Origin of the sequence: Saccharothrix luteola (assembly GCF_020859565.1) — a bacterium.
In the GTDB taxonomy this organism is placed as follows: Bacteria; Actinomycetota; Actinomycetes; order Mycobacteriales; family Pseudonocardiaceae; genus Actinosynnema; species Actinosynnema luteola.
Genome location: NZ_JAJHUO010000026.1, coordinates 28,079 through 139,395, shown reverse-complemented (window position 1 = coordinate 139,395; position 111,317 = coordinate 28,079). Strand labels below are relative to the sequence as shown.

Genomic DNA, 111,317 nt, shown 5'->3' with positions numbered 1-111,317 from the left:
GAGCAAGGTGCTGCAGCTGGGCATGCCGATCGGCGTGGCGTACGCGATCTGGTGCGCCTTCGGGATCGCCGCGGTCGCGAGCATCGGCGTGCTGGTGTTCAAGGAGCCGCTGAACCCCACGATGGTGGTCGGGCTGCTGCTCGTGATCGCGGGCGTGGTGGCCATCGAGGTGGGCAGCGGTGCCGCCGCCTGACGGCCGGCGGGTGCGGGGCGACCGGCGTCGGCGGGAGATCCTGGCGGCCACGCTGCGGGTCGTGGCACGGGACGGCGTGGCCGGGGTGAGCCACCGGTCCGTGGCGCGTGAGGCGGGCGTGCCGACGACGTCGACGACCTACTACTACGCGACGTTGGACGACCTGCTGATCGCCACGCTCACGTGGTCGGCCGACGAGATGGCCGCGAGCTTCCGCGAGGTGGCCCTGACGCCCGCGGCGGTGGCGCGGTTCATCGCCGACGCCGCCGGCCCGCACCGGGGCCGCACGCTCGCCGAGTACGAGCTGTACCTGCTGGCGGCGCGCCGGCCGGAGCTGCGCGCGGCGGCCCGTCGGTGGATCTCGCTCATGGCCGAGGTGGCCGGCCCGCGCGACCCCGTGGCGCTGCGGGCGGTCCTCGCGGGCCTCGACGGGCTCCTGATCCAGGCGTTGATCGCGGATTTCCCCCCAATGGCGGAGGATTTGGAGCCCGTCGTGTCCCTTCTGATGCTCGGCGGATGACCTTCACGCGGGACACTGGTGGCATGAGGTTCGCAGGTCGTGAGTCGTGGCAGGTGTCGCACGGGACGAGTCACACGGTCAACACCGCGCTGTTCGTCCGGGACACGCTCGCGCTCTCGGTCGAGACCGTGCCCGAGCTGCCCGGCCTGGACCCGTCGGTGCCCGTGGTGGTGCCGGCGGGGGTCGACCGCGCGGCCGCGGCGGAGGAGTGGCTCGGCTGGTGGGCCGACGTGCTCGACCACGCCCGCGCCGAGCTGGCCGGCGGCTCGCCCGCCGACCCGGCCGGCGCGTCGTTGCAGATCAGGCCCGCGCTGAGGGCGGCGGTGCTGGCGCTGGCCGCGGCCGCGGCCGAGTACGACCAGCGGTACGTGACGTCGCGGGGCGCGTTGCCGATCGGCGAGGTGGTGCGCGGGGTGGAGGGCAGGCTCGGGCGGTACGTGAAGCCGTTCCGGCTGGTCATCACCGAGGTGCCGGTGCAGGGCATGGTGTGGGAGCGGATGACGGAGACGCACGTCATCGCCTCGCAGCGCTTCCTGGTCGACCCGGCCCGCTCCGCCCCGGCCCTGCGCGCCGTCGTCGAATCCCTGGCCTGACCCCGAGTTCACCGTTCGGAACACGCCGGGCCGCTGACGGTCCGCTGACCGGAGGGGTAGGGACAGCCCCCGTATCGGTCGGGGGCCTCCCTGGTGGGCGCGCCGGTCGGGTGCCCCTAGCTTGGACCTCGACATCTTGACGCCTGACGAGGGGGCAGCGGTGGTTAAGCGGATCGCGTTGACGGTCGGAGTGGCGGTGACCGCGGCGCTGGCGCTCACGTCGTGCGTGCGACTCGTCCACAACACGTTCGACGACACGCACGCGGTGTCCGACCAGGTGACCGAGGTGCGGTTGCAGAACGGCTCGGGCGACGTGACGGTCCGCGGCCAGGAGGGCGTCACCGAGACCCAGGTCCGCCGGCGCGTCGAGTACCCGAAGGGCTCGGACAAGCCCGGCGGCGTCTCCCACCGCATGGAGGGCTCCACCCTCGTCCTCGACGGCTGCGGCAACCAGTGCTCGGTGGACTACGAGGTGACCGTCCCGTCCAAGGACGTCAAGGTCACCGGCCGGAACAGCTCCGGTGACGTCCACCTCGAAGGCGTGGCGAGCGTCGACGTCGAAGTCGGCTCCGGCAGCACGACGGTCCGCGAGGTGGCGGGCCCGGTGCGCGTCGACAACGACTCGGGCGACCTGGACGCGACCGCCGTCGGCGGCGACTTCACCGGCCGGGTCGGCTCCGGCAGCACCAGGCTGGTCGACATGAGCGGCTCGGTGACCATCGACTCCGACTCCGGCGACGTGGACGTGGCCATCGTCGCCGTCAACTCCGTGCGCGCCGACATGGGCAGCGGCAGCCTGAACGTCACCGTCCCCCAGGGCGCGTACAAGATCGACGTGGACGCCGGCAGCGGTGAGCAGAAGGTCGACGTGAAGAACGACCCGAACGGCTCCGCCGAGCTGCACCTGCGCACCGACAGCGGCGACGTGACGGTGCGGCCCGCCGCCTAGGCGTTCTGCTCGTACGCCGCCACCAGCAGCGCCTCCACCTCGCCGTCCAGCTCGTCGGCCCCCGTCAGCGACACCTTGTGCGTCGCCTGGCCGGGGCCGCCGGGCGTCAACCGGTCGCTCTCGGGCGCGGTGGTGAACCGCAGGCCGAGGTCCACCCGCGACGCCAACGCCTGCACGGCCGCGAACTGCCGCCCCCGCACGAACGGCACGTAGGTCGCCCGACCCTCGGCCCGCACATCCTCGCCCAGCCCGAGCGCCAGCGTCGCGATCCGGTCGAACAGCGGTCGCAGCGCCGCCTTGCGCCCCGAGTACTGCGACTCGACGTACTCGGTGAACGTGGGCTCGGTCCACCCCGCCCGCCGCGCCGCCGCGTCCGCGATCGTCCACTGCGAGTTCTGTTTCACCCCGTGCACGTCGCGCAGCCACGCCCGGACGGCCTTCCGGTCCACCGGGTCGAGTGAGCTCGCCTCGACCAGCTCGACCCATTCGTCCAGCGTGCGGCCGGTGCGCGCGAGCATCGACGCGGTGATGGCGGCCATCATGTCGGCGGGTGACTCCATGCGGACGAGTGTCCCGGATCACCTCGCGCCGGGAACACCGCGACACCGCCGTCCGTTGGACAGGCAGAAAGATTGAGCCGGGTGGACTCAAGTCCGCCGGCGCCGGCTAAACTTGAGCCGGTACCGCTCAACGCGGGGCTCTCATACACGCACTACCAGGAGGAATCCAATGGCGCGAGCGGTCGGCATCGACCTTGGGACGACCAACTCCGTCGTCGCCGTTCTCGAAGGTGGCGAGCCGACGGTGATCGCCAACTCCGAGGGGTCGCGCACCACACCGTCCATCGTGGCCTTCGCCAAGAACGGCGAGGTGCTCACCGGTCAGCCCGCCAAGAACCAGGCGGTGACCAACGTCGACCGGACGATCCGGTCCGTGAAGCGCCACATCGGCACGGACTGGCGCACCGACGACGTCGACGGCAAGAAGTACACGCCGCAGGAGATCAGCGCGCGCGTGCTGATGAAGCTCAAGCGCGACGCCGAGGCGTACCTGGGCGAGGAGATCACCGACGCGGTGATCACCGTCCCCGCCTACTTCGAGGACGCGCAGCGCCAGGCCACCAAGGAGGCCGGCCAGATCGCGGGCCTCAACGTGCTGCGCATCGTCAACGAGCCCACCTCCGCCGCCCTGGCCTACGGCCTCGACAAGGGCGACAAGGAGCAGACCATCCTGGTCTTCGACCTCGGTGGCGGCACGTTCGACGTCTCGCTGCTCGAGCTCGCCGAGGGCGTGGTCGAGGTCAAGGCGACCTCCGGTGACAACCACCTCGGTGGTGACGACTGGGACCAGCGCATCGTGGACTGGCTGGTCGAGCGGTTCAAGCAGAGCAACGGCATCGACCTGACCAAGGACAAGATGGCGCTGCAGCGGATCCGCGAGGCCGCCGAGAAGGCGAAGATCGAGCTGTCCAGCTCGAACAACGCCTCCATCAACCTGCCTTACATCACCGTGGACGCGGACAAGAACCCGCTGTTCATGGACGAGACGCTGTCGCGCGCCGAGTTCCAGCGCATCACCAACGACCTGCTGGAGCGCACCCGCGCGCCGTTCAACAACGTGATCAAGGACGCCGGCATCAGCGTCGGCGACATCGACCACGTGGTGCTGGTCGGCGGTTCCACCCGCATGCCCGCCGTGGCCGAGCTGGTCAAGGAGCTGACCGGCGGCCGTGAGCCGAACAAGGGCGTCAACCCGGACGAGGTCGTCGCGGTCGGCGCGGCCCTGCAGGCCGGTGTGCTGAAGGGCGAGGTCAAGGACGTCCTGCTGCTCGACGTCACCCCGCTGTCCCTGGGCATCGAGACCAAGGGCGGCGTGATGACCAAGCTCATCGAGCGCAACACGACCATCCCGACCAAGCGCTCGGAGATCTTCACCACGGCCGACGACAACCAGCCGTCCGTGCAGATCCAGGTGTTCCAGGGTGAGCGCGAGTTCGCCCGGGACAACAAGAAGCTCGGCATGTTCGAGCTGACCGGCCTGCCGCCCGCGCCCCGCGGCGTCCCGCAGATCGAGGTCACCTTCGACATCGACGCGAACGGCATCGTGCACGTGTCCGCGAAGGACATGGGCACGGGCAAGGAGCAGCGGATGACGATCACCGGCGGCTCCGCGCTGCCGAAGGACGACATCGAGCAGATGATCAAGGACGCTGAGGCGCACGCGGAGGAGGACAAGCGCCGCCGCGACGAGGCCGAGGTCCGCAACCAGGCCGAGACGCTCGTCTACCAGACGGAGAAGGTCCTCAAGGAGAACGAGGACAAGCTCCCGGCCGACGTCAAGGAGAAGGTCACCGCGGCCCTCGCCGAGACCACCGAGGCGCTCAAGGGCGAGGACATCGCCAAGGTCCGCGCCGCGGTGGAGAAGCTCGCCACGGAGTCCCAGGCCATCGGCCAGTCCCTGTACGCCAACGCCGCACCCACGGCCGACGCCGCGGGCGCCACCGGTGGCACCACCGCCGGTGACGCGCCGAAGGCCGACGACGTGGTGGACGCGGAGATCGTCGACGAGGACGAGAAGAAGTGACCCAGCCCGAGGAACAGCCCCACGTGGTGGTGCGCGACCGCAGGCGCATCGACCCGGAGACGGGTCAGGTGCGGGAGAGCCCGGCGGACGAGAACGCGCAGGCCGGGACGTCGCGGACCGAGGCGTCGCAGGCCGACGCCCCGGTCGAGCCGGAGGCCGGTTCGACCGGTTCGCCCGAGGTCGGTTCGGAGGGCGGCGGCAAGCACGCCGCGCCCGAGCCGCCGGCCGAAGCGGCCCTGGCCGACGACCCGTCCGTCGAGCTGAAGGCCCAGCTCGACGAGCGGACCGCCGACCTGCAGCGGTTGACCGCGGAGTACGCCAACTACCGCAAGCGCGTCGAGCGCGACCGGGAACTGGTGGTCGCCACGGCCAAGGCGCAGGTGGCGGGCGAGCTGCTCGGCGTGCTCGACGACATCGAGCGGGCCGGCACGCACGGCGACCTCACCGGCGCGTTCAAGGCGGTGGCCGACAAGCTCGTCAGCGCGCTGCACGGCACCGGCCTGGAGCCGTTCGGGCACGAGGGCGAGGAGTTCGACCCGTCCGTCCACGAGGCCGTGCAGCACGGCACCTCGCCGGACGTCAGCGGGCCGACCGTCACCGCCGTGCTGCGTCGCGGCTACCGGTTCGGCGAGCGCGTGCTGCGGCCCGCGCTGGTCGCCGTGACCGACCACGAACCGGCCGCCGCCGAGCAGCCGGTCGTCGAAGAGGCCGTCGAGAAGCCGGTCGAAGAGCAGCAGGACTGAGAAGGGGGGCGGCGTCCGTTGAGCGCTCGCGACTGGATCGAGAAGGACTTCTACCGCGAGCTGGGCGTCACCTCCGACGCCTCGGCCGACGAGATCAAGAAGGCGTACCGGAAGTTGGCGCGGGAGTTGCACCCCGACGCCAACCCCGGTGACGCCAAGGCCGAGGCGCGGTTCAAGGCGGTGTCCGAGGCGTACGGCGTGCTGTCGGACACCGCGAAGCGCAAGCAGTACGACGAGGCCCGCCGCCTCTTCTCCGGGGGCGGCGGGTTCCCCGGCGGGTTCGGCACCGGCGGCGGGTTCGACGTCGGCGACCTGTTCGGCCGCCAGGGCGCGCAGCAGGCCGGTGGCATGGGCGGGCTCGGCGACCTGCTCGGCGGCCTGTTCAACCGCCGGGGCGGCACGTCCACGTCGGCGACCAGGCCGCGGCGCGGCGAGGACGTCGAGACCGACGTCCGGATCGACTTCACCGAGGCCGTCAAGGGCGCGACCGTGCCCATGCGGCTGTCCAGCCCGGCGACCTGCGGCACGTGCGCGGGTTCCGGCGCGCGTCCCGGCACGTCGCCGCGGACGTGCACGAACTGCGGCGGCGCCGGGTTGGTCACCCGCAGCCAGGGCGCGTTCGCGTTCTCCGAGCCGTGCGCCGACTGCCGGGGCACCGGGCGGATCGTGGACGACCCGTGCCCGGAGTGCGCGGGCGACGGCGTGAGCACGAAGACCCGGACGTTGACCATCCGGATCCCGGCCGGCGTCGACGACGGCCAGCGGATCAGGCTGGCCGGGCAGGGCGAGCCGGGGCGCAACAACGGGCCCGCGGGCGACCTGTTCGTGCTCGTGCACGTCAACCCGCACCCGATCTTCGGCCGGTCGGGCAACGACCTGACCGTGACCGTGCCGGTGACCTTCCCCGAGCTGGCGCTCGGCGCCACGTTGACCGTGCCGACGCTCGAGGGCAAGGTGACGTTGAAGGTGCCCGCGGGCACGGCCAGCGGTCGGGTGCTGCGGGCCAAGGGCAAGGGCATCGCCAAGCGCGACGGCCAGGTCGGCGACCTGCTCATCACGTTGAACGTCGCGGTGCCGAACAACATGGACGCCGCGGCCCGGGAGGCGTTGGAGAACTACGCGTCGGCGACGGCGATGCACGACCCGCGCGCCGAGCTCAACGCCCTGTTGGAGAAGAGGTCGGTGTGAGCTTCCCGTTCCCGCCCGGCACCGACGAGGACACCCCGTTCTTCGTCATCTCCGTGGCGGCCCAGCTGTCGGGTCTGCACGCGCAGACCCTGCGTGCCTACGACCGGCTCGGCCTGGTGTCGCCGGGCCGCACGTCCGGTGGCGGGCGCCGGTACTCGATGCGCGACATCGTGCTGCTGCGCGAGGTGCAACGGCTCTCGCAGGAGGAGGGCGTGAACCTCGCGGGCGTCAAGCGGATCATCGAGCTGGAGAACGAGGTCGGCGCGCTGCGCGCGAGGGTGCAGGAGCTGACCGAACAACTGGCCTCCGCCATGGCCGCGGCCGAGCACGCCGCCGCGTCGGTGCACGCGTCGTACCGCCGTGACCTGGTGCCGGTGCGGCACGAGACGGCACTGGTCGTCTGGAAGCCGAACTCGAAGCGCTGAGCTCCCACCGGGTCGCCCAATAGGGTGATCATCGCGGAAAAGTGTACGGAAACACCGTTCCCGTACCTCGGTTAAGCATGAGGAACCCCGCGACGCCGACCCCCACCGCCCGACCCGCGCCAGACTGGACCCCGTGGACTACGTCTTCGTGCACGGCACCACCCAGTCGCCCACGGCGTGGCGCCCGGTGGAGGACCTGCTCCGCCGACGCGGCCACCGCACCGTGGCCGTGGACCTGCCGACCGACCAGCCGCACCTGCGCGCCGCCGACTACGCCGCGATCGCCCGCGCCCAAGCGGGCGACGCGCTGGCCCCGGTCCTGGTGGGCCACTCCGGCGCCGGCCTGCTGATGCCCGCCATCGCCCGGGCCCTCGGCGCGTCCCACCTGGCCTGGATCGCCGCGATGATCCCCGGCCCCGTGTCGCTGGCGGACGAGCTGGCCGTCGACACGGGCGAGATGTTCAACCCGGAGTGGCGCTCCCTGACCGAACCGCCCACCGCGGACCCCGTGGTGGCCTCGTACTTCCTGTTCCACGACTGCGACCTGGCCGGTGTGCGCGCCGGGCTGCGCACCCTGCGCCTGTTCTACCCCGCCGCGACGTACCGCGAGGTGCACGAGGTGCCCGACCTGCCGTCGACCTACGTCCTGCCGCGCGACGACCGCACGCTGCGACCGTCGTGGATGCGCCGCGCGGCGCGCGAGCGGCTCGGGGTCGAGGCGATCGAGGTCGACGGCGGCCACTGCCCGCAGACCAGCCGGCCGGAGACGCTGGCGGCCGTGCTGGGCGCGGCGTGGCCGGCACGGTCGGGACGGGCGCGGTCGTGACGAGCCGGCTCGCGGTGTGTCGCCGAAGGTCCCGCACGGCCCCGGCGGCGAACGTGAAAAAGTTTCGCGAAGGTGCTCAGTCCAGCGTGAACGGGTCGTACTTGATCCGGTCGAGTGGGGTGCCGGCGACCAGCATCCGCGACACGGTCGCCCGGATCATGGACGGCGAGCCGCACACCAGCACGTCCCGCTCCTCCCACGCCCCGTAACGCGTGACCACGTCGGCGAGCGTGCCCTGCTCGACGCCGCGCGCGCCCGGGTCGGACTCCAGCACCGGCACCACGGTCAGCCACGGGTTGGTCATGGCGAACCGCTGGAGGTTGTCCAGGTCGTACAGGTCCTCGCGGGTCCGCCCGCCCATGAACAGGTGCACGCGCGGGTTCTCGCCCCACTGCGCCATCTCGTCGATGATCGCGTGCATCGGCGCGACCCCGGTCCCGCCGGCGACCATCAGCACGTCCCGCCCGGACTTCCGGTCGACGCTGAGCCGGCCCATCGGCGGCCCGAGGCGCCAAACGTCACCCGGTTGGGTGTGCCCGACGATCGACCGGCTGACCCACCCGCCCTCGACCGAACGGATGTGGAACTCGATGATGCCGTCGTCACGCGGCGCGTTCGCGGGCGAGTAGTACCGCCACAACCGCGCGCGCTGCGGCGTCTCGACGCTCACGTACTGCCCGGCGCGGTACCCGACCGGGTGATCCGGCTGCAACCGCACGACCGCCAAGTCCCAGCTCACCCGCTGGTGGTCGAGCACGGTCGCGTGCCAGTACGCCGGGCCGTCGTCGGCCGCCGCCGCCTCCTGCATCGCCCGGGCCATGATCGTGTACGCCTCGGCCCAGGCCATCTCGACCTGCGGCGTCCACGCGGGACCGGCGAACTTCTTCACCGCCGCCAGCAGCGCCGTGCCGACGGACTCGTAGTGCACGTTGACCACGCCGAACTTGCGGTGGTCGCGCCCGAGCTGCCGCAGGAACGGGATCAGGTCGTCCGGTCTGTCCACCATCTGCACGACGTGGACGAGGGCGCGCAGCAGGCGGCTGCGCTGGACCTCCATGTTCGCGGGGAACATCTCACGGGTCGCCGGCGCGAGGCTGAAGAGCATGCCGTAGAAGAACTTGGCTACCTCTTCGGCGCGCGGCTCCACCACCGCGAAGCTCTCCCGGATCATCCGCACCATAGCGGTGACACCAGGAGGAGGTTCGCGGTGTGGCGGGCTCGGGATGGGGCTCAACACGGCGTTCGCAGTCATGGTCCGGGCGCAGTCTCCACGTTTCTGGCGGCGCCAGCAAGGGCGCTACGTCCTCGTCAAGCTTCCATCCCGACGAGGGGACACTAACCCGCCAACTGGCCGGTCGACTCCTTGATGCCACCTTCGAGTGCAGTGCGATTACGGACGGTCGCACAACGTTCCGGCGAACGGGTGGGCGTTCCCTTCCACGTATACCGAATCCGGCGCTTGCGGCCCACCGCCAGACGCACGACTCCTCACGGGACGTGGGCCGGGCAACACCCCGGCCACGTCAGCGGGACGTCCGATCGGGGTTTACCGGCGGATATTCACCCTGGTGGCGGCCGGCAGGTCGGCCACGTGTGGTGGGCCGCAGTCGCCTGTGGATTCCCACCTGCGGATTGTGGACAACTCACGGGCCGGTGTGGACAACCGGCTGCGACATGTGGGTGACAGGCCTCAGGGCTGCTCGGACCGCTCGGCTGCGCTGCGTTCAACGCAGAACTCGTTGCCCTCCGGATCTGCCAGCACGACCCACCCCTTGCCGTCCGGCCGGCGCATGTCGGACACCAGCGTCGCGCCGATCCCGAGCAGCCGCTCCACCTCGGCGTCACGGGTGGTGTCGGGCTGGAGGTCGAGGTGGACCCGGTTCTTCACGGACTTGGGCTCGGGCACCTGGATGAACAGCAGTCCCGGCCCCTCCGGCAGCGCGACCAGGGCTTCGGGGTCACCCGGGAGGTCGTCGTCGGAGACCGGCATGCCGGTCACCTTGCTCCAGAAGCCGGCCAGCTCGTACGCGTTCGCGCAGTCGATGGTGATGTGGTGCACCAGTGAGGTCATGCGCTGATCGTGGCCGCGGGGTCGGTCGGGCGCACTCGAGTTTCGGTCCGGCACGACCACCGTGGCCCACACCACACGATTCCACTAGGTTGAGCGGAACTGGCTCAACTTTTCTGACGTTGACCGGAGTGACGGCCGGCCCCGCACGCCGGCCCCTGCGCACGACACCGACCGAGGTGAGGAATGGACGCTTTCAACCCGACCACGAAGACGCAACAGGCCGTGTCCGCCGCCGTGCAGGCGGCGACCATCGCGGGCAACCCCGACGTCGGCCCGGTCCACCTCCTCGGCGCCCTCCTGGCCCAGGGCGACGGCCTGACCGCGCCCCTGCTCTCCGCCGTCGGCGCGGACCCGAAGCAGGTGCACAAGGAGCTGGAACAGCTGACCAGGGCGCTGCCCGCGGCCAGCGGGTCGTCCGTGTCGGCGCCCCAGTTCTCCCGCGACTCGGTCCGCGTGCTGGGCAAGGCCCAGGAACTCGCCACCGAGATGGGTGACGAGTACGTGTCGACCGAGCACCTGCTGGTCGGCCTCGCCCACCACGGCGGCCAGGTCGCCGACCTGCTGCGCCGCCACGGCGCGCACCCCGAGGCGCTCAAGGAGGCGTTCGGCAAGGTCCGCGGTTCGGCGCGGGTCACCAGCCCGGACCCGGAGGGCACCTACAAGGCGTTGGAGAAGTACGGCGTCGACCTGACCGAACGCGCGCGCAAGGGCGAGCTGGACCCGGTCATCGGCCGCAACACCGAGATCCGCCGCGTGGTGCAGGTGCTCTCGCGCCGCACGAAGAACAACCCGGTGCTGATCGGCGAGCCGGGTGTCGGCAAGACCGCCATCGTCGAGGGCCTGGCCCAGCGGATCATCGCCGGCGACGTGCCCGAGAGCCTGCGCGGGAAGAAGGTCGTCGCGCTCGACCTCGGCTCGATGGTGGCCGGCGCGAAGTACCGGGGCGAGTTCGAGGAGCGGCTGAAGGCCGTGCTCAAGGAGATCACCGACTCCGCGGGCCAGGTCGTCACGTTCATCGACGAGCTTCACACGATCGTGGGCGCGGGTGCGACCGGCGAGTCCGCCATGGACGCGGGCAACATGATCAAGCCCATGCTGGCCCGCGGCGAGCTGCGGATGGTCGGCGCGACCACGTTGGACGAGTACCGCGAGCACATCGAGAAGGACGCCGCCCTGGAGCGCCGCTTCCAGCAGGTCCTGGTCGGCGAGCCGTCGGTCGAGGACACGATCGGCATCCTGCGCGGCCTCAAGGACCGCTACGAGGTGCACCACGGCGTGCGCATCACCGACGCCGCCCTGGTCGCCGCCGCCACCCTGTCCGACCGGTACATCACCGCCCGCTTCCTTCCGGACAAGGCCATCGACCTGGTGGACGAGTCCGCGTCCCGGCTGCGCATGGAGATCGACTCCCGCCCGGTCGAGATCGACGAGGTCGAACGCGCGGTGCGCCGGTTGGAGATCGAGGAGATGGCGCTGGCCAAGGAGTCGGACGCGGCCTCGGTGGAACGCCTGGCCGCGCTGCGCGCCGAGCTGGCCGAGCAGCGCGAGGACCTGTCCGGGCTGACCGCGCGGTGGCAGAACGAGAAGGGCTCGATCGAGAAGGTCCGCGACCTCAAGGAGCAGCTGGAGCAGCTGCGCGGCGAGTCGGAGCGGGCCGAGCGCGACGGTGACCTCGGTCGGGCCGCCGAGCTGCGGTACGGGCGCATCCCGGCGTTGGAGAAGGAGCTGGAGGCGGCCACCCGCACCACCCAGGACGCCGCCGTGATGCTGAAGGAGGAGGTCGGGCCGGACGACGTGGCCGACGTGGTCTCCGCCTGGACGGGCATCCCGGCGGGCCGGCTGCTCGAAGGCGAGACGGCGAAGCTGCTGCGCATGGAGGAGGAGCTGGCCAAGCGTGTGGTCGGCCAGGCCGAGGCGGTGCGGGTCGTGTCGGACGCGGTGCGGCGCACCCGTGCCGGCGTGGCGGACCCGGACCGGCCGACCGGCTCGTTCCTGTTCCTCGGCCCGACCGGCGTCGGCAAGACGGAGCTGGCCAAGGCGTTGGCGGAGTTCCTGTTCGACGACGAGCGCGCGATGATCCGGATCGACATGAGCGAGTACTCCGAGAAGCACTCGGTGGCCCGCCTGGTCGGCGCGCCCCCCGGCTACGTCGGCTACGACCAGGGTGGCCAGCTGACCGAGTCGGTCCGCCGCCGCCCGTACTCGGTCGTGCTGCTGGACGAGGTCGAGAAGGCCCACCCGGACGTGTTCGACGTGCTGCTGCAGGTGCTCGACGACGGCAGGCTCACCGACGGCCAGGGCCGCACGGTCGACTTCCGCAACACCATCCTGGTGCTGACGTCGAACCTGGGCTCGCACGTCATCGCGGACGCCGCCCTGGACGAGCGGCAGCGCAACGACGCCGTGATGTCGGTCGTGCGGACGCACTTCAAGCCGGAGTTCCTCAACCGGCTGGACGACGTCGTGGTGTTCCACTCGCTGGCGACCGAGGAGCTGACGTCCATCGTGGACATCCAGGTGGACCGGCTCGGGCAGCGGCTGGCGCAGCGGCGGCTGACCTTGGACGTCACCCCCGCCGCGCGCGAGTGGCTGGCGTTGAACGGCTTCGACCCGGTGTACGGGGCCCGTCCTTTGCGGCGGCTGGTGCAGTCGTCCATCGGTGACCAGTTGGCGAAGGAGCTGCTGGCGGGCGAGGTGCGTGACGGTGACACGGTGAAGGTCGAGGTGCTGGAGGACCACTCGGGCCTGATCGTCGGCAAGGCCTGACCTCGGCACGTTCGACGTTCGTCCGAGGTCCGGCGGGACGCGCTCGGTGCAGCCGGGATCACCGGCTCCCGAGCGCGCCCGCCACCTCACGGCCTTGACCGCGCACGCCGCCTATTGCCTCGTAGCGCTCCGTCCGACCTCGTAGCGTTCCGTCCGGGAGTCCGGGAGTCCGGGGTTCTGCCGTTCTGCATTCCGCCGCGTTCTGCGGTCCCGCATTCCGCCGTGTTCTGCGGTCCGCGTTCACCGCGTCTTCCGGGCCCCGCGCGTTCCGGGCTCGCTCCGCAGGGGTCCCCGACCGGGGGATCCCCGATTTTTACTCTGCCGGCCCAGACCGACGCCGGACGAGTGGCCGGGGCGTGCCTGTGGACAACGCTGTGGCCTGTGGATAAGTCGTGGCCGGCGGTCGTCGGACGTGCCTGAGCCATCACCGCGGCAGACCCGCGAGCCGGGTAACAGCTTGATCCGTTTGCGCGACCCACGCCCCAAGTGATCTTCGTTTGTTCATCGCCGCCCGCTACTCTCGCACCGTGGGCATACCGGCGTGGGTCTGGTTCACCGTCGCCGCGGTAGCGGGCGTCGCGGGGTTCGCCCTGCTCGCGACCGACCGGGCACAGCGAACCGCGCGAAACCGCGAACGCCGCCGCTGGGCGGCGCTGCGCGGCTGGCAGTTCGAGGAGACCGACCACGTGCTGCCCACCCGCTGGGAGAGCGGCGCCATCGCCTACTACGGCGTGGGCGTGGCCAAGGACGTCGTCGCCGGCTCCACCTTCACCGCCGACGGCCGCCGCCAGGTCTACGTGCTCGACCACGAGACCGGCGGCAAGGTCAACTCCGTGCTGGTCGGCGTGCGCTGCCGCCGGGCGTTGCCCGTGGTCATCGAGCTGTGGCTGCCGAGCGTGCCGTTCCAACGCGACCAGATGCCCGACCTGCTCGGACCGGTCGGCTCGCGGTACGCGTTCGTCAGCGAGCTGCCCGCCGCGCGCAAGCTCATAACCCCCGACCTGGTCGACGCCGCGGAGGAGATCGGCGGTGACGTCACCGTCGTCTGGCTGGAGGACGACTGGGTGCTCGCCGCCGCACCGCCCAACTCGACCCCCGCCCGCCTGGAACGGCTCCTGCGCGACCTCGGCGAACTGGCCGACGTGATCGACCCGTTCGAGGCCGACCCCGAGTCCGACACCGGTGGCGAGGTCCACCGCCCGCAGTTCGGGCGCAAGCCGTGACGCCGCCGACCGCCCTGGTGACGGGCGCGTCGTCGGGCATCGGCGCCGCGTTCGCCCGCAGGCTCGCCGCCGAGGGGCACGACCTGGTGCTCGTCGCCCGCGACGAACGGCGGCTGGAGGAGACGGCGGCCAAGCTGCGCGCCGCGCACGGCATCGCCGCCGACGTGCTGCCCGCCGACCTGGCCACCGACGCCGGCCGCACGAAGGTCGCCGACTTCCTCGCCGAACGCGAGGTCGACCTCCTGGTCAACAACGCGGGCTTCGCGATCTCGTCGGAGTTCTCCACCGCCGACCCGCTGGAGCTGCAGTCCCAGCTGGACGTGAACGTGACGAGCGTGCTGAGGCTGACCCGCGCGGCGCTGCCGGGGATGGTGGCACGCGGGCGCGGCGCGGTGGTCAACGTGTCCAGCGTGGCGGGCTTCCTGCCCGGCCGCGGCACGACCTACAGCGCGGACAAGGCGTGGGTGACCGCGTTCTCCGAGGGCATGTCGATGGCCACGGCGGGCACTGGTGTGCGCGTGATGGCGTTGTGCCCGGGTTTCGTGCGCACCGAGTTCCACCAACGGGCGAAGATCGACATGTCCTCGACCCCCGACCTGTTCTACCTCGACGCCGACCGGGTGGTGCACGACTGCCTCGCCGACCTGCGCGCGGGCCGGACGCTGTCCGTGCCGGGCGCCCAGTACAAAGCCATCACGGTGTTGGCCCGGCTGGTTCCGCGCGCGCTGCTCAGGCGGATAGCCTCCCGCGCGGCGGGCGGACGAGGACGCACATAAAGAGCCGGGAACCCGAACCCGGTCCGGTCCGTCCCACTCCACTAGTTGGAACAGGGAGGAACCGTCCATGGGCGAACAGTTCAGCGTGGAGCCGCCTGAGCTCCGCGGCTACGGCGAGTTGCTGACGCGCAACGCGCAGCACTTCATGACGATCAAGGACCACGCGATCTCCAAGGGTGGCGACACCTCGGGGTTCACCGGTCTGCTCTCGCTGCTGCAGCCCATCGTGACGGGCGTGGCGTCCCTCTACGGGGAGACCCTCGACTTCGCGAACCAGATGATGGTCAAGGAGGCGGAGAGCCTCAACAAGGCCGCCGACATGTACGAGAAGAACGAGGAGATGGTGATGAGCGTCCTCGACCGGGTGCTCTCCCAGCTCCACAGCGTGTCCGAGGCCCCGTCGCTCGGAGGTGGCGGCCGATGACCGCGTACGCGGACGTCGAAGACCCGTCGGTCGCGCTCAGCGCCGCCGCGGAGGACCGGCCCGGCCGGCAGTCGACCAAGGAGCTCATCGAGAAGGCCGGCTGGAAGATCCAGGGCGTCAACTGGATCTACGAGAAGGTCACCGGCGAGAACCTGCTCGACGCGCTGATCAAGCCGCTGCTCGGCGACTTCGAGAAGATCGACGAGAACGCCAACGCGTGGGACCGGGTCGCCAAGGCGCTCGACTCCGTGCGGCACAACGTGGACGCGGGCGCCGAGCAGCTATCGTCGCACTGGGACGGTGACGCGGCCAAGGCGTTCGAGACGCGCATGGGCACCATGTGGGTGATCGCCATCGAGGCGGACTCGCAGATCGCGCGGATCATCGGCAACCAGTTCCGCTCGACGGCGAGTACCTGCCGCACCGCGTGCGGCCTGGCGTTGACGCTGCTGGACATGCTGGTCGGCAAGCTGATGGAAGCCGCGATGACGGCGTGGATCCCGGTCGTCGGCTGGGGCCGCGCGGTGTGGATGGTCTACGACGCGATCCAGATCGTGGACGCCATCCGCAAGATCATCATTTCGATCCAGACGCTGATCGAGGGCGTCCAGGGCATGATTGACGGCATCGTGGCCATGGGCACCGCGCTGTCCAAGCTGAAGGACGTGCGCGACGTCAGCGACCTGCTCGACGTGGTCGACGGGTACCAGGACGGCAAGGAGAAGTACGACAACGGCGTGGCCGCGGCGAAGTCCGGGGCGATCGGTGTCGGGCTGGGCGCCTACGGCCTGGGCAAAGCCGGCAACGCGGCGAACGGCCGCTACAGCCAGCCGCCGCCCACATCACCGGCGCCCGCTCCGGCCGGCGCGAGTTCGGGCTCCGGGTCCGGTGGGGGTGATGGGCAGTGACGTTCCCGTATGACAAGGCGAAGCTGGACGCGCTGGTCGCCGACGTCGAGAAGCGGATGGCGAACGTCGAGGAGACCGCGCGGGCGGCGAGCCAGGTGCAGCTGCGGTCGCGGGGGCTGACGCAGGCGGACTTCGCCGAGATCTCGCGGTTCGCCCACAGCCCCGGCGCGCCCCGTGAGCTGAAGGAGCTGGCACGGCGGGTCGACGCGGGCGAGATGTCCTGGGAGGACATCGCGTCCGGGCGGGCCGTGGACGATGAGGGTGTGCAGCGCGCTCTGCAGACCGGTGTGCCGGACCTGCAGCGCGCGTACACGGCGATCCAGGAGGGCAACGACCCGGAGGACGTCGTCTCGGCGGGCTCGTCCCGGCCGGGTGGGCGCGGCGACGATGACGACGACGAGCCGAACAAGTTCACCGAGGACGCCTGGTAGACGAGGGGAGGTCAGGCCTGGCGCCGAGGGCTCCGCGGAGTTGTCCACAGGTGCCGGCCTGACCACCCCGAACTGTCGGACCGCTGGGCAGGATAAAAGCAGGGGTCCCCTTGGCGGGGACGCCTGCGCAGCTTCGGACGGGCGACGAATCCGGGTGCGTGCGAAGGGCGGCACATCGACGGCAAGTCCGTGGCCGGCTCGTTCGGCCGAATCGGCGGGCCCTGGGTGCACCTGATGGCCGTGTCGTGCCACGATGGCGGGATCGTCGCGGGTCGGCGACAGGTCCCCGCCGGCGAAGGGCCGGCCGGATTCACGCCGTTGCGGACACGACCAACCCGGCCGGGGTGGTGAGCAGCGCCGACGCGCCGCACACCCAACGCGACCACGCCCGCCACCCGCACGCACGCGGCGCGCACCACGTGTTCGTCGTCAAGACCGGCGGGCCGAGCGTCTGTACCCGGCTCGATTCGCCGCCCTGGGACGACACGCCCGCCGTCCACCGAGCATGGTCACCTCCCGCATCCGCACCGGCGACGCAACCCGCCCGCGACCTTGCGCGAAGGTCCGCACCGAGGCTGGACGCGCGGGGTCGATCAGCGCTGAGGCGCGGCGCGTGCCGGTCGGTCCGGGCTCAGGTCAACGTGGGGAAGTCGAACCCGCCCGCGCTGGTGTGGTTCGTCCCCACCCCGCGCACCACGTCGTACGCCACGGCCGCCGCGATCGCCAGCGAGCGGACCGGGTCCGGCGTGCCCGGCCGCAGGGTCAGCACGTCCCGCCGCACGCGCCGCCCGTCCCGCTTCACGATCGCGCCCGGGCTGAACGACGCCACCTCGTGCAGCAGGCACAGCCGCTGCCCGCCCGCGTCGAGCAGGCCGTAGGCGCCGTGCCCCTCGTGCCGCACCGAGCCGACCACCGAGCCGTTCGGCCACGTCACGCGCGTCGGCGGCTTGCCGGACCCCTTGCGGATCAGCAGCAGCTGCCGCCCGCGGTCGGCCAGGGCGAGGTCGAACGTCGTCCGGCCGGAGAACGCGGTGGCGCGCAACAACTTCCGCAGCGGCCCGAGGAACCGGCGCTCGGAGACCGACGCGATCAACGCGCCACCGCCGTCGTAGACGTCGTTCCGGTACCTGGTGCCCAGCAGGTGGCGCAGCACGCCCCAGGGCTGCTCGATGATCAAGGTGTCGGTGCCGGGAAGGGTCACGGTGTGCCAGCGTACGGCGCGGTATGACACTCTTGGCAGCCGTGCGAACTGAAGTGGTCCTGGATGCCGCGGCCAAGGCCGAGCTGGCGCGGTTGGTGAGCGAGTTGGCCGTGGTGCACGGCAAGGTGACGCTGTCCTCGGGCGCCGAGGCCGACTACTACATCGACCTGCGCCGGGCGACGCTGCACCACGCCGCGTCGCCCCTGATCGGCAAGCTGCTCCGGCAGCTCACCGCCGACTGGGACTACGTGGCCGCGGGCGGGTTGACGTTGGGCGCCGACCCGGTGGCGTGCGCGATGATGCACGCCGCCGCGAACGCGGGCGAGGTGCTGGACGCGTTCGTCGTGCGCAAGGCGGCCAAGCAGCACGGCATGCAGCGCCGGATCGAGGGCATCGAGGTCGCCGGGCAGCGGGTGCTGGCGGTCGAGGACACGTCCACCACCGGTGGCAGCGTGCTGACCGCCGTCGAGGCGCTGCGCGAGCAGGGTGCCACGGTGATCGGCGTCGCGACGGTCGTCGACCGCGGCACGGGCGCGCGCGAGGTGATCGAGGAGGCGGGGCTGCCGTACCGGTACCTGCTGGACCTGGCCGACCTGGGCCTGGCCTGACATGGCGGGCGCCCTGGTCCTGCTGCTGGTGATCGTGGCGATCCTGGGCGTCGGGGTCGCGGTGGGGTTGGCGCGTCGGAAGCGGAACCCGTTCACGAACCAGCAGTTCGTGAACCAGTGGGAGCAGCAGATGCGGGCGCTGGAGGCGTCCCTGGGGTGGCGGTTCGTCGCCGAGGACCAGGGCTTCCAGGAACGGGTGCCGCAGATCGGGCGGATGCTGGAGGCCGACCGGAGCCGGGTGAAGTTCCAGCTCGTCGGCCACTGGCGCGGTGTGCCCGTGCTGGCCGTGGAGGTGGTGTTCCGGGCGGACAACGTGGTCACGTCGGAGTACCGCACCTACGCGGTGGTGGTCGTGCCCCGCCCGATGCCGGGCCCGTGGGTGCTGATCAGCCCGCGCGAGGACAGCGTGTGGGGGTTGTTCGAGCAGTTCGTCGAGTCCGGCGACCCGGTGTTCGACGCGCGCTACGAGGTGCGCCGCCGCAACCCCGCGTTCGCCTCCGCGCTGCTCGCCTCCGGCCTCACGCAGGGCTTGGTGCAGGACCCGCGGGCGAACGGGGTGGCGATCGCGTTCGACGAGCACAACCTCGCCGCCGCCGTGCCGGGCCCGCTGCTGCAGGCCCCGCTCGCCCACCTGACCGACCTGCTGCTGGACGTGGCGGGCCGGGTGCCGTGGCAGGCGCTGCCGCGGGGCTGAACGCGGGCGTGCCGCGTAATTGAGGCGGCACGTGATCGCTTGGCGGCCTACTGTGGGAAGCAGGGAGGTCGCTATGGTCGCGCACGCTTTAGCCGAGCTGGTCATGGTGGTGCACTTCGCCGTGCTGGTCTTCCTCGTGGTCGGGGGGTTCCTGGCCTGGCGGTGGCCGAGGGTGCTGTACTTCCACCTGGCGATGGCGGCCTGGGGCCTGCTGATCGTCCTGTTCCCGCTCGCCTGCCCCCTCACGTGGCTGGAGAACGAACTCCGCGCCGCCGCCGGCCGACCGCAACTCCCCAACGGCTTCATCGACACCTACATCGACGGCGTCCTCTACCCGGACTCCGCCGCACGCCTGGTGCAGGTGCTCGTGGCGGTCGTCGTGCTGGTCTCGTGGACCGGCTACTACCTCAAACGACGCGATGAACAGGCCTCGCCGACGCACACCGAAGCTTGTCACTGAATCGGTCTAACATCACGCGCGGCTGTTCGAGCTACATCGCCGTAAAGCATCATGTCCAAGTCCTACCCTGCTGGCGAGGGGGTGGACGCGAGTGGACTGGTTTCGTCGTCGGAAGAAGGCGTGGACCGCCGACCTTCACTCGAGTCTTCTGGCTTACTACTGCGCGTTGATCGAGAAGGAACGCGGGCGGTGCTGGCGCGTTCAAGCATGGTTGCAGGAAGTCCGGGTCAGCGAGAACGGCGACGTGGACCAGCGGGTGTGCTTCACCGTCGTGGCGGAATGCGACCGGCTGGACTTCGTCAGCTTCCACGACCGGGTCAACTGGGACTGGCCGGAGAAACACCAGGGCAGGGTGAAGGTCGAAGTCCGCACTCCCGCACGGCACGGTCTCGGCGGCACGCGCTTGGACAGCACTCACCGCTGGATCCGCAAAGGTCAGGTCAAAGCGTTCGTCCACCTCGACCGACCGATCTTCCGGGGTGAAGAATTCACCTTCGTCGCGGATGTGTTCTGGCCGAAGAAGTGCCTGCCCTTCGTGTCCGGCGATGGACCGGACAGCTTTCTCGTGTCGTTCAGCGAGATCACGAAAGTGGTCGAGTACCGGATCGTTCTCCCGAAGCGATGGGCGGTGAACTTCGAGCACCTCGGACTCACGCCCGGTGACGACTACGTCTTGACCGCGTCCCTGGATCGGGAGGGCCGCATGGTCGCGTCGCTCACCGTGCGCGACCTGCCCGGCTACCGGAAGGTCGGCTTGAAGCTCGACACGCCGTCCGCACTGCCGTGACTACGATCGCCACGGTCGTACCGACGCCGGGGGTGACGTGGTCCAGCGAGTGGTCCTCGAAGGGTTTCACGCGGTCAAGCACGCGGTTCGGTTCGGGGGATCGGTGGGGACCGTGGTGGTGCTCGACCGGGACAAAGCGGTGGGGCTCGCGCGATCCCACGCGCCCGACCTCGTGGAGGTCTTCGAGCAGGCGCGGGTGGTCGGGGCGGCCGAGTTCGAGCGCGTCATCGGGCGGTCGCACCCGACCGGGGTCGGTGGGCTCGCCGAACGGCCCGTGGTCGAGTGGGGGCGCGAGGGGCGCAGCGCGCCGCTGGTGCTGCTGGACAACCCGCGCAACCTGGGCAACTTCGGCGCGGTGATCCGGGTGGCGGCCGGGCTCGGGGCCGGTGGGGTGGTGTCGCTCGGCGACGTCGACCCGTGGCACCCGAACGTCCTGCGCGGCAGCGCCGGGTTGCACTTCGCGCTGCCCGTCGGCCGGCTGGACGGGATCGACGACGTCCGCGGCACGGTGATCGCGTTCGACGCCGACGGCCGGGAGCTGCGCGACGTGCGGATCCCCGACGACGCGGTGCTGGCCTTCGGCTCGGAGCGGCACGGGCTGTCGCCCGAGGTGCGGGCGCGGGCGGACCTGGTGGTCTCGCTGCCCATGCGGCCGAAGGTGTCGAGCTACAACCTGACCACGAGCGTCGCGATGGGGCTCTACCACTGGGAACTGTTCCGGCGAGCTTCTTGAACGGTTCAGTCGGCACGCTGGTGAGGTGACGTCACCACCGAAGCTCCTCGCCGCGCGCGCCGGTGTCGCCGAACGCGCCGTCGAGTCCCGGCACCTGCGTCGGGTCTGGGGGGTTCCGGGCACGGCCCTCGGCGCGGTCGCCTGGCCGCCCGGCTGGCCCGCCCGGCTGCACGTCCGGTTCGGCTATTGGTGGCAGGCGCACCTGCTGGACTGCGTCCTGGACGCCCAGCTCCGCTCGCCGAAGGACGCGCGGGTGGCGTTGGTGCAGCGGCTCGTGCGCGGCATCCGCGTGCGCAACCTGGTCGGCTGGACCAACGACTACTACGACGACGTGGCGTGGCTCGGCCTCGCGCTGTTGCGCGCCGAGCGGGAAGTCGGGATCGCCAAGCCGAACGCCATCGCCACGATCGCCGATCGCCTCCGCGCGGGCTGGACCGACCACGGCGGCGGCGGCATCTGGTGGCGGCGCGACGACGACTTCAAGAACGTGCCCGCCAACGGTCCGGCGGCGATCCTGTTCGCCCGGCTCGGCGCGCGGGCTGACCTCGCCCGCGCCCGTTCCATCGTGGACTGGGTCGAGGACAACCTGGCGGACCCGGAGACCGGGCTGGTGTGGGACGGGCTGCACGTCCACCCCGACGGCACGATCCGCGAGGTCGAGAAGAACTTCTACACCTACTGCCAGGGCGTGGTGCTCGGCGCGTGCGTCGAACTGGGGGGCCGCTACCAGGACAAGGCGGCGCGGATCATCGACGCCGTCGACAAGCACCTGGCCACCGACGGCGTCCTGCGCGGGCACGGCGGCGGCGACGGCGGCCTGTTCAGCGGCATCCTCGCCCGCTACCTGGCGCAGGCCGCGCTGCGGCTCGACCGGCCCCAGGCGGCACGCGCGGCGGACCTCGTGTTCGGCTCGGCGAACGCGGTGTGGGCGAACCGGACCGCGGTGGTGAGCGGACCGCTGTTCGGCCCGGAGTGGTCCGAACCCGCGGTGAAGGGCAACGGTCCGGAGCGCGACCTGTCCGTCCAGCTCGGCGGCTGGATGGCGCTGGAGGCCGCCGCCCTGCTGGAGCGCGACGGGATCCCGCCGTCGCGGAGCTGAGCCGTCAGTGGCAGCCGCACGACTGCCGGTGCCGCAGCACGGGCGGCAGCCGGATCGTCTCCGGTGCCCGGTCCGGGTCCTCGATGCGGGCCAGCAGCAGCCGCACCGCCGTGCGCCCGATCTCCTCCACGGGCTGCGCCATCGAGGTCAGCGGCGGGTCGACCAGCTCGGCCCACTCCACCTCGTCGTAGGTCACCAGCGCCAGCTCCGACCCGATCCGGACACCGCGCGCCCGCGCCGTGCGCACCACGTCCACCAGCACCTGGTGGTCGTTCACCACCACGCCCGAGACCTGCCCGAGCAGCGGTTCCAACGACGGCCGCACGAGGTCCTCGTCCCACGCCAGCCCCGCCCGGCCGAGCCCGAGCCGGTAGCCGAGCACCCGCTCGTCCGTGGTCGCGAGCCCCGGCTGGCCGGACACCAGCCCGATCCGCCGGTGGCCCAGCTCGGCCAGGTGCCGGACCAGCGTCGACGTGGCCTGCACGTTCTCCGGGCCGACCTGGTCGACGTCCTTGGCCACGGTGAGCCGGTCCACCAGCACCGTCGGCACGCCCAACCGGCGCAGCTCGGGCAACGCGGCCGAGCCGGACGTCGGCGTGAGCAGCACCCCGTCCACCCGCCGTGAGCGGAGCATCCGCACCGCGGCCTGCTCGGACTCGGCGGTGTCGCGGGTGTCGATGAGCACGAGCGTGTAGCCCGACCTGGTGGCCTCGCCCTCGATCGCCGCGATCAGCTCGGCGAAGTACGGGTGCGAGACCAGCGACACCGCGAGGCCGAGCGACTTCGTGCCGCCGGTGACGAGCGAGCGCGCGATGGCGTCGCCGGTGTAGCCGGTCTCCTCGATCGCCTTGAGCACCCGTTCCCTGGTCGCCGAGGCGACCGACCTGGTCTCGTTGATCACGTGTGAGACCGTGGTGATGGAGACGCCGGCGAGACTGGCGACCTCCCGCATGGTGACCATGGACTCGTCCCCGTTCGGGCTGGCGCAAGCGATTGCGTGGGGACTTTACCTGGTAGGAGGGAGGCGCCGTGGCTTCTGTGCTGTGTGTCGGGCTGACGACCGTCGACGTGAGCCAGCGGGTGGCCGAGTTCCCCGTCCCCGGGCAGAAGGTGCAGTCCCTCGGCGTGCACCTGTCGCCCGGCGGTCCGGCGGCGAACGCGGCGCGCGCGGTGGCCGCGCTGGGGCACCGGGCCGTGCTGCTGACCGCGCTGGGCGGCGAGCTCGGCGACTTCGCGCTGGCGCGGCTGCACCCGGTTGAGGTGCGCTCGGTCGGCGCCGGCGGTCCGGCGCTGAGCATGGTCGCGGTGCGCGAGCGCGACGGCGAGCGGACCGTGATCTCGCGCAACGCCGCCGGGTTCGACGCGGACGTCGCCGTGGACCCGGCGCTGGTGGAGGCGTCCGACGTGGTGCTGGTGGACGGCCACCTCGGGCCGCTCGCCCTCCAGGCCGCACGTCACGCGAGACGCTTGGGCGTGCCCGTGGTGCTGGACGCGGGCAGCTGGAAACCCGTGCTGGACGACCTGCTGCCGCTGGTGGACGTGGCCGCGTGCTCGGCCGCGTTCGAGCTGTCGGAGGCCGAGCTGCACGCCAGGGGCGTGCCGCTGGTGATCCGCACGCACGGCCCGCGTCCCGTCACCTGGTCGCGTGGTGGTGTCACCGGTTCGCAACCGGTAGGAGTTGTCGAGGCGCGCGACACCAACGGCGCGGGCGACGTGTGGCACGGTGCCCTGGCGGTCGCGGTCGCCGAGGGCCTGGCGGTGGAGGACGCCGTCCGGTCCGCGAACGAGGTCGCCGCGGTGCGGGTGCGCCACACCGCGTGGGACTGGGTGGAGGAGCTGGGACGGTGGCGGGACAGCGGGTGAAGTTCGACGAGCTGGTCGACCGGGCGCGGCTGCTGGTGGACACCGGTGAGCGCAGGCTCCTCGGCATCGGCGGCGCGCCGGGCTCGGGCAAGTCGACGTTGGCGCGCCGGCTGGTCGACGCGCTGGGCGAGGACGCCGCCCTGGTCGGCATGGACGGCTTCCACCTGGCCCAGCGCGAGCTGGACCGGCTGGGCATCGCCGACCGCAAGGGCGCGCCGGACACGTTCGACGTCCCCGGCTACGTCGACCTGCTCGGCCGGCTGAAGGCGTGCGGGCCCGACGTGGTGTACGCGCCGGAGTTCCGCCGCGAGATCGAGGAGCCGATCGCGTGCGCGGTGCCGGTCGACCCGGCCGTGCCGCTGGTCGTCACCGAGGGCAACTACCTGCTGATGCAGTACGACAAGTGGAAGCGCGTGCGGGTCGTGCTGGACGAGGCGTGGTTCCTGATGATCGACGAAGGCCTGCGGGTGGCGCGCCTGATCGACCGGCACGTCCGGTACGGGCGGTCGGTGGAGGACGCGAGCGAACGCGTGCTGCACGGCACCGACCACGTGAACGCGCTCATGGTGAACGCGTCCAAGTCCGCCGCCGACCTCGTGATCACCGAGGTGCTGTGAGCGTCACGACGCCGCGGTGACCTCTTCGTCCACCGGCTTCTTCATCTCCTGCCGGTACCGGAACAGGCCGTAGGCGGTGCCGAAGACGAAGAACGCGATGCTCACGACGACCGCCACCGTCTCCAGCCACGGCACGGAGGTCAGCAGGCCCGCGCCGTAGTAGCCGGCCAGCACCAGCGTCGGCACCCACGCGATCGCGCCGATGGTCGTGGCCAGCATGAACCGCTTCGGGTCCATCCGCGCCGCGCCGGCGATCATCGGCGCCAGCGTGCGGACCCAGGGGATCCACCGGGCCAGCACGATCGCCCAGAAGCCTCGTCGGTCGAGGAAGTCGCGGGCCTTGGCGAGGTTCTCCTTGTTGAGGACCTTGCCGCCGCGGCGGGCCAGCAGGCGGGTGCCGGTGTGCCGGCCGATGTAGTAGCCGATCTGGTTGCCGACGACGGCCACGGCGAGCGCGACCCCCGACAGCAGCCAGGCGGACAGCTCGGCCTCGTGGGACGCGAGCACCACACCGGCGGCGAACAGCAGCGAATCGCCGGGCAGGAACAGGCCGAAGATGAAGGCGCACTCGAAGAAGATGAAGCTCAGCGTGATCAGCCACACGGCCATCGGGCCTGCGGAATCGAGCTGAACGAATGCGACAGTCTCGGACGTTGCGGACAACACCACGCCATGCAGCCTACGTGGGACCTCGGCGTCGACTGGGCGACATGGGGATAACGCGTTGCCGAAGCCTCGGGGACGTGGCGGTCCGCACCGGCGTGAACACGGACTGGAGTGATCACCGTCACGCGGGTTAGCGTGGACGGATGGAGGCCTTGCTCGCCGAACTCCGCTCCGCCGTCGGCGCCGACGCGGTGCTGACCGACGTCGACGTGACCGCGAGCTACCAGCGCGACATGATGCCGTTGGCTCCCTACGGGCAGCCGCTGGCGGTGGTGCTGCCGACGTCCGCGGCACAGGTGCAGGCGGTCGTGCGGGCCTGCGCGGCGGCTCGGACGCCGATCGTGCCGCGCGGGGCGGGCAGCGGGCTGTCCGGCGCGGCGAACGCCGTCGAGGGCTGCGTGGTGCTCGTGACCACGAAGATGAACGCGATCGTAGAGGTCGACCCGGACAACCGGCTGGCCGTGGTCGAGCCGGGCGTGGTGAACCTCGACCTGCGCGGCGCGGTGGAGAAGCACGGGCTGTTCTACCCGCCCGACCCGTCCAGCTACGACTGGTGCACCATCGGCGGGAACCTGTCCACCAACGCGGGCGGGCTGTGCTGCGTGAAGTACGGCGTGACCACGGACTCCGTGCTGGGGCTCGACGTGGTGCTGGCCGACGGCGAGCTGCTGCGGACCGGTCGGCGCACCGTCAAGGGCGTCGCCGGGTACGACCTGACCAAGCTGTTCATCGGCAGCGAGGGCACGCTCGGCGTGATCACCCGGGCGACCCTGGCGCTGCGGCCGTTGCCGCAGGCGCCCGCCACGCTGGTGGCCACGTTCGGCAGCACGGCGGACGCGGGCGCCGCGGTGAGCCGCGTGGTGACCGAGGGCATCGTGCCGTCGTTGATGGAGATCATGGACCGCACGTCCATCCGGGCCGTCGAGCAGTACCTGAAGACCGACCTGAACGCCGGCGCGGCGCTGCTGATGTGCCAGTCCGACGCGGGCGGCGAGGCGGGGCGGCACGAGCTGGCGGCGATCGAGCAGGCGTGCGTCGCGGCGGGCGCCGAGCTCGTCTACGCCACCGACGACCTCGGCGAGGGGCGCGACCTGCTGACCGCGCGGCGCGCCGTGCTGCCCGCGCTGGAGATCTACGGGGCGTGGCTGACCGACGACGTGTGCGTGCCGCGGACGAGGATCGCCGACCTGATCGCCGGGTGCGAGCGGATCAGCGAGTCGGTGGCGCTGCGGATCGCCGTGGTCGGGCACGCCGGCGACGGCAACATGCACCCCACGATCGTCTACGACGCGGCGTCGGCGGACGAGTTCGCGCGGGCGCGGCGGGCGTTCGACGAGATCCTGGCCCTGGGGCTGGCGCTCGGCGGCACGATCACCGGCGAGCACGGCGTCGGCAAGATCAAGCGCGAGTGGCTGGCGCGCGAGATCGGCCCGGTCGGCCTGCGGGTCCACCGCGAGATCAAGCGCGCGCTGGACCCGGAGAACCTCTTCAACCCGGGCTCGATGTTCAGTGTTTGATGGCCGCTGCTCCGCAGACGGCGGCGCGATCGCCTGGAAGTCGGTCGTCCGCCGCCGATCCCGCGACGATCGAAAAGCGTGATCGCCGCAGGATGGGCACCGGACGACCGACGCGGCGGCCCCCCCCCCCCCCCCCCCCGCCCCCCCCCCCGCGCCCCCCCCGGGGGGGGGCCCCCCCCCCCCCCCCGCGACCGCACGGGATGGCGCGAACGACCGACGCGACCCCGCAGGGGTTCTAGTCGAGGGGCTTGATGCGCTGGGTCTCGTCCACCCGGTCGATGACCTGGGTGATGTCGGCGGCTTCCTGCGCGAGCAGGCTCTTCTTCTCGCGGCGCGCCTTGACGATCTCGATGATGATCGGGACGACCGAGATCAGCACGATCAGGATCAGGATCATCTCGAGGTTGTCGCGCACGAACTGGATCTGGCCGAGGAAGTAGCCGAGCACCGTGAGGCCCGCGGCCCAGGCGACGCCGCCGATCAGCGAGTACGTGAAGTACTTGCGCGCGTCCATCCGGCCGACGCCCGCCATGGCGGTGATGAACGTCCGCACGATCGGCACGAACCGGGCCATCACGATCGCGCGCGCGCCGTACTTGTCGAAGAACTCGTGCGTCTTGTCGACGTACTCCTTCTTGAAGATCTTCGACTCGGGCTTGTTGAACAACGCCGGTCCGGCGCGGTACCCGATCCAGTAGCCGACCACGTTGCCCGCGAGCGCGCACGCCGTGAGCAGCAGGCACACCAGCCACAGCGGGTAGTCCAGCAGCCCCGAGGCCACGAACAGGCCCGCGGTGAACAGCAGCGAGTCGCCGGGCAGGAAGAACCCCACCAGCAGGCCGCACTCCGCGAAGACGATGAAGCACAGCCCGACCAGCATGTACGGCCCGAGTCCTTGGAGCAGGATTTGCGGGTCGAGCCAATCGGGACCAAGGGCAACCGTGGAAGAGGTGAGCGCGACCGTCACGGCGACCACGGTACAGGCACTACCTGAGCGTCATGACCGCCACGACCGTGCCCGCGGCCAGCCCGAGCAGCACCGCCAGCAGCAGCACCCACCCCGCGCCCAACGCCGGGCGGGCCCGCCGCACGGGCACGTGGGGATGCGCGCCGGAGCTGGTGGCCTGGGCGCGCAACGCGTCGGCCACCAGCTTCTCGTGGTCTTCGGGCACCGGCTCAGTCTTTCACCCACGCGCCCCGGCTCATCACCTCGCGCGGCTTCAGCTCCGCGTCCAGCACCACGACGTCGGCCGCGAGACCGGCGCGCAGCTCACCCGTGCGGCCCTGCAACCCGAGCAGCCGGGCCGGCCGGGTCGAGGTGGCGTGCACGGCCTCCTCGATGGTCAGGCCGCACGACTGCACCGCGTTGCGGAACGCCGCGTCCATGGTCAGCGTGCTGCCCGCGAGGGACGCGCCACCGGCCAGCGTCGGCACGCCGTCCACCACCCGCACCTCCAGGCCGCCCACGTCGTAGACGCCGTCGCCGACACCCGCCGCCGCGATCGCGTCGGTCACCAGGACGGTCCGGTGCACGCCCGCGTGCCGTGCGGCGAGGCGGACGGCGGTCGGGTGCAGGTGCACCAGGTCGCAGATCAGCTCGACGGTGACGCGCTCGTCGTCCAGCAGCGCGCCGATCGGGCCGGGCTCGCGGTGGTGCAGCGGGCGCATCCCGTTGAACAGGTGGGTGGCCACCGTCGCGCCCGCCTCGACGGCCGGCCGGATCTGCGCCTCGGTGGCGTCGGTGTGGCCGATCGCGGCCAGGACGTCGTTGGCGACGAGGTGGCGCACCGCGTCCACGCCGTGCTCCAGCTCGGGCGCGACGGTGATCATGCGGACCGCGCCGCCGCCCGCGTCGAGCAGCCTGTCGATCGAGGCGCGGTCCGGCGGGCGGAGGATCGCCGGGTCGTGCGCGCCGCACCGTGCGGCGGACAGGAACGGGCCCTCCAGGTGGATGCCCGCGACCACGTTGTCCCGCACCAGCTCGGTCAGCGCCTCGACCTGGTGGGCCAGCTCCGGGATCGGCCTGGACACCAGGCTCGCCAGCAGCGTGGTGGTGCCGTGCCTGCGGTGCGCGTTCGCCGCCTTGATCACCCGGGCCGGGTCGGCGCTGGTGAACGCCTCACCGCCGCCGCCGTGGCAGTGGATGTCGACGAAGCCCGGCACGAGCCAGCCGCCGTCCACGTCCGTCGTCGGGCCCTCCGGTGGCGCCCCCTCGCCGACGGCCGCGATCAGGCCGTCCCGCACCGCCACCCACCCCTGTTCGAGCACCCCGTCGGGCGTGACGACCCGACCACCGGTCAGGGTCACGTCCACGGGTCCACCCCACGTGCTCATCTCTCCTCCAGCATGTCGATGGCCAGCAGCGCGGCCCCGAGGCACCCGGCCTCGTCGCCCAACGCGGCCAGCCGCAGTTCCGGGCGTCGCTGGAACGTGATCAGCTCGTCCAGTCGTCCGCCCAGCGGATCCGTCAACTTCGGACCCGCCAGCGCCAGTCCGCCGCCGAGCACCACGGCTCGCGGCCCCAGCAGCGCGGCTACCAGCAGGATGCCCTTCGCGAGCGCGTCGACGGCCTCGCGCCACACCGCCGCCGCGTCGTCGTCACCCTCCGTGAGCAGCCTGGCTACGTCCGCCGCGCCGTTGACCTGGCGGTTCGTGCGTTCGGTGTAGCGGCGGGCGATCGCGGCGCTGCTCGCCCGTGCCTCGACACAACCCGTCTGGCCGCAACCGCACGGGTCGCCGTGGCCGACGTCCACGTGCCCGACCTCGCCCGGCGCGGAGGAGACCCGGCCGTCCAGGACGAGGGCGGCGGCGATGCCGGTGCCGATCGGCATGATCACCGCGTCGGTCAGGTCGCGGGCGTTGCCCTGGCGCAGTTCGGCCAGGCCACCGGCCCGCACGTCGTGGCCGAACGCGGTGGGCAGGCCGGTCGCCGCCGCGATCCGGTCGCGGAACGGGTAGTCGGCCCAGCCGAGGTTGGCCGAGTAGACGCCGGTGCCGGTCACCTCGTCCACGATGCCGGGCACGACCAGGCCGACCGCCTCGACCGGGTGTTCGGAGGCGGCGCGCAGCCCGGCGACCAGGGCGGCCACGTCCTCGACCACGGCGTCACCGCCGGGCCGGGTCCCGCGCCGCTGCTGCCTCACCGCCACCACCCCGCCGGGCTCGCCGGCGACCAGGGCCGCTTTCGTCCCGGTACCGCCGACGTCGACGGCTATCACGTGCCTTGTGCGCGCCACGAGGACCGATACTGCGGCATCGGACCACCATTGGTCTATACCAAGTGTCCGATTGGGCGAGTCCGGTGTGGCCGCGCACGTGCCTCGGGTGCCGCTCGCGTGCCTATCGCGAGTTATCCACAGGCGGCGGTCTGCGGGGTGGTTCTGTCGGTTCGTAGTGGCAGGATCAAGAACAGGGATCCCCTGGGCGGGGACCCCTGCGAAGCGAGGTCACGGCGGGTCGGGCGGGCGGCAGTGTTCTGCAAGCCGGTGCTCAGGGGCGGAAGCGCTGCTTCGAACTGGCTCGAACGGATCCGCGGCCCGGCCACCTGCCACGTCAAACGCGCCGCCCTGCTACCAGGTCGAACTCGCCATCGAGCGCCGGCTCCGACGACGAACTGCAGGACATCGGCTAGTTGCCGGCCATGATCTTCTGCAGGGCGTCGAGCGCGCGGCTGGCGGTGCTCTTCACCGTGCCCTTGCTGATGCCGGTGGCCTCGGCGATCTCGGCCTCCGAGAGGTCGCCGTAGTAGCGCAGCACGAGCACCTCGCGCTGCCTCGGCGGCAGCTGGGACAGCGCCCGCACGACCGCCTGGTGCTCGGCCGTGAGCATGGCGAGGCTCTCCGCCGAACGCGCGTTCGCCACGTGCGGCGGGGTGTAGTCGCGGGCCGTCTTCCGCCGTCGGAGCACGCTGCGCGAGCCGTTGACGACCGCGGTCCGCAGGTAGCCGACAGCCGCCTGCGCGTCACGCAGGTTCTTCCAGTTCCGGTACAGGCCGGTGAACGCCTCCTGGACGACGTCCTCCGCCGTGGCGGGCTCGTCGACCAGCAGCAGCGCCAGCCGGACCAGCCGCATCCGGTGCTGGCGGTACAAGTCCTCCAGCGTCAGCGGGCCGGTCGGGGCCGGTGCCGCGCCGTCCTGGATCCGCAGGTTCGTCAGCGTGTCCTGCACACGCGCGATGCCGCCGCTGTTCCGATCGGGACCGACCACGGAAAAGACGTTACCTCCTCAGGGGGTAGCTTCGGTGCGGCGCTGCACAACGGAGGTGGGCATTCGATGGCACGGTTCGCGGTCGAGTTGGTGTTCGGCGACAACCAGGACGAGCGGCTGGCGGTCCGGCCCGCGCACCGCGAGTACTTGGGGACGCTGGTCGAACGGGGTGTGCTGCTCGTCTCCGGCCCCTACGCCGACCAGTCCGGCGCCCTGCTGGTCTACGACGTCGCCGACGAGGCCGAGCTGCGCGAGGTCCTCGCCGCCGACCCGTACACGCCCGCCGGCGTCGTCAAGGAGACGCGCGTGCACGAGTGGCAGGCGTTGACCGGCGTCTGGCTCTAGCCCTTCTTGGACGCGGCGGCGGCCGTGCCGCCCGGCCCGACCAGGCCGGACAGGTCGTTCGCCGCCATCTCGCGGTCGGCGGCGGGCACCGACTTCGACGCCTGCCGGTCGACCACCTTCGGGGTGAACGCGCGGAAGAGCTTCAGGCCGCCGACCCAACCCGGCACGTGGACGGCCTTCGACCGGCGGGTGATCGCCCGGACCACCGCCCTGCCGACGTCGGACACCGGGTACTTCTTGCCCGCGAGCCCCGGCATCCCGCTGCGCAGCGGGCCGAAGACGGGGTGCTCGTCGGCGCTGTCGACCATGTCCGTGGAGATCCACGAGAAGTACGCCACGCCGACGTCCACGCCGAGGTGCCGCACCTCCGCGCGCAGGCTGTCCGCGAACGCCTCGCAGCCCGCCTTCGCGGCGGAGTAGGCCCCGTTGCCCGGGATGTGCACGATCGCCGCCAACGACGACACGACGAGGCAGTAGCCGCGGCTCGCGATGAGGTGCGGCAGGCAGGTCCGGACCGTGCGCCACACCCCGAGCAGGTTGACCTCGATGACCCGTTCGAACGCCGCGGGGTCCATCGATCGGATGAAACCGGTGGCGGCGATGCCCGCGTTGGCGACGACCACGTCGATGCCGCCGTAGTGGTCGACCACGCCGTTCACCGCGGTCTCGAGCGCCTCCCAGTCGGTGACGTCGGCCTCCCACGCCTTGCCGCCGCACTGCTCGGCCACCTGCCGCAGCCGGTCGCCCTCCAGCCCGACCAGGGCGAGCTTCGCGCCCTTCGCGGCCAACCGCCGCGCCACCTCCGCGCCGATGCCCCTCGCCGCGCCAGTGATCAGGACAACCTTGCCCGCAACGTCCACGGTGACCTCCTCAGCCCGCTCCAGCCAGGGAGGTCACCGTAACGCAACTTACCGCCAGTAAGCTACTGGAGAGTTAAACGGCGCTGGCCGTGGTCAGGGCCGCCACCTCGTCCGCCTTCAGCCGCAGATCCAGGGCCGGGAGCAGGGCGGCGAGCTGGTCGGTGGTGCGCGCCGACGCGATGGGCGCGGCGACCGTCGGCTGCTCCGCCAGCCACGCCAGGGCGACCGCCGCCTGGGTGGTGCCGTGACCGGCCGCCACCTCGTCCAGCGTCGCGAGGATGCGCAGGCCGCGGTCGTCCAGGTACTTCGACGCGGCGGCGGCCCGCGCGCTCTCCACCGTGACGCCCGGCCGGTACTTGCCGGTCAGGAAGCCCTTCGCGAGGCCCCAGTACGGCGCGGACGCGAGCCCGTGGTCGGCCACCGCGCGGGACAGCTCGCCCTCGTAGGAGCGGTCCACGAGGTTGTAGGGCTGCTGGAGCGCGACGAACCTGGCGAAGCCCTCGCGCTCGGACACGGCCAGCGCCGACGTGAGCCGCTCGGCGCTGTAGTTGGACGCGGCGACGTGCCGGACCTTGCCGGCGCGGACCAGCCGGTCGAACGCCGCCAGCGTCTCCTCCTGCGGCGTGTCGAGGTCGTCCTTGTGCGCGTAGTACAGGTCGATGTGCTCCACGCCGAGGCGGCGCAGCGAGTCCTCCGCCGCACGCTCGATCGTGGCGGCCTTGAGGTCGTCCAGGCCCCGGAGCATGCCGACCTTGGTCGCGACCACGATCGAGTCCCGGTTGCCCCGGTCGCGCAGCCACCGGCCGATGATCCTCTCCGACTCGCCGCCGACGTGGCCCTCGGCCCACGCCGAGTACGAGTCGGCGGTGTCCACGAAGGTGCCGCCGGCGTGCGCGAAGGCGTCCAGGACGGCGAACGAGGCGTCCTCGTCGGCGGTCCAGCCGAACACGTTGCCACCCAGGCACAGGCGCGACACGTCGAGGTCGCTGGTTCCGAGTTTCGTCATGTCGCGAAGCTAGGCGGGCTGGTCCATTCGCGCCGAATGGAGAAGTCAGGACTAAATGGTGCCGCGGCGCGGTTGGCAGTCGTCAGCACCTAGTTCGCGGGGAGACGAAATGACGGTCGAGTTGGGCAGGTACGGCGTGTGGGACCGGGCCGCGCGGTGGGTGGGCCGCGGCGAGGACGCCGCCGAGCTGGAAGAGCTCGGTTTCGGCGCCCTGTGGCTGGGCGGGTCGCCGGACGGCAGCGTCATGACCACGGTCTCCGAGCTCCTGGACGCCACGGAGAAGATCACCGTGGCGACCGCCGTGATGAACGTCTGGACCACACCGGCCGGCGAGGTCAACGACGGCTACCGGGCGCTGGCGTGGACCGACCGGTTCCTGGTCGGCATCGGCACCGGGAACGGTGAACTCGTGGGTGAGGTGCATCACAGCCCCTACCAGAAGCTGATCCACTACCTGGACGAGCTGGACGTGCCGCGCGACCGCCTGGCGCTGGCCGCGCTCAGCCCGCGGCTGCTCCGGCTCGCCGCCGCCCGGACGAGCGTCGCCCACCCCTACCTGGTGACGCCCGACTACACGGCGAGAGCGCGCGAGACCGTCGGCGCGGGCGTGCTGCTCGCCCCCGAGCAGCACGTGGTGCTGGAGGAGGACCCGGCACGGGCCCGTGACCTGGGCCGGGAGGCGTTGGCCGGGTACCTGGGCAGACCGCACCACACCCGCAACTGGCTGCGGAACGGCTTCACCGAGGACGACCTGGCCGGCGGTGGCAGCGACCGGCTGGTCGACGCCCTGGTCGCGTGGGGCCCGGTCGAACGGGTCGCGCGACGCCTGCGCGAGCACCACGGCGCGGGAGCCGACCACGTGGCCGTCCAGGTGGTCGGCTCCCCCGACGCCCAGCAGGCGTTGCGCGACCTCGGGGACGCGTTGCGGGACTAGTTCTCGGTGATCTCCACGCCGTTCCAGAACGCGACGTGGTCCTTGATGTTCGCCGCGGCCCCGCTCGGTTCCGGGTAGTACCACGCGGCGTCGGTGTTGTCCTGACCCTTGACGTGCAGGGTGTAGTAGCTCGCCTTGCCCTTCCAGTGGCAGACCGACGTGGTGTCCGACGGCCTGAGGTACTGGGTGTGCACGGACTCCAGGGGGAAGTAGTGGTTCCCCTCCACCATCTCGGTCTTGTCGCTCTCGGCGATGATCTCGCCGTTCCACCGTGCGATCGCCATGACACCACTATGCCGTTGATCATCTTCGCTCGCCGGCCCGTGCCCGTAGGATGCTGCCGACACCGCGTTCCGGGCACCCGAGGAGGACCCACCGATGCCCATCGCAACCCCCGAGGTCTACGCCGAGATGCTCGACCGCGCGAAGGCGAACGAGTTCGCCTACCCCGCGATCAACGTCACCTCGTCCGAGACCCTCAACGCGGCCCTGCGTGGTTTCGCAGAAGCCGAGAGCGACGGGATCATCCAGGTCTCGACCGGTGGTGCCGAGTTCGCCTCGGGCACCAAGGTCAAGGACATGGTGACCGGCGCGGTTGCGCTGGCGGAGTTCGCGCACGTGGTCGCCGAGAAGTACCCGGTGAACATCGCGCTGCACACCGACCACTGCCCGAAGGACAAGCTCGACGGCTACGTCCGGCCGCTCGTCGCGATCAGCCAGGAGCGGGTGGACCGCGGGCTCAACCCGCTGTTCCAGTCGCACATGTGGGACGGCTCGGCCGTGCCGCTGGACGAGAACCTGAAGATCGCCTCGGAGCTGCTCGACCTCACCGCCAAGGCCAGGATCATCCTCGAGATCGAGGTCGGCGTGGTCGGCGGCGAGGAGGACGGCGTCGCGCACGAGATCAACGAGAAGCTCTACACCTCGCCCGAGGACTACCTGAAGACGGTGGACGCCCTCGGCGCCGGTGAGAAGGGCCGCTACCTGGTCGCGGCGACGTTCGGCAACGTGCACGGCGTGTACAAGCCGGGCAACGTGAAGCTGCGCCCGGAGATCCTCAAGCAGGGTCAGGACGTGGTGGCCGAGAAGCTGGGCCTGCCGGCCGGCTCCAAGCCGTTCGACCTGGTCTTCCACGGCGGCTCCGGCTCGCTGCTGGAGGAGATCCACGAGGCGGTGACGTACGGCGTGATCAAGATGAACATCGACACGGACACGCAGTACGCGTTCACCCGGCCGATCGTGGGTCACATGTTCGCCAACTACGACGGCGTGCTCAAGGTGGACGGGGAGGTCGGCAACAAGAAGGCCTACGACCCGCGGTCCTACCTCAAGGCCGCCGAGCAGGGCATGGCCGCCCGCATCGCCCAGGCGTGCGAGCACCTGAAGTCGTCCGGCCGCATGATCGCCGGCTGAGACGCCCCCGGCACGGCGAACGGCCCCCTCCCACTCCGGGAGGGGGCCGTTTCGCGTGCGCTACTTGCCGTACATGCGGCAGACGGCCGCGGTGAACAGCTCCAGCTCGATCTCGTTGTTCTCCGGGGCGAAGCGCTGGACCCGGGTGGTGAGGACGGTGACGTTCCGGGTGCCCGTGCGGTCGCTGAAGCTGTAGGTGGAGTAGCCCGGCAGGCCACCGGTGTGACCCCAGACCGTGCCGCACCGGGTGGCGGCCTCCATCACGCCGAGGCCGTAGCGGACGGGGCCCGAGCCCTGCGGGACGGTGTCGAGCATGGCCCTGAGCTGGTCGCGCGGCAGCAGCCGGCCGGAGAGCAGGGCGGACTGGAAGCGCTGCCAGTCGCGGCTCGTGGAGGTCATGCCCGCCGCCGCCCACATCGAGCTGAGGTCGATGCCGGTGACGTCCACGTGGTCGTGGTGCTCCGGACCGGCGAAACCGAGGCCGGGCGGGGCGCCGGGCGGCAGGTGCGGCGCCAGGTGCTCGGCGTCCGGCTCGTACCCGTGGGCGTGGCGGCCGGGGAACGTCGCGTCGGTGGACAGGCGGGTGTCGGTGAGCCGCAGCGGCCCGGTGACGCGCCGTCGCACCAACTCGCCGTAGGTCTGGCCGGTCGCGCGCTCCAGGACCATGCCGACGAGCGTGTAGTTGGTGTTGCTGTAGTCCGACCGCTCGCCCGGCGCGAACAGCGGCGGGTGCCCCGTGGCGACGGCGACCAGCTCCGCGGGCGGCCAGTGGCGCGGCTGCTGCCCGGTGACCAGGCCGAACAGGCGCGGGTCGTCGAGGAAGTCGAACAGGCCGCTGGTGTGCTTGAGCAGCATCTCCAGCGTGATGGCCCGACCGTTCGGGACGACGCCCGGCAGCCACTTCTCCACGGGGTCCTCCAGCGCCAGGACGCCCTCGGTGACGAGCTGGAGGGCGATCGTGGCGGTCACCGTCTTGGTGTTCGAGGCGACCCGGAACTGGTCGGTGGGCCGCAGGCGGTGGTCACGGACCGTCCAGCGCGCTTGGCGGACCAGTTCGGTGACCCGGCGGCCGTCGTCGACCCGCACGACGACGCCCGGCGCGCCCGCCGCGACGAGCTCCTCGGCCAGGCCGGTGAGCTCGTCGGTGGCGGACGCGGTGACGGCTCCGGCGCTCGCCAGCGCGACGGAAGCGACGGCCGCCGTCGCCGTGCGTAAGAGTGTCCGCATGGATTCCCCCTCGGGATCAGGACTGGCCCGATCGATCCTCGGAGAAGCGCGCGTGCGGCGGAATCGGTCCGTCACTAGTGTTTCGCGGGGGGTTGACCCCACCTTGGACTGGTCAACGGCCGGCCCGGATGCGTCCCCTCGGGTGCTACTTGCCGTTCATGCGGCAGACGGCGGCGTCCACCAGCTCCGCCTGCGCGACGGCCGCGTCCGGTGCGGCGAGGGCGAAGCTCGTCGTCATCAGCACGGTGACGGTGCGGGCGCCGGTGACGTCGGCGTAGTTGTGGCTGCGGTAGCCGGGGAAGCCGCCGGAGTGGCCCCAGACCGTCCCGCAGGACGTCTTGACCTCCATGACGCCGAGGCCGTAGCCGTTGGCGCTCGTGCCGCCCTGGGGCACCGCGTCGCGCATCTCCGCGAGCAGGTGCCGGGGGATGAGCCGGCCGGACATGAGGGCCGTGAGGAACCGCTGCCAGTCCTCGGCGGTGGAGATCAGGCCGCCCGCGGCCCACGCGGGGCTCAGGTCGATCCCGGTCACGTCGACGTGCTCGTGGCGCTGCGGACCGGCGAAGCCGTCGCCCACGGGTTGGCCGGGCGGGAGCAGCGGGCCGAGGTGCTCGGCGTCGGGCTCGTACCCGCGGGCGTGCCTGCCGCGGAACCCGGTCCCGTCGGCGAAGTAGGTGTCCCGCAGGCCGAGGGGTCGCAGGATCCGCCGCTCGGCCAAGTCGGTGTAGGACCGGCCGGTGACGGCCTCCAGCACCGCGCCGATCAGCGTGTAGTTGGTGTTGCTGTAGTCCCACCGCTCACCGGGCGCGAAGAGCGGCGGGTGCGACAAGGCCACGGCGAGCAGTTCGCCAGGCGTCCAGGCGTGCGGCTGCTGCCCGGTGAGCAGGCCGTGCAGGCGCGGGTCGTCGAGGTAGTCGAACAGGCCGCTGGTCTGGCCGAGCAGCATCCTCAGCGTGATCGCCGAGCCGTTCGGCACCACGCCCGGCAGCCACCGCTCGACCGGGTCGTCCAGGCCGACCCGCCGTTCGGCGACGAGTTGCAGGACCAGGGTCGCGGACACCGTCTTGGTGTTGGACGCCATCTTGAACTCGTCGCCGGCCCGGAGCCGGTGGTCCGACAGCGTCCAGCGGGCCTGCCGGACGACCTCCACCGGCCGGCCGCGCCCGTCGTCCACCCGGACGACGACGCCGGGGACGCCCGCCGCCAGGGCCTGGTCGACCGCGCTCGTCAGCCGGTCGGGGCCGGCGGCGGTCGCGAGGCCCGCGGTGGTCGCGGTCAGGGACAGGGCCAGCGCCCCGGCCACCGTCGCGCGGAAGAGTCGGTGCATAGGAGTTCCCCCCAAGGGTTCGGGTGTTGCCCGATCGATCCTCGGGGGGGAACGGGGTTGACCGGAATCAGGCGGCCACCAGTGGTCGGCCGGGGGTCTGCCCCACCCCGACCCGGTCGGCGACCAGCCAGAGCGCGGCCAGCACGACGAACGTCACCGCCGCGGACGGGTAGAGGATCGGCGGCGCGGCGTCCAGCGCCTGCAGCACCCAGATCCCGCCGTAGCCCAGGCCCGTGACGGCCGCCGCGCCGAGCACCGCCGCCAGTGGCGCGGGCAGCCTGCCCAGGTGCGCCGCGTCCACGGCCAGGCCGATGAGCAGCAGGAACACCGGCACGGTCGACAGCGGGAAGTCGGCGACGCCGAGCAGCGGCCAGATCAGCAGGCGGTAGGCGACGTAGCCGCCCGCCACCGCGGTCGCGGCCCACGGCACGCCGATCGTGCGCCGGGCGACGACCAGCACGAGCGCCGCCGCGACCAGGCCCCACACCGGGTAGACCCAGTCGGGGATGGGCAGCGAGAACTGGACGATCGACTCGCGGTCGACGGGCCGGCCGATCTGGTCGGCGGCGAACTGGAGCAGGCTCGGCTCGGCGTACGGGTCGCCGCGGTCCCACGAGGCGATCTCCAGCACGCCGTACTCCTGGTGCTGGTTCGGGAACCACATGTTCTCCAGGAACAGCAACCACAGCCCGGTCAGGCCGAGCACCCGCCACCGGCCGCCCTCCGGATAGAGCTTGATCCACCCGCGGATCGCGCCCGCCATCATGATCGCGGTGCCCAGGTACAGCAGGGCGTGCGAGCCGCTCCACGACGTGATGTCGAGGCCGTTGATCCGGTGGTTGATCAGGTCGATGGGCAGCGCGACCAGGAAGACGCCGGTGCCCCACTGCATCAGCCGCAGCGCGGTCTTGTCCGCGCCGTAGCCGGTGTAGGTGTGGAACAGCGTCAACCCGACCACGATCACCGTGCCCAGGGTGTTGATCAGGTGCGGTGGCGCCAGTTCGTCGCGCAGCCACTTGAAGTGCCAGGCCACGTCCCACGAGGAGCCGATCAGCTTGAGCAGCAGACCGACGAGCCAGAGCTTGTAGAGCGAGGCGACGAGCGCCGGTGGCGTCTCGCGCCCCGACTCGCCGCGCTCCCAGTACTGGTCGCGGAAGCGCGCGACGCGATTGGTTACCCCCATGTTCACCCGCCCATGATGCGTCCCGGCCGGGGAGGCTGGAAGGGTGCCCCGCCCTGGAATTTCCCGGAACATCCCCTAGGGGACGTCGATGACCAGCGCATTCCGGGCACGTCTCATGCTAACAGGTGACCTTCGTTGCTCCGAATGGCCTCAACGGGGAAAGGTGCCGCCCTGAGAGTTCACTGAGAACCGAGGAGGGCGTTCATGGGCAAGAAGGTCGTCGCCGGCCTCATCGTCACCGCGTTGGTGCTGGCACTGGTCGCTGCGGCGGCCCGGGTATTCCTAAGCTGACGGCATGGAGAACCTGCTCGGTCCCGAACCCACGTTGCTGCCGGACCGCCCGGAGGCGCAGGCCGCCGCCGAGGCGGGCACCGACCCGGCCAAGATCGTCCGCGCCTACCCCGACTTCAGCGAGGCGTGGGCGCTGCTCGCCGAGCGGGCGTTGCAGACCGGCGACCCGGTCGCCGGCTACGCGTTCGCGCGCACCGGCTACCACCGCGGCCTGGACCAGCTGCGCCGTTCGGGCTGGAAGGGCCACGGCCCGGTGCCGTGGTCGCACCGCGGCAACCAGGGCTTCCTGCGCGCGCTGGCGGCGCTGGCGCGGGCCGCCGACGAGATCGGGGAGACCGAGGAGTACGAGCGCTGCCGGAAGTTCCTCGGCGACAGCGACCCGGCGGCGCCCGCCGCGCTCGGCCTGAGCTGAGCACGTGGGGGCCGTGCGCGACGAGGTGGCGCGCAGGCTGAAGCGGTGGCAGAGCACGGCCTTGCCGATCGGCCAGGCCGCGCTCGCCGCCGGACTGTCCTGGCTGGTCGCCACCGAGGTGGTCGGCCACGCGCACCCGTTCTTCGCGCCGATCGCCGCTGTCGTCTGCCTCGGCGTGTCGCTGGGGCAGCGGCTGCGGCGCGTCGTGGAGCTGGTCGTCGGCGTGTCCGTCGGCGTCGGGGTCGGTGACGTGCTGATCTCGTTGATCGGCTCCGGGCCGTGGCAGATCGCGCTGGTCGTGGCGCTGGCGATGTCCACGGCGGTGCTGCTGGACGGTGGCGCGGTGATCGCGCTGCAGTCCGGCTCGTCGGCGGTGCTGGTCGCGACCCTGCTGCCGCCGAGCGCCGGTGGCGGTCTGGACCGGATGGTGGACGCGCTGGTCGGCGGCCTGGTGGGGCTGGCCGTGACGGCGCTGCTGCCGGCGAACCCGCTGACCGTGGCGCACCGGCAGGCGAAGGTGGTGTTCGGCGAGCTGACCGAGGCGTTGCGCGGCGTGGCGACGGCGGTGTCGGAGGCCGACGCCGTGCAGGCCGCCGGGGTGCTGGCGCGGCTGCGCGACAGCCAGGAGGCGGTGGACGAGTTCGCGTCGGCGTTGAAGACCGGCGGCGAGATCGCCACCATCGCGCCGATCCGCTGGCGGCGGCGGCACGAGCTCGGCCGGTACGAGACAGCCGCCGCGCCGGTGGACTACGCGCTGCGCAACACCAGGGTGCTGGCCCGGCGGGCGTTGGCCGCGCTGCGGGACGGCGAGCGGATGCCGGACGTGCTGCCGGACGTGCTGCGGCGGTACGCGGACGCGGTGGACGTGCTGCGGGCCGAGCTGGGGCGCGGTGACGAGCCGAAGAAGGCGCGTGCGGCGATCTGCGAGGCGGCGGCGTGCGCCACGGCGCAGCACCTGGGCGGCGAGGGGTTCTCGACGAAGGTGGTGCTGGCCCAGGTCCGCTCGGTGGCCGTGGACCTCTTGCAGGCCACCGGTCTGTCGAGGGCGGACGCCGCCGGTTCGCTGCCGCCGCTGACCCGGAGGTGAACCGCCGCGGCCGCCCGGGCGCGGCGGCGGCGACGGTCTACCCCTCGGGTCGGTTCAGCACGCCGAGCAGGACGGCGTGCACCGCCTCGTGGTCCTTCTCGTCGGCCAAGCGGCACGACGCGCCGGTGACGGCGTACCACTCCTCCGCGCCCTCGTAGCGCACGAGCGCGCGCAACTCGCCGTTGTCCAGCGTGGTGCGCAGCTCCAGCTCACCGGTCACCACGCCGACTTCGTCGGTCATGACGCCGCCCGGTCCGGCCACGAACGCGGAAGAAAGGTCAGCCATCGGTTGTCAGCACCTCCCGAGCATGCTTTGCAGAGCAGACTTCTCCGCCGAGTTCACGCTCAAACCCCACTTGTACTTCGAGCGCGTCCACATCTTCGCGTAGGTGCAGTGGTACGAGGTCAGCGGCGGCTTCCAGAGCGCCGGGTCCTGGTCGCCCTTGGCCTGGTTGACGTTGTCGGTGACGGCGATGAGCTGCGGGTTGGTCAGGTCGTTGGCGAACGACTGCCGCCGCGACGTGGTCCAGGACGACGCGCCGGAGCGCCACGCCTCGGCCAGCGGCACGACGTGGTCGATGTCGACGTCGGACGCCGCCGTCCACGTCGCGCCGTCGTACGGGCTGTACCAGCGGCCGGACGTGGCCGCGCAGCTCGAATCGGTGACCACGTTCGTGCCGTCGCGCTTGAGCACGGTCTCGCGGGTGTTGCAGGCGCCGGACACGGTGCTCCAGTGCGGGAACAGGTCCCGCGAGTAGCCGCTGGTCGAACCTTCGGTGGCCACCCTCAGCGCGGCCAGCTCCGACAGGGCGGTGCTGGTGCTCGGGATGTTCGGCGGCGTCGCCTGGGCGGGGGTGACCAGGCCGACTGCCAGCACACCAGCCAGGAGCAGGGAAAAAGCCGGAAGTCGCAGGGATGCGGTGAACCGCGCGGCTTTGTTGACCGTTGACATAATTCCGACCTTCCTAGTTGGAAGCTGTCGGAATTACCTTGGGTCAATTCTCCTTCCGTTACAACGCTTTCGAGTGACGCCTGAATGGCGGGCGAGAAAATTCCTCCGTCACTACAACCCGCGGACCAGTCGTAGTTCTTCCGTGTGGCGGTACCAGGTCCACTTGCCCATCGGCCGCGGGTGCGCGACGCCGTCCGAGTTCACCTGCACCGGCAGGCAGCCGAGCTGGAACGCGCGCGCCGACGTGCTGGTCACCTTCCGCCCGAGCAGCCGCTTGTGGATGACGCGCACGACCAGCCCGAGGCCGCCCTCGGGGTCCGGGGTCACCTCCAGCCGGGACGCCTGACCCCGGAGCACCACGGTGTCGTCGCCGTAGCCGACGCCGCGCACCGGGCCGAGCGAGCCGAGGCCGACGAGCACGCCGCCGACGTCGTCGCGGACCAGCGGCACCCGGTCGGGGTCACCGGACAGCGCGAGGTCGAGCGCGCGGCCCGGGTCCGTCGGCAGGCCCCACAACTTGGCCACCTCGGACCGCGGGTCGGCGGGCACGTACCCGATCGGCACGTCGGCGAGCCGTTCGGCGCGCAGCAGCCGCAGCACGACGGCGTTGAGGTCGCCGTCCGTGCCGTGCACGACGAGACGTTTGTCACCCGAATCGGCGAGAACCGCGTCCACCTCGGCCTTTCCGGGCCGTTCCGCCACGTGGCGGACCTCGAAACGGTCACCGTCCGTGATCATTGGCAACTGCGAGTTTCCGCAGGCCAGCACGATTCCGCGCACCTTCATCTCCTGGTCTACCCTCAACAGCCGTCCACTGACGGCTCGGCCGTCGCAGGCATTCGGCTCTTACCCGTCCAACCGCTTGGAGTTTCACATGCCGGCCGTCGTGCTGATCGGTGCCCAGTGGGGCGATGAGGGCAAGGGCAAGGCAACGGACCTGCTCGGTGACCGGGTGCAGTGGGTCGTCCGGTACCAGGGCGGCAACAACGCCGGGCACACCGTGGTGCTGCCCGACGGCCAGAAGTTCGCCCTGCACCTGATCCCCTCCGGCATCCTCACCCCCGGCGTGACCAGCGTCATCGGCAACGGTGTCGTGGTCGACCCCGGCGTGCTGCTCGAGGAGCTGGCCGGTCTCGACGAGCAGGGCGTCGACACCAGCAAGCTGCTCATCTCCGCGGACGCGCACTTGATCATGCCCTACCACGTGGCGATCGATAAGGTCACCGAGCGGTACCTGGGCAAGGCCAAGATCGGCACCACCGGGCGCGGCATCGGCCCGTGCTACCAGGACAAGATCGCCCGCGTCGGCGTGCGCGCGCAGGACCTGCTGGACGAGAAGATCCTCCGGCAGAAGGTCGAGGCCGCGCTGGACTTCAAGAACCAGGTGCTGGTCAAGGTCTACAACCGCAAGGCGCTCGACCCCGAGCAGGTGGTGGACAGCGTGCTGGAGCACGGCACCAAGTTCACCTCCCGGATCGCCGACACCCGCCTGCTGCTCAACCAGGCGCTGGAGCGCGGCGAGACGGTGCTGCTGGAGGGCTCGCAGGGCACCCTGCTCGACGTCGACCACGGCACCTACCCGTTCGTGACGTCGTCGAACCCGACCTCGGGCGGCGCGAGCGCCGGGTCGGGCATCGGGCCGACGCGGATCACCACGGTGATCGGCATCCTGAAGGCGTACACGACGCGGGTGGGCTCGGGGCCGTTCCCGACCGAGCTGAACGACGAGATGGGCGAGCACCTGCGCAAGACCGGCGGCGAGTTCGGCGTGACGACCGGTCGGTCGCGGCGCACGGGCTGGTTCGACGCGGTGATCGCCCGGTACGCGGCGCGGGTCAACGGCATCACCGACTACTTCCTGACCAAGCTGGACGTGCTGTCCGGCCTGGAGAAGGTGCCGGTCTGCGTCGGCTACACGATCGACGGCGAGCGGGTCGACGAGATGCCGATGACGCAGACCGACGTGCACCACGCCGTGCCGGTGTACGAGGAGCTGCCGGGCTGGTTCGAGGACATCAGCCACTGCCGCACGTACGAGGAGCTGCCCGCGAACGCCCGGGCGTACGTCGAGCACCTGGAGCAGATCTCCGGCGCCCGGATGTCCGCGATCGGCGTCGGCCCCGGCCGCGACCAGACCATCGTGCGGCACGAGATCATCTGAGCCGACCGCGCTTCACATGCCTCCGGAGCCGACGCAATCGGTCCCGGAGGCATTTTCACAATTCGGGAGCCGTTGACTTGTCCCGGCCGGATATCAAAACTCTGACTCGCTGATCAGCGCGTCCGCGTTTCCGTTGTCCGCTGGGAGAAATCCGTGTCGATTTCCACCGCGGGTGTCGTCGTGCGTCCGGAATCGGCCGCACCGGCGCGCGCACCCGCCGCGAAGCAGCGCAAGTGGCCCGATCTGAGCCGGTGGCTCAGCCCCGTCGGGCTGGTCCTGCTGTGGCAGGCCGCGAGCGGCACGGGCGTGTTGCCGCCGGACAAGCTGGCGTCGCCGGTGACGGTGTTCCGGTCCGCCTACGAGCTCATCGTGGACGGGCAGCTGGTGGACGCGTTCCTGGTGTCGTCGAGCCGGGTCGCGGTGGGGTTCGCCCTGGGCGCGGCCGTCGGCGGCGCCCTCGGCCTCGCCTCCGGCCTGTCCCGCTGGGGTGAACGGCTGCTCGACCCCCCGGTGCAGATGCTGCGCACGTTGCCGCACCTCGGCCTGATCCCGCTGTTCATCCTGTGGTTCGGCATCGGCGAGGAGCCGAAGCTGGCGCTGGTCGCGGCCGGTGTGGCGTTCCCGCTGTACCTGAACCTGCACGCGGGCATCCGGCAGACCGACCCGGCGCTGCTGGAAGCCGCGCGCGTGCTCGGCTACACGCGGTTCGAACGGGTCGCGCACGTCGTGCTGCCGTCGGCGGTGCCGCAGACGTTGGTGGGCCTGCGGATCGCGCTCGGCACGGCGTGGTTGTCGCTGATCGTCGGCGAGCAGGTCAACGCGGACGCGGGCATCGGCTACCTGATCAACAACGCGCGCGAGTTCCTGCGCACCGACGTCGTCGTGGTGGGCCTGCTGGTCTACGCGCTGCTCGGGCTGACCACGGACGCCCTGGTGCGCGCGTTGGAGCGGAGGGTGCTGCGGTGGCGGGCGCGGTGAAGGTCCGGGGGCTGGTCAAGGACTTCGGCCCGCGCCGGGTGCTCGCCGGGCTCGACCTGGACGTCGCGGACGGCGAGTTCGTGGCGCTGCTGGGGCGCAGCGGGTGCGGCAAGTCGACGTTGCTGCGGGTCCTGGCCGGGCTGGACCCCGACGTCGGGGGGACGTTCTCCGTGCCCGGACGGGTGTCGGTCGCCTTCCAGCAACCTCGGCTGCTGCCGTGGCGGCGGGTGTGGCGCAACGTCTCGCTGGGGCTGCGCGGTGAGGGCCGCCGGAAGGACTGGCACCGTGCCGTGGCGGAGCGGGCGCTGGCCGAGGTCCGGTTGGCCGGTCACGCCGACGCGTGGCCGCTGACGTTGTCCGGCGGCGAGGCGCAGCGGGTGTCGTTGGCACGGGCGCTGGTGCGCGAGCCGGAGTTGCTGCTGCTGGACGAGCCGTTCGGCGCGCTGGACGCGCTGACCCGGCTCGCCATGCACCACCTGGTGGAGCAGCTGTGGCGGGAGCACCGGCCCGCCGTGCTGTTCGTGACCCACGACGTGGACGAGGCCCTGCTGCTGGCCGACCGCGTCGTGGTGCTCGACGAGGGCCGGATCGTGGCCGAGCACCACGTCGACCTGCCGCGACCGCGGCGCCGCGCGTCCTTCGTCGACCTGCGGTCGGAAGTGCTGTCGAACCTGGGAGTGGACGATGTCGAAGCTGCTTAGTGCGCTGGTGGTCGCGGTGTTGGCGCTGTCGGGCTGCGGCACGGCGTCGTCGTCGGACGGGCCGGTGGTGCTCAAGGTCGGCGACCAGAAGGGCGGGTCGAAGGCGCTGCTGACGGCGGCCGGGCTGCTGGACGACTTCCCTTACCCGATCGAGTGGTCCACGTTCACGTCCGGTCCGCCGTTGCTGGAGGCGGCGTCGGCGGGCGCGATCGACGTCGGCGGTGTCGGGAACACGCCGCCGATCTTCGCGGCGGCGGCGAACGCGAAGATCGCCGCGGTGTACTCGGCGAAGGGCAGCGTGGAGGGCGACGCGCTCCTGGTGCCGTCCGACTCGCCTCTGAAGACCGTGCAGGACCTCAAGGGGCGCGGCATCGCGGTGGCCAAGGGCAGTTCGGCGCACGGGCAGGTGCTGCTGACGCTCGCCGCGGCCGGGCTGACGACCAAGGACGTCACGCTCAACTTCCTGCAGCCGTCGGACGCGTACTCGGCGTTCACGCAGAAGCGGGTGGACGCGTGGGCGGTGTGGGACCCCTACACGGCGCAGGCGCAGCAGGAGGCGGGCGCGCGGGTGCTGACCGACGGGCGCGGCAAGTCGAACGGCTACACGTTCCAGGTGGCCGGGCGGGCGGCGTTGGCGTCGCCGGGCAAGAGCGAGGCGATCAAGGAGTTCGTGAAGCGGATCAGCCGGGCGCAGCGGTGGGCCGACGGGCACCGCGAGGAGTGGGCGCGGGCGTGGGCCGCGGAGACCGGGCTGAAGCCCGAGGTGGCGCGGGCGGCCGTGGAGCGCGGCGGCGACCTGCCCGTGCCGCTGGACGACGCGGTGATCGCGTCCGAGCAGGAGTTGGCCGACGCGTTCACGGCGGACGGCGCGTTGCCGGGCGCGGTGGAGTTCCGGAAGTTCGTGGACACCCGTTTCCAGGAGGAGTTGTCGTGAGCGTCGTGCTGCACTGGTTCCTGCCCACCTCCGGTGACGGCCGGACCGTCGTCGAGCGCTTCCACGCCAACCGGTCCTTGGGCGCGGCGGCGTTGCGCGAGCCGGATGTCGACTACCTGGCGCAGATCGCGCAGGCGGCCGAGCACAACGGGTTCACCGGCGTGCTGACGCCGACCGGCACGTGGTGCGAGGACGCGTGGCTGACCACGGCGGCGTTGCTCGCGCGGACGTCGACGCTGAAGTTCCTGGTCGCGTTCCGGCCCGGGGTGATCTCGCCGACGCTGGCCGCGCAGATGGCGGCGACGTACCAGCGGATCTCGCGGGGGCGGCTGCTGCTGAACGTGGTGACCGGTGGGGACGAGGTGGAGCAGCGCCGGTTCGGCGACTGGCTCGACCACGACCAGCGGTACGCGCGGACCGACGAGTTCCTGCACGTGGTGCGGGCGGTGTGGTCGGGGCGGCCGGTCGACTTCGAGGGTTCGCACTACCGGGTGTCGGGCGCGACCGTGATGGCCGCGCCGGACCCCGTGCCCCCGATCTACTTCGGCGGGTCGTCGGACGCGGCGCTGCCGGTCGCGGCGCGGCGGGCCGACGTGTACCTGACGTGGGGCGAGCCGCCGGCGCAGGTGGCGGAGAAGATCGACCGGGTGCGCGCGCTGGCGGGTGACCGGCCGATCCGGTTCGGCGTGCGGCTGCACACGATCAGCCGCGACACGTCCGCCGAGGCGTGGCGCGAGGCGGAGAAGCTGCTGGAGGCGCTGGACCCGGAGCAGGTGGCCAGGGCGCAGGAGCAGTTGCGGGCGTCGCAGTCGGTGGGGCAGCAGCGGATGGTGGCGCTGCACGGTGGCGACCTGGGTCGGGGCGTGCGCGGCCTGGAGATCCACCCCGGGCTGTGGGCGGGCATCGGGCTGGTGCGCGGCGGTGCCGGCACGGCGCTCGTCGGCAGCCACTCGGAGGTGGCCGACCTGATCGAGGAGTACCACGGCCTCGGCGTGGAGGAGTTCGTGCTCTCCGGCTACCCGCACCTGGAGGAGGCTTACTGGTTCGGCGAGGGCGTCCGCCCGATCCTGGCCCGGCGCGGCCTGCTGGCCGGGTCGCCGGCCCACGACGGCCCGGAATTGTCGGACCCCGTCGGTAGAATCGCAGCAAGGGTTCCCCTTGGCGGGGACCCTCGCGAAGCTGTTGACAGCAGTCCGTCCTGATCACCGGGGACGCCCGCACTCGCGCGGGCGTCCCCCGATCTGGAGTCGGTGCGGTTCTGGATCAGGCCCAACCGTGCGGCAGTTGCCGTGCCGACCCGCTCGGAGGCGTCGTTCGGGCCGGCCGCACGGCGGACACTCGTTCGGTGCTCAGAGCGTTCACCAACGTCCCCGAGGGCCGCGTAGAGCTCGGTGCCGGCGTGCAGCTTTCCCCTCGCCGGTGATCAGCAGTACGTCGAGTTCACGTCGTTTCGCCTAGCGGAGGATCTGCGCCCACGTCAGGTAGTCGTCGTGCGCTTGTGCACGTCCACGCAGCCCGGCGGGATCTCCGCCGCGACCCTGCGGGGATGCCTCCAGATCGAATTGAGCGCTTCCGCCACCGGATCGTGTGACTGGTCCGCGGTCAGGTCGGGTTCCGACTCGTCGCGAACTGCTTCGGTTCGCCGGCGCGGACGCCGAGGTCCGGTCGGGTGGTGACCCGGCCGGACCTCGGAGCGCGGACGTGCGTCAGCCCTTGCGGGCTTCCACGGCGGTGTCGGGGTTGTCGGCGAACACGCCGTCCAGGCCCGTCGCGTAGAACTTCGCGTACTCGCCGAACGCGTCGCCGTACGCGGCCGGGTCGGTGGACCTGCGGAAGTCCGCGGGCAGGAACGTGTTCTCGTTGCGGAACGTCCAGGCGTGCACGATCAGGCCACGCGTGTGCGCGTCACGCACCAGGGTGGTCGGCTCGCGCAGGAAACCCGCCGCGTCCCGCGGGATGATCCGGTCCTTCGCCGCGCCGATGCCGTGGGCGTAGGTGCGGATCTCGCGCAGCCCCTCCGGCGTCACGAGGTCGCTGTAGGTGCGCTTGTCACCGGCCTTGACGAAGTCGTACGGCGCACCGGAGGAGTTGATCAGCTGCACCAGCGGCACGCGCAGCTTCCCCTTGAGCTGCTTGAGGTTGGCCACCTCGAACGACTGCACGTACACCTTCGCGCCGTGCCGGTTCAGGCCCGCCTTCGTCAGCACGTCGACCAGGCGCGGCTCCAGCGGCAGGCCGATGTCCTGGAAGTACGTCGGGTGCTTGGTCTCGGGGTAGATGCCGATGTCGCGGCCGAGCTCGCGGGTCAACCGGCGGGACAGGTCGATGACCTCCTCCAGCGTCGGCACCTCGAACCGGCCGTCGTAGAGGGTGTTGCGCGGCCGGACCTCCGGGATGCGCTCCTTGGCCCGCAACGTCTTCAGCTCGGCGAGCGTGAAGTCCTCGGTGAACCAGCCGGTGATCGACGTGCCGTCGATGACCTTGGTGGCCTTGCGCCCGGCGAACTCCGGGCGCGCCGAGACGTCCGTGGTGCCGCCGATCTCGTTCTCGTGCCGGGCGACCAGCTTGCCGTCCTTGGTCACCACCAGGTCGGGCTCGATGTAATCCGCGCCCATCCGCGCGGCCAGCTCGTACGCGGCCAGCGTGTGCTCGGGCCGGTAGCCCGACGCGCCGCGGTGGCCGATCACCAGCGGGCCCTTGCGGGACGACGCCACCTCCGCGTCACCGCTCGCCGACGCCGAGGGCAGCACCACCGCCCCCGCCACCGCGAGCGCCGCGAGCGCCGCCCCGACGATCCTCGTCCGCACCATCGCCGACCTCCTCGACTCCACTCCTGACGCGCGGCAGCCTCGTCGCGCACCGCGACGTCCCGGACACGCTAAGGCGAAGCACAGGCCACGTCACGGTGAACGCGTGGGGGGAGGTTCGGTGTTCGTCACTCCCTGGATATGGCCGCTTCCTCCAGGTCGAGTTCGCGGAGCACCCGGAACAGCACCTCGTCGTCGATCCGGCCGTCGTCGCGCGCCTGGATGAACACCTGCCGCTCGGCCTCCAGCATCGTGCGCCGCAGCCGCCGGTACGACGCGGCCGGGCTCTCGTCCTCCTGCCTGCCCAGCCGCTCCCACGCCGCGTTGCCCCGGTGCTCGGCCATGATCCGCAGCCGGTCGACGACCTCCTCCGACGTGCCGTCGTCGGCGCCGAGCACCTCGTCCAGCTTGCGCACGGCGGCCTGCGCGGCGGCGTGCTGCACCTGCGCCTCGGCCAGCGCGTCGGTCCGCTCCTCGTCACCGCGGAACCCGAGCCTGCGGATCACGAACGGCAGCGTCAGGCCCTGGAGGAGCAGCGTGCCCACGGTGACCACGAACGCGCAGAACACGATCACCTCGCGTCCGGGCAGGTCGAGCGGCAACGCGCTGGCCGCGGCCAGCGACACCACGCCGCGCATCCCCGCCCACGACAGCACCGTCACGCCACGCCACCCCGGCGCGCGCTCGCGCTCCCGGACCCGCTTCGACAGCAGCTGCGGCAGGTACGCGGCCGGGTACATCCACACGAACCGCACCAGGATCGTGGCCGCCAGCACGGCCGCCGCCGCCCACACCAGGCCCGCGGTGATGTCCACGTCCCGCACCACGCTGTTGAGCTGCAAGCCGATCAACGCGAACACGAACGACTCCAGCAGCACGTCCACCGACCGCCACACCGCCGTGTCCTGCAGGCGCGTGTAGTACGAGCTGCGCGGCGCGTTGTGCCCGATGTAGAGCCCGGCGATCACGACCGCGAGCACACCGGAGGCGTGCAACTCCTCGGCGAAGATGTACGCGCCGAACGGCACCAGCATGCCGACCGCGCTCTCCAGCACGCCGTCGTCGAGGCGGTCGCGGACCCACCGCACGCCCCAGCCGATCGCCAACCCGACGAGCACGCCGCCACCCGCGCTGATCACGAACGTGCGGGTGCCGTCCACCCAGGTCGCGGCGGCGCCGGCGGCCACCGCCACGGCCACCTTGTAGGCCGTCAGCGCGGTCGCGTCGTTGATCAGGCTCTCGCCGGTGAGCAGCGTCATCGTCCGGCGCGGCAGGTTGAGCCGCCGGCCGACCGCGACCGCGGCGACCGCGTCCGGCGGCGCCACCACGGCGCCCAGCACCAGCGCCGCGGGCAGCGACAGCTCGGGCAGGACCAGGTGCGCGACCCAGCCGACGGCCATCGTGGTGGCCAGCACCAGCCCCACCGCGAGCAGGCCGATCGGCCTCAGGTTCGCCCGGATGTTGTGGTAGGAGCTGTCCAGGGCGGCCGAGTACAGGAGCGGCGGCAGCACCAGGACCAGGATCAGCTCCGGCTCCAGCGCGAACTCCGGCAGGCCGGGGATGAACGACACCGCCAGCCCGACACCCACCAGCACCAGTGGGGCCGACCAGTTGAGGCGTTTCGCCGCCGCCGTGACGAGCAGCGCGCCGACGAGCAACAGGAGCAGTTCCGGACCGTGCATGGCGCAATCTTGCGTGATGATGACGCGTATGACCTGTCCTCATGTCCCAGATCTCCCGGACTCCGTCACCCCGGACAACCCCGAGGGCTGCGCCGACTGCCTCGCCGCCGGTGAGCACAACTGGGCCCACCTGCGGATCTGCCTGTCCTGCGGGCACGTCGGGTGCTGCGACTCCAGCCCGCGCCGGCACGCGACCGCGCACTTCCACGCCTCGGAGCACCCCGTGATGCGGTCGTTCGAGCCGGAGGAGGACTGGCGGTGGTGCTACGTCGACGCCCGGATCGTGTGATCGGGCCGCCCTCGGCGCAGCGGTCTTTACAGTCCCTTTAGACGGTCGATCTATGGCTGTGACCGGCGACACAAGTAGCTTCGTGAGCGCTACATCCAGCGCGACACGAAGGGGTGCGCGTGCCGACCAAGCCGCAGGTCGAAGTGGACGAACTGCTCGCCGAGTACGACGAGGAGCGCCCGTCGCGCGCCTTGTCCCGCAGGTGGGAGCTGGGCGTGTGGGTGGCGGGTCTCGCCATCGCGCTGCTCGTGCTCAAGCAGGTGTTCTGGCCGTTCAGCAAGGGCGGCCAGTACTACCTGGTGATCTTCCTGGCGGTCACGCTGCCGCTGGTCTTCCTCTGCTACCGGCCGCGCGGCAGGCGCGGTGAGGCCGACGACCCCGGTGTCGTGGACTGGGTGGCGGCGCTGTGCGCGTTCGTGGTGGGCGCCTACCCCCTGTTCGGCGGGTTCGACGCGTTCCTCGACCGCCAGGGGCAGCTGACCGCGCTCGACGTCATCGCCGGGTCGCTGCTGCTGGTGCTGATCCTGGAGGCGTGCCGGCGGACCACCGGCTGGGTGTTGCCGGTCGTCTGCGTCGGGTTCATCGCGTTCGCCTACTACGGCGGGTTCCTGCCACCGTCCTGGGCGATCTCGCACGCCGGCGTGGACTTCTCGCAGATCATCAACGGCTTCTACAACGACGCGACCGGGTTCTACGGGACGCCGCTGGACGTCGCCGCCACGTACATCGTGCTGTTCACGATCTACGGGTCGGTGCTGAACGCGTCCGGCGCGGGCACGTTCTTCGTGGACATCAGCTTCTCGGCGTTCCGCAAGTCGCGCACCGCGCCGGGCCGCACCGCCGCCACCGCCGGGTTCCTGCTCGGCACGGTGTCCGGGTCGGGCACGGCGACCACCGTGTCGTTGGGCGCGGTGACGTGGCCGATGCTGAAGAAGGCGGGCTACCCGAAGGAGAACGCGGGCGGGCTGCTCGCCGCGTCCGGCATCGGGGCGATCCTGTCGCCGCCGACGCTCGGCGCGGCGGCGTTCATCATCGCCGAGTACCTGGAGACGTCCTACCTGCAGGTGTTGATCTGGGCGATCCTGCCGACCCTGCTGTACTACCTGGGCATCGCGCTGGCCGTGGAGATCGACGCGCGCAAGTTCGGCGCGAAGCCGGTGGAGATCGACTCGCCGAGCCCGTGGGCGCTGCTCAAGCAGGGCGGGTACCACTTCCTGTCGCTCGCGGTGATCGTGGTGTTCCTCGCCCTGGACATCCCGGTGTTCTCCGCCGTCGTCTACGCGACCGGGGTCGCGGCGCTGTTCGCGCTGGTGGCCAAGCGCGGCGACGTGCGGGCGTGGCTGAAGGCGATGGCGGACTCGCTGTCGCTCGGCGTGCGGTCGGCGTTGCCGGTGATCGCGGTGTGCGCGGCGGCGGGCGTGATCACGTCGACGATCACCAAGACCGGGCTCGGCCAGGAGCTGGCGTCGGCGCTGGTCGACCTGGCGGGCGCGATCTCGTCCAACCCGACGGTGGTGCTGTTCGTCACCGTGGTGCTGGCGGCGTTCGCGGTGAGCCTGCTCGGCCTGGCCGTGCCGGTGACGGCGTCGTTCATCATCTCGTGGGTCGTCATCGGGCCCGCGCTGATCGAGCTGGGCGTGGCGCGCGAGGAAGCGGCCATGTTCATCTTCTACTACGCGGTGCTGTCCGAGGTGACGCCGCCGACGGCGCTCGCCGCGGTGGCCGCCGCCGCGATCACCGGCGGCGACGTGATGAAGACGATGTGGCGGACGTGGAAGTACACGCTGCCCGCGTTCCTCGTGCCGCTGGCGTTCGTGCTGACGGACAACGGCGCCGGGCTGCTGCTGCGCACGTCGTTCCTCGACGGCGTGTGGGTGTTCGCCGTCTCCGCGCTGGGCGTGGCGGCGCTGGCCGTGCTCACCGGCGGCTGGATGTTCGGTCGCGCGCGGTGGCCCGAACGCGTGCTGTGCGCGCCCGCCGCCGTCGCCCTGCTCTACCTGCAACCCGTCACCATCGCCGTCGGCCTGGGATTCCTGCTGGTCGCGGTCGCGGTGCACGTCGTCCTACGCCGGAAGATCCACTCGGGAAAGGAACAGCATGCGCAGCTGGACGCTTAGGGTCGCCGTCGGCGTGCTCTCGGTCGGCTTGGTCGCGGCCGGGTGCGGCGGGAAGCAGACCCCCGCCGCATCGAACGGCGACCAGGGCACCGCCGCCTGCGAGGCGGCGGACGGGCGGATCACCATCGCGACCGGCAACTCCGGCGGCGTGTACTACGTCGTCGGCGGCGGGCTGGCGAAGCTGATCAGCGACAACACCAAGCTCAAGGCCACCGCCGCCGAGACCGGCGCGTCGGTGCAGAACATCCAGCAGCTCGTCGCGGGCGACTACGACATGGCGTTCTCGCTGGCCGACACGGCGGCGGACGCGGTCGCGGGCAAGGGTGCGTTCGAGGGCAAGCCGCAGCAGGTGCAGGCACTGACCAGGCTGTACCCGAACTACACGCAGGTGCTGGTCAGGGCCGATTCCGGGATCAACTCCGTGGCCGACATGCGCGGCAAGCGGATCTCGACCGGATCGCCCAAGTCGGGCACCGAGGTGATCGCGCAGAGGCTGCTGACGGCGGCCGGGCTGAACCCGGAGACCGACGTGCAGGCGCAGCGGCTCGACCTGGCCAAGACCGCGGACGGGATGAAGGACGGCAGCATCGACGGCCTCGTCTGGTCCGGCGGCCTGCCCACCGCGCAGATCACCGACATCACCACGTCGCTGAAGGACAAGGTCAAGTTCATCGACATCACGCCGCAGCTCGACGCGTTGAAGAAGATCAACGAGGTGTACGACCGGGGCGTCATCCCGGCCGCGACCTACGGGCAGCCCGCGGACGTGCCGACGGTGGCCGTGCCGAACGTGCTGCTCGTGCGCACGGACTTCCCCGAGGGCGACGCGTGCGCCGTGACCAAGCTCATCTACGAGAAGAAGTCGGACCTGGAGGCCGTGCACCCGGCGGCCAAGGACATCGCGCGGGACAAGGCCGGGATGACCGATCCGGTGCCGCTGCACCCCGGCTCGCTGGACGCACTGGGCGAATGACCGGGTGGGTCATCTAGGCTTCCGCACCGTGCGTGTCCTGGTCATCGGGTCTGGCGCCCGTGAACATGCCCTTGTCCTCGCTTTGTCGCGGGATCCTTCGGTGATCGCGTTGGCCTGTGCGCCCGGCAACGCCGGCATCGCCGGTGTCGCCGAGACCTACGGGGTCGACGTCACCGACGGCGGCGCGGTCGCGGCCCTGGCCAAGGAGTGGAACGCCGACCTGGTCGTGGTCGGGCCGGAGCAGCCCCTGGTGGCGGGTGCGGCGGACGCCGTGCGCGCCATCGGGATCCCCTGCTTCGGCCCGTCGGCCGCGGCGGCGCGGATCGAGGGCTCCAAGGCGTTCGCGAAGGACGTCATGGCCGCCGCGGGCGTGCCGACCGCCGTGTCGGAGATCGTCGACAACCCGGCCCGGCTCGACTCGGCGCTGACCCGGTTCGGCCCGACGTGGGTCGTGAAGGACGACGGCCTGGCCGCGGGCAAGGGCGTGGTCGTCACCGCGGACCGCGCCGTGGCCCGTGCGCACGCCATGACGTTGCTCGACCACGGCCACCCGGTGCTGCTGGAGTCGTTCCTCGACGGTCCGGAGGTGTCGCTGTTCTGCCTGGTGGACGGCGCCACCGTGGTGCCGCTGCTGCCCGCGCAGGACTTCAAGCGCGTCGGCGACGGCGACTCGGGCCCCAACACCGGCGGCATGGGCGCGTACTCGCCCCTGCCCTGGGCCGCGCCCGACCTCGTTGACACGATCGTGTCAACGTGCGTCCAGCCGGTCGTGGACGAGCTGGCGCGCCGCGACACCCCGTTCGCCGGCCTGCTGTACGCCGGTCTGGCCCTGACCTCCACCGGCCCACAGGTGATCGAGTTCAACTGCCGGTTCGGCGACCCGGAGACCCAGGCCGTCCTGGCGCTGCTCCGCACCCCGCCGGCGGCCCTGTTCCACGCCGCCGCCACGGGCGCCCTCGCGTCCGCGCCGCCGCTGGAGTGGGCCGAGGGCCACGCCGTGACCGTCGTGATCGCCGCCGAGGGCTACCCCGGCCGGCCGCGCACGGGTGACGTGATCAGCGGGTCCGAGGCGGAGGGCGTCCTGCACGCGGGCACCCGACGTCGCGAGGACGGCGCCGTCGTCTCGATCGGCGGCCGGGTCCTGTCGGTCGTCGGCACGGGCAAGACCCTGGCCGACGCCCGTGCCGAGGCCTACCGCCGGGTGGAGGGCGTCCACCTGACCGGCTCCCACCACCGCACGGACATCGCGCTGCGTGCGGCGAACGGCGAGATCACCGTCCCCTAGCACCGCTCTCGCCCCACGGTTGACCCACCGCGGAACCGGCGCGGGGGTTTCTTCGTCCAACCTCAGACCTGGCTCACGTGGTCGTTGGTAGCCTCGAACCGGGTTCAATCCGTTACCGACCGTACGGGGGTAGGACGTCGTGGAACAGGAGACCGGCCTACTAGGAGCCGTCGCCGCCGCGGGGGGAGCCGTCGGCAAGGCGGTCGGCGACATGTTCATGGCGGAGAAGCGGCTGAACGACACGATGGCCGCCAGCCCCGGCTCGGGGCAGAAGTTCGAGGTCAGCCGGGACACCGTGCTGCAGGCCGGCAAGATCATCGACGACCAGGCGGACCGGTTGAACAAGGCCTTGGAAAGGGCCGGCAAGGACCTCAGAGTCGAACTCGGGGATGGCACCGACCCGGTGAACGCCGGTGTGGCCGCGGCGTGGAACAGCAGGCTGGTCGAAGCCGAGGATTCCTACGGCGAGCGCATTCGGCAGTACATCGACAGTCTCGACAGCCTGGTCAAGCAGCTGCGCTCGGTGGCCGAGCAGTACGGGTTCACCGAGGAAGAAGTCACCACGGCGTTCGGGGCGAAGAGTGTCCACTAGCTTTCTTCGCGTTGTGGTCGTGGCTGCGACCCTGGGACTGGTGGCCGTGGGCTGCACGGATCGCGAGCCCGGTGATGCCACCCCCGTCGGTGCAACGACGACCACGTCCACCGCGACGTCGGCGGCCCCCGAGAAGGTGCGACCGCGCGAGGTGAAGCTCGACGGGATCGATCCCTGCAAGGTTCTCACCACGGCGCAGATGGAAGAGCTCGCCGTGGTCGAAGCCGAGCGGAACGACGGTGACATCGTGAAGGCCGGCGACGAGCCGGTCTGCGCGTACGGCAACAACGACTCGCCTCGCGTCACCTATGAGGTCGGCTTGGTGACGACCAAGGGCATCGAGTACTGGCGCGGCAGCGGCAACGTCGCGGTGGAGCAGGTGGAGGTGAGCGGTTACTCCGCTGTGCAACTCACCTTCAAGGGCACGTCGACCGTGGACTGCGCCGTCTCCGTCGATGTCGCCGACGGTCAGCAGTTGTACGTGGACTTCTCGTCCATCGGGCAGACGCCTTCCCAGGAGCAGATGTGCGACAACGCGAAGAAGGCGGCCGAGCTGGCGCTCGTCACCTTGCCGACATTGGCGTGAGGGGAGAGTCATGAGCGGGCATCGAGACATTCCGGATTTCCGGTTCCAGGGTTACGACAACCAGGCGCTGGCCACCCTCGTCCAGCAGTTCCAGTCGGGTGACGCCGCGCAGAAGTTCAGCGACGCCTCGCACGCGCTCCGCGAGCTGTCCGCGAGCCTCATCGAGGTGGACGAGACCCTGCGCACGGAGCTGAAGAAGCTGGGCATCGACTGGCAGGGAGCCGCCGGCGAGCAGGCGAACCAGAAGACGACCGTCATGGCCGACTACGCGGCCGAGGCGGACGAGGCGGCGCAGCAGAACTCGCAGGCCACCGCGGTGCAGGGCGCCACGTACAGCCAGACCCGCAACGGGATGCCCGAGCCGCAGAAGTTGCGCGGTGACACGGAGACCCACATCGGTGACGACTTCCTCGGGTTCTTCGGGCACGAGACCGATCACGCCAAAGAGGTCAAGGAGACCCAGGCGGCGCGGGAGCAGGCGATCCGAGGGCTCGACCAGTACACCGAGGCCAGTCGGGACGCGCTGAACCAGTACCAGGGCATGAACAAGCCGCCGCAGTTCGACGTGACGGCGGCGTCCAGCGTCAGCACGCCGGTCGCGGCGGTGGGGCAGCTCGGTGGGACCGCGCCCCAGATCCCCGGTGGCGTGCCCGGCGGTGTCCCCGGTGGTGTGCCGGGCGGCCTGCCCGGTGGCTCGGTCGGTGTGCCGCCGCAGGTGCCCGGGGTGCCCGGTGGCTCGACGGGGTTGTTGCCGAACCCGCCGGGTGGCCAGACGGTGCTGCCGCCGGCCGCGTTCGGTGGCAAGCCGGGCGGTGGGTCCAACTTCGGGTTGGGGCTCGGGCTCGGGTTGGCCGGTGGGATCGGCCTCGGGCTCGCGGCGACGCAGGCGCGCGGTGCGCGGCTCGTGCGCAACACCGCGCCGGCGATGCCCGGTGGCGCCAAGGCGCCTGAAGGCCCCGCCGGCGGCAAGGGCACCGGTGGTGGCCCCGCCGGCAAGGGCGGTGTGCCCGGGATGCCCGGTGTGCCCAGCACGTTGAGCGGGAAGTCCGGCATCTCCGCGACGATCGGCGCCATCGACCCCGACGAGCGCGCGCCCGGTCGTGGCGCGGCCGGTGGTGTCGCGGGCAAGGCCGGTGCGGGTTCGTCGATGTTGCAGCCGGCGGCCACCGCCAAGGGCGGGCCGGGCGAGGACGACGGCGAGCACGTCCGCAAGTACGGCGTCGACTCCGACGACGTGTTCGGTGACGAGCGGATGGTCGTGCAGTCGGTCATCGGCGACGAGACCGAGAAGAAGTGAAGTGAGCGGCACGGTTGTCCTGTCCACGTTGGAGTTCGACGTCGCGTGGGAGGGTGAGCGACTTGCCCGGCGCAACGTCGCGCTGGACGTGCCGAGCCCGGGCATCACGCACACCGAGCGCGCCGTGTTCGTCGAGCAGGCCTGGAGCTCGCTCGCCGGGCGCGGGCTGGCGGCCAACCGGCGGTTGACGCCCGAGTTGGCCGACGCGTTCGCGCTGCTGGCCAACCCGCAGGTGTCGATCGACCTGTGGATCTGGGTCGACCGCCGCAAGATCAAAGGTCTTGCGGCGGCGGCCGGTGACGAGGGCATCCTCGCCGTGGTCGACGGCGACGAGGTGTGGTTGATCGAGTCACGGGCCAGTGCGCTGGCCGAGGCGGCGGTGTCGGTCGCCGGTGACATGCCCGCCGGGTACGGGCGGTCGATCAGCCTGCCGAACGACGTGCTGCGCGCGGCGTCCGACGAGGCCGGGCGGGACGCGGAGAAACTGGTGCTGGCGCTGGAGCGGCACGGGTTGCCGCTGCACGAGGCGCAGGAGCTGGCCGGCATGTGCGACGGAATGAGCACCCGCGGCCAGTTCGGCGTCGAACGCGCCCAGCACGGCGGCCCGCCCGTGCGCGCGGGTCGCGTGGTCGCCTGGCACGACACGCCGTCAGGCCGCTACCTGCACCAGGTCCGGCCCAGTTCGGACGGTCGCAACTGGAGCACGATCACCCCGATCGACAACGCCCGGCTCGCCGGCTGCGTGTGGGAGCTGGTCCAGGAGGTCTGAGTTCCCGGCGCCAAACGGAACCCGCGCGTCCTCCAGGACGTCAGTTCCGGAGCGGGCCGGGGGGCCGGAGCAACGCCCGCCGTCATTCGGGAGTGACGTCTGGTGACCAATGCGACCCTCAGCGCCACCGCGTTCCGCACCGCCTGGGAACACCTCGACCTCGGCGCCATGCCGATCGTGCTGCACGTGCAGGACGACCCGGCGCCGTGGAGCCACCTCACCGCCCAAGGACTGGCACGAGGCGGCGAGCTCGACCCGTGGCTCGGTGCGGCGTTCAAGCTCATCGCCAACCCGCCGCGGTCGGCGGACCTGCGGCTGGGCATGGGCAGAGCCGCGGTGCGCGCGCTGGCCGCGTCCACCGGCTCGGGTTCGGGTTCCGTGCTGGCCGTGCTGACGCGGGACCTGCTCACCGTGCGGGAGGTCGATGCCGACTTGGCGACCGCGCTGGTCGGGCTGCTGCCCGAACTCGCCGACGGCCTGGTCGGCGGACCGGACCTGCGCGGCCAGTTCGGCGCCGCGGCGATCGACCGGAGCGGGCGGCGCAGGCGTGCGGCGGACGTGGTCGACTTCCACGGACCGGTCGAGCCCGACGTGCTGCGGAAGAGGATCACCGGCCTGGTGGAGGAATTCCTCTGATCGCCGGGGTGGGGCGTGCGGTCGCGGTAGAAGGGCTGCCGGGTCAGCCGGGACCCCGCGTTCGTGCAGGAACCGGTCCAGTTCGCGGGAGACGTGGCCCTTGTCGGCGATGATCACCCGTCGGTCGTCCGCCCTCGGACGCACCTTCGCGTCCGAGGCGGGCAGCAGCGGCTCGACGGCCTGCCACGGCTTCTCGGTCGACTCATGCCTGCGTGCCACGACCCAAGGTCGAGCCAGATCAGCTGCAGCTGCTTGAGGACAGGCGCTAGGGCCAGGTGTTGGACTGCGAATCGAACAGGTCGGTCGGGCTGTGGACGGGGAGGACGCACAGCAGGTGGCCGCCGGGGGCGCGCAGGATCCGGCACTCCAGCCAGCGGGACACCTCGGTCGCGCCGAGGGCCAGCAGCCTTGCCGTCTCGGCCTCGACGTCGTCGGTCTCGATGTCGAGGTGGAAGCGGGGCTCGTCGTCCACCGCCTGCACGGCGGCGACGAGGTGCGGCAGGGCGTTGTGCAGTGAGGTGAACTGCTCCTCGCCCGGCACCGGGTGGGCGGTGGCGCCGAGGGCTGCCGACCAGAAGGCGGCGGACCGGTCGGCCTCGGCACGGGGTGTGTCGATCAGCAGGGCGTAGACGCGGCTGCGGTGCATGGTGACGACAGTAGTGGTGAGCTGCGGATCCTCCCGGGCCGTCGATTAGCCTGGCCGGCATGGTTGGTGTTGCCGGGCGTGCCGATGTGCCTCCCTTCCACGTCATGGAGGTGCTGTCCGCCGCGGCGCGGCGGCAGCGGGTCGTAGGGGACGTCGTGTCGTTGGCGGCGGGGCAGCCGTCCAGCCCGGCCCCGACGCCGGTGTTGGAGGCCGCTCACCGGGCGCTGCGCGAGCAGACGTTGGGCTACACCGAGCAGTTGGGGATCGTGGAGCTGCGGGAAGCCCTGGCCGGTCACTACTCCCGGCAGTACGGGCTGGAGATCTCGGCGGACGACGTCGTGGTGACCACCGGCTCCTCCGGCGGGTTCCTGCTGGCGTTCCTCGCCGCCTTCGAGGCGGGCGACCGGGTCGCGCTGGCCCGCCCCGGCTACCCCGCCTACCGCAACATCCTCACGGCGCTCGGGTGCGAGGTGGTCGAACTGCCCTGCGGCCCGCAGACGCGGTTCCAGCCGACGGTGGCGATGCTGGACGACGCCGGGCCGCTCGACGGGCTCGTGGTGGCCAGCCCGGCGAACCCCACCGGCACCGTGCTGTCCCCGGACGAGCTGGCCGGCCTGTCGGCCTGGTGCGCCGAGCACGACGTGCGGCTCGTCAGCGACGAGATCTACCACGGCATCAGCTACGGCACGCCCCTCGCCTGCGCGTGGCAGACCTCCCGTGACTCCATCGTGGTCAACTCCTTCTCCAAGGCCTTCGCCATGACCGGCTGGCGGTTGGGGTGGATGCTGCTGCCGCCCGACCTGCGCCGGGCGGTGGACCGGCTGACGGGCAACTTCACGCTCTGCCCGCCGGCACTGGCCCAGCACGCGGCCGTCGCCGCGTTCGAGCCCGAGTCGTACGCGCAGACCGAGCGCCTGGTCGAGGGGTACCGCCTCAACCGCGACGTGCTGCTCAAGGGCCTGGCCGACCTCGGCATCGACAAGGTGGCCCCGGCCGACGGCGCGTTCTACGCCTACGCCGACGTCTCGCACCTCACCGACGACTCGATGGACTTCTGCCGCCGCCTGCTGGACGACACGGGGGTCGCGATCGTGCCGGGCGTCGACTTCGACCCCGTGCGCGGGCACGAGTTCATCCGGATGTCCTTCGCCGGGGCCGCCCCCGACATCGAGGAGGCGTTGCGGCGGCTGGGCGCCTGGTTGTCGTCATCATGATGACAGTTGTACTCCGGATCAGGGCCGAGGTGGGGAACTGATCCGGTGGTTCAGTCGTTCGGATGACATGGTCCGGATAATCCTGTGGCTGCTGGCGGCCTGGCTCGTGATCACCGTGCTCGGCGCCGTGATCGAGGGCGTCTTCTGGCTCGCGGTGATCGGTGGCGTGCTCTTCCTGGGTACCGCCGCGTACGGCGCCATCAAGAGCAACAAGCGCCCGAAGGGCATCAAGGGGCCCTGACCCTGCCCGATCGACCCACGAGCTGGTAAAACGCCGAGCCGACCCGCACCATGGGTCGGTGTTCGAGACCGATGAACGACGCCTCGCCCGGTGGGAGCGCCGCGCCGAGTGGCCGCTGACGGGCCTCGCGGTCCTCTTCGTGGTGGTCTACGCCTGGCAGGTCCTCGACGGCCGCTCGACCCCAGGCGTGCACGCCGGGCTCGAGGTCGTCCTCTGGCTGATCTGGCTGGTCTTCGCGGTGGACTACGCCGTGCGCCTCACGCTGGCCGTCGACAAGCGCAGGTTCTTCGTCACCCACCTGTTCGACCTGCTCGCGGTCCTGCTGCCGATGGTCCGCCAGCTGCGCGTGCTGCGGCTGATCAGCGTCCTCAAGGTGCTCAACAAGCGGTTCGCGGGCAAGTTCCGGCAACGCGTCGGCGTCTACGCCGCGGGCGTCACCTTCCTGGTCGGCCTGTGCGCCTCACTCGCCGTGCTGGACGCGGAACGCCACCACCCGGACGCCTCGATCACCACGTTCGGCGACGCCGCGTGGTGGACGCTCACCACGATCTCCACCGTCGGTTACGGCGACCGCTACCCCGTCACCTGGGAGGGTCGCCTGGTCGCGGCACTGCTGATGATCGGCGGCATCGCCCTGCTGGGTGTCATCACCGGCACGATCGCGTCCTGGCTCGTCGAACGGCTCAGCGGGGTCGAGGAGTCGGTGACCGAGGCCGAGCAGGCGACGGCGGCCGAACTCCGCCTGGTCCGGGCGGAGCTGGCCGAACTGCGCGAGGAGCTGCGCGCGGCGAGGGCCGACAGCGGCCGGTGACCCCTCGGCGGCACCGGCTAAGCCCCGAGCACCTGCCGCGCGTGCACGGGTCCCTGCCACAGCACGCCCTGGAGCCCCGCCGCGACCGCGCCCTCCACGTTCACCTGCCGGTCGTCGAAGAACACGCAGTCCGCCGGCCGCGCACCGACCCGCTCCGCCAACGCGGCGAAGATCCGCGGGTCCGGCTTGGCCACGCCGAGGTCGCCGGAGAACACCAGGTGCCGGAAGTGCCTGGTCCACGGCTCGCGCTCGGCGGTCCGCGCGAACGACACGGGCGCGTTCGACAGCAGCGCCAGCGGCACGCCCGCCGACGCCAGCTCGGCCACCAGCTCCACCGCGCCGGGAGCAGGCCGCAACCACCCGCGCACGTCCACCTCGGTCAGCCGCCCGGCCAGCGCCTCGTCGACGGCCACGTCCACGGAGGCTCCGACCGCGCGCCAGTACTCCAGGTCGGACTGACCTTCGTCGTAGGCGTCCCGCGCGGTCCAGTACCCGCGGGAGAAGTCCTCGACCGACACCCCGAGCAGCGCGGCCAGCGCGGGCAGCTCCCGGGTCGGCTCGCTGATCACCTCGCCGTAGTCGAACACCACCCAGCGCACGTCAGCTCGCCGACCCGATCCGGCGCAACGCCTCGGCCACGTCGTCCGCGTTCACGTCGCGGTGCAGCACGAACCGCACCTTGCCCGCCATCGGCCCGGCGAACACGCCCAGGTGCCGCAACCCGGTCAACGTCACCTCCAGGTCCGGCACGCCCGCCAGGACGATGTTGGTCTCCGGCTCGTCCACCTGCCAGCCGAGCTCGGTCAGTCCGCGGGCCAACGTGCGGGCGTTCGCGTGGTCGTGCGCGAGGTCGTCGATGCGACCCAACCCCACCAGCCCCGCGGCGGCCAGCACGCCACCCTGCCGCACGCCGCCGCCGAGCATCTTGCGCACCCGCCGCGCCTCCGTGACGAAGGACGACGACCCGGCGACCACCGACCCGACCGGCGCGCCGAGCCCCTTCGACAGGCACACCTGCACCGTGTCCACCCCGACCGCCAACGCCGCGGGCGGCAGCCCGAGCGCCACGGCCGCGTTCCACAACCGCGCGCCGTCGAGGTGCACGCGCAGGCCGGTCTCCCGTGCCGCGGACACCAGCAACGCGTGCTCGTCGGGCTGCGTCACGGCCCCGCCGGCCGCGTTGTGCGTGTTCTCCAGGCACAGGAGCGTCGTGCGCAGCGTGTAGTACGGCCCGGACGTCCCCGCCGCCGCACGCACGGCGTCGGGTGACGCCCGACCGGGTCCCGCGTCGCACTCCAACGGGTGCGGCATCCCGCCCGCGATCCACGCCGCCGTGCCGAGCTCGTTGTCGAGCACGTGCGCGCCGCGCGGCGCGAGGAACCGGTCGCCGGGCCGCAGGTGCACGGTCAGCGCGATCAGGTTGCCCATCGACCCCGACGGCACCCACAGCGCCGCCTCGACGCCCAACAGCTCCGCGACGCGTTCTTCGAGTCGGCGCATGGTCGGGTCGTGGTCGAGCACGTCGTCGCCGACCTCGGCGCCGGACATCGCCAGTCTCATGGCCTCATCCGGCTGGGTGACGGTGTCGGAGCGGAAGTCGAGTGGCGAGAGCTGGGTCACGAATGGATCACATCACACCGCGCAAGCCCTGACCCGGTCGTGTCGGCCGTACCACGATGGGGGTGACGCAAGTCTCGGTGAACCGGCGTGCAACCGTGGGCGCCGTCGGTTCCGTCCGGTAAGTGCAAGCACGACGAGCGGAGAGAGTCCGCGTGGATCAGCGCGACGAGCAGGAGTTCGCGGAGTACTTCGTGGCTCGCCGGGAGGCCGTGCGCCGAACGGCGTTCCTGCTCTGTGGTGACTGGCACCGGGCGGACGACTTCGCGCAGACCGCGTTCGTCGCGTTGCACCGCAGGTGGCGCAAGGTCCGGGACAAGCAGGCCCTGGACGCCTACGTCCGCCGGACCCTGGTGCGCGCGGTGATCGACGAGTCGCGCCGGCCGTGGCGGCGGGAGCGCTTCGTGGACGAGGTCCCGGAGCAGCCCTCGGGCGACGGCGAGGTGGCCGACTCGGTGGCGACGCGCGAGGCGCTGGTCGCGGGCTTGCGGCGGGTGCCGCCGAGGCAGCGGGCGGTGCTCGTGCTGAGGTTCCTGGAGGGCCTGGACGTCGCGGCGGCGGCCGAGGCGCTCGGGTGTTCCGAAGGCACGGTGAAGAGCCAGACCTCGAGGGGACTGGCAGCCCTCCGCGACGCGTTGGGCGACACGATCGACGACTTGCGGCCGGCGTCGTGAGCGGGAGGAGGAGGTAGGTGGACGAGCAGAAGCTCGGCGAGCTGTTCCGCGACGCGGCCCGGGACGCGCCGCCCCCGTCCTTCGACGTGGACGCCGTCCGGTCCGCCTCGGCGCGCGCGACCGCCCGGCGCAGGTCGGGCATCGCGGTCGGGTCCGCCATCGCGCTCGTGCTCGTGTTCGGCGGCCTGGCCGTCACCGCGAACCTCTGGGGGACCACGAGCGGCGACTCGACCGCCGCGGGTTCCGCTGAGCGGGCTTCGTCCCCTAACGTCACTCCTTTCAGCGCCGGCGAGCCGGAGGTGCGGTCGAAGGACGCGCCGTCGGACCGCAGCGGTGGAAATCCGCCCGAGAGCATCCCCGATGACCCGTCTACGCAGGGGGACGAGCCATGGGGGAGCGCCGGTCGCACCGCGACCGGCAGCGCCCAACGCGGGTGCGTTGAGGTGGACCGGGAGCTCGCCGTCGCCCTCGCCGACGAGCTCTCGGTCGCCAACGCCGACCAGGCCGCGCCCGCCGTGGCCGACTGCCCGACCGACGCGCGGGGCGCGAGCTTCCTGGTGCGCGACGGCAGCGTCTACGGCACGGTGTCCGCGGTGCTCGCACCGGCGGGCACGGCCGAGCTGGTGACGGCCGACTCGCGGGCGTACGCGAGCGCCGAGACGTCCGACGGCCGGGAGCTGTACGTGCTCAGCCGGCCGGAGCAGGGCTCGTCGGAGGGTCCGCTGACGGACGACCTGGCGAAGCTCGCGGAACGGCTCGCCGCCCGGTTCTAGCAGTCGCGGAGAGCGGGATCACCGGCCATTCCGGTACCGGCGTACCACAAATCTGGTACGTTTGTGCCAGATTGGGAGGTGGTCGTCATGGCGTGGGCCGTGCTCATCGTGTCCGGCTTCTTCGAGGCGGGCTGGGCGGTCGCGCTGAAGCTGTCCGACGGCTTCAGCAGGCTGTGGTGGACGGTGGCGTTCGCGGTGTTCGCGCTGATCAGCTTCGCCGGGCTGGCGTGGGCCATGAAGCAGCTGCCCGCCGGACCGGCGTACGCGGTGTGGACCGGGATCGGTGCGGCGCTCACCGCCGTGATCGGCATGATCTGGCTCGGCGACGGCGTCAGCACGATCAAGCTGGTCTCCCTCGGCCTCATCGTCAGCGGTGTCATCGGCCTCAACCTGGCCGGCGGCGGGCACTAGTACCTTTCCTGCAATGACAGCCGCAACGCCGAAGGGCGAACGCCGGCGCCAGGCGCTGGTCGAAGCCGCCGCCGGCCTCCTGGTCGACGGCGGCTTCGACGCGATCCGGCACCGCGCCGTCGCCGAGCGCGCGGGCCTGCCGCTGGCCTCCACCACGTACTACTTCGACTCGCTCGACGACCTGGTGACCGCGGCCCTGGAGTTCCAGGGCAACGCCGAGCTGGCCTACGGCAAGGCCAGGCTGGACGAGCTGGACCCGCGCGAGTGCGGCGGCGACGCGTTCGTCGAGCTCGTGCTCGACCTGCTGCTCGGACCGCCCGGCGACCGCGACGCCGAAGCCGTCCTGCTGCGCTACGAACGCCTCGTCGCCACGGGCAGGCGGCCCTACCTGCGGCCGTTGATGCGCCGGATGTCCGGCGAACTGCACTCCCTGCTGTTCGACATCTTCGCCCGGGCCGGTCAGCCGGTCAGCCGCGAACGCGTCGAAGAGCTGATCGCGCTGGTCGACGGCGCCGTGGTGAACGCGCTCATCGAGATCAGCCCGGACCCCAGGGCCGCCGCGCGGCGGATGCTCGGCAAGTCGATGCAACCCCGCTGACACCCCGCCGCGTGGAAGGGGGTGGGGCGCGGAAGGGGACCGGATCGCATGCGCAAGGCCGAGGAGCAGGGCTTCCGTGAGTTCGCGGTGGGCCACGCCGCGTCGTTGCGGCGCACGGCGTACCTGTTCTGCGGCGACTGGCACACGGCCGAGGACCTGATGCAGGCCAGCCTGCTCAAGCTGTACCAGGCGTGGCACCGGATCGAGTGGCGGGACAACGCGTCGGGGTACGCGCGCAAGGTGCTGCTGCGCACGTGGCTGGACGAGAAGCGCAGACCGTGGCGGCGGGCCGAGCAGCGGGACGGCGAGCTGCCCGACGTCGCCGACGCGGCGGCGGACCCGGACCGGGCGGGCGAGCGGCTGTGGGCGCGCGACCTGGTGCACGCGGCGCTGCTGCGGGTGCCGCCGCGCCAGCGGGCCGTGCTGGTCCTGCGGTACTTCGAGGACCTGCCGGTGAGCGAGGTCGCGGTGGCGATGGGCTGCACCGAGGGCACGGTCAAGAGCCAGACGGCACGCGGGCTGGTGGCGCTGCGCGTGGCGGTCGAGGAACTCCAGCGAGGGGCGGTGGTGGCGTCATGAGCGAGGCAGACCTGCGGGAGGGGTTGCGGGCCGCGGTCGGTGACGAGCCGCCGCTGGACTTCGACGCGGACGAGCTGATCCAGCGCGGCAGGCACGAGCGCAGGCGGCGGCGCGCGCTCGTGGCCGTGGCGCTGGTGACGCTCGCGCTCACCGGCACGGTGCTGACCCTGCCCGGCGTGCTGGAGCAGCGGACGGTGGTCGACGCGGCGAGCGGGCCGGTGCTGACGACCGCGGTGTCCCCGGCACCGTCCCCCGGTGCCGAACCGCCGCCCACGACCGCACCGCTGCCCACGACCGCGTCGCCGTCCACCACCGCGTCGGTGTCCGCGCCCGGCGTCAAGTCGTTCCTCTCCGGCTACCTGACCGGGCGGTTCGTCGAGGTCGTGCCGGAGGCGAAGGTGACGGCCGTGCAGGTCAACGAGGTGCTGGACGCGGATCCGGTGCACTTCAGCGCGATCGTGCAGTTCATCGACCGGGTCGGTCCGAGCGGGGTGGTGGTGCGGTTGACCGCGCCTTCGGGGCGGGACCCCTTCGACCGGTTCTGCGACGAGGTCGAGTGCGACGAACCGCAGTGGCGCGAGGACGGCACCCGGTTCGCGGCCGGCGTGACCGGGGACCCGGCCACCAAGGTGGTGCTGTCCCGCGCGGTGGTGCACCAGCGCGCGGACGGTTCGGTCGTGCAGGTCACCGCCTACCGGTACGACCCGGGTGCGGGCTCGGAGCTGCCGAGGGTCGCGCTGACGGTCGACCAGCTGGTGCGGCTGGCCACCGACCCGAACCTGGCCCTGCCCTGACGCTCCCCGGCGTCGGGTCGCCCGTCCGGGCGAAATAAGCTGGTCACGTGACGGTCAAGCCCCGCATCGCCAATGTCCTCGCCGGTCGCTACGCCTCCACCGGGCTGGCCACGCTGTGGTCCGCCGAGCACAAGGTCGTGCTGGAGCGGCGGCTGTGGCTCGCCGTGCTCAAGGCGCAGGCCGAGCTCGGCATCGACGTGCCCGCCGAGGCCGTCGCGGACTACGAGCGGGTGGTCGAGCAGGTCGACCTGGCCTCCATCGCCGAGCGCGAGCGCGTCACCCGGCACGACGTGAAGGCGCGCATCGAGGAGTTCAACGCGCTGGCCGGGCACGAGCACGTGCACAAGGGCATGACCTCGCGCGACCTCACCGAGAACGTCGAGCAGCTGCAGGTGCTGCGGTCGCTGGAGCACGTGCGCGGCAAGACGGCGGCCGTCCTGGCGCGCCTGGCCCGCCGTGCCGCCGAGCACACCGACCTGGTGATGGCGGGCCGCTCGCACAACGTCGCCGCGCAGGCCACCACGCTCGGCAAGCGCTTCGCCACCGCGGCGGACGAGCTGCTGGCCGCGTTCCGCCGGCTGGACGAGCTGATCGCCCGCTACCCGCTACGCGGCGTCAAGGGCCCCGTCGGCACCGCCCAGGACATGCTCGACCTGCTCGACGGCGACCGCGACAAGCTGGTCGAGCTGGAGCGGAGCGTCGCGGGCCACCTCGGCTTCACCACCGTGCTGACCAGCGTCGGCCAGGTCTACCCCCGGTCGCTCGACTTCGACGTCGTCTCGACCCTCGTGCAGCTGGCCGCGGGACCGTCGTCGCTGGCCAAGACGATCCGGCTGATGGCGGGCCACGAGCTGGTCACCGAGGGCTTCAAGCCGGGCCAGGTCGGCTCCAGCGCGATGCCGCACAAGATGAACACCCGGTCGTGCGAGCGGGTCAACGGCTTCGCGGTCATCCTGCGCGGTCACCTGTCGATGGTCGGCGAGCTGTCGGGCGACCAGTGGAACGAGGGCGACGTGTCGTGCTCGGTGGTGCGCCGGGTCGCGCTGCCGGACGCGTTCTTCGCCTTCGACGGGCTGCTGGAGACGTTCATCACGGTGCTGGACGAGTTCGGCGCCTACCCGGCCGTCGTCGCCCGCGAGCTGGACCGCTACCTGCCGTTCCTGGCGACCACGAAGGTGCTGATGGCGGCGGTGCGGGCGGGCGTGGGCCGGGAGACGGCGCACGAGGCCATCAAGGAGCACGCCGTCGCGGTGGCGCTGGCCATGCGCGAGCAGGGCCTGGCCGAGAACGACCTGCTGGACCGGCTCGCCGCCGACGAGCGCCTGCCGCTGGACCGCGCCGCCCTGGACGGCCTGCTGGCCGACCGCCTGTCGTTCACCGGCGTGGCCGAGCACCAGGTCGCGGACGTGGTGCGGCAGGTCGAGGACGTGCTGGCGGAGTACCCGGCCGCCGCCGGCTACGTGCCGGAGCCCATCCTCTAGACCCGCCGAACCTGTCTAGACCCGCTCGCGCGACCTCGCCGCCGTCTGCGGAGCAGCGGCAATCAAACTCTGTCCCAGGTGAGGCGCCCCCGGCGGTTCGGTTCGCAGACCAGCTCACGGCCCGCCGGGTCGACCGCCGTCGCGCCCTTCTCGTCGCACGGGAAGCCCTCCAGGGCCACCTGGTCGAACCGGGGCGGGGTCGTCGTAGGCTCGGCCGTCGGCCTGGCCGTCGGCTGGACCTGCACCGGGGGCGGCGGCGGTTCGGTCGTGGCGGCGACCGTCGGAGGTGGCGGTGGCGGCGGCGTCGTGGTGGTGACCGCCGGGCGCACCGAGATGTTCGCCACCGCCGGGATCGAGGTCACCGGAGCCGAGCTGGAGGCGGTCGGGAGCACCACCGGCTCCGGGCTCGCCGACGGCTTGGCGCAGGCGCCCGTGAGCAGCAGCAGGAGCAGCCCGCCGCTCGCCGCGACGGGGGCCACGAATGCCTTCGGATGGACCACGCCAAGCAGAGTAGGGGTCACTCGTCCGATACCCCAAGCGGAGTCCGCCGAGCGGCCTAGAGACGGCCGGCCTCGATGATCCGCCGGAGGAACTGCCGGGTGCGCGGGTGCACGGGCTCGCCGAGCACCTGCTCGGGCGGTCCGGACTCGACCAGCCTGCCGCCGTCGAGGAACACCACCCGGTCGGCGACCTGCCGGGCGAAACCCATCTCGTGGGTGGCCATCAGGATCGTCCGGCCGCCCACCGCCAGCTCTCTGACCAGCGACAACACCTCGCCGACGAGTTCCGGGTCCAACGCGCTGGTGATCTCGTCCAGCAGCAGCAACCGCGGCGAGTAGGCCAACGACCGCGCGATCGCCACCCGCTGCTGCTGCCCGCCGGACAGCCGCTCCGGGTAGCTGCGCGCGCGGTCCGCGAGGCCGACCCGGTCGAGCAGGTCGAGGGCGTTGCGCTCCGCCTCCTCGCGAGGCACGCCGTGCACCACGCGCGGCGCGAGGGTGACGTTGTCCAGCACGCTCATGTGCGGGAACAGGTTGAACGCCTGGAACACGATGCCCATGCCGCGCCGTGCCACGTCGGCGTCCACCCGGGGGTCGGACACGTCCAGGCCGTCGAGCAGCACCTGGCCGTCGTCCAGCTCCTCCAGCAGGTTCACGCACCGCAGCAGGGTCGACTTGCCCGACCCCGACGACCCGATCACGGTCACGACCTCGTGCTCGCGCACGTCGAGGTTGATCCCGTCCAGCACGGTGCGGTCGCCGTAGCGCTTGACGACACCGCGCACGCTGAGCACCGGTTCGGTCATCGTCCCCCCTGACGGCGTTCCAGCCGGCGGCCCATGGCGTCGGCGAACCGGGCCGTGGGCGCCGCGAGCAGCACGAACAGCAACCCCGCCACCACGTACGGGGTGAAGTTGAACGCCCGGGCGTGCTCGATCTGCGCCGCGCGCACCGCGTCCACCGCGCCGAGCACGGAGATCAGCCCGCAGTCCTTCTGCAGCGCCACGAAGTCGTTGAGCAGCGCGGGCATGACCCGCCGCACCGCCTGCGGCAGCACGACCAGCCGCAACGTCTTGCGCGGACCGAGCCCGAGCGACCGGGCCGCCGCGACCTGCGACGGGTGGACCGACTCGATGCCGGCGCGGAACACCTCGGCCACGTACGCGGTGTACGCGAGCACGAGCGCCGCGCCGCCGAGCACGACGAAGTCGTTCGGCACGCCGGTCAGCCGCAACGCGGGCAGGCCGAACCCGACCAGGTACAGCAGGATGATCAGCGGCAGGCCGCGGAACAGGTCCACGTACACCGTGGCCAGCGCGCGCAGCGGGAACCACACCGGGCCGGGCAGCGTGCGCAACGTCGCCACGACCAGCGCCAGCACCAGGATCAGCACGCCGCACACCGCCAGCACGCGCAGGTTCAGCCAGAGCCCTTCGAGGATCGAGGGCAGCGAGCGCCACGCGATCTCGACGTCGAAGAACGACTGCCGCACGCGCGGCCACCCCGGCGCGCCGGCGACGGTGACCCCGACCGCGACGGCGAACACGGTGGTCGACAGCAGGGCGACCAGGGTGGACCGCCGCGCACGGGAGCGCTTGTAGGCCAAGCGCTCCCGTTGCAGCTCGCTCGTCACTTCAGCTCGGGTGCCGTGCCCGCGGACGACAGCCAGTCCTGCTCGATCTTGGTCAGCGTGCCGTCGGCGCGCAGGTTCTGCACGGCCGTCGAGACGCACGCGGTGAGCGGGCTGCCCTTGTCCAGCACGATGCCGAACTGCTCGGGCTTGCCGTCGCCCGCCGGGATCTGGCCGACGATCACGCCGTCGTCCAGCTCGGCCGACGTGATGTAGAACGCGGTCGGCAGGTCCACCACCAGCGCGTCGATCTGCCCGGCCCGCAGCGCGGCTTTCGCGTCGTCGTTGGTGTTGTAGACCGCGACGTCCTCCTCGGGCTGCAACCGCTGGGCGGCGTCGAAGCTGGTCGTGCCGACCTGCGCGCCGATCTTGACCCGCTTGAGCTCCGCCAGCGTCTTCACCGACGCGGCCTTGGAGCTGCTCAGCGTGATCACGGCCTGGTCCACGTCGTAGTACGGCGCGGAGAAGTCGACGGCCTGCTTGCGCTCCTCGGTGATGGAGAACTCGTTCAGGTCCATGTCGTAGGTCTTGCGGCCCGGCTGGATGGCCGCGTTGAACGGGACCCGCGTCCACACCACGTCGGTCTTCGCGTACCCCAGCTCCTCGGCCAGCGCGTAGGCGATCGCGGACTCGAAGCCCTTGCCGTTGGTCGGGTCGTCGTCCACGAACCACGGCTCGTACGCGGGCTGGTCCGTGCCGAAGGTGATCTTGCCCGGGGTGAGGGTCGGCAGCTTGTCCTTCGTGCAGGCCACGCCGTCCACCTGGTTGGTGGGCTTCGTGGTCTCGTCCGCTGGAGCGCAGGCGACCGCGAGGACGGCGGTCACGGCGAGTATCAGTCCGGGTGCACGCATGGGCTGAATCTTGCCGCAGGTGGGAAGGGCGTCCCAGGAGCCGGCACAAGTACGCTTCGGCGGTGCCCAAGCTCGCTGACTACCGGCAGGTCGCCGCAGGCAAGGTCCGCCAGATCCACGAGGTGGACCACGACCTGCTGCTGTTCGTGGCGTCCGACCGGATCTCCGCCTTCGACCACGTGCTGACCACCCCGATCCCGGACAAGGGACGGGTGCTCACCGCGATGAGCGTGTTCTGGTTCGAGCGGTTCGCGGACCTGGCGCCCAACCACCTGGTGTCGTGGGACGACCCGCGCATCCCCGCCGAGGTGCGCGGCCGGGCGCTGCTGGTGCGGCGGCTGGAGATGGTCCAGGTGGAGTGCGTGGCGCGCGGTTACCTGACCGGGTCGGGCATGGCCGAGTACCGGCAGAACGGGTCGGTGTGCGGCGTCGAGCTGCCGTCCGGGCTGGTGGAGGCGTCGGAGCTGACGCCGCCGATCTTCACGCCGGCCACCAAGGCCGAGCTCGGCGCGCACGACGAGAACGTGTCGTTCGCGCACGTCGAGGCGCAGGTGGGCGCCTCGTTGGCGGCCCGGCTGCGTGACGTCACGCTGGAGGTCTACGGCGCGGCGCGCGAGTACGCGCGGTCGCGCGGCGTGATCCTGGCGGACACGAAGTTCGAGTTCGGGCTGGACCGGTCCGGCGCGCTCGTGCTCGGCGACGAGGTGCTGACGCCGGACTCGTCGCGGTACTGGCCGCTGGACGGGTACGAGCCGGGGCGCGTGCAGCCGTCGTTCGACAAGCAGTACGTGCGCGACTGGCTGACCTCGCCCGCCTCCGGCTGGGACCGGGCGTCCGACACCCCGCCGCCGGCGCTGCCCGAGGACGTCGTGGCCGCCACCCGCTCGCGCTACGTGGAGGCGTACGAGCGGATCACCGGTCGTTCGTTCGCGGACTGGCCCGGTCCCGAATAGTTCGCCGGCTCCGCACCCGGTCGTCACCTCGTCTTGGAGCGGGCGACACACCGGTGCGGCGCACTGGGTGGCATGGTCGCCGAACTCGTGGTCTCGCTGTCCGGCATCGGGCCGAGCACGCTCGCCCGGTGCGCCGGCCTCGCCGCCGAGCTCGACCGGCGGCGGGTGCCGTTGTCGCTGCTCTTCGCGCCGCGCAAGGCCGTGCCCGGCGCGGCGTTGGACTGGGTGCTGAGCCGGGTCGCGGCCGGCGACGCGCTGGTGCTGCACGGTTTCGACCACCAGCCGGACCCGACGCACCGGGCCGTGTCGCTGCGCCGCCGCGCCGAGTTCTCCGCGCTGCCCGCGCACGAAGCCGGCCTCCGGCTGGTCGCCGCGCGTGCCGCGGTGGCCCGGCTGGGGCTGGCCACGGACCTGTTCGCGCCGCCGGGCTGGCTGGCGTCACCGGGCACCGTGGTCGCGCTGCGGCGGCACCGGTTCGCGGTGTGCGCCGACATGGCGGGCGTGCGCGACCTGCGCACCGGCGACGTGCGGCCGGGCCGGGTGCGGATGGTCGGCGAGCACTGGAGCTACCTGCTCGGCGTCGGCCGGGCGGCTCGGCGCGGCGGGCTCGTGCGGATCGGCGTCGACGCGGCGGACCTGGACCGGCTCGGGCCGCGCGAGGTGCTGCTGGAGGCCGTCGACCTGGCTCTGCACCACGGCGCGTCGCCGACGACCTACAGCTCGACCGCCTCGCCCCGGGGCAGCACGACGACGTCGACGCCCTCGGGCGCGGTGCCGACCAGGACGCGGTAGAAGATCTCGGTCTGCGCCAGGATCGCCTCGTGGATCGGCACCGCCTTGCGCGGGCGGACCTCGGCCAGGAAGTGCGCCGCGTCGGAGACCTTCATCCAGGGGGCGGCGGTGGGCAGGCCGAGGACGTCGACGCGCTGCCCGGGCACGGTCAGCGAGTCGCCGGGGTGGTAGAAGGCGCCGTGGTCGACCAGGTAGCCGACGTTGACCGGCAGTTCGATCTGGTCGTGGATGACCTCGTGCGGCGCGTCGAGGACGTCGACGACCGTGCCGTTGAACTCCGGCGCGTCACCGGGCTTGACGATCTCGGCGCCGTCGAGGTCGAACGGGGCGATCAGGCGCGCGCCGGGGTTGGCCGCGCGGACGGCGGCCAGCTTGGCGGGGTCGACGTGGTCGCGGTGCTCGTGCGTGATCAGGATCGCGTCGAGGCCGTCGACCACTTCGAAGCCCGACGAGAACGCGCCCGGGTCGAACAGCAGCCGGGCGGCGCCGGTGTCGACCAGCAGGCACGAGTGCCCGAAGTGGGCGATCAGCATGAGCGCTCCTTGTCGTCTTCCGCTCCCCGAGGGGAGTTCTACGCCGGTTCGGGGCCGGTCGCTCAGCCCACGTCGTGCAGCAGCGCGTCCTCCACGTCCGGCGGCAGGCCCGCGCGTCGGGCGCGGTCCAGGCCCAGGGCCCGTTCGTACGCCAACGCGTCCACCGCCGTCTCGGCCGTGGGTCGGACCCGCAGCCCGGCGGCCAGCGCGGGGCCCGCGTCGCGGAACATCATCGCCCGGTGCGTCGGCGGCAACCACAGCGGCAGGGACCGCGGCCCCACCCACGGTTCGACCTCGTGCCGCTGGAGGACGGGCTGGGGTATGCGCACCAGCACGGTGCCCGGCGGCGCCACGGCTCCCGCGATCTCGCCCAGGACCAGCGACAACGGGTTGGCCGGCCCGATCGCGTCGTAGGTGCCGGTGGTGCGCTGCTCGGCGGCGTCCACGACCCAGGCGGCGAGGTCGCGCACGTCGACGTGCTGCGCCGGCTGGTCGGGCACGTCGGGAACGGCGACCCGGCCGCCCCGGGACAGCCGGCCCGGCCAGTACCCGAACCGGTCGCTCGGGTCGCCGGGGCCGGTGATGAGGCCGGCGCGGACGATGAAGGCGCGGTCGCCGACGGCGTCGAGCACGGCGTGCTCACTGGCCACCTTGATCGCGCCGTAGCGGTCGGACGACATCGGGGCGTCGGCGTCGTCTTCGAGCGGGTCCAGGGTGGCCGTGGCGCCGGGGACGGAGTGGTCGGCGTAGACCGAGCAGCTGGAGACGAACGTCCAGTGGTCGGCGGTCACGGCTCCCAGCGCCCGGCGGACCCAGGTGACCGACATCTTGGCCACGTCCACCACGGCGTCGAAGTGGGAGCCCTCCAGCGGCCCGAGGTCGACGTCCCGGTCCACCGGCACGAGCACCGCGCCGTCGGGCACCCGGCCGGACTCCCCGCGTGCCGCGCAGACCACCTCGTGCCCCCGCCGCACCGCTTCGGCGGCCGTCGCCTTGCTGAGGAACACCGTTCCGCCGAGCACCAGGATGCGCATGGTCCCCACCCTGCGGTGCCGGCCCGTCCCCCGCCACCACGTCCGCCCATAGCGAACGCCCGACTTGGCCGGAAAATGGCGCGAGCACGGCCGCCCACCGTCCGGAGGGGGACCGTGCTCACTTCCTCGGCTCAACAGCCTCGGCTGCCTTGACCTTAGCGAAGCAATGCGCCACGAATCAAATTCCTGACGAGTGAATCCCGCTCGTTATTTGGACCACTGGGGCGAGCGAACACACGTTCGGGCGGAACGGTTTGAGTAACGGCGGAGCAGCGCCGATGAACCACCGTGAGTGTGCACGCATTCGTGGACGAGTCCCGACGAAACGACACGTACTACCTGGCCGCCGCCATAGTCCGGCCCCGGAGATCTCAGGCGCTTGAGGTCAGGGCTTCGCGGCCTGCTGTTCCCGGGCCAGCGGGAACTGCACTTCTACAATGAGAAGCAGTCACGCCGCAAGCTGCTGCTGTCGCGATTGGTCGAGTCCGGGGCTCGGGTCGACATCTACCGGACGAGTTGCCGTCAAGGGGAAGAACGCGCTCGCCAGGAGGGCCTGTCGCGACTGACGGAAGACCTGCTCGACCTGGACGGGCACCGGTTGGTCTTCGATAGTCGCCAGAACCGGGATCAATTCGACGCGCAGACCATTCGCCGCGTGTTGAACAAGCGTCCTGGTGAGAGCCTGCTTGTCTACGAGCATGTCGACAGCGTGGACGAACCGCTTCTGTGGCTGGCGGACATGGCCGCGTGGTGCCATGGCGCAGGTGGGGACTGGGCTCGGCGTGTGGCACCCATGATCGGTTCCGTGATCAGGCTCGATTGGCCGTAGACAGCGCGAAGCGCGGCCGCCCAACCGTCCGGGAGGGGGACCGCGCTCACTTCCTTGGCTCAACAGCCTCGGCTGCGATCAGGTTAGCAGGAACCGGGCCTGAAACGCCGCATCACGATCGGGTGATTCGAGGTGAACGTGTGCTGCCCACCACGTGCGAAGTTGATGAACACACAGGTCAGGTAGGCTCCGCGAGTACCGCCAGCCCTCCTAGCTTGGAGCAGCCTGTCGTGGCCCGAGTCGTCGTCGACGTCATGCCGAAGCCCGAAATCCTCGACCCGCAAGGACAGGCGGTGGCCAACGCGCTGCCCCGTCTCGGGTTCGACGGAATCACCTCTGTCCGCCAGGGCAAGCACTTCGAGCTGGAGGTCGCCGACGACGTCGACGACGCCACGCTCGCCAAGATCGCCGAGACCTTCCTCGCCAACCCCGTGATCGAGGACTGGGTCGTGAGGCGGGTCGAGGCATGAGGGTCGGGGTCATCACGTTCCCCGGCACGCTGGACGACGTCGACGCCGAGCGCGCGGTCCGGTATGCGGGCGGGGAGGCGGTCAAGCTCTGGCACGCCGACCACGACCTGAAGGGCGTGGACGCGGTCATCGTGCCCGGTGGGTTCTCCTACGGCGACTACCTGCGCTGCGGCGCGATCGCCCGGTTCGCCCCGGTCATGCAGGAAGTCGTGGACGCGGCGAAGAAGGGCATGCCGGTCCTGGGCATCTGCAACGGCTTCCAGATCCTCTGCGAGGCGCACCTGCTGCCCGGCGCGCTCATCCGCAACCACAAGCTGCACTTCGTGTGCCGCGACCAGTGGTTGAAGGTGGAGAACAACTCCACCGCCTGGACGGGCCGGTACGACCAGGGCGCGGAGATCCTCGTCCCGCTCAAGTCCGGCGAGGGCGGCTACCAGGCCGACCGGTCCACCCTGGACGAGCTGGAGGGCGAGGGCCGCGTGGTGTTCCGCTACGTCGGCGAGAACCCGAACGGCTCGCGCAACGACATCGCGGGCATCACCAGCGCCAACGGCCGGGTCGTCGGCCTGATGCCGCACCCGGAGCACGCGATCGACGCGCTCACCGGGCCGACCGACGACGGCCTCGGCATGTTCCTGTCCCTCGTCGATTCGGTGGTGAAGGCCTGATGACCGTCGACACCGTCAAGCACGCCGAGAGCACGCCCGACCAGGAGCAGCCCTACAAGGAGCTGGGCCTGAAGGACGACGAGTACGCCCGCATCAAGGACATCCTGGGCCGCCGCCCCACGGACGCCGAGCTGGCCATGTACTCGGTGATGTGGAGCGAGCACTGCTCCTACAAGTCGTCCAAGGTGCACCTGAAGTACTTCTCCGACACGACCACCGACGAGATGCGCTCGAAGATGCTCGCGGGCATCGGCGAGAACGCGGGCGTGGTCGACATCGGCGACGGCTGGGCGATCACGTTCAAGGCCGAGAGCCACAACCACCCGTCCTACGTCGAGCCGTACCAGGGCGCGGCGACGGGCGTGGGCGGCATCGTGCGCGACATCCTCGCGATGGGCGCGCGTCCGCTGGCCGTGATGGACCCGCTGCGGTTCGGGCCGGCCGACGCGCCCGACACCCGGCGCGTGCTGCCGGGCATCGTGGCGGGCGTCGGCGGCTACGGCAACTGCCTGGGCCTGCCCAACATCGGCGGCGAGGTCGTGTTCGACGCGACCTACGCGGGCAACCCGCTGGTCAACGCCCTTTGCGTGGGCGCGATGCGGGTCGAGGACCTGCACCTGGCGCACGCCTCGGGCACCGGCAACAAGGTGATCCTGTTCGGCGCCCGCACGGGCCTGGACGGCATCGGCGGCGTGTCCGTGCTGGCGAGCGAGACGTTCGACGACACGGCGGGCAAGCGCAAGAAGCTGCCCAGCGTGCAGGTCGGCGACCCGTTCACCGAGAAGGTGCTGATCGAGTGCTGCCTGGAGCTGTTCGCCGAGCGCATCGTCGTCGGCATCCAGGACCTCGGCGGCGCGGGCCTGGCCTGCGCCACGTCGGAGCTGGCCAGCGCCGGTGACGGCGGCATGCACGTCTACCTGGACCGGGTGCCCCTGCGCGCGTCGGGCATGACGCCGGCGGAGATCCTCTCCAGCGAGTCGCAGGAGCGCATGTGCGCGGTCGTGCGGCCCGAGGACCTGGACGCGTTCATGGCGGTCTGCGCGAAGTGGGACGTCATCGCGACCGAGATCGGCGAGGTCACCGAGGGCGACCGGCTGGTCATCACCTGGCACGACGAGGTCGTGCTGGACGTGCCGCCGCGCACGGTGGCGCACGAGGGCCCGGTGTACCACCGGCCGATCGAGCGCCCGGCCGACCAGGACGCGGTGCAGGCCGACGTGCCGGACCGGCTGGCCCGTCCCGCCGAGGACGAGCTGCTGCCGCTGGTCAAGTCCATGGCCGCGTCGCCGAACCTGGCGTCGAAGCGGTGGGTGACCCAGCAGTACGACCGGTACGTGCGCGGCGGCACGGTGCTCGCCCAGCCCGCCGACTCGGGCATGATCCGGATCGACGAGTCGACCAACCGGGGCGTGGCGCTGTCCACGGACTGCAACGGCCGCTACACCAAGCTGGACCCGTACGCGGGCGCGCAGCTGGCGCTGGCCGAGGCGTACCGGAACGTGGCCACCACGGGCGCGACGCCGGTCGCCGTGACGAACTGCCTGAACTTCGGCTCGCCGGAGGACCCGGCGGTGATGTGGCAGTTCGAGCAGGCCGTGAAGGGCCTCGCGGACGGGTGCGTCGAGCTGGGCATCCCGGTGACCGGCGGCAACGTCAGCTTCTACAACCAGACCGGTTCGACGGCGATCCTGCCGACGCCGGTGGTGGGCGTGCTCGGCGTGATCGACGACGTCCGCCGCCGCATCCCGACGGGGATCGGCGCGGAAGCCGGCGAGACGCTGCTGCTGCTCGGCGAGACGCGTGAGGAGTTCGGCGGCTCGGAGTGGGCGCACGTCGTGCACGGGCACCTGGGCGGTTTGCCGCCGAAGGTGGACCTGGCGCGGGAGAAGCTGCTGGGCGAGGTGCTGGTGGCCGGTTCGCGCGACGGCATGCTGTCCGCCGCGCACGACCTGTCCGACGGCGGCTTGGCGCAGGCGCTGGTGGAGACGTGCCTGATCGGCGAGGTCGGCGCGCGGGTGTTCCTCGAGGGCGACAAGTTCACCGAGCTGTTCAGCGAGTCGACGGCCCGCGTGCTGGTGGCCGTGCCGCGCACGGAGGAGCTGCGGTTCACCGACATGTGCACCGCGCGCGGCCTGCCGTGGCGCAAGGTCGGCGTGGTCGACCCGGAGTCCGAGGCGCTGGAGATCCAGGGGCTCGGCTCGCTGCCGCTGGCCGAGCTGCGCGAGGCCTGGGAGGGCACGCTCCCGGCGCTGTTCGACTGAGCGAGGAGTGGGGGGGCGGGGGGGGCGCCCCCCGCCCCCCCCGGGGAAACCCGGGCCTGGGGGGGGCCGGCCCCGGGGGCGGTGCCCCTGGGGTCGGCGGGCCCGGCCGGGGACGACCCGGCCGGCCACCTCGTGATCAGCCGTTGGCCAGTGCCTGGAGCCGGTCGTAGGCGCCGTTGAACAGGTTCTGGTCGATCGGCGAGGACGAGTACTGCCAGAACGTGTAGAACGGCCACGCGTACGGCAGGGTGCCGACGGTGGACGCGTAGCGCGCGACCCACAGCGGGTTGGTGGAGCTGAAGTCGCCGCTCACGCACTGGTTCCACCAGCTCGTGGACGTGTAGATGACCGGCCAGCGGCCGGTGCGGGCGTGGTAGCGGTCGCTGAACGCCTTGATCCACGCCGTCATGCTCGCCTTGGACAGCCCGTAGCACGTGGAGCCGTAGGGGTTGTACTCCATGTCCAGCGCGCCGGGCAGGGTCTTGCCGTCCCGGGACCAGCCGCCGCCGTTGTTGACGAAGTAGTCGGCCTGGGTGGCGCCGGCGGACCGGTCCGGCAGCGCGAAGTGGTACGCGCCGCGGATCATGCCGACGTTGTAGGACCCGTTGTACTGCTGGGCGAAGTACGGGTTGCGGTAGGTGGTGCTCTCGGTGGCCTTGACGTAGGCGAACCGCTTGCCCTGGCCCCACCAGTAGTTCCAGTCGACGTTGCCCTGGTGCCCGCTGACGTCGATGCCGTACACGACGGCCTGGGCGCTCGGGTCGGTCGGGATGGCGATGCGCCGGCCGCCGCCGCCCTCGTGCTTGGCGATCTGCGAGCCCATGGCGTGGTCTTCGACGACGGGTGCGGCCTGCGCGGTGCCTGTCAAGCCGAGCACGGCCAGTCCGACGGCGGTCAGGAGAGCGGTCGCGGTGCGTGCGAGGTTGTTCATGGGTGACTCCTCGAGCCAGTGCAGGGAGTTGACTCGTTGGGCAGTGTCCTGCACCTCTAACCAATTCACCAAGGTTCTTGTTAATTAGTCACGAAAACGGAGCAACGTCGCTACCCGAGTGCCACCCTGAGCAACTGCTCGTCGTTGCCGTTGAAGAGGTTCTGGTCGCCGGGGAACAGCCCGGCGGCCTGCCACTGCCAGATCGTCTGGTAGTCCCACCCGTGCGGCAGCGGTCCGAGCTCGTCGGCGTAGTGCGCCACCCACAGCGGGCTCGTGTCGCCGAACCGGTCCGCCTCGCCGACGCACCGGTTCCACCAGCTCGTGGACGTGTAGATGGTCGGGTGCCTGCCGGTCCGCTGGACGAAGCGGTCGCTGAACGCGCGCACCCAGGCGCCCATCGCGACCTGGCTCAGGCCGTAGCACGTGTCGCCGTACGGGTTGTACTCCAGGTCGACCGCGCCGGGCAGCGTCTTGCCGTCACGCGACCAGCCGCCGCCGTTGGCCGCGAAGAAGTCGGCCTGCGCCGTGCCGTCCGACCGGTCCGGCAGCGCGAAGTGGTACGCGCCGCGGATCATGCCGACGTCGTAGGACCCGTTGTACTGCTGGGCGAAGTGCGGGTTGCGGTACCCGGTGCCCTCGGTCGCCTTGACGTAGGCGAACCGCGCGCCGTCGGCCCACGCCCCGGCCCAGTCGACGTCGCCTTGATGGCTGCTGACGTCCATGCCGGGCACGGAGCCGTCCGGGCGGAGCCGCGCCGCGCGGTCGCCGCCTTCGTGCTTGGCGATCTGCGAGCCCGCGAAGTGGTCCGCGGAACCTTCGGGCAGCGCGTCGGCGCCCGGCGCGGGCACGATCGCCAACGTGATCGTGAGGACACCCAGTCGGGTGATCAAGGTGTGCAGTCGGGTGTGCGCCGCCATCAAGGCCCCCATTCGGTCGGCAGTGCTGGTACGTCCGGCCTAGATCGTCAGGCCGGACGTCCGCTGCCGCATCCGCACGTGTCACCCGTCCAGGCGGTTCAGCTCCTCCTCCGACAGCCGCAGGTGCACGGCGTCGGCCGAGTCGGCGATGCTCGCCGGCCGCGACGAACCCGGGATCGGCACGACCTGGGGCGCCTTGGCGAGCATCCACGCCAGGCACACCTGCTGCGGGCTCACCCCGTGCGCCCGGCCGACCTCGGCGAACTCGCCGAACCGCGTGCCGAGCTGCCCGGCCGCGCTGATGCCGCCGAGCGGGCTCCACGGCAGGAACGCGATGTCCAGCTCGGCGCACAGCTCGAGTTCCGGCTCGCTGGAGCGGAACGCGGGCGAGAACTGGTTCTGCACGCTCGCCAACCGGCCGCCGAGGACGTCGTTCGCCTCGCGGATCTGCGCGGGGTCGAAGTTCGACACGCCCGCCAGCTTGATCTTGCCCGCGTCCAGCAGCTCGGCCAGCGCGCCGACGGACTCGGCGGTCGGCACGGCCGGGTCGGGCCGGTGGAACTGGTAGAGGTCGATCGCGTCCACGCCGAGGCGGCGCAACGACGCCTCGCACGCCGCTTTCAGGTACTCCGGGCGCCCGTCGACCTCCCAACCACCGCCGGGCACGCGGGTGTGGCCGCCTTTGGTGGCGACCATGACGCCGTCGACGCCCTTCAGCGCCTCGGCGATCAGCTCCTCGTTGTGCCCGAAGTCGCGGTCGTCGGCCGAGTAGGCGTCCGCCGTGTCGATCAGCGTGACGCCCTTGTCCAGGGCGGCGCGGATCGTCTCGATCGCCCGGTCGCGATCGGGCCGGCCTTCGAGCGACATCGGCATCGCGCCCAGGCCGATGGCGCTGACCTCGACCCCTCCGATTCGGCGAGTCAGCATGGTGGGTATTACCTCCTGTGTCGGATCGCCACTGCTCCGCGACCTCGCGTGTCCTTGTGCACGCCCAGCTTGGGCGGTAGGCATTAAGCTGTCCAACAGAAGAAGCTGATGCCATTCAGCAGTACGGGTGATGAATCGTGGAACTCCGGCAGCTCGAGTACTTCGTCGCCGTGGCCGAGGAGTGCCACTTCACGCGCGCCGCGCGGCGCATGCACGTCGCCCAGTCGGGGCTCTCCGCGTCGATCCGGGCGCTGGAGGTGGAGCTGGGCGCGCCGCTGTTCGTGCGCAGCACCCGGCAGGTCGAGCTGACCCAGGCCGGCCGCGCGCTGCTGGCCGAGGCGCGGCGCGTGCTCGGCACGATCGACGCCGCGCGTGACGCGGTGGCCGCCGTGCAGGGGCTGCTGCGCGGCACGCTGGCCGTCGGCAGCATCCAGTGCCTGCACGCCGTGCACCTGCCCGCCGTGCTGGCCCGGTTCCACGAGCTGCACCCCGGCGTCGAGCTGCGGTTGCGCCAGGCGGGCTCGGGCGAACTGGTCGACTCGGTCCGCGCGGGCCGGCTGGACCTCGCGTTCGTCACGTCCGGGCGGGTGGCCGACGACCTGTCGGTGTCCACCCTGTCGAGTGAACCGCTGGTGCTGGCGTGCGCGCCGGAGCTGCCGTTCGCCGAACGGGAGTCGGTGCGGCTGGCCGAGCTGTCCGGTCAGCCGTTCGTCGACTTCAACCCCGACTGGGGCACGCGCGACGACGTGGACCGCGCGCTGGCCACCGCCGGCGTGGACCGGAAGGTGGCGGTCGAGGTCAACGACGTGCACTCGCTGCTGGACTTCGTCGGCTTCGGCCTCGGCGTGGCGCTGGTGCCGGCGTCGTTCGCGGCCAAGCAGACCCGGGCGCGGTTCGTGGAGCTGGTCGACGCGCCGACCGCCGAGACCGCGGTGGTGACGGCGCCGACGGTGAGCGCGGCGGCGTCAGTCCTGCTGGACATGGTCCTGGAGGCCGGCCGGGGGCTGCCCGTCGCCGGTTAGCGCCCAGCCCGCGGGGTCGTTGCGGAACGCGGTGCCGGCCAGCACTTCGAGCACGCCGACCAGCTGCGCCGGCGGCTGCGGCGACACGTGCAGGAACGTGCCGACCCGCGCACCGGTGACGTTGACCTCCCCCTTGAACGTGGTGTCCTGGAACGAGATGCCGCCGTCGAACTTCCCGTCCCGGAAGTTAACCCGACCGTGGAACGTGGCGCCGGAGAACAGCGCGGGCTTGCCGAGCTCGGCCTCCTCGAACTGCGTGATCCCGTAGAACTGCGCCCGACGGGCGACCAGCCGGCCGAACCGGCGGCCCTCCAGCCGGAAGTGCACGAGCTTCGCCCCGGTCAGGTCGAGCTGGTACGGCGATTCGTCCGGGTCCTCGCCCCAGGGCAGCATGTCCGTGATGAGCCGTTGCGCGGTCATCCGGACGGTCATCTCGTGGTCGTGAGCCGGCTCGACCTCGCGCTTCTTGCCGAAGAACGCCTGGTCCGGGTTCTCGGGCTTCTCGTCGATCGCCCCGTGCTCGAACGGCCGCCGCAGGTACGCGCACAGCACGCTCAGCACGGTCTGCTTGTAGCGCGGCGTGGTGTGGGCCAAGCCCGCGAGCACGTGCATGGCGCCCACCCTGACCTGGTCGGCCTCGTTGCCGAGCAGCTCGACGGCCCGCGCGAACCGCTCGTCGGCGGCCTTCTCGCTCTCCAGGCCGAGCTTCTCGCTCTCCAGGTCGTGGCGCGCCTCCTCGGTGCGCCGCCTGCGGTCGTTGAGCCACAGCGCGTACAGGGCGACGATCGCGCCGCCGGCCAGCCCGCCGGTCTTGATCGCCTCCGCCTTCGGCTGCCTGGGGTCGACCAGGATGAGCACGGTGGTCGTCGCGACCGTCACCACGACCGCGGCGAGCACGCTCGCCACCAACAACCAGCGTCCCCGCACGTCAGCTCCTGACCAGTCCGAGGCCGCGGTCGTCGCGGCGCTCCACCACCCAGCCGTCGGGCAGGGCGTTCTCGTGCTCCAACGACACGTACATGGCGTGCGTGCGCGCTTGCTGCGGTTTCGCCAACTCCAGGCGCACACCGCCGCGGAAGTTGGCGTCCGCGAAGTCGATCGGCTCCGCGAACTCGCAGTCCGCGAACGTCACCGGCGCGGTGAACCTGACCCCGGCGAACTTGTTCGGGCCGAGGAACCTGGTGGCCGTGAAGTCGGCGGTGTCGTGGCACCTGAACCGGCTGAACCACGCCTTGCCGTGGAAGACCGCGTGGTGCGCGTACAGCCGCCCGTCGCTGGTCGCGTCGGTGAACCACGCGCCGCCGTGCACCACGGTGTGGTGGAACGCGTTCGACTCCCGGAGCTGCGCCGCGCGCAGGGTCAGGTTGCCGACCTGGCGGTGCGAGAGGTCGAAGTACTCCAGGTACGCCCTGGTCAGGTCCAGGTCGTAGCGCGGGGCGTCGGCGGTGTCGGCGTGGGGCAGCAGGTCGGCGATCAGGCGCTGGGCGGTGAGCCGGACCTCCAGCTCCCGCTCGTCCCGGGCCACCACCTCGTCGTCCGTCCACGTCTCGTCGAACGGCCGCCGCAGGTACGCGCACAGCACGTCGAGCACGGTCTGGGTGTACTCGGCGCGCGACCGCGCCAGCCCCGCCAACCCGTGCATCGCGCCCACCCGGACCTGCTCCGCGTCGTGACCGAGCAGTTCAACCGATCGGGCGAACCGCTCATCGGCGACCCGCGACCGATCGTGTTCGGCCCGCGCGTTCTCCAACGCCTGCCGCTCGGACTCGATCCGCTGCCGGTCCTCGTCCGTGCGCCGCCTCCGGTCGTTGAGCCACAGCGCGTACAGCGCCACGATCGCGCCGCCCGCGAGCCCACCGGTCTTGATCGCCTCGTGCTTCGGCGCGGTCGGGTCGGCGGCGAACAACCAGCCCGCGACCAGCAGGAACGCGCCGATGGCGCTCAGCAGGACGGGCTTGACCACACCGCGCCCGCGGCGGCGGCCGACCATGAGCCAGACCAGCGCCGCCACCGAGACGACCGCGCCCGCGATCCACAGGTGCTCCACAAGGCCGTCATTCTTCCCGGTGATCAGATCAGGGGTGGGTGATTGAAGAACTCGTGCGGTCCGACGGTGTGCTAACTCACCGGATTGGCCCATGATGTGGGTGTCACCGCAACGGTGGGAACACGAGCACGTCGGAGGAGATTTCGAGTGGACAGCGTGGAGCGGCCCACCTGGGCGCCGGGCGACATCGATCTGGCCCGCCCGAGCATCGCGCGGGTCTACGACTACTGGCTCGGCGGGGCGCACAACTTCGCCGTCGACCGGGCCGTCGCCGACAAGGTCCTCGTCGACGTGCCGATCATCAAGAGCATCGTGCTCAACCACCGGGCGTTCCTGCGCCGGGCCGTGCGGTTCATGCTGTCGCGGGGCATCCGCCAGTTCCTCGACCTGGGCTCCGGCATCCCGACGGTCGGCAACGTGCACGAGATCGCCCAGGCCATCGACCCGTCCGCCCGCGTCGTGTACGTGGACATGGACGCCGTCGCGGTCGCGCACAGCCGGGCCATCCTCACCGGGAACGAGCTGGTCAACGTGCTGCAGACCGACGTGCGCGACGCCAAGCAGGTGCTCGCCTCGCCCGAGGTGCAGGGGCTGCTGGACTTCGACGAGCCGATCGGCGTGCTGATGATCGCGCTGCTGCACTTCGTGCCCGACGCGGAGGACCCGCGCGGGATCGTGCGCGACTACCGCGACGCGATCCCGGACGGCAGCTACCTGGCGATCTCGCACGCCGGGTTCGAGGAAGGCGAGTGGGACCCCGCTTGGGACGAGGCGCGGAGCGTCTACAACCGGGGCGTCAGCGAGATGTGCTTCCGGCCCAAGCGCGAGGTCGAGGTCATGTTCGACGGGTTCGAGCTGGTCGAGCCGGGCGTGGCGCGACTGCCGCTGTGGCGGCCGGAGTCGCCCGAGGACGTCGATGAGGACGCCGCCCGCTTCATCAGCTTCGGCGGCGTCGGGCAGAAGGCCTGATGAGCGGCCACGACGCCGATCGGACACCGGCCCGGGCTGTCGACCGCGGCCGGCGACCGGCCGTATCCTCTGGGTTGTGGCGGTAGGCCGGCGGACATGACGGAACAGGTTGACCATCGGGTGGCAGCACCGGGCCGATCGAACCTCGACCCCGCCGTACTGGCCGGGGCGGAGTCCTTCGCCCGCACCTGGGCCACCGCCGTCATCGGCAGCAGCTACGTCCCCATGACGCGGGCCGAGGTCGCCGAGCACCTCCAGGCGTTGACCGAGGTGCTGGTGCACGCGCTGCACGCCAGCCCGTTCCGCACCGCGCCCGGCTACGAGATCGGCGCACGCCTGGTCGAGGCGCACTTCACCGGCACGGACACGCTCGGCCGCACCGTGCAGCTGCTCGGCGACGACCTGCTCGGCGAGCTGGGCATCCAGCCGGACGAGCTGATGCGGTCGCGGCTGGCCGCGTTGCAGGGCGCGTTGGCCGCCGGGTACGCCCGCGCGCTGCGCGAACGCACGCTGGCCGAGCAGGAGGCGATCCGCGCGGCCGTGCTGGACGCCCGTGACCAGGCCGAAGCCGCGTTGCGCGCGTCCGAGGCGCGGTTCCGGGCGATGTTCACCGAGGCCGCGATCGGCATCGGCATCGCCGACATCGAGGGCCGGATCCTGGACGTGAACCAGGCGCTGCAGGACATGCTGGGGTTCAGCGTCGAGGAGATGCGGCAGTACAACATCCGCGACCTGATGCACCCGGAGGACGGCGGCAGCGTCTGGCGGCTGTACGACCAGCTCACCGCGGGCGAGTGCGACCACTACCGGGCGGAGAAGCGGTTCCGCCGGGCCGACGGTGAGCAGGTGTGGACGCACCTGACGCTGTCGCTGGTGCGCGACGACCACGGCGACCCGCAGTACCAGGTGGCGATGATCGAGGACGTCACCGACCGCCACCTGCTGCAGAACCGGCTGCGCTACCAGGCGTTGCACGACCCGTTGACCGGCCTGCCGAACCGGGCGCTGTTCCTGGAGCGCCTCGGCCGGGTGTTCAACAACAGGGCCCGCCACCGCGCCGGCCTGTGCTACCTGGACCTGGACGGGTTCAAGGTGATCAACGACAGCCTCGGCCACGACATCGGCGACCAGTTGCTGGTCGAGGTCGGGCGGCGGCTCGACCACTCGGTGTCCGGCGACGGCAAGCTCGTCGCCCGGATGGGTGGCGACGAGTTCGTCATCCTGGTGGAGGGCTCGCGGGACACGCAGGACATCGTCGACGTCGCCGACCGCGTGCTGCGCGAGCTGGAGTCGCCGATCCGGATCGGCGGGCACGAGCTGACCGTGTCGGCGTCGATCGGCATCGTGGAGCGCGCGCTGTCGGGCACCACGGCGGCCGACCTGATGCGTGACGCGGACATCACGCTGTACTGGGCGAAGGCGGACGGCAAGTCGCGGTGGGCGCTGTACAACCCGGAGCGCAACGCCAAGGAGGTCGCCCGGTTCACGCTGTCGGCGACGATGCCGGCGGCGTTGGAGCGCGACGAGTTCTACGTGGACTACCAGCCGTTGGTGCGGCTGGAGGACAGCACCGTCGTGGGTGTGGAAGCGCTCGTGCGCTGGCAGCACCCGGAGTTCGGGCGGCTGGCGCCGGACCGGTTCATCGAGCTGGCCGAGGAGACCGGGCTGATCGTCCCGCTGGGCCGGTGGGTGCTGCGGCGGGCGTGCGAGCAGGCTCGGCGGTGGCTGGAGGAGTTCGGCGACTCCGCGCCGTTCGTGTCGGTGAACCTGGCCGTGCGCCAGTCCCGCGACCCGGAGCTGGTGCGGGACGTGAAGCGGATCCTGGACGAGTGCTCGCTGCCGCCGCACCACCTGCAGCTCGAGCTGACCGAGAGCGCGATCATGGGCACCGCCGACGAGCCGCTGGAGGCGCTGCGGGCGTTGTCGGAGATGGGCGTGCGGATCGCGATCGACGACTTCGGCACCGGCTACTCGAACCTCGCCTACCTCAAGCACCTGCCCGTGCACGAGCTGAAGATCGCGGGCTCGTTCATGGAGGGCCTGCGCGCGGCGGACGAGGAGGACGCGGTGGACGCCCAGATCGTGTCCACCCTGGTGCAGCTGGCCCACGCGCTGCAACTGGGCGTCACCGCGGAGGGCGTCGAGACACCGGCGCAGGCCAAGCGACTGCACCGGATCGGCTGCGACACCGGCCAGGGCTGGTTCTTCGCCAAGCCGATGAAGCCGGAGGAGATCGACGAGCTCCTGCGCCGCTAGGCGGGTTCGCGGAGGGCATGGCGGCCGAAGCCGGTCTCGCGGGCCGCGTGCCGTCCGGTGACGGGGTTGGCGTGGACGGGCTCGTCGAGGTGGCCGGTGAAGTAGGTGTCGGCGTCCTCGGTCCGCGGCTCGACCCACGGTCGCGACCACGCCGCCGTCCACGGCTCGGCCCACGACTCCTGCGACGGCTCCGTCCACGCCCCCGCCCACGGCTCTGCTGACGCCTGGGACCACGCCTGCGCCCATGGCTCCGGTGACGGCTCGGACCACGCCTCCGCCCGCGGCTCCGGCGACGGCTCGCGCCACGCCTCCGCCCACGGTTCCGGTGACGCCTCGGGCCACGTCTCGGGCCACACCTCGGGCTCCACCACCGCCGCGCCGGGCGCCGCGCCGTTCGGCAAGGCGTAGTCGGTCGCGGGCGTCTGCTCGTCGTCCCACCGGTCGTCGTCGGCCAGATCCGGCTCCCGGGATTGGGCCATTCGGGGCGGTGGGTCCGGCGCGTCCCAGTCCGGCGCGAGCGACGTCTCGGGGTGGAAGCGCTCCGGGATGGGCGGGTACGGCACAGCGTCCACCGCGACCTCGGCGAAGCGCTCCAGGACGTAGTCCGCGAGCGCGGACTTCCAACGCCGCCAACGGATTTGGCGCGGGGTGAGCAGTCGGTGGCGTGCGCGGGACGGTGTTCGGGTCAGGTAGGCGACGACGAGCCGGCGGAGGCGGTCCCCCGATTCGTGCAGGGCGATGACCACCATGACACCGGTGGTCTGGAGCAACAATGTCATGTGTCAATGGTCGAACTGCTGTTCGACGCTGGCAAGATCACCTTTGAGTGATCACCGACGGGCGGATTTCTCCCCCTCCTGGACCAGCGGGGCGAGGGAACCGGGAAGGGTGAACGCGCGTCGCATTGCCGGCGGCAGGCGGCGCGAAGGGTGGGCAATCGTGTTCGGGGTGCGACCAGAAACGTTGCGCGAGGCGTCCAAGCAGTTCCACGAAGGTGCGGACGCGGCAGGCGACGGCGCGGAGATGATCTCCATGCTCAGGCTCGACGCCGACGCGCTCGGCCAGGTGGCCGCGGCGGCGGAGTTCGTCGACGCGCTGGCCAAGTGGTCCGGTGAGCAGTCCGACGACCTGCGCCGGGGCAGCGCCTGGTACCGCGACGCCGGCGACGGCCTGACCGAGAACGCCGACGCCTACCAGCGCGCGGACGACGACTCGAACACCTCGTTCCGCGGCATCGAAGGGGGCATGGCGTGAGCTTCACCGACCCTGAGGTCCTGTACGGGCAGTTGGCCGCGGGCGACGCGGGCCGGGTCGCGGCGGCCTCCGACCCCATCACCGGCGCGATGAGCGCCGTCGGCCGCGCGGGGCAGGCGGTCTCGTCGGGCGGCAGCACGGCGACCTCCAGCTGGCAGGGCGACGCCGCGGCGGGTTTCGGCGCCCGCGCCGAGCTGTCCGCGAAGTCCGCGACCGTGGCCGGCGAGCGGCTGGGCGCCGGCGCGGACATCGTCCAGGCCGCGTCCCGCGCCTACACCCAAATGCGCGGCAGCGCCGACCAGCTGATCGACTTCTGGCGCGGTCGCTCGCCCGCGTTGGACGAGGCGCAGACCCGTGAGCTGGCCAACCGCGTCAACGAGCAGCTGAACAACGTCAAGACCGGCTACGAGCGCGTGCTCCGCTCGTACGCCGACGCGCTCACCAAGGTCCGGCCCGGCTTCGAGGAGACCGCGAGCAAGGACCCCGGCTGGAACACCGCCGTCGCGGCCATGCGCACCTCCGCCACGGTGCCCGGTCCCGGCACCGACCCCAAGCAGGTCGCCGCCTGGTGGAAGTCGCTGACCAAGGAGCAGCAGGACGAGCTGCTGCGCACCAAGTTCCAGGAGCTGGGCCAACTGCGCGGCCTGCCGTCCGGCGTGCTGGACCAGGCCAACCGGATGCGCATCACGGACGACCTCCAGCGCTTCGGCGCGCAACGTGACCAGCTCGACGCGCAGCTGGCCGCGCGGGCGCAGGAGTTGGGCCTCGACCCGGACAACTCCGACGACCTGACCAAGCTCATGAACGACGAGCAGTACGCGTCGCTCAGCGAGCAGCGCCAGGAAGCCGCCACCAAGGCCGAGAACGCCGAAAAGGTCCAGAAGAGCATCGAGCAGGCGGAAACGCTCGCCAGGGACAACGGTTGGCTCAACGCCCAGGGTGAGCCGGACGTCCGAATCCTGGCCTGGGATCCCTACGGCCCGCGGGGCGACGGCGGAACCGCCATCGCCTACGGGAACCCCGACACCGCCAAGAACCTCGCGATCAGCGTGCCGGGCACCGGTTCCACGTTGGACGGCTTCTCCGTGAGCCAGGCCGGCAACCTGCGCGAGGCCATGGGCGCGGAAGGCAACGCCACCATCCAGTGGCTCGGCTACGACGCTCCGGGCTGGGCGATCGGCGAGGTCGACAACCCTGCGCAGGCCCGCGAGGGTGGCGCGAACCTCGTCGCCGACGTCAACGGCTACCGCGCCGCCGCCGAGGCCGCCGGCAACAACCCGCACGTGACCGTGATCGGCCACTCGTACGGCTCCACGACGGTCGGCTACGCGGGCATGAACGGCCTGGCCGCGGACGACATCGCGTTCGTCGGCTCGCCCGGTGTCGGCGCGTCGAACGTCGACCAGCTCTCGGCCGGCCCCGGTCACGTCTATGTCGGCGCGACCGAGCACGACCCGGTCGTGCAGGGCACGAGTTCGAACTGGTTCACCGAGGACGGCTCGTCCATCGGCCCGTACGACGAACGATTCGGCGCGAAGACCTTCGGCACCACCGACGGCTCTTCCGCGCTCGACGCGCACTCGCAGTACTACGCCCGCGGTTCGGAGTCGGTCCAGAACCTGGCCCGGATCGCAACCGGCGACGGCGCTTCGGTGACCTCGCAAGACTGGGACGAGAACCCGCTCGGCCCGTCGCTGCCCGGTTCGCACATCCCCGGTGTCGGCCCGGTGGTGGACTTCGTCGGCGGCACGGCCGTCGGTGCGGCGGACCTGGCCGTCGATGCGGGGACCGGGCTCTGGAACGCCGGCCGTGACGCGGTGAACGGCAACTGGTCCGAAGCGGGCACCGGCTTGCTCAACACGGGCAAGGAGGTCGTCAACGACGCCGTGGACGTCGTGGCCGGTGGTGTCGGTGACGTGGTTGAACTGGGCCGCGACGCGGTCGAGGGAGTCGGCAAGGCTTGGGACAGGACCGTCGGGTCCTGGTTCTAGTCAGCGCAGGCGGCAGGGCCCGACGACGGTCTGGACGCCTTCCTGGTCGAAGCCGCTCTGGTCGGACTGCCGCACCGAGCACACCACGAGGTCGCCGACCTTGATCCCCTCCGGGAACTGGTCGAGGTCGGCGGCGTTCTTGTTGATCTGCTCGAGCCCGCCTGGCTGCTCTTGGTCGATCTCCAGGTTCACGTACGACGGCTTGGTCTCACCCATCGACTCGTACGCCGGATTGATCTTGAGGACCTTGAAGTCCACCTCGCCCGACCACTCGCTGCTGCAACCGACGAGGAGGGTTCCGACCGCGAGGATGGCGAGACACGCCTTGAGCGCCTTCACGCGGTCGAGCTTAGCTAGAAGCGGAGCACCGGGAGCAGGGTTGAGAGATCGGCCCGGCTCCCGGACGCGGTGACCTTGGCGTCCGCCACTGCCTGGGCCCACCCGAGCCTGCCGACGGCCAGTTCCAGCCACGTGCGCGGGTCGGTCTCGACCACGTTCGGCGGCGTGCCGCGGGTGTGCCGAGGGCCCGCCACGCACTGCACGGCGGCGAACGGCGGGACCCGCACCTCCACGCTGCGGCCCGGTGCGACCTGCTCCAGCGTCCGCAGGCTCAGCCGCACGGCCGCCGCCAGCACCGGGCGGTCCGGCTGCTCGGCCTCGCCGGCGAGCCAGGGCAGCACGGCCTCGACCGCGGCGCGAACCTCGTGGGGGTCAACGGACTTCGACGGCACCCGCCCAGGCTATAGCCGTACGCGGAGCCGCAGTGGGGCCGGTGTCGCGCGGAGGACCACCCGCGCGACCGCGGCGTCAGAACTTGGTGGCGCGCACCGCTTCGGCGAGCAGTTCCTCGACCTGGTGCGCGAGCCGGCGCGAGTCGGTCGGGCTGAACGTGCTCCACGGCGCGGTGCCGTTCGACGCCCGTCGCTGTTGCAGGTAGCGGCCGTCCTCGGTGTCGAAGAACGCGACCACGCGGTCCGGCCGGCACCGCTTGCCGTACTTGTCGCGGGCCGCCGCGCCGAAGTTGCCGGTGTGCACGAGCCCGGTGAACATCTTCACCAGCGTGACGGCGTCCTCCTGGCGCACGCCGTGCTGGCGCAACGAGTTCTCCAGGCTCTTGGGCGAGCCGTCGGACTTCTTGACCGCGGCCTCCAGGTCGGCGCTCGGCATGGTGACCGAGTGCCCGGTGCCGGCCGGGTGCGCGGGCAGCGCGCCCAGCACCGCCGACGGCAGGCCGCTGCCCGCCGCGCGCCGGAACGTGAGCCGGTTCTCGGTCAACGTGGCCACCGCGCCCTCGTCGCCGTTGGCCACGGCCAGCACCCGCACGCTCTTGCCGATCCACACCCGGCCGTCGACCTCGCGCTCGGGCCTGCTGAACAGCCGCAGCAGGTAGTCCAGCTCGGGGTGCAGCCCGGTCGGGCCGCCGAGGCCGCGCGCGCCGATGCCCTGCCAGACGCGTCGTTCCAGGTCGGCGCGCTCGGCGTGGGTCTTGCCCGGCGACGGCACCTTGATCACCAACGGCATCTGGCCCAGGTCGAGGCGCTCCCAGAGCACGTCGAACTCCTCGGCCGAGAGCTCGATCGGCTCCCGCTCCGCGGACCCCCCGAAATACGTCACCGAAATCCCCGTCCCCTGAACGCCGGACACGGGCCCGCGCCAGGTCGACGCGAGCCCGTGCACCGGAGGATCGAACCCTACTGCGGCATTTCCCCGATCACCGGCGGCGCGACGAGCCGGTCGTCGCCGAACACGTCGTTCGTCTCGACCAGGTAGTCGGCTGCCTTGTGCTCGAGGTCGTCCTCGCCGTTGCCGCCCTGCGCGCCGGCCGCCCCACCGGCCATGCCCGGACCGCCCGCACCCGGACGACCCGCCGCGCCGGGACCACCGGGACCGCCGGCACCGGGACCGAAGCCGCCGACACCCGCGGCGCCACCGCGACCGGGCATGCCGGCCGGGTTGCCACCGCCGGGCGCACCCGCGCCACCGGGCATGCCGGAACCGGGCATACCGCCCATGCCGGGCATACCGGGGCGCATGCCACCGGGACCCTGCTGGCCAGGGCCGGGCACACCGGGCATACCCGGCATGCCGGGGCCGCGACCGGTCGGCAGACCGGGGCGCGGCGGACCGCCGGGACCGGTCGGCACCCTCGGCGGGACCTGCGGGCCGTTGTTCGGCGGCTTCGGCGGGACCCACTGGGGAGGGGGCATCGGGCCGACGGGCGGCTTCGGCGGCAGGTTCACCGGGGGGTTGACCGTCGGCGGCGGCACCGTCGGGGTGCCCGTCGTCGGCGGGGCCCACGAGGTGTTCGTGTTGCCACCGGTGCCGGGCACCAGGCCGGGCTGCGGCACGGGCGTGCCGGTCGACGGCGGGGCCCACGACGTGTTCGTGGTGCCACCGCCACCGCCCGGCGGCGTCCACGTCGGGGTGGAGTTGTAGCTCGCGCTCGTGTTGTTGAACTCACCCGCGCCGGCCGGCGGCGGGGTGTCGATCACGACCTTCGGCGGCGGGACGAACTTGCCCAGCGTGTCGGCGTTCCACTCGCTGCTGGACTGGTAGTTGTTCATCACCTCGACAGCCTTGGCCTCGGCGTTGTCCTGCGCCGCTTCCTGCTGCTCGTGGTCCTGCTGCTGCTGGATGACGTGCATCATGCCGACCGGACCGGTCAGCCCGCCGAGGATCTTGTCGCCGAGCGACGGCGCCTCGGTGGTCACCGGGACCGGCTCGGGCATCTCCTTGCGGGCGTTCGCGATGTAGTCCGCCTGCAGCTGGGCGGAGGTCTCCATCGTGCCCGAGCCCTGCTGGGCGTCCGACGCCCACGCGGCGAGCGGCGACAGCGTGGCCGTCGTGGTGTCGGCGGTGTCGCCCTCCCAGCTCGCGCCGAGCTTGGCGAGCCCCTGCTGGATCGAGGTGTCGATCTCGCCCAAGGCCTCGGACAGGGACTTCCAGGAGTCCTCGAGCGGTCGGGACGCGGCAACGCCCGGCCCCTCGTTGATCATCCGGTAGAGATCGGGGTGGGCATACCCGCGCCAGCGGTGGTCACCCATCGTGCTCGCCCCCCTCGGGTGCGTAGGTCGGCAAGGTCAGCGGTTGTCGACGCGTCCCCAGGACGCGGTGTTGTCGCCTTCGACGCGCCGGTAGTCGGCTTCGATGGCGGTGAGCTGGTCGACCACGCCCTGGAGCTGGTCGCGGTAGGCCTTGAGGGCCGTCAGGCCCGCCGAGTCGCCCGCCTCGAAGGTGTCCTGGTTGAACCGGTCGGCGGTCTCGTTGCTCACCGGGTCGCCGGCCCAAGGCTTCGCCCTCAGCTCCGCGATCGCCACCCGGAGCTTCGAGTCCAGCTGGTTCAACGCGTCGGCGAACACCTTGCGCGCGTCCGGGATCGCCGAGGGCTCGATGCTCAACTTCCGCTGCGCTCCGGCGTAGTCCGGGAGCGTCGTCGGCGTCGATCCTCCGCCACCACCATCCGCGATGAACACGGCACACCCCTCCTCAGTACTGCACATACCCCAGCGTGTGCATTCGGGACGACTTTAGCTCTGATGCATGACGCGGGTGGGCGGTTCCCTTCGCAAAGGGGGTAGTTCTACTTGTTCACGTTGGCGACGACGGCCGCCGCGACCGGCTGGACGACCTGGCAGAGGGTCGCGAGGTCGACGTCGCCGAGGCTGAACGCGCCCACGTCGACCACCTGGCCGTCCGAGACGTCCACCGTGACCGAACAGGACAGACCGAGTGGGGTGTCGGCCTCGACCAGCAGCGCGGGGAAGCCGCCGACCTCCAGCCTGGTCACCTTGCCGTCCGACTTCGCGTACTCGTCGATGCCCGCGGTGGTGTCGGCGACGATGCCGACGAAGTGCTTGCGGTCCCCGCGGCTGATCGTGCAGCCCTTCTTGCCGGGGGCGTCGTCGCTCGGCTGCGGCGGCTGGTCCAGGCCGAACTCCGCGCGCTGGGCCTCGGTCAGCAGAGCGCACGGGTCGACGCCCTCGACGTTGATCGTCTTCGGGCGCTTGGCCGGCTCCTTCGTCGTCGACGACGGCTTGCCCGACCCGGACGCCTGGCCCGCGGTGGTCGTCGGCGTCGAACCACCGGGGGTCGCGGACCCGTCCGTGGCTTGCGAGCAGCCCCCGAGCAGGGCCAGGGCGGCGATGAGCGGCACGACACGGCGCATGAGGACCAACGTATCGGATCGGCCTCACCCGTAAGGCGCATTGCGGGCAACGTGCGCGAGAGCGCGCACGGTCGAACGCGGGTACGTAGGGTCGGCGGCGTGGGCGACACAGGACCTGGACGGATCGAGGACTACGCGCTGCTGTCCGATCTGAGGACGGCGGCCCTGGTGGGACGGGACGGGTCGATCGACTGGCTGTGCATGCCGCGGTTCGACTCGCCGTCCTGCTTCTCCCGGCTGCTCGGCACCGAGGACGACGGGCACTGGCGGATCGCGCCGACCGGCGAGGTGGTGTCGGTGCGACGGTCCTACCGGGACGGCAGCCTGGTGCTGGAGACCGAGTTCGAGACCGTGGACGGCGTGGTGCGGCTGATCGACACCATGCCGCCCGAGCAGGACGACTGGGACGCCGACACGCGGGTGGGTGCGCGTGCTGGAGGGCGTGGCCGGGCAGGTCGAGATGTCGTTGCGGTGGGTGCTGCGGTTCGCCTACGGCGACTCGGTGCCGTGGGTGCGGCGCGGTGAGCGGGACGGGCAGGAGTGCATCGTCGCGCTCGCCGGCCCGTCCGCGGTCGCGCTGTACGGCGACCGGCTGCCGTACCGGGTGCACGGCAAGCGCGCGCACGAGGCGGAGTTCACCATCTCGGCGGGCGAGCGGCTGTCGTGGGTGATGGAGTTCGCCTACTCGCCCGACGAGCCGCCCGCGCCCGTGGACGCGATGGCGGAGGTCGCGCGGTCCGAGGCGTTCTGGCTGGGCTGGTCGTCCCGGATCGACTACGACGGCCCGCACGCGGAGGCCGTGCGGCGGTCGCTGATCACGTTGAAGGGCCTGTCGTACGCGCCGACCGGCGGGATCGTGGCCGCGCCGACCACGTCGCTGCCGGAGACGTTCGGCGGCGAGCGCAACTGGGACTACCGCTACTGCTGGCTGCGCGACGCCACGTTCACGTTGCTGGCGCTGGACAACTTCGGCTGCACGGACGAGGCGGCGGCGTGGCGGAGGTGGCTGCTGCGCGCCGTCGCGGGCGACCCGGCCGACCTGCAGATCATGTACGGCCTCGGCGGCGAGCGGCACCTGGTCGAGTGGGAGGTCGACTGGCTGCCCGGCTACCGGGGCGCGCGGCCGGTGCGGGTCGGGAACGCGGCCTACCGGCAGTTGCAGCTGGACGTGTACGGCGAGGTGATGGACGCGTTGCACCTGGCCCGGGAACGCGGCCTCGGCGAGACGGCGGACTCGTGGGCCATGCAGCGCGGCATGCTGCGGCACCTGGAGAAGGTGTGGGAGCAGCCGGACAAGGGGCTGTGGGAGGTGCGCGGCCCGGACCGGCACTTCACGCACTCGCGGGTGATGCTGTGGGTGGCGTTCGACCGGGCGGTGCGCGCGGTGGAGGAGCACGACCTGCCCGGTCCGGTGCAGCGGTGGCGCGAGCTGCGCGAGGCAGTGCACGCCGAGGTGCTGGCGAAGGGCTGGAACGCGTCGGTGGGCGCGTTCACCCAGTACTACGGCGGCACGGAGCTGGACGCGGCCACGCTGCTGATCCCGGCGGTCGGCTTCCTGCCCGGCGACGACCCGCGCGTGCTCGGCACCCTGGACGCGATCTCGCGGGTGCTCAAGCACGGCGACCTGGTCGACCGGTACGAGACCGGGCACGGCGAGTCCGAAGTGGACGGACTGGTCGGTGTCGAGGGAAGCTTCCTGGCGTGCTCGTTCTGGTACGTCGACGCGCTGGCGTTGGCCGGGCGACGCGAGGAGGCGCTGGCGATGTACGACCGGCTCGTGGACCTGTGCAACGACGTGGGGCTGTTGGCGGAGGAGTACGACGCGGGCACCGGGCGGATGCTCGGCAACTTCCCGCAGGCGTTCAGCCACCTGGCGCTGGTGAACAGCGCGGCGGTGCTGTTCGGCGGCCACACCCGCGACGAACGCCACCGCAGCGGTGCGGCGTGAGGGCGGCGGAGGTCGTGCCCGGCGAGCCGTCGGCGTCACGGGTGGTGGACCGCGAGGTCGTCCCGGTCGACGGCGAGCTGCTGGTCGAGGGGCTGCTGGCGGGCGTGTGCGGCACCGACGTGGAGATCGTCCGCGACGGTTTCGGCTGGTTGCCGCCCGGCCGGGAGCACATCGTGCCGTTCCACGAGTCGCTCGGCCGGGTGATCAGCAGCCCGACGCCGGCGTTCGCGCCGGGCGACCTGGTGGCCGGGGTGGTGCGCCGGCCCGACCCCGAGCCGTGCCCGGCGTGCGCGGTGGACGCGTGGGACTTCTGCCGCAACGGCAAGTACACCGAGCGCGGCATCAAGGAGCTCGACGGGTACGGGATGCAGCGCTGGACGGTGCCGCCGAAGTTCGCCGTGCGGCTCGACCCGGCGCTGGGTGACGCGGGCGTGCTGACGGAGCCCGCGTCGGTGGTGGCCAAGGCGTGGGCGCAGGTGTCGGCGGTGGCCGCGCGGTCGCACCTGCCGGTCCGGTCGGCGCTGATCACCGGTGCCGGGCCGATCGGCCTGCTGGCGGCGTTGCTCGGCGTGCAGCGGGGCCTGCGGGTGCACGTGGTCGACCGCGTCACCGACGGCCGCAAGCCGGACCTGGTCACCACGCTGGGCGCCACCTACCACCGGGACCTGGCCGGGGTCGCCGCCGAGGTCGACGTGGCGATCGAGTGCACCGGCGTCCCGTCCCTGATCTGGGAGTGCGCGCGCCGCGCGTCGGTCACCGTCGTGGCGGGCATCTCGGGCGAGCACGACCCAGTGCCGCTGGACCCGGGCGTGTTCGACGGCATGGTGCTGGGCAACAAGACGGTCTTCGGCACGGTCAACGCGGGCCTGCCGGACTACCTCGCCGCCGCAGAGGCCCTCGCCGAGGCCAGCCGCCCGTGGCTGAACGGCCTGATCACCCGCCGCGTGCCCCTCGACCGCTTCACCGAGGCGCTGGAGCGGGAGCCCGACGACGTGAAGGTGGTCGTCGACCTGGCGTGACGGGCGGCCGGGTCCCCGCCGGGTGGCATCGCCGATCGGAGGGCACCGGCGGCCCGGTTCCCGCGTCGATTAGGTGGGAAGGTCGGCCTTCCGCCGCCGGGACCGCGCCCCGTGCGGCACGATGGCCGCGCACCGATCGACTCAAGCGGGAGGCTGGACGTGCCTGGAGGTTGGACCACCCAGCGGTGGACCGAGGTCTTCACCGCGCAGGCGGAGATGTTCCGGGCGGCGGTCGGGAAGGCCGACCCCACCGCCAAGGTGCCCAGCTGCCCCGGCTGGACGTTCACCGACCTGACGCTGCACGTCGGCAGGTTCCTGGAGACGTCGCTGGAGTACCTCCGCACCGGCAGCCCCGTCCAGCTGCGCCTGCCGCGCCCGCCGGCCGAGGTAGAGCCGCTCGCGTACCTGGACGCCCAGCTGGCCAAGGCCGCCGAGCTGCTGCCCGCCGTCCCGGGCAACCGGGCGGCCTGGACGTTCTCGCCCGCCGCGCCGGACCTGGCGTGGGTCTGGCACCGGCGGATCGCGCACGAGCTCGACCTCCGCCGCTGGGACGCCCAGGCGGCCCTGCGCGAGCTGGTGACGGGCGACGCGGACTTCGCCGTGGACGGCATCGACGAGGCGCTCACCACCCTGCTCGCCGCCAAGTACGCCACCGACGTGCCGCCGACCACCAAGGGCACCGCCCTCGTGCAGCTCACCGACGTGCCCGAGGCGTGGGTGGTGACGTTCGCGCCGGGCGTCGTGCCGGAGGTGCGGGCGGCCTGGCCGGGCGAGGAGACGGACGTCCAGGTCACCGGCGAGGCGCAGCTCGTGCACTACGGGCTGTGGGGCCGCCTGCCGCTCAAGCACACCGGCGACGAGCGGGTCTGGTTCGCGCTGAAGCTCGACTGACGGCCCGGTGAGGGTGCGTTTCGTCACGTCGATGGGGGGCTGAGGGGGGTGGGACGCCCCCCATCAGCCTTACACTCGATAGTGCAGCCCACCCTCGTCGTTAGGGAGCAACCCGGTGGTCACCGACCATTCAGCAACCGGCCGCATTGACCCCGACATCCAGGAAGAGCGCGAACCCCGCGAGGAATGCGGTGTGTTCGGCGTGTGGGCACCCGGCGAAGAGGTCGCCAAGCTCACCTACTTCGGCCTCTACGCCCTCCAGCACCGCGGCCAGGAGGCCGCCGGCATCTCGGTCGGCGACGGCAGCCAGGTGGTGGTCTTCAAGGACCTCGGCCTGGTCAGCCAGGTGTTCGACGAGCAGGTGCTCCAGGCGCTGCGCGGCCACGTCGCCGTCGGCCACTGCCGCTACTCCACCACCGGTTCCACCACGTGGGAGAACGCGCAGCCGACGTTCCGCACCACGGCCACCGGCTCGGGCCTCTCGCTCGGCCACAACGGCAACCTGGTCAACACCGCCGAGCTGATGGTGAAGGCGCGCGAGGTCGGCGTGGACACCAGCCACGGCGCGACCACGGACTCCGACCTGATCTGCGGCCTGCTCGCCGCCCAGGCCGCCGACATCGGCATCGAGCAGGCGGCCCTGCAGCTGCTGCCGACCCTGCGCGGTGCGTTCTGCCTCACGTTCTCCGACGAGTCCACCCTCTACGCGGCCCGCGACCCGCACGGCGTGCGCCCCCTGGTGCTCGGCAGGCTGGAGCGCGGCTGGGTGGTCGCCAGCGAGACGGCGGCGCTGGACATCGTCGGCGCGTCGTTCGTCCGCGAGGTCGAGCCGGGCGAGCTGATCGCGATCGACGAGAACGGCCTGCGGTCCAGCCGGTTCGCCACGCCCGAGCCCAAGGGCTGCATCTTCGAGTACGTCTACCTGGCCCGACCGGACACCACGATCGCCGGCCGCTCGGTGCACGCCACCCGCGTCGAGATCGGCCGCCGGCTCGCCGCCGAGCACCCGGTGGAGGCCGACCTGGTCATCCCGGTGCCCGAGTCCGGCACGCCGGCCGCCATCGGGTACGCGCAGGCCAGCGGCATCCCGTACGGCTCCGGCCTGGTCAAGAACGCCTACGTCGGCCGCACGTTCATCCAGCCGTCGCAGACCATCCGCCAGCTGGGCATCCGGCTGAAGCTGAACCCGCTTCGGGACGTGATCCGCGGCAAGCGCCTGGTCGTGGTGGACGACTCGATCGTGCGCGGAAACACGCAGCGCGCCCTGGTCCGGATGCTGCGCGAGGCGGGTGCGCTCGAGGTGCACGTGCGGATCGCGTCGCCGCCGGTCAAGTGGCCGTGCTTCTACGGCATCGACTTCGCCTCCCGGGCCGAGCTGATCGCCAACGGCCTGGACACCGACGGCATCCGCCGCTCGGTCGGCGCGGACTCGCTCGGCTACGTGTCGCTGGAGGAGCTGATCGCGGCCAGCGAGCAGCCCAAGACGCGGCTGTGCACGGCGTGCTTCGACGGGGACTACCCGATCCCGCTGCCCGACGACGCGCTGATCGGCAAGCACCTGCTCGAGGGGATCCGGGGCGTCGCGGGCTCGGCGACCCCCGTCCTGACGAACGGGTACGGTGCCGAGGACGCCCTGCAACGCCCCTGATCGCGGGCGGAGCCGGGCGCGTGCCCGGCTGGACACGGATGTACCGAATGTGGATGCCCTGAATGTGGAGCACAGAGACGTGACGGACAGCGCCAAGGCGACCTACGCCGCAGCTGGAGTAAGCATCGAAGCCGGCGACGAGGCGGTGGAGAAGCTCAAGCCGTGGGCGGCCAAGGCGCAGCGTCCCGAGGTGCTCGGCGGCATCGGCGGCTTCGCGGGGTTGTTCCAGCTCAAGCTCGACCGCTGGAAGGAGCCGGTGCTCGCGGCCTCGACCGACGGCGTCGGCACCAAGATCGCGGTCGCGCAGTCGTTGGACAAGCACGACACGGTCGGCATCGACCTGGTCGCGATGGTCGTGGACGACCTCGTGGTGTGCGGCGCGGAGCCGCTGTTCATGCAGGACTACATCGCGATCGGCCGGGTCGACCCGGACAAGGTCGCGGCGCTGGTCAAGGGCATCTCCGAGGGCTGCGTGCTGGCGGGGTGCGCGCTGCTGGGCGGCGAGACCGCCGAGCACCCCGGCCTGATGGGCGCGAACGACTACGACATCTCCGGCACGGGCGTCGGCGTGGTCGAGGCGTCCGCCATGCTCGGCCCGGACCGGGTGCGCGCGGGTGACGTGGTGATCGCCATGGGCTCGTCCGGCCTGCACTCGAACGGGTACTCCTTGGCGCGGCACGTGCTGCTGGACATCGCCCGGATGCCGCTGGAGGGCCACGTCGAGGAGTTCGGCCGCACCCTCGGCGAGGAGATGCTCGAACCGACCCGCATCTACGCCAAGGACTGCCTCGCGCTGGCCGCCGAGGCAGAGGTGCGCACGTTCGCCCACGTCACGGGCGGTGGTCTGGCCGCGAACCTCGCCCGCGTGCTGCCCGAGGGCCTGCGCGCCGAGCTCAACCGCCGCACCTGGACGCCCGCGCCCGTGTTCGCCCTGATCGCCCAGCGCGGCCGGGTCGAGCGCGAGGAGATGGAGAAGACGTTCAACATGGGCGTCGGCATGGTCGCCGTGGTCGCGCCCGAGGACGTGGACCGCTCCCTGGCCGTGCTCACGGCCCGCCACGTACCCGCGTGGGTGCTGGGCGACGTGGTCCGCTCGGACGAGCCGGGCGCCGCCCTGGTGGGCGACCACCCGCGTTTCTAGGTCCCGGCAGCAACCTCCGGCGGTCGCCGATCCGTATCAAGCGGCGACCGAGGAGGGGCCGAGTGGATCGCGATCGTGAGTTCGACGAGTACGTCGACGCCCGTGCGCTGGTGATGCGGCGGACCGCGTACCTGCTGTGCGGGGACTGGCACCGCGCCGAGGACCTGGTGCAGACGGCGCTGACCAAGCTGTACGTCGCCTGGCCCAGGGTGCGGCGGGACGTGTCGCCGGACGCCTACGCGCGGAAGGTGCTGGTCCGCGCGGCCATCGACGACTCGCGGCGGGCGTTCCGGCGGCGGGAGACGGTGGTCGACGCGGTGCCGGACACACCGGTGGCCGGCGCGCCGTCCGACCTCGACGTGCGGCGCGCGCTGGCGTCGTTGCCGGTGGGCCAGCGGACGGTGGTGGTGCTCCGCTACTGGGAGGACCTGAGCGTCACGGAGACCGCACGCCTCCTCGGGCGAACCGAAGGCACCGTGAAGAGCCAGGCGGCCAAGGGCTTGGCCGCGCTGCGCGACCTTCTCGGGCACGACGTCCTGGAGGAGCAGCGATGACCGACATCAAGCAGACCCTGGCCGCGGCGTTCGGCGACGAACCGCCGCTGGCCGTCGACAAGTCGGCGATCCGGCGCGCGGGCAGGCGCAAGGTGGCGACCCGGTACGCGTCCGTCGGCGCGGCGGCGGTGGTCGCGGCGGTCGTGATCGCCGTGCCGACCGCGGTGAACCTCGGCGGCGGGGTCGGTGGCGGCGGCCCGGACGCGGGTCGGGCGGGCACGTCCCAGTCCCCGGTGGTGGTCCCGCGGACCGGTCTTCCCTCGACCCCCCTGGCCCCGGGCGTGTCCGACGAGCACGCGGCGGAGCTGACGCGGATCCTGCGCGACTCCGGCGCGATCCCGGCAGGCGTCCAGCCGCGAGGTCCGGAGGGAGGGGCCGGCTACTGGGGGTTCTGGGGGGCCGGGCCGTTCTACCAGAACACGACGGAGGTGACCTCCGGCCGGGGCGCGGGCATCGTGTCGTTCATCATGTTCTCGCACCGCTCGTACGAGGACTGCGGGTCCCCGACGTTCCAGTCGCCCGCCCGCACCTGCGTCGAGCAGACCACGAGCGACGGTCGTGCGGTCAAGGTGGAGACGGACCCGGGCACCGCCGGCCGGCCGATCCGCGTCACGGTGGAACTGCCGGGCGACAAGATGATGCAGGTGTCGTCCCAGGGCATCGAGGACCGCGGCACCGGCGAGTTCGACACCACCCCCCTGTCAGGCGGTTCGCAGCCGCTCACCGTCGACGAGGTGGTAAACCTCGCGACCGTGCCGGGGCTGGTCTTCTAACCTGTACCGGTGGCCGAGGACCTGACCGTGACGCGGACGCTGGTGATACCGGCGGCCGAGTTGAGCGAGCGGTTCTCCCGGTCCTCGGGCCCCGGTGGCCAGGGCGTGAACACGGCGGACAGCCGGGTCGAGCTGAGCTTCGACCTGGCTGCCTCGCCGTCCGTGCCGGGGTGGTTGCGCGCGAGGATGCTCGGCCGACTCGAGAAACGCCTGGTGGACGGCGTGCTCACGGTGACCGCGAGCGAGCACCGGGCGCAGTTGCAGAACCGCCAGGCGGCCCGCGAGCGACTGGCCCGGCTCCTGCGCGACGCCGCCGCCGCGCCACCGCCGGTGCGCCGTGCGACCAAGCCGACCAAGGGCTCGAAGGAACGCCGCATCGCGGAGAAGAAGCGCCGCGCCCAGACGAAGCAGGGCCGCCGCGGCGGTGGCTGGGACTAAGGTCCCGGGGCGTGACCGAGCCCGAGTTCCTCACCATGGCGCGCACCGCCTACGACACCGTCGCCCACAGCTACGCCGACCTCGCGCGCGACCTGCTCGCGGAGATCCCGGCGGACCGGGCGGTGCTCGGGATGTTCGCGGAGCTGGTGCGGGGCCGGGTCGCGGACGTCGGCTGCGGTCCCGGCCGGATCTCCGGCCACCTCAAGCGGCTCGGCGTGGACGTGTTCGGCGTCGACCTGTCGCCCGGGATGGTCGAGGTCGCCCGCCGCGACCACCCGGACGTGCGGTTCGAGGTGGGTTCGATGCTCGACCTCGACCTGCCGGACGGCTCGCTGGGCGGCGCGCTGGCCTGGTACTCGGTGATCCACGTGCCGTGGGAGCGGCACCCGGCGGTGTTCGCCGAGTTCCACCGCGTGCTCGCGCCCGGCGGCCTGCTGGTGCTGGCGTTCCAGATCGGCGACGAGGTCCGGCGGTACGAGCAGGGCTACGGGCACGACATCCTGCTGGACGTGTTCCGGCTGGACCCCGACCGGGTGCTCGGCCAGCTCGCCGAGGCCGGGTTCGAGCCGCACACCCGGCTGGAACGGGAGCCGGCCGACCCGAGGTGGGAGAAGACGCGGCAGGGTTACCTGATCGTGCGCAAGAGCGGTCAGCCCAGCCAGACGTAGAGGCGTTCGGGCCGCCCGGTGCCGCCGTACTTCAGCCGCACCTCGGCCTTGCCGGTGCTCACGAAGTGCTCCAGGTACCGCCGCGCGGACACCCTGGCCAGCTCGGTGGCGTCCGCGCACTCGCTGGCCGTCACCGGCCGGTTCCGCAGCACGCGTTCCACCAGCGCCGCGGTCTGCGCGGTCAGCCCCTTCGGCAGCACGGGCGCGGTGCTCGGCCGCGCGCCGAACACCTGGTCCACGTCCGCCTGGCCGGCCGACGCGAGCTGGTCGAGCCGCCGGTCGAGCGCGGCGAAGTGGGCGAGCTGGTCGCGCAGCGCGGCGTACTCGAACGGCTTGATCAGGTAGTGCAGCACGCCGCCGCGCATGGCGCTACGCACCGTCTCCACGTCCGTGGCCGCCGTGATCACGATGACGTCCACGTCGTCGGCCACCCCCCGCAGCTCCCGCAGCACGGCCAACCCGTCGACGTCGGGCAGGTACACGTCCAGCAGCACCAGGTCCGGCCGCAGCTCCCGCACCAGCCGCACGGCATCCGCGCCGTTGTGCGCCACGCCGACGACCTCGAACCCGGGCGTCCGCGCCACGTATCCACTGTGGACCTTCGCGACCATGAAGTCGTCGTCCACCACCAGGACCCTGATCACACCGGCACCTCCACGGGCAGCCGCGCGGTGAACACCGCGCCGTCCTCGTTGTGCACCCGGACGGACCCGCCGCGCCGCAGGCACGTCTGCCGGGTCAGCGCCAGCCCGAGCCCGCGCCTGCCCTGCTCGGCGGCCTTCGTGGTGAACCCGTGCCGGAAGACCTCCTCGGCCAGCCCCGCCGCCACGCCCGGCCCGGAGTCCCGCACCACCACGACGACCTCCTCGGACGTCGACCGCACGGACACCTCGATCCAACCGCGCCCCGACAGCGCGTCCAGCGCGTTGTCCACCAGGTTCCCGATCACCGTGACGAGGTCCGTGGACAACGCCTCGTCCACCGCGCCGAGCGAGCTGTCCGGCGCCATCCGCAGCCCGGTGCCGCGTTCGGCGGCGAGGCTGGACTTGGCGATCAGCAGCGCCGCCACGGCCGGGTCGGCGACCTTCGAGCCGACCTCCGCGCGCCAGGCGCCGTGCGCGGTGGTGATGCGGCTGATGAACCCGCGCACCTCGTCGTACTCGCCGAGCTCGACCAGGCCCGCGATGGTGTGCAGGCGGTTGCTGAACTCGTGCGCCTGCGCGCGCAGCGTGTCGGTGGCGTGCCGGTTCGCGTCCAGCTCGTCCCGCAACGTGGTCAGCTCCGTCCGGTCCCGCAGGGTGACCACGGCGCCGTGCACGTCGAGCGGCATGTAGTTGAGCGTGAGCACCCGGCCGCCGGTGAGCGCGAGCTGGTCCACGCCGGTCGCCCGCCCGGTGAGCACGTCGCGCAGCCGTTCGTCCAGGTCGAGCTCGGACACCGACCGGCCGACCGCGTCCGGCGGCAGCGCCAGCAGGTCGCGCGCGTGGTCGTTGACCAGGGTGATCCGGTGTTGCGGGTCGAGCGCGACGACGCCCTCCTTGATGCCGTGCAGCAGTGCCTCCCGGTACTCGACCAGCGCGGTGATCTCGTGCGGCTCCAGGCCCAGCGTCTGGTTCTTCACCCGCCGCGCGAGCAGCAGCGACCCCGTGACGCCGATGACCAGCGCCACCCCGAGCAGCCGCAACGCGTTGTCGGGCGAGTCCAGCACACCGTCCCAGAAGCCCGGCGCCTGCCGCCCGGCCGCGACCAGCCCGATCACCGCGCCGTCGTCGCCGATCACCGGCACGTGCGCCACGGTCGCGCCGCCCAGCTCGCCCACCCACGACCGGCCGCTCGCCGCCGTGCTGTCGCCGACGTCGAGCGGCTCGCCGACCTGGCTCGGGTCCGGCGAGGTCAGGACCTCGCGACCGGGGTCGGTGATGATCACGTAGCTGGCGCCGGACAGGCTGCGGGCGCTCTCCGCGAACGGCGCCAGCGCGTAGTGCCGCAGCGGGTCGGCCAGCGACGCCCGCACACCCGCCGTCGCGGCGACGTCCTCGGCCACGGACAGCATCCGGCGTCCCTCGGTCGTGCGGAAGTTGTTCCCCGCTTGGACGACCGACAGCACTCCCACCGCGCACAGCAGCGCCACGACCACTACCAGTTGCCACACGAGCAGCTGACGGGCCAGCGATCCGCGTCCGATCTTCTTGGCCAATCAGCACCTCCCGATGACCACAAAGAACAAAAGAACCCTTAGGCGCGCAAGCGGGACTTCCCTGTTTACACGAGTGCAACATGTCCAACCACGCGGAAGAGAGGTGGGGATCACAGTGCGGATCAGGAACTGGGTCGCGGTCGCCGGCGCGCTGGCGGTCGTCGTCCTCGTGCCGCCGCTGCTGACGTCCGGCGCGGACACCACGGCGTCGTTGCGCAGCCTGCGCGTGCTGGTGCCGAACGCGCCGGGCGGCGGTTACGACGTCACGGCGCGCACCGCGGCGAAGGCGATGGAGGACGCGGAGCTGATCCGCAACACCGAGGTGTTCAACCTGCCCGGCGCGGGCGGCACGGTCGGGCTCGGCCGCACGGTCAGCGAGCGCGGCAACGGCAAGCTCGTGATGTCCATGGGCCTGGGCGTGGTCGGCAGCGTCTACACGAACAAGGCGCCGTCGTCGCTGCTGGACACCACGCCGATCGCGAAGCTCATCGAGGAGCCGGACATCGTGGTGGTCGGCGCGGACTCGCCGTACCGGACGCTGGACGAGCTGGTCGGGGCGTGGCGGGCGGACCCGGGCGGGGTCACGGTCGGCGGCGGCTCGTCGCCCGGCGGTCCCGACCACCTGGCGCCGATGCTGATCGCCAAGGCCGTCGGCCTGGACCCGCGGCGGGTCAACTACATCCCGTACGACGGCGGCGGCGAGCTGCTGGCCTCGGTGCTGGGCGGGAAGGTCGCGTTCGGCGTGTCCGGCGTCGGCGAGTACCGCGACCAGATCGAGGCCGGGCAGATCCGGGTGCTCGCGGTGACCAGCGGCGCGCGGCTGCCCGGCGTGGACGCGCCGACGTTGCGCGAGTCCGGTGTGGACGTCGAGTTCAACAACTGGCGCGGCGTGGTCGCGCCGCCGGGCATCACCGACGCCGACCGGGCCCGGCTGGTGGACCTGTTCACCCACCTGCACGGCACGCCGCAGTGGCGGGAGGCGTTGGCGCGCAACGGGTGGACGGACGCGTTCGCGCCGGGGGACGAGTTCGGCGCGTTCCTGCGCGAGGAGAACGACCGGGTGGCGGCCGTGCTCAAGGACCTGGGGTTGGCATGAGTGGAGGGATGGGCGTGCACAAGGCGGTGAACAAGCCCTTGAGCCGGGCGTGGCTGCGGGAGCGGTCGGAGCTGGGCGTGTCCGCGGTGCTGGTCGGGTTGGGCGTGCTGGTCCTGGTCGACGCGATCCGGATCCACACCGACTTCGCGCAGCGCGGCCCGGTGGGGCCGAAGGCGGTGCCGGTGGTGGTCGGCGTCGGGCTGGTCGTGGTCGCCGCGCTGCTCGCGCGGGACGTGCTGCGCGGCGGGCGCGGCGAGGCGGAGGGCGGCGAGGACGTCGACCTCTCCGCGCCGGCCGACTGGCGGACCGTGCTGCTGCTGTGCGGCGCGTTCCTGGCCAACGCGGCGCTGATCGGGGTGGTCGGCTTCCCCATCTCCGGGGCGATCCTGTTCTGGGGCGCGGCCTACGCGCTGGGCAGCCGCGCCTTCGTGCGCGACCCGTTGCTCGCCGCCGGGCTGTCGGTGGCGACGTTCGTGCTGTTCAACAACCTCCTGGGCGTGCCGCTGCCCGGCGGACCGCTGATGGGGATGTTCTGACGTGGACTCGTTCACCAACCTCCTCGAGGGTTTCTCGACCGCGTTGACGCCGACGCACCTGGCGCTGGCGGCGTTGGGCGTGCTGCTGGGCACGGCGATCGGCGTGCTGCCGGGCATCGGGCCGGCGATGGCGGTGGCGCTGCTGCTGCCCGTCACCTACGGCCTGGAGCCGACCGGCGCGTTCATCATGTTCGCCGGCATCTACTACGGCGGCATGTTCGGCGGCTCGACCACGTCCATCCTGCTGAACACGCCGGGTGAGAGCGCCGCGGTGGTCGCGGCGATCGACGGCAACCCGATGGCGCGCAAGGGGCGCGGTTCGCAAGCGCTTGCGGCCGCCGCCATCGGGCACTTCGTCGGCGGTCTCATCGGCACGGTCCTGCTCGTCCTGCTCGCGCCCACGGTGGCGAAATTCGCCGTGGACATCGGCGCGCCGGACTTCTTCGCGATCATGGTGCTGGCGTTCATCGCGGTCACGTCCGTGCTCGGCGCGTCCCGCGTGCGCGGGTTCGCGTCCCTGCTCATCGGGCTCACCATCGGCTTGGTGGGGCTGGACGAGATGACGGGCCAGCAGCGGCTCACGTTCGGCTCGCTGCACCTGGCCGACGGCATCGACGTGGTGGTGGTCGCGGTGGCCCTGTTCGCGGTCGGCGAGTCGTTGTGGGTGGCCGCCCACCTGCGGCGCAAGCCCGCCCGGCCGGTGCCCGTCGGCCGCGCGTTCCTGGGTCGGGAGGACTGGCGGCGGTCGTGGAAGCCGTGGCTGCGTGGCCCGGTGATCGGGTTCCCGTTCGGCGCGATCCCGGCCGGCGGCGCGGAGATCCCGACGTTCCTGTCGTACGTGGCGGAGAAGCGGCTGTCCAAGCACCGCGACGAGTTCGGCAAGGGCGCGATCGAGGGCGTCGCCGGTCCGGAGGCGACGGCCAGCGCGTCGGCCGCGGGCACGTTGGTGTCGATGCTGACGCTGGGCCTGCCGACCACGGCGGTGGCCGCGGTGATGCTGGCGGCGTTCCAGCAGTACGGCATCCAGCCGGGGCCGCTGCTGTTCGAGCGGGAGTCGGCGCTGGTCTGGGGCCTGATCGCGTCGCTGTTCATCGGCCTGTGCCTGCTGCTGGTGCTGAACCTGCCGTTGGCCCCGGTGTGGGCGAAGCTGCTGAACATCCCCCGGCCGTACCTGTACGCGGGGATCCTGTTCTTCGCCGGTGTCGGCGCGTACGCGGTGAACGCCGACGTGTTCGACCTGCTGGTGATGTTCGTGATCGGCGTGCTGGGCTTCGTGATGCGGCGCTACGGCCTGCCCGTGCTGCCGGCGATCATCGGCGTGATCCTGGGCCCGGCCGCCGAACAGCAGATGCGCCGTGCCCTGCAGCTGTCGGACGGTTCGCTGACGGGCCTGGTCAACACCCCGTTCTCCCTGGTCGTCTACGGGATCGTGGTGGTCCTGCTGCTCTGGCCCCTGATCCGCCGCCTGCTGCGCAAGCCGACCCCGCCGACCGAGGCCTCCCCGGAGCCGGAACGGCCGAAGGTGGACGCCTAGGGCCAATACCAGTGTTGGCCCTAGCCGCGCAGCAGGCCGTCCAGCAGGGTGTCGAGGCCGCGCTTGATCCCGGCGGCCTCGACACCCCCGGGGGCGGCCAGGTTTGGGGGCCCCGGGGGGG

122 protein-coding genes (1 of these 122 cut by a window edge) are annotated in these 111,317 nt (G+C 71.8%); 77 read left to right on the top strand and 45 right to left on the bottom strand.

The genetic code is table 11. The annotated features are described in order from the left end of the window. The 4 genes from LNK82_RS33015 to LNK82_RS33000 form a co-directional block, all read left to right on the top strand. A protein-coding gene (locus tag LNK82_RS33015; protein WP_230570820.1) for a DMT family transporter crosses the window boundary here: on the top strand, positions 1–193 show its 3' portion. The gene continues 140 nt to the left of window position 1, outside the view; only the last 193 of its 333 coding nucleotides appear in the window; the start codon falls outside the window, past its left edge; its stop codon occupies positions 191–193. After that, complete coding sequence (locus LNK82_RS33010; protein ID WP_230570819.1) at positions 180–713, top strand: TetR/AcrR family transcriptional regulator; 534 nt, start codon at positions 180–182, stop codon at positions 711–713. Before LNK82_RS33015 ends, LNK82_RS33010 begins: the two co-directional genes overlap by 14 nt. Before the next feature lie 23 nt (positions 714–736). Continuing rightward, a complete protein-coding gene (locus tag LNK82_RS33005; protein ID WP_230570818.1) occupies positions 737–1,306 on the top strand; it encodes a hypothetical protein in 570 nt (189 codons plus the stop codon). Between the two features lie 160 nt (positions 1,307–1,466). Further along, a complete protein-coding gene (locus LNK82_RS33000) occupies positions 1,467–2,255 on the top strand; it encodes a DUF4097 family beta strand repeat-containing protein (protein WP_230570817.1) in 789 nt (262 codons plus the stop codon). Here LNK82_RS33000 and LNK82_RS32995 read toward each other — a convergent pair. Then, on the bottom strand, positions 2,252–2,815 hold the full coding sequence (locus LNK82_RS32995) for a DUF5655 domain-containing protein (protein ID WP_230570816.1): 564 nt from the start codon (positions 2,813–2,815) through the stop codon (positions 2,252–2,254). The genes LNK82_RS33000 and LNK82_RS32995 overlap by 4 nt on opposite strands. A 169-nt stretch (positions 2,816–2,984) precedes the next feature. Here LNK82_RS32995 and dnaK point away from each other — a divergent pair, with 169 nt between their 5' ends. The 5 genes from dnaK (at position 2,985) to LNK82_RS32970 (ending at position 8,020) form a co-directional block, all read left to right on the top strand. Further along, complete coding sequence (dnaK, locus tag LNK82_RS32990) at positions 2,985–4,838, top strand: molecular chaperone DnaK (protein WP_230570815.1); 1,854 nt, start codon at positions 2,985–2,987, stop codon at positions 4,836–4,838. Then, the gene (gene grpE, locus LNK82_RS32985; RefSeq protein WP_230570814.1) at positions 4,835–5,581 is read left to right on the top strand and encodes a nucleotide exchange factor GrpE; all 747 of its coding nucleotides are present in this window, start codon (positions 4,835–4,837) and stop codon (positions 5,579–5,581) included. The genes dnaK and grpE overlap by 4 nt, the downstream gene beginning before the upstream one ends. 18 nt (positions 5,582–5,599) lie before the next feature. Beyond that, positions 5,600–6,769, top strand: a complete 1,170-nt coding sequence (gene dnaJ, locus LNK82_RS32980) for a molecular chaperone DnaJ (protein ID WP_230570813.1) — start codon at positions 5,600–5,602, stop codon at positions 6,767–6,769. Continuing rightward, entirely contained in the window at positions 6,766–7,194 is a 429-nt protein-coding gene (locus LNK82_RS32975; RefSeq protein ID WP_230570812.1) for a heat shock protein transcriptional repressor HspR, read from the top strand. The genes dnaJ and LNK82_RS32975 overlap by 4 nt, the downstream gene beginning before the upstream one ends. 133 nt (positions 7,195–7,327) lie before the next feature. Beyond that, positions 7,328–8,020: an alpha/beta fold hydrolase gene (locus LNK82_RS32970; protein ID WP_230570811.1), complete on the top strand. Its 693-nt coding sequence runs from the start codon at positions 7,328–7,330 to the stop codon at positions 8,018–8,020. Positions 8,021–8,096: 76 nt separating this feature from the next. On the opposite strand, the gene LNK82_RS32965 is transcribed toward LNK82_RS32970, so the two are convergent. After that, on the bottom strand, positions 8,097–9,200 hold the full coding sequence (locus LNK82_RS32965; RefSeq protein ID WP_230570810.1) for an FAD-binding oxidoreductase: 1,104 nt from the start codon (positions 9,198–9,200) through the stop codon (positions 8,097–8,099). A 510-nt stretch (positions 9,201–9,710) separates the two neighbouring features. Beyond that, positions 9,711–10,091, bottom strand: coding sequence for a VOC family protein (locus LNK82_RS32960; protein WP_230570809.1), 381 nt, complete (start codon positions 10,089–10,091; stop codon positions 9,711–9,713). Between the two features lie 183 nt (positions 10,092–10,274). Between LNK82_RS32960 and clpB the strand changes: the two genes are divergently transcribed. The 6 genes from clpB to LNK82_RS32930 all read left to right on the top strand — a co-directional run bounded on the left by clpB (position 10,275) and on the right by LNK82_RS32930 (position 16,619). Continuing rightward, positions 10,275–12,857 (top strand): ATP-dependent chaperone ClpB, encoded by a 2,583-nt coding sequence (clpB, locus tag LNK82_RS32955; RefSeq protein ID WP_230570808.1) that lies wholly within the window; start codon positions 10,275–10,277, stop codon positions 12,855–12,857. Positions 12,858–13,384: 527 nt separating this feature from the next. Further along, the gene (locus LNK82_RS32950; protein WP_230570807.1) at positions 13,385–14,080 is read left to right on the top strand and encodes a TtfA family protein; all 696 of its coding nucleotides are present in this window, start codon (positions 13,385–13,387) and stop codon (positions 14,078–14,080) included. Then, the gene (locus LNK82_RS32945) at positions 14,077–14,856 is read left to right on the top strand and encodes an SDR family NAD(P)-dependent oxidoreductase (RefSeq protein WP_230570806.1); all 780 of its coding nucleotides are present in this window, start codon (positions 14,077–14,079) and stop codon (positions 14,854–14,856) included. The genes LNK82_RS32950 and LNK82_RS32945 overlap by 4 nt, the downstream gene beginning before the upstream one ends. A gap of 67 nt (positions 14,857–14,923) precedes the next feature. After that, positions 14,924–15,280 carry a hypothetical protein gene (locus LNK82_RS32940; protein WP_230570805.1) on the top strand — a complete coding sequence of 119 codons (357 nt, stop codon included), beginning with the start codon at positions 14,924–14,926 and terminating at the stop codon, positions 15,278–15,280. Continuing rightward, positions 15,277–16,188 (top strand): WXG100 family type VII secretion target, encoded by a 912-nt coding sequence (locus LNK82_RS32935; RefSeq protein WP_230570804.1) that lies wholly within the window; start codon positions 15,277–15,279, stop codon positions 16,186–16,188. Before LNK82_RS32940 ends, LNK82_RS32935 begins: the two co-directional genes overlap by 4 nt. Continuing rightward, on the top strand, positions 16,185–16,619 hold the full coding sequence (locus LNK82_RS32930; protein WP_230570803.1) for a hypothetical protein: 435 nt from the start codon (positions 16,185–16,187) through the stop codon (positions 16,617–16,619). Before LNK82_RS32935 ends, LNK82_RS32930 begins: the two co-directional genes overlap by 4 nt. A 631-nt stretch (positions 16,620–17,250) precedes the next feature. Here the strand turns inward: LNK82_RS32930 and LNK82_RS32925 are convergent. Continuing rightward, complete coding sequence (locus tag LNK82_RS32925) at positions 17,251–17,820, bottom strand: hypothetical protein (protein WP_230570802.1); 570 nt, start codon at positions 17,818–17,820, stop codon at positions 17,251–17,253. Positions 17,821–17,873: 53 nt separating this feature from the next. Here LNK82_RS32925 and pyrE point away from each other — a divergent pair, with 53 nt between their 5' ends. The 6 genes from pyrE to LNK82_RS32895 all read left to right on the top strand — a co-directional run bounded on the left by pyrE (position 17,874) and on the right by LNK82_RS32895 (position 22,201). Further along, on the top strand, positions 17,874–18,428 hold the full coding sequence (gene pyrE, locus LNK82_RS32920; RefSeq protein ID WP_230570860.1) for an orotate phosphoribosyltransferase: 555 nt from the start codon (positions 17,874–17,876) through the stop codon (positions 18,426–18,428). Position 18,429: 1 nt separating this feature from the next. Next, positions 18,430–19,122: a hypothetical protein gene (locus tag LNK82_RS32915; RefSeq protein ID WP_230570801.1), complete on the top strand. Its 693-nt coding sequence runs from the start codon at positions 18,430–18,432 to the stop codon at positions 19,120–19,122. A gap of 73 nt (positions 19,123–19,195) precedes the next feature. Continuing rightward, positions 19,196–19,582: a DUF2784 domain-containing protein gene (locus tag LNK82_RS32910; protein WP_230570800.1), complete on the top strand. Its 387-nt coding sequence runs from the start codon at positions 19,196–19,198 to the stop codon at positions 19,580–19,582. Positions 19,583–19,934: 352 nt separating this feature from the next. Then, positions 19,935–20,369, top strand: coding sequence for a hypothetical protein (locus LNK82_RS32905; protein ID WP_230570799.1), 435 nt, complete (start codon positions 19,935–19,937; stop codon positions 20,367–20,369). A gap of 103 nt (positions 20,370–20,472) precedes the next feature. After that, complete coding sequence (locus tag LNK82_RS32900; RefSeq protein ID WP_230570798.1) at positions 20,473–21,102, top strand: TrmH family RNA methyltransferase; 630 nt, start codon at positions 20,473–20,475, stop codon at positions 21,100–21,102. 25 nt (positions 21,103–21,127) lie between these two features. Next, positions 21,128–22,201 carry a glycoside hydrolase family 76 protein gene (locus LNK82_RS32895; protein ID WP_230570797.1) on the top strand — a complete coding sequence of 358 codons (1,074 nt, stop codon included), beginning with the start codon at positions 21,128–21,130 and terminating at the stop codon, positions 22,199–22,201. A 4-nt stretch (positions 22,202–22,205) separates the two neighbouring features. On the opposite strand, the gene LNK82_RS32890 is transcribed toward LNK82_RS32895, so the two are convergent. Then, entirely contained in the window at positions 22,206–23,162 is a 957-nt protein-coding gene (locus tag LNK82_RS32890; RefSeq protein WP_230570796.1) for a LacI family DNA-binding transcriptional regulator, read from the bottom strand. Positions 23,163–23,239: 77 nt separating this feature from the next. Between LNK82_RS32890 and LNK82_RS32885 the strand changes: the two genes are divergently transcribed. After that, entirely contained in the window at positions 23,240–24,064 is an 825-nt protein-coding gene (locus LNK82_RS32885) for a PfkB family carbohydrate kinase (RefSeq protein WP_230570859.1), read from the top strand. After that, positions 24,046–24,681 (top strand): nucleoside/nucleotide kinase family protein, encoded by a 636-nt coding sequence (locus tag LNK82_RS32880; RefSeq protein ID WP_230570795.1) that lies wholly within the window; start codon positions 24,046–24,048, stop codon positions 24,679–24,681. The genes LNK82_RS32885 and LNK82_RS32880 overlap by 19 nt, the downstream gene beginning before the upstream one ends. Before the next feature lie 3 nt (positions 24,682–24,684). Here LNK82_RS32880 and LNK82_RS32875 read toward each other — a convergent pair whose 3' ends face one another. Beyond that, positions 24,685–25,290, bottom strand: coding sequence for a DedA family protein (locus LNK82_RS32875; RefSeq protein WP_230570794.1), 606 nt, complete (start codon positions 25,288–25,290; stop codon positions 24,685–24,687). 200 nt (positions 25,291–25,490) lie between these two features. Between LNK82_RS32875 and LNK82_RS32870 the strand changes: the two genes are divergently transcribed. Then, positions 25,491–26,864, top strand: a complete 1,374-nt coding sequence (locus tag LNK82_RS32870; protein WP_230570793.1) for an FAD-binding oxidoreductase — start codon at positions 25,491–25,493, stop codon at positions 26,862–26,864. A gap of 235 nt (positions 26,865–27,099) precedes the next feature. On the opposite strand, the gene LNK82_RS32865 is transcribed toward LNK82_RS32870, so the two are convergent. The 5 genes from LNK82_RS32865 to LNK82_RS32845 all read right to left on the bottom strand — a co-directional run bounded on the left by LNK82_RS32865 (position 27,100) and on the right by LNK82_RS32845 (position 31,070). Then, positions 27,100–27,840, bottom strand: coding sequence for a DedA family protein (locus LNK82_RS32865; protein WP_230570792.1), 741 nt, complete (start codon positions 27,838–27,840; stop codon positions 27,100–27,102). Positions 27,841–27,850: 10 nt separating this feature from the next. Next, positions 27,851–28,036, bottom strand: a complete 186-nt coding sequence (locus LNK82_RS32860; RefSeq protein ID WP_230570791.1) for a hypothetical protein — start codon at positions 28,034–28,036, stop codon at positions 27,851–27,853. Between the two features lie 4 nt (positions 28,037–28,040). Beyond that, positions 28,041–29,198, bottom strand: a complete 1,158-nt coding sequence (gene nagA, locus LNK82_RS32855; RefSeq protein WP_230570790.1) for an N-acetylglucosamine-6-phosphate deacetylase — start codon at positions 29,196–29,198, stop codon at positions 28,041–28,043. Continuing rightward, positions 29,195–30,100 carry an ROK family protein gene (locus LNK82_RS32850; protein WP_230570789.1) on the bottom strand — a complete coding sequence of 302 codons (906 nt, stop codon included), beginning with the start codon at positions 30,098–30,100 and terminating at the stop codon, positions 29,195–29,197. Before LNK82_RS32850 ends, nagA begins: the two co-directional genes overlap by 4 nt. 391 nt (positions 30,101–30,491) lie before the next feature. Further along, positions 30,492–31,070 (bottom strand): SigE family RNA polymerase sigma factor, encoded by a 579-nt coding sequence (locus LNK82_RS32845; protein WP_053714368.1) that lies wholly within the window; start codon positions 31,068–31,070, stop codon positions 30,492–30,494. A 66-nt stretch (positions 31,071–31,136) separates the two neighbouring features. On the opposite strand from LNK82_RS32845, the gene LNK82_RS32840 reads away from it, so the two are divergent. After that, positions 31,137–31,415, top strand: a complete 279-nt coding sequence (locus LNK82_RS32840; protein ID WP_230570788.1) for a YciI family protein — start codon at positions 31,137–31,139, stop codon at positions 31,413–31,415. Here LNK82_RS32840 and LNK82_RS32835 read toward each other — a convergent pair. Continuing rightward, on the bottom strand, positions 31,412–32,275 hold the full coding sequence (locus LNK82_RS32835; RefSeq protein WP_308257365.1) for an SDR family oxidoreductase: 864 nt from the start codon (positions 32,273–32,275) through the stop codon (positions 31,412–31,414). The genes LNK82_RS32840 and LNK82_RS32835 overlap by 4 nt on opposite strands. Positions 32,276–32,348: 73 nt before the next feature. Beyond that, a complete protein-coding gene (locus LNK82_RS32830; protein ID WP_230570787.1) occupies positions 32,349–33,281 on the bottom strand; it encodes an aldo/keto reductase in 933 nt (310 codons plus the stop codon). 109 nt (positions 33,282–33,390) lie between these two features. Here LNK82_RS32830 and LNK82_RS32825 point away from each other — a divergent pair, with 109 nt between their 5' ends. Further along, the gene (locus LNK82_RS32825) at positions 33,391–34,215 is read left to right on the top strand and encodes a TIGR03620 family F420-dependent LLM class oxidoreductase (protein ID WP_230570786.1); all 825 of its coding nucleotides are present in this window, start codon (positions 33,391–33,393) and stop codon (positions 34,213–34,215) included. Here the strand turns inward: LNK82_RS32825 and LNK82_RS32820 are convergent. Next, complete coding sequence (locus tag LNK82_RS32820; RefSeq protein WP_230570785.1) at positions 34,212–34,499, bottom strand: DUF427 domain-containing protein; 288 nt, start codon at positions 34,497–34,499, stop codon at positions 34,212–34,214. The genes LNK82_RS32825 and LNK82_RS32820 overlap by 4 nt on opposite strands. Before the next feature lie 94 nt (positions 34,500–34,593). Between LNK82_RS32820 and fbaA the strand changes: the two genes are divergently transcribed. Next, positions 34,594–35,628, top strand: coding sequence for a class II fructose-bisphosphate aldolase (gene fbaA / locus LNK82_RS32815; RefSeq protein WP_230570784.1), 1,035 nt, complete (start codon positions 34,594–34,596; stop codon positions 35,626–35,628). Positions 35,629–35,688: 60 nt separating this feature from the next. Here the strand turns inward: fbaA and LNK82_RS32810 are convergent, their stop codons facing one another. The 3 genes from LNK82_RS32810 to LNK82_RS32800 form a co-directional block, all read right to left on the bottom strand. Beyond that, on the bottom strand, positions 35,689–36,855 hold the full coding sequence (locus LNK82_RS32810; RefSeq protein ID WP_230570783.1) for a serine hydrolase domain-containing protein: 1,167 nt from the start codon (positions 36,853–36,855) through the stop codon (positions 35,689–35,691). A 145-nt stretch (positions 36,856–37,000) separates the two neighbouring features. After that, positions 37,001–38,182, bottom strand: a complete 1,182-nt coding sequence (locus LNK82_RS32805; protein WP_230570782.1) for a serine hydrolase domain-containing protein — start codon at positions 38,180–38,182, stop codon at positions 37,001–37,003. A 67-nt stretch (positions 38,183–38,249) separates the two neighbouring features. Continuing rightward, positions 38,250–39,365 carry a hypothetical protein gene (locus tag LNK82_RS32800; protein WP_230570857.1) on the bottom strand — a complete coding sequence of 372 codons (1,116 nt, stop codon included), beginning with the start codon at positions 39,363–39,365 and terminating at the stop codon, positions 38,250–38,252. Positions 39,366–39,660: 295 nt separating this feature from the next. On the opposite strand from LNK82_RS32800, the gene LNK82_RS32795 reads away from it, so the two are divergent. Further along, on the top strand, positions 39,661–40,068 hold the full coding sequence (locus LNK82_RS32795; protein ID WP_230570781.1) for a DUF3151 domain-containing protein: 408 nt from the start codon (positions 39,661–39,663) through the stop codon (positions 40,066–40,068). 4 nt (positions 40,069–40,072) lie between these two features. Beyond that, positions 40,073–41,155 carry an FUSC family protein gene (locus tag LNK82_RS32790; RefSeq protein ID WP_230570780.1) on the top strand — a complete coding sequence of 361 codons (1,083 nt, stop codon included), beginning with the start codon at positions 40,073–40,075 and terminating at the stop codon, positions 41,153–41,155. Positions 41,156–41,192: 37 nt separating this feature from the next. Here the strand turns inward: LNK82_RS32790 and LNK82_RS32785 are convergent, their stop codons facing one another. The 3 genes from LNK82_RS32785 to LNK82_RS32775 all read right to left on the bottom strand — a co-directional run bounded on the left by LNK82_RS32785 (position 41,193) and on the right by LNK82_RS32775 (position 42,893). Next, positions 41,193–41,441, bottom strand: coding sequence for a hypothetical protein (locus LNK82_RS32785; protein WP_230570779.1), 249 nt, complete (start codon positions 41,439–41,441; stop codon positions 41,193–41,195). A gap of 6 nt (positions 41,442–41,447) precedes the next feature. Then, entirely contained in the window at positions 41,448–42,107 is a 660-nt protein-coding gene (locus LNK82_RS32780) for an HNH endonuclease family protein (RefSeq protein WP_230570778.1), read from the bottom strand. 111 nt (positions 42,108–42,218) lie between these two features. After that, positions 42,219–42,893, bottom strand: a complete 675-nt coding sequence (locus LNK82_RS32775) for a diacylglycerol kinase family protein (protein WP_372470705.1) — start codon at positions 42,891–42,893, stop codon at positions 42,219–42,221. An 88-nt stretch (positions 42,894–42,981) separates the two neighbouring features. Here LNK82_RS32775 and LNK82_RS32770 point away from each other — a divergent pair, with 88 nt between their 5' ends. The 5 genes from LNK82_RS32770 (at position 42,982) to LNK82_RS32750 (ending at position 48,083) form a co-directional block, all read left to right on the top strand. Next, entirely contained in the window at positions 42,982–44,268 is a 1,287-nt protein-coding gene (locus LNK82_RS32770; RefSeq protein WP_230570776.1) for an adenylosuccinate synthase, read from the top strand. Between the two features lie 153 nt (positions 44,269–44,421). Beyond that, the gene (locus tag LNK82_RS32765) at positions 44,422–45,246 is read left to right on the top strand and encodes an ABC transporter permease (protein ID WP_230570775.1); all 825 of its coding nucleotides are present in this window, start codon (positions 44,422–44,424) and stop codon (positions 45,244–45,246) included. After that, on the top strand, positions 45,231–45,947 hold the full coding sequence (locus LNK82_RS32760) for an ABC transporter ATP-binding protein (protein ID WP_230570774.1): 717 nt from the start codon (positions 45,231–45,233) through the stop codon (positions 45,945–45,947). The genes LNK82_RS32765 and LNK82_RS32760 overlap by 16 nt, the downstream gene beginning before the upstream one ends. Continuing rightward, complete coding sequence (locus tag LNK82_RS32755; RefSeq protein WP_230570773.1) at positions 45,931–46,881, top strand: ABC transporter substrate-binding protein; 951 nt, start codon at positions 45,931–45,933, stop codon at positions 46,879–46,881. The genes LNK82_RS32760 and LNK82_RS32755 overlap by 17 nt, the downstream gene beginning before the upstream one ends. After that, positions 46,878–48,083, top strand: a complete 1,206-nt coding sequence (locus LNK82_RS32750) for an LLM class flavin-dependent oxidoreductase (RefSeq protein WP_230570772.1) — start codon at positions 46,878–46,880, stop codon at positions 48,081–48,083. Before LNK82_RS32755 ends, LNK82_RS32750 begins: the two co-directional genes overlap by 4 nt. A 504-nt stretch (positions 48,084–48,587) precedes the next feature. Here LNK82_RS32750 and LNK82_RS32745 read toward each other — a convergent pair. Both LNK82_RS32745 and LNK82_RS32740 read right to left on the bottom strand, forming a co-directional pair. Then, positions 48,588–49,691 (bottom strand): glycerophosphodiester phosphodiesterase, encoded by a 1,104-nt coding sequence (locus LNK82_RS32745; RefSeq protein WP_230570771.1) that lies wholly within the window; start codon positions 49,689–49,691, stop codon positions 48,588–48,590. A gap of 125 nt (positions 49,692–49,816) precedes the next feature. Beyond that, a complete protein-coding gene (locus tag LNK82_RS32740; RefSeq protein WP_230570770.1) occupies positions 49,817–51,370 on the bottom strand; it encodes a Na+/H+ antiporter in 1,554 nt (517 codons plus the stop codon). Positions 51,371–51,398: 28 nt separating this feature from the next. On the opposite strand from LNK82_RS32740, the gene LNK82_RS32735 reads away from it, so the two are divergent. The 9 genes from LNK82_RS32735 to LNK82_RS32695 all read left to right on the top strand — a co-directional run bounded on the left by LNK82_RS32735 (position 51,399) and on the right by LNK82_RS32695 (position 59,914). Continuing rightward, positions 51,399–51,659 (top strand): UBP-type zinc finger domain-containing protein, encoded by a 261-nt coding sequence (locus LNK82_RS32735; RefSeq protein ID WP_230570769.1) that lies wholly within the window; start codon positions 51,399–51,401, stop codon positions 51,657–51,659. A gap of 119 nt (positions 51,660–51,778) precedes the next feature. Further along, a complete protein-coding gene (locus LNK82_RS32730; protein WP_230570768.1) occupies positions 51,779–53,776 on the top strand; it encodes a TRAP transporter permease in 1,998 nt (665 codons plus the stop codon). Next, positions 53,757–54,749: a TAXI family TRAP transporter solute-binding subunit gene (locus LNK82_RS32725; RefSeq protein ID WP_230570767.1), complete on the top strand. Its 993-nt coding sequence runs from the start codon at positions 53,757–53,759 to the stop codon at positions 54,747–54,749. The genes LNK82_RS32730 and LNK82_RS32725 overlap by 20 nt, the downstream gene beginning before the upstream one ends. Positions 54,750–54,777: 28 nt before the next feature. Next, complete coding sequence (gene purD / locus LNK82_RS32720) at positions 54,778–56,034, top strand: phosphoribosylamine--glycine ligase (protein WP_230570766.1); 1,257 nt, start codon at positions 54,778–54,780, stop codon at positions 56,032–56,034. Positions 56,035–56,173: 139 nt separating this feature from the next. Then, positions 56,174–56,626, top strand: coding sequence for a hypothetical protein (locus LNK82_RS32715; RefSeq protein ID WP_230570765.1), 453 nt, complete (start codon positions 56,174–56,176; stop codon positions 56,624–56,626). Beyond that, positions 56,616–57,212, top strand: coding sequence for a DUF3558 domain-containing protein (locus tag LNK82_RS32710; RefSeq protein WP_308257362.1), 597 nt, complete (start codon positions 56,616–56,618; stop codon positions 57,210–57,212). The genes LNK82_RS32715 and LNK82_RS32710 overlap by 11 nt, the downstream gene beginning before the upstream one ends. 10 nt (positions 57,213–57,222) lie before the next feature. After that, positions 57,223–58,509: a PPE domain-containing protein gene (locus tag LNK82_RS32705; RefSeq protein WP_230570764.1), complete on the top strand. Its 1,287-nt coding sequence runs from the start codon at positions 57,223–57,225 to the stop codon at positions 58,507–58,509. 1 nt (position 58,510) lies between these two features. Continuing rightward, positions 58,511–59,278: an ESX secretion-associated protein EspG gene (locus tag LNK82_RS32700; protein WP_230570763.1), complete on the top strand. Its 768-nt coding sequence runs from the start codon at positions 58,511–58,513 to the stop codon at positions 59,276–59,278. Positions 59,279–59,380: 102 nt separating this feature from the next. Next, positions 59,381–59,914, top strand: a complete 534-nt coding sequence (locus tag LNK82_RS32695; RefSeq protein ID WP_230570762.1) for an ESX secretion-associated protein EspG — start codon at positions 59,381–59,383, stop codon at positions 59,912–59,914. A 265-nt stretch (positions 59,915–60,179) separates the two neighbouring features. Here LNK82_RS32695 and LNK82_RS32690 read toward each other — a convergent pair whose 3' ends face one another. Beyond that, the gene (locus tag LNK82_RS32690) at positions 60,180–60,560 is read right to left on the bottom strand and encodes a VOC family protein (RefSeq protein WP_230570761.1); all 381 of its coding nucleotides are present in this window, start codon (positions 60,558–60,560) and stop codon (positions 60,180–60,182) included. A 59-nt stretch (positions 60,561–60,619) separates the two neighbouring features. Here LNK82_RS32690 and LNK82_RS32685 point away from each other — a divergent pair, with 59 nt between their 5' ends. The 3 genes from LNK82_RS32685 (at position 60,620) to LNK82_RS32675 (ending at position 62,826) form a co-directional block, all read left to right on the top strand. Then, positions 60,620–61,774: a pyridoxal phosphate-dependent aminotransferase gene (locus tag LNK82_RS32685; RefSeq protein WP_230570760.1), complete on the top strand. Its 1,155-nt coding sequence runs from the start codon at positions 60,620–60,622 to the stop codon at positions 61,772–61,774. Positions 61,775–61,841: 67 nt separating this feature from the next. Then, complete coding sequence (locus tag LNK82_RS32680) at positions 61,842–62,015, top strand: hypothetical protein (RefSeq protein ID WP_181320179.1); 174 nt, start codon at positions 61,842–61,844, stop codon at positions 62,013–62,015. Between the two features lie 58 nt (positions 62,016–62,073). Beyond that, positions 62,074–62,826: a potassium channel family protein gene (locus LNK82_RS32675; protein ID WP_230570759.1), complete on the top strand. Its 753-nt coding sequence runs from the start codon at positions 62,074–62,076 to the stop codon at positions 62,824–62,826. 17 nt (positions 62,827–62,843) lie between these two features. On the opposite strand, the gene LNK82_RS32670 is transcribed toward LNK82_RS32675, so the two are convergent. After that, a complete protein-coding gene (locus LNK82_RS32670; RefSeq protein ID WP_230570758.1) occupies positions 62,844–63,425 on the bottom strand; it encodes an HAD family hydrolase in 582 nt (193 codons plus the stop codon). A 1-nt stretch (position 63,426) separates the two neighbouring features. After that, on the bottom strand, positions 63,427–64,446 hold the full coding sequence (locus LNK82_RS32665) for a threonine aldolase family protein (protein ID WP_230570757.1): 1,020 nt from the start codon (positions 64,444–64,446) through the stop codon (positions 63,427–63,429). A gap of 152 nt (positions 64,447–64,598) precedes the next feature. On the opposite strand from LNK82_RS32665, the gene LNK82_RS32660 reads away from it, so the two are divergent. The 7 genes from LNK82_RS32660 (at position 64,599) to purB (ending at position 69,753) form a co-directional block, all read left to right on the top strand. Next, positions 64,599–65,117 (top strand): SigE family RNA polymerase sigma factor, encoded by a 519-nt coding sequence (locus LNK82_RS32660; RefSeq protein WP_230570756.1) that lies wholly within the window; start codon positions 64,599–64,601, stop codon positions 65,115–65,117. 17 nt (positions 65,118–65,134) lie between these two features. Then, the gene (locus tag LNK82_RS32655) at positions 65,135–65,890 is read left to right on the top strand and encodes a hypothetical protein (RefSeq protein WP_230570755.1); all 756 of its coding nucleotides are present in this window, start codon (positions 65,135–65,137) and stop codon (positions 65,888–65,890) included. A gap of 87 nt (positions 65,891–65,977) precedes the next feature. Next, complete coding sequence (locus LNK82_RS32650) at positions 65,978–66,301, top strand: DMT family transporter (RefSeq protein ID WP_230570754.1); 324 nt, start codon at positions 65,978–65,980, stop codon at positions 66,299–66,301. Between the two features lie 13 nt (positions 66,302–66,314). Next, the gene (locus LNK82_RS32645; protein WP_230570753.1) at positions 66,315–66,899 is read left to right on the top strand and encodes a TetR/AcrR family transcriptional regulator; all 585 of its coding nucleotides are present in this window, start codon (positions 66,315–66,317) and stop codon (positions 66,897–66,899) included. Positions 66,900–66,947: 48 nt separating this feature from the next. Continuing rightward, a complete protein-coding gene (locus tag LNK82_RS32640) occupies positions 66,948–67,478 on the top strand; it encodes an RNA polymerase sigma factor (protein ID WP_230570752.1) in 531 nt (176 codons plus the stop codon). Next, positions 67,475–68,272, top strand: coding sequence for a hypothetical protein (locus tag LNK82_RS32635; protein WP_230570751.1), 798 nt, complete (start codon positions 67,475–67,477; stop codon positions 68,270–68,272). The genes LNK82_RS32640 and LNK82_RS32635 overlap by 4 nt, the downstream gene beginning before the upstream one ends. A gap of 47 nt (positions 68,273–68,319) precedes the next feature. After that, complete coding sequence (purB, locus tag LNK82_RS32630; RefSeq protein ID WP_230570750.1) at positions 68,320–69,753, top strand: adenylosuccinate lyase; 1,434 nt, start codon at positions 68,320–68,322, stop codon at positions 69,751–69,753. A gap of 62 nt (positions 69,754–69,815) precedes the next feature. Here purB and LNK82_RS32625 read toward each other — a convergent pair whose 3' ends face one another. Genes LNK82_RS32625 through LNK82_RS32610 form a run of 4 tightly spaced genes read right to left on the bottom strand, consistent with a single transcriptional unit; the run spans position 69,816 to position 72,734 of the window. Further along, the gene (locus LNK82_RS32625) at positions 69,816–70,253 is read right to left on the bottom strand and encodes a hypothetical protein (protein WP_230570749.1); all 438 of its coding nucleotides are present in this window, start codon (positions 70,251–70,253) and stop codon (positions 69,816–69,818) included. Between the two features lie 56 nt (positions 70,254–70,309). Beyond that, entirely contained in the window at positions 70,310–71,059 is a 750-nt protein-coding gene (locus LNK82_RS32620; RefSeq protein WP_230570748.1) for an amino acid ABC transporter ATP-binding protein, read from the bottom strand. Beyond that, the gene (locus LNK82_RS32615) at positions 71,056–71,886 is read right to left on the bottom strand and encodes an amino acid ABC transporter permease (protein ID WP_230570747.1); all 831 of its coding nucleotides are present in this window, start codon (positions 71,884–71,886) and stop codon (positions 71,056–71,058) included. Before LNK82_RS32615 ends, LNK82_RS32620 begins: the two co-directional genes overlap by 4 nt. Then, positions 71,883–72,734 (bottom strand): ABC transporter substrate-binding protein, encoded by an 852-nt coding sequence (locus LNK82_RS32610; RefSeq protein ID WP_230570746.1) that lies wholly within the window; start codon positions 72,732–72,734, stop codon positions 71,883–71,885. Before LNK82_RS32610 ends, LNK82_RS32615 begins: the two co-directional genes overlap by 4 nt. A gap of 62 nt (positions 72,735–72,796) precedes the next feature. Here LNK82_RS32610 and LNK82_RS32605 point away from each other — a divergent pair, with 62 nt between their 5' ends. Next, positions 72,797–73,687: a phosphoribosylaminoimidazolesuccinocarboxamide synthase gene (locus LNK82_RS32605; RefSeq protein ID WP_230570745.1), complete on the top strand. Its 891-nt coding sequence runs from the start codon at positions 72,797–72,799 to the stop codon at positions 73,685–73,687. A gap of 72 nt (positions 73,688–73,759) precedes the next feature. After that, positions 73,760–74,479: a DUF2334 domain-containing protein gene (locus LNK82_RS32600; protein WP_230570744.1), complete on the top strand. Its 720-nt coding sequence runs from the start codon at positions 73,760–73,762 to the stop codon at positions 74,477–74,479. Here the strand turns inward: LNK82_RS32600 and LNK82_RS32595 are convergent. Continuing rightward, on the bottom strand, positions 74,401–75,012 hold the full coding sequence (locus LNK82_RS32595; protein ID WP_230570743.1) for an MBL fold metallo-hydrolase: 612 nt from the start codon (positions 75,010–75,012) through the stop codon (positions 74,401–74,403). The two genes, LNK82_RS32600 and LNK82_RS32595, sit on opposite strands and share 79 nt — an antisense overlap. A gap of 62 nt (positions 75,013–75,074) precedes the next feature. Next, on the bottom strand, positions 75,075–76,046 hold the full coding sequence (locus tag LNK82_RS32590; RefSeq protein WP_230570742.1) for a Rossmann-fold NAD(P)-binding domain-containing protein: 972 nt from the start codon (positions 76,044–76,046) through the stop codon (positions 75,075–75,077). A gap of 379 nt (positions 76,047–76,425) precedes the next feature. On the opposite strand from LNK82_RS32590, the gene LNK82_RS32585 reads away from it, so the two are divergent. From LNK82_RS32585 to purL, 4 genes are all read left to right on the top strand, one after another. Then, the gene (locus tag LNK82_RS32585) at positions 76,426–76,875 is read left to right on the top strand and encodes a hypothetical protein (protein WP_230570741.1); all 450 of its coding nucleotides are present in this window, start codon (positions 76,426–76,428) and stop codon (positions 76,873–76,875) included. Between the two features lie 230 nt (positions 76,876–77,105). After that, positions 77,106–77,345 (top strand): phosphoribosylformylglycinamidine synthase subunit PurS, encoded by a 240-nt coding sequence (gene purS, locus LNK82_RS32580; protein WP_033428368.1) that lies wholly within the window; start codon positions 77,106–77,108, stop codon positions 77,343–77,345. Beyond that, the gene (gene purQ, locus LNK82_RS32575) at positions 77,342–78,013 is read left to right on the top strand and encodes a phosphoribosylformylglycinamidine synthase subunit PurQ (RefSeq protein ID WP_230570740.1); all 672 of its coding nucleotides are present in this window, start codon (positions 77,342–77,344) and stop codon (positions 78,011–78,013) included. The genes purS and purQ overlap by 4 nt, the downstream gene beginning before the upstream one ends. Further along, positions 78,013–80,274: a phosphoribosylformylglycinamidine synthase subunit PurL gene (purL, locus tag LNK82_RS32570; protein ID WP_230570739.1), complete on the top strand. Its 2,262-nt coding sequence runs from the start codon at positions 78,013–78,015 to the stop codon at positions 80,272–80,274. Before purQ ends, purL begins: the two co-directional genes overlap by 1 nt. 136 nt (positions 80,275–80,410) lie before the next feature. On the opposite strand, the gene LNK82_RS32565 is transcribed toward purL, so the two are convergent. The 3 genes from LNK82_RS32565 to LNK82_RS32555 form a co-directional block, all read right to left on the bottom strand. Then, positions 80,411–81,205: a lysozyme gene (locus LNK82_RS32565; protein WP_230570738.1), complete on the bottom strand. Its 795-nt coding sequence runs from the start codon at positions 81,203–81,205 to the stop codon at positions 80,411–80,413. Positions 81,206–81,315: 110 nt separating this feature from the next. Next, positions 81,316–82,122 carry a lysozyme gene (locus LNK82_RS32560; protein WP_230570737.1) on the bottom strand — a complete coding sequence of 269 codons (807 nt, stop codon included), beginning with the start codon at positions 82,120–82,122 and terminating at the stop codon, positions 81,316–81,318. A gap of 81 nt (positions 82,123–82,203) precedes the next feature. Continuing rightward, positions 82,204–83,049, bottom strand: a complete 846-nt coding sequence (locus tag LNK82_RS32555) for an aldo/keto reductase (protein ID WP_230570736.1) — start codon at positions 83,047–83,049, stop codon at positions 82,204–82,206. Between the two features lie 137 nt (positions 83,050–83,186). Between LNK82_RS32555 and LNK82_RS32545 the strand changes: the two genes are divergently transcribed. Further along, positions 83,187–84,071, top strand: a complete 885-nt coding sequence (locus LNK82_RS32545; protein WP_308257359.1) for a LysR family transcriptional regulator — start codon at positions 83,187–83,189, stop codon at positions 84,069–84,071. Here LNK82_RS32545 and LNK82_RS32540 read toward each other — a convergent pair. Beyond that, on the bottom strand, positions 84,015–84,998 hold the full coding sequence (locus LNK82_RS32540) for a pentapeptide repeat-containing protein (protein ID WP_230570735.1): 984 nt from the start codon (positions 84,996–84,998) through the stop codon (positions 84,015–84,017). The genes LNK82_RS32545 and LNK82_RS32540 overlap by 57 nt on opposite strands. A 1-nt stretch (position 84,999) precedes the next feature. Beyond that, a complete protein-coding gene (locus LNK82_RS32535) occupies positions 85,000–86,118 on the bottom strand; it encodes a pentapeptide repeat-containing protein (RefSeq protein WP_230570734.1) in 1,119 nt (372 codons plus the stop codon). Positions 86,119–86,265: 147 nt separating this feature from the next. Here LNK82_RS32535 and LNK82_RS32530 point away from each other — a divergent pair, with 147 nt between their 5' ends. After that, positions 86,266–87,087, top strand: coding sequence for an SAM-dependent methyltransferase (locus tag LNK82_RS32530; RefSeq protein WP_230570733.1), 822 nt, complete (start codon positions 86,266–86,268; stop codon positions 87,085–87,087). A gap of 96 nt (positions 87,088–87,183) precedes the next feature. Beyond that, on the top strand, positions 87,184–89,343 hold the full coding sequence (locus LNK82_RS32525; RefSeq protein WP_230570732.1) for a putative bifunctional diguanylate cyclase/phosphodiesterase: 2,160 nt from the start codon (positions 87,184–87,186) through the stop codon (positions 89,341–89,343). On the opposite strand, the gene LNK82_RS32520 is transcribed toward LNK82_RS32525, so the two are convergent. After that, positions 89,340–90,122: a hypothetical protein gene (locus LNK82_RS32520; RefSeq protein ID WP_230570731.1), complete on the bottom strand. Its 783-nt coding sequence runs from the start codon at positions 90,120–90,122 to the stop codon at positions 89,340–89,342. The genes LNK82_RS32525 and LNK82_RS32520 overlap by 4 nt on opposite strands. Before the next feature lie 169 nt (positions 90,123–90,291). Between LNK82_RS32520 and LNK82_RS32515 the strand changes: the two genes are divergently transcribed. After that, positions 90,292–90,597 carry a DUF2563 family protein gene (locus LNK82_RS32515; RefSeq protein ID WP_230570730.1) on the top strand — a complete coding sequence of 102 codons (306 nt, stop codon included), beginning with the start codon at positions 90,292–90,294 and terminating at the stop codon, positions 90,595–90,597. Then, positions 90,594–92,588 (top strand): alpha/beta hydrolase, encoded by a 1,995-nt coding sequence (locus LNK82_RS32510; RefSeq protein WP_230570729.1) that lies wholly within the window; start codon positions 90,594–90,596, stop codon positions 92,586–92,588. Before LNK82_RS32515 ends, LNK82_RS32510 begins: the two co-directional genes overlap by 4 nt. Here LNK82_RS32510 and LNK82_RS32505 read toward each other — a convergent pair whose 3' ends face one another. From LNK82_RS32505 to LNK82_RS32480, 6 genes are all read right to left on the bottom strand, one after another. Next, positions 92,589–92,927, bottom strand: coding sequence for a hypothetical protein (locus tag LNK82_RS32505; RefSeq protein WP_230570728.1), 339 nt, complete (start codon positions 92,925–92,927; stop codon positions 92,589–92,591). It abuts the gene before it with no gap. A 14-nt stretch (positions 92,928–92,941) separates the two neighbouring features. Next, the gene (locus tag LNK82_RS32500; RefSeq protein ID WP_230570727.1) at positions 92,942–93,319 is read right to left on the bottom strand and encodes a sterol carrier family protein; all 378 of its coding nucleotides are present in this window, start codon (positions 93,317–93,319) and stop codon (positions 92,942–92,944) included. Between the two features lie 76 nt (positions 93,320–93,395). Further along, on the bottom strand, positions 93,396–94,202 hold the full coding sequence (locus tag LNK82_RS32495; protein ID WP_230570726.1) for an ESX secretion-associated protein EspG: 807 nt from the start codon (positions 94,200–94,202) through the stop codon (positions 93,396–93,398). A gap of 77 nt (positions 94,203–94,279) precedes the next feature. Next, positions 94,280–95,632: a PPE domain-containing protein gene (locus LNK82_RS32490; protein ID WP_230570725.1), complete on the bottom strand. Its 1,353-nt coding sequence runs from the start codon at positions 95,630–95,632 to the stop codon at positions 94,280–94,282. 36 nt (positions 95,633–95,668) lie between these two features. Continuing rightward, positions 95,669–96,061, bottom strand: a complete 393-nt coding sequence (locus LNK82_RS32485) for a transcriptional regulator (RefSeq protein ID WP_230570724.1) — start codon at positions 96,059–96,061, stop codon at positions 95,669–95,671. A 107-nt stretch (positions 96,062–96,168) separates the two neighbouring features. After that, positions 96,169–96,753 (bottom strand): DUF3558 domain-containing protein, encoded by a 585-nt coding sequence (locus tag LNK82_RS32480; RefSeq protein ID WP_230570723.1) that lies wholly within the window; start codon positions 96,751–96,753, stop codon positions 96,169–96,171. A gap of 99 nt (positions 96,754–96,852) precedes the next feature. Between LNK82_RS32480 and LNK82_RS32475 the strand changes: the two genes are divergently transcribed. From LNK82_RS32475 to LNK82_RS32430, 10 genes are all read left to right on the top strand, one after another. Further along, positions 96,853–97,278 (top strand): trehalase-like domain-containing protein, encoded by a 426-nt coding sequence (locus tag LNK82_RS32475; RefSeq protein ID WP_230570722.1) that lies wholly within the window; start codon positions 96,853–96,855, stop codon positions 97,276–97,278. Continuing rightward, positions 97,178–98,701, top strand: coding sequence for a glycoside hydrolase family 15 protein (locus tag LNK82_RS32470; RefSeq protein WP_230570721.1), 1,524 nt, complete (start codon positions 97,178–97,180; stop codon positions 98,699–98,701). Before LNK82_RS32475 ends, LNK82_RS32470 begins: the two co-directional genes overlap by 101 nt. Next, positions 98,698–99,720, top strand: a complete 1,023-nt coding sequence (locus LNK82_RS32465; RefSeq protein WP_230570720.1) for an alcohol dehydrogenase catalytic domain-containing protein — start codon at positions 98,698–98,700, stop codon at positions 99,718–99,720. The genes LNK82_RS32470 and LNK82_RS32465 overlap by 4 nt, the downstream gene beginning before the upstream one ends. Before the next feature lie 159 nt (positions 99,721–99,879). Next, positions 99,880–100,611 carry a maleylpyruvate isomerase N-terminal domain-containing protein gene (locus LNK82_RS32460; RefSeq protein ID WP_230570719.1) on the top strand — a complete coding sequence of 244 codons (732 nt, stop codon included), beginning with the start codon at positions 99,880–99,882 and terminating at the stop codon, positions 100,609–100,611. A 115-nt stretch (positions 100,612–100,726) separates the two neighbouring features. Then, on the top strand, positions 100,727–102,259 hold the full coding sequence (purF, locus tag LNK82_RS32455) for an amidophosphoribosyltransferase (protein ID WP_230570718.1): 1,533 nt from the start codon (positions 100,727–100,729) through the stop codon (positions 102,257–102,259). A 79-nt stretch (positions 102,260–102,338) separates the two neighbouring features. Next, positions 102,339–103,400: a phosphoribosylformylglycinamidine cyclo-ligase gene (gene purM, locus LNK82_RS32450; RefSeq protein ID WP_230570717.1), complete on the top strand. Its 1,062-nt coding sequence runs from the start codon at positions 102,339–102,341 to the stop codon at positions 103,398–103,400. 62 nt (positions 103,401–103,462) lie between these two features. Next, positions 103,463–103,954 carry a SigE family RNA polymerase sigma factor gene (locus tag LNK82_RS32445; protein ID WP_230570716.1) on the top strand — a complete coding sequence of 164 codons (492 nt, stop codon included), beginning with the start codon at positions 103,463–103,465 and terminating at the stop codon, positions 103,952–103,954. Next, positions 103,951–104,727: a hypothetical protein gene (locus LNK82_RS32440; protein WP_230570715.1), complete on the top strand. Its 777-nt coding sequence runs from the start codon at positions 103,951–103,953 to the stop codon at positions 104,725–104,727. Before LNK82_RS32445 ends, LNK82_RS32440 begins: the two co-directional genes overlap by 4 nt. Positions 104,728–104,736: 9 nt before the next feature. Beyond that, entirely contained in the window at positions 104,737–105,165 is a 429-nt protein-coding gene (gene arfB, locus LNK82_RS32435; protein WP_230570714.1) for an alternative ribosome rescue aminoacyl-tRNA hydrolase ArfB, read from the top strand. Positions 105,166–105,200: 35 nt separating this feature from the next. Next, complete coding sequence (locus LNK82_RS32430; RefSeq protein ID WP_268997438.1) at positions 105,201–105,833, top strand: class I SAM-dependent DNA methyltransferase; 633 nt, start codon at positions 105,201–105,203, stop codon at positions 105,831–105,833. Here the strand turns inward: LNK82_RS32430 and LNK82_RS32425 are convergent. Together LNK82_RS32425 and LNK82_RS32420 are read right to left on the bottom strand one after the other, a co-directional pair. Continuing rightward, a complete protein-coding gene (locus LNK82_RS32425; RefSeq protein WP_230570712.1) occupies positions 105,815–106,477 on the bottom strand; it encodes a response regulator in 663 nt (220 codons plus the stop codon). The two genes, LNK82_RS32430 and LNK82_RS32425, sit on opposite strands and share 19 nt — an antisense overlap. Beyond that, entirely contained in the window at positions 106,474–108,030 is a 1,557-nt protein-coding gene (locus LNK82_RS32420; protein WP_268997424.1) for a sensor histidine kinase, read from the bottom strand. The genes LNK82_RS32425 and LNK82_RS32420 overlap by 4 nt, the downstream gene beginning before the upstream one ends. A 115-nt stretch (positions 108,031–108,145) precedes the next feature. Here LNK82_RS32420 and LNK82_RS32415 point away from each other — a divergent pair, with 115 nt between their 5' ends. The 3 genes from LNK82_RS32415 to LNK82_RS32405 are packed head-to-tail and all read left to right on the top strand — an operon-like array spanning position 108,146 to position 111,196. Then, positions 108,146–109,126: a Bug family tripartite tricarboxylate transporter substrate binding protein gene (locus LNK82_RS32415; protein ID WP_230570711.1), complete on the top strand. Its 981-nt coding sequence runs from the start codon at positions 108,146–108,148 to the stop codon at positions 109,124–109,126. Positions 109,127–109,134: 8 nt separating this feature from the next. Continuing rightward, positions 109,135–109,662, top strand: coding sequence for a tripartite tricarboxylate transporter TctB family protein (locus LNK82_RS32410; RefSeq protein WP_372470709.1), 528 nt, complete (start codon positions 109,135–109,137; stop codon positions 109,660–109,662). 1 nt (position 109,663) lies between these two features. Next, positions 109,664–111,196 carry a tripartite tricarboxylate transporter permease gene (locus LNK82_RS32405; protein WP_230570709.1) on the top strand — a complete coding sequence of 511 codons (1,533 nt, stop codon included), beginning with the start codon at positions 109,664–109,666 and terminating at the stop codon, positions 111,194–111,196. The last annotated feature ends 121 nt before the right edge of the window (positions 111,197–111,317 follow it).

Bases quoted from the DNA above. Each gene is read 5' to 3' on its own strand.
- LNK82_RS32830 (WP_230570787.1), bottom strand. From the start codon at position 33,281: ATGACGAAACTCGGAACCAGCGACCTCGACGTGTCGCGCCTGTGCCTG.
- LNK82_RS32620 (WP_230570748.1), bottom strand. From the start codon at position 71,059: ATGACCGAACCGGTGCTCAGCGTGCGCGGTGTCGTCAAGCGCTACGGC.
- LNK82_RS32840 (WP_230570788.1), top strand. From the start codon at position 31,137: ATGGCACGGTTCGCGGTCGAGTTGGTGTTCGGCGACAACCAGGACGAG.
- LNK82_RS32745 (WP_230570771.1), bottom strand. From the start codon at position 49,691: ATGGTGCGGACGAGGATCGTCGGGGCGGCGCTCGCGGCGCTCGCGGTG.
- LNK82_RS32680 (WP_181320179.1), top strand. From the start codon at position 61,842: ATGGTCCGGATAATCCTGTGGCTGCTGGCGGCCTGGCTCGTGATCACC.
- LNK82_RS32410 (WP_372470709.1), top strand. From the start codon at position 109,135: ATGGGCGTGCACAAGGCGGTGAACAAGCCCTTGAGCCGGGCGTGGCTG.
- LNK82_RS32940 (WP_230570805.1), top strand. From the start codon at position 14,924: ATGGGCGAACAGTTCAGCGTGGAGCCGCCTGAGCTCCGCGGCTACGGC.
- LNK82_RS32685 (WP_230570760.1), top strand. From the start codon at position 60,620: ATGGTTGGTGTTGCCGGGCGTGCCGATGTGCCTCCCTTCCACGTCATG.
- LNK82_RS32525 (WP_230570732.1), top strand. From the start codon at position 87,184: ATGACGGAACAGGTTGACCATCGGGTGGCAGCACCGGGCCGATCGAAC.
- fbaA (WP_230570784.1), top strand. From the start codon at position 34,594: ATGCCCATCGCAACCCCCGAGGTCTACGCCGAGATGCTCGACCGCGCG.
- LNK82_RS32795 (WP_230570781.1), top strand. From the start codon at position 39,661: ATGGAGAACCTGCTCGGTCCCGAACCCACGTTGCTGCCGGACCGCCCG.
- LNK82_RS32910 (WP_230570800.1), top strand. From the start codon at position 19,196: ATGGTCGCGCACGCTTTAGCCGAGCTGGTCATGGTGGTGCACTTCGCC.
- LNK82_RS32600 (WP_230570744.1), top strand. From the start codon at position 73,760: ATGGTCGCCGAACTCGTGGTCTCGCTGTCCGGCATCGGGCCGAGCACG.
- LNK82_RS32735 (WP_230570769.1), top strand. From the start codon at position 51,399: ATGACCTGTCCTCATGTCCCAGATCTCCCGGACTCCGTCACCCCGGAC.
- LNK82_RS32825 (WP_230570786.1), top strand. From the start codon at position 33,391: ATGACGGTCGAGTTGGGCAGGTACGGCGTGTGGGACCGGGCCGCGCGG.
- LNK82_RS32755 (WP_230570773.1), top strand. From the start codon at position 45,931: ATGTCGAAGCTGCTTAGTGCGCTGGTGGTCGCGGTGTTGGCGCTGTCG.
- LNK82_RS32640 (WP_230570752.1), top strand. From the start codon at position 66,948: ATGCGCAAGGCCGAGGAGCAGGGCTTCCGTGAGTTCGCGGTGGGCCAC.
- dnaK (WP_230570815.1), top strand. From the start codon at position 2,985: ATGGCGCGAGCGGTCGGCATCGACCTTGGGACGACCAACTCCGTCGTC.
- LNK82_RS32430 (WP_268997438.1), top strand. From the start codon at position 105,201: ATGGCGCGCACCGCCTACGACACCGTCGCCCACAGCTACGCCGACCTC.
- LNK82_RS32780 (WP_230570778.1), bottom strand. From the start codon at position 42,107: ATGTCAACGGTCAACAAAGCCGCGCGGTTCACCGCATCCCTGCGACTT.
- LNK82_RS32645 (WP_230570753.1), top strand. From the start codon at position 66,315: ATGACAGCCGCAACGCCGAAGGGCGAACGCCGGCGCCAGGCGCTGGTC.
- LNK82_RS32965 (WP_230570810.1), bottom strand. From the start codon at position 9,200: ATGGTGCGGATGATCCGGGAGAGCTTCGCGGTGGTGGAGCCGCGCGCC.
- LNK82_RS32555 (WP_230570736.1), bottom strand. From the start codon at position 83,049: ATGCTGACTCGCCGAATCGGAGGGGTCGAGGTCAGCGCCATCGGCCTG.
- LNK82_RS32595 (WP_230570743.1), bottom strand. From the start codon at position 75,012: ATGCTGATCGCCCACTTCGGGCACTCGTGCCTGCTGGTCGACACCGGC.
- LNK82_RS32690 (WP_230570761.1), bottom strand. From the start codon at position 60,560: ATGCACCGCAGCCGCGTCTACGCCCTGCTGATCGACACACCCCGTGCC.
- clpB (WP_230570808.1), top strand. From the start codon at position 10,275: ATGGACGCTTTCAACCCGACCACGAAGACGCAACAGGCCGTGTCCGCC.
- LNK82_RS32480 (WP_230570723.1), bottom strand. From the start codon at position 96,753: ATGCGCCGTGTCGTGCCGCTCATCGCCGCCCTGGCCCTGCTCGGGGGC.
- nagA (WP_230570790.1), bottom strand. From the start codon at position 29,198: ATGAGCACGTGGGGTGGACCCGTGGACGTGACCCTGACCGGTGGTCGG.
- LNK82_RS32590 (WP_230570742.1), bottom strand. From the start codon at position 76,046: ATGCGCATCCTGGTGCTCGGCGGAACGGTGTTCCTCAGCAAGGCGACG.
- LNK82_RS32820 (WP_230570785.1), bottom strand. From the start codon at position 34,499: ATGGCGATCGCACGGTGGAACGGCGAGATCATCGCCGAGAGCGACAAG.
- LNK82_RS32725 (WP_230570767.1), top strand. From the start codon at position 53,757: ATGCGCAGCTGGACGCTTAGGGTCGCCGTCGGCGTGCTCTCGGTCGGC.
- LNK82_RS32610 (WP_230570746.1), bottom strand. From the start codon at position 72,734: ATGCGTGCACCCGGACTGATACTCGCCGTGACCGCCGTCCTCGCGGTC.
- LNK82_RS32890 (WP_230570796.1), bottom strand. From the start codon at position 23,162: ATGGTCACCATGCGGGAGGTCGCCAGTCTCGCCGGCGTCTCCATCACC.
- LNK82_RS32440 (WP_230570715.1), top strand. From the start codon at position 103,951: ATGACCGACATCAAGCAGACCCTGGCCGCGGCGTTCGGCGACGAACCG.
- LNK82_RS32810 (WP_230570783.1), bottom strand. From the start codon at position 36,855: ATGCGGACACTCTTACGCACGGCGACGGCGGCCGTCGCTTCCGTCGCG.
- LNK82_RS33005 (WP_230570818.1), top strand. From the start codon at position 737: ATGAGGTTCGCAGGTCGTGAGTCGTGGCAGGTGTCGCACGGGACGAGT.
- LNK82_RS32800 (WP_230570857.1), bottom strand. From the start codon at position 39,365: ATGGGGGTAACCAATCGCGTCGCGCGCTTCCGCGACCAGTACTGGGAG.
- LNK82_RS32915 (WP_230570801.1), top strand. From the start codon at position 18,430: ATGGCGGGCGCCCTGGTCCTGCTGCTGGTGATCGTGGCGATCCTGGGC.
- LNK82_RS32935 (WP_230570804.1), top strand. From the start codon at position 15,277: ATGACCGCGTACGCGGACGTCGAAGACCCGTCGGTCGCGCTCAGCGCC.
- LNK82_RS32805 (WP_230570782.1), bottom strand. From the start codon at position 38,182: ATGCACCGACTCTTCCGCGCGACGGTGGCCGGGGCGCTGGCCCTGTCC.
- LNK82_RS32635 (WP_230570751.1), top strand. From the start codon at position 67,475: ATGAGCGAGGCAGACCTGCGGGAGGGGTTGCGGGCCGCGGTCGGTGAC.
- purL (WP_230570739.1), top strand. From the start codon at position 78,013: ATGACCGTCGACACCGTCAAGCACGCCGAGAGCACGCCCGACCAGGAG.
- LNK82_RS32775 (WP_372470705.1), bottom strand. From the start codon at position 42,893: ATGAAGGTGCGCGGAATCGTGCTGGCCTGCGGAAACTCGCAGTTGCCA.
- LNK82_RS32740 (WP_230570770.1), bottom strand. From the start codon at position 51,370: ATGCACGGTCCGGAACTGCTCCTGTTGCTCGTCGGCGCGCTGCTCGTC.
- LNK82_RS32870 (WP_230570793.1), top strand. From the start codon at position 25,491: ATGGAGGCCTTGCTCGCCGAACTCCGCTCCGCCGTCGGCGCCGACGCG.
- LNK82_RS32650 (WP_230570754.1), top strand. From the start codon at position 65,978: ATGGCGTGGGCCGTGCTCATCGTGTCCGGCTTCTTCGAGGCGGGCTGG.
- LNK82_RS32560 (WP_230570737.1), bottom strand. From the start codon at position 82,122: ATGGCGGCGCACACCCGACTGCACACCTTGATCACCCGACTGGGTGTC.
- LNK82_RS32770 (WP_230570776.1), top strand. From the start codon at position 42,982: ATGCCGGCCGTCGTGCTGATCGGTGCCCAGTGGGGCGATGAGGGCAAG.
- LNK82_RS32875 (WP_230570794.1), bottom strand. From the start codon at position 25,290: ATGGCCGTGTGGCTGATCACGCTGAGCTTCATCTTCTTCGAGTGCGCC.
- purQ (WP_230570740.1), top strand. From the start codon at position 77,342: ATGAGGGTCGGGGTCATCACGTTCCCCGGCACGCTGGACGACGTCGAC.
- LNK82_RS32785 (WP_230570779.1), bottom strand. From the start codon at position 41,441: ATGGCTGACCTTTCTTCCGCGTTCGTGGCCGGACCGGGCGGCGTCATG.
- LNK82_RS32705 (WP_230570764.1), top strand. From the start codon at position 57,223: ATGAGCGGGCATCGAGACATTCCGGATTTCCGGTTCCAGGGTTACGAC.
- LNK82_RS32960 (WP_230570809.1), bottom strand. From the start codon at position 10,091: ATGACCTCACTGGTGCACCACATCACCATCGACTGCGCGAACGCGTAC.
- LNK82_RS32520 (WP_230570731.1), bottom strand. From the start codon at position 90,122: ATGACATTGTTGCTCCAGACCACCGGTGTCATGGTGGTCATCGCCCTG.
- LNK82_RS32490 (WP_230570725.1), bottom strand. From the start codon at position 95,632: ATGGGTGACCACCGCTGGCGCGGGTATGCCCACCCCGATCTCTACCGG.
- LNK82_RS32565 (WP_230570738.1), bottom strand. From the start codon at position 81,205: ATGAACAACCTCGCACGCACCGCGACCGCTCTCCTGACCGCCGTCGGA.
- LNK82_RS32995 (WP_230570816.1), bottom strand. From the start codon at position 2,815: ATGGAGTCACCCGCCGACATGATGGCCGCCATCACCGCGTCGATGCTC.